Source organism: Aeromicrobium flavum, assembly GCF_007992115.1.
GTDB lineage: Bacteria > Actinomycetota > Actinomycetes > Propionibacteriales > Nocardioidaceae > Aeromicrobium > Aeromicrobium flavum.
Window position 1 is genome coordinate 163,974 of record NZ_BJZQ01000001.1, and the last position, 113,616, is coordinate 277,589.

The 113,616-nt window shown below is 69.0% G+C and carries 104 protein-coding genes and 1 pseudogene (2 of these 105 running past the window's edge); 44 read left to right on the forward strand and 61 right to left on the reverse strand.

The features are described 5' to 3' along the window. Positions 1–155 carry the 3' end of a TetR/AcrR family transcriptional regulator gene (locus tag AFL01nite_RS00840; RefSeq protein ID WP_146825199.1) on the forward strand. 472 nt of this gene lie to the left of the window's left edge, so only the last 155 of its 627 coding nucleotides appear in the window; its start codon lies beyond the left edge, outside the window; it ends in the stop codon at positions 153–155. Then, positions 152–1,738: an MDR family MFS transporter gene (locus tag AFL01nite_RS00845; protein ID WP_146825200.1), complete on the forward strand. Its 1,587-nt coding sequence runs from the start codon at positions 152–154 to the stop codon at positions 1,736–1,738. Before AFL01nite_RS00840 ends, AFL01nite_RS00845 begins: the two co-directional genes overlap by 4 nt. Position 1,739: 1 nt before the next feature. Here the strand turns inward: AFL01nite_RS00845 and recD are convergent, their stop codons facing one another. Genes recD through recC form a run of 3 tightly spaced genes read right to left on the reverse strand, consistent with a single transcriptional unit; the run spans position 1,740 to position 10,029 of the window. After that, positions 1,740–3,431 (reverse strand): exodeoxyribonuclease V subunit alpha, encoded by a 1,692-nt coding sequence (recD, locus tag AFL01nite_RS00850; protein WP_146825201.1) that lies wholly within the window; start codon positions 3,429–3,431, stop codon positions 1,740–1,742. Further along, positions 3,428–6,739, reverse strand: a complete 3,312-nt coding sequence (locus tag AFL01nite_RS00855; protein WP_246119534.1) for a UvrD-helicase domain-containing protein — start codon at positions 6,737–6,739, stop codon at positions 3,428–3,430. Before AFL01nite_RS00855 ends, recD begins: the two co-directional genes overlap by 4 nt. Then, on the reverse strand, positions 6,736–10,029 hold the full coding sequence (gene recC / locus AFL01nite_RS15525) for an exodeoxyribonuclease V subunit gamma (protein WP_146825202.1): 3,294 nt from the start codon (positions 10,027–10,029) through the stop codon (positions 6,736–6,738). Before recC ends, AFL01nite_RS00855 begins: the two co-directional genes overlap by 4 nt. A gap of 116 nt (positions 10,030–10,145) precedes the next feature. On the opposite strand from recC, the gene AFL01nite_RS00865 reads away from it, so the two are divergent. Beyond that, complete coding sequence (locus tag AFL01nite_RS00865) at positions 10,146–10,727, forward strand: hypothetical protein (RefSeq protein WP_146825203.1); 582 nt, start codon at positions 10,146–10,148, stop codon at positions 10,725–10,727. A gap of 66 nt (positions 10,728–10,793) precedes the next feature. Here AFL01nite_RS00865 and AFL01nite_RS00870 read toward each other — a convergent pair whose 3' ends face one another. The 3 genes from AFL01nite_RS00870 to AFL01nite_RS00880 all read right to left on the reverse strand — a co-directional run bounded on the left by AFL01nite_RS00870 (position 10,794) and on the right by AFL01nite_RS00880 (position 13,460). Next, positions 10,794–12,413 carry a monocarboxylic acid transporter gene (locus AFL01nite_RS00870; protein WP_146825204.1) on the reverse strand — a complete coding sequence of 540 codons (1,620 nt, stop codon included), beginning with the start codon at positions 12,411–12,413 and terminating at the stop codon, positions 10,794–10,796. Then, positions 12,410–12,739, reverse strand: a complete 330-nt coding sequence (locus AFL01nite_RS00875; protein ID WP_222593341.1) for a DUF485 domain-containing protein — start codon at positions 12,737–12,739, stop codon at positions 12,410–12,412. The genes AFL01nite_RS00870 and AFL01nite_RS00875 overlap by 4 nt, the downstream gene beginning before the upstream one ends. Before the next feature lie 211 nt (positions 12,740–12,950). Further along, positions 12,951–13,460: a hypothetical protein gene (locus AFL01nite_RS00880; RefSeq protein ID WP_146825206.1), complete on the reverse strand. Its 510-nt coding sequence runs from the start codon at positions 13,458–13,460 to the stop codon at positions 12,951–12,953. Positions 13,461–13,600: 140 nt separating this feature from the next. On the opposite strand from AFL01nite_RS00880, the gene AFL01nite_RS00885 reads away from it, so the two are divergent. Both AFL01nite_RS00885 and AFL01nite_RS00890 read left to right on the forward strand, forming a co-directional pair. Continuing rightward, the gene (locus AFL01nite_RS00885; RefSeq protein WP_146825207.1) at positions 13,601–15,277 is read left to right on the forward strand and encodes an AAA family ATPase; all 1,677 of its coding nucleotides are present in this window, start codon (positions 13,601–13,603) and stop codon (positions 15,275–15,277) included. Beyond that, positions 15,277–16,560: a 5-methylcytosine restriction system specificity protein McrC gene (locus AFL01nite_RS00890; RefSeq protein ID WP_146825208.1), complete on the forward strand. Its 1,284-nt coding sequence runs from the start codon at positions 15,277–15,279 to the stop codon at positions 16,558–16,560. The genes AFL01nite_RS00885 and AFL01nite_RS00890 overlap by 1 nt, the downstream gene beginning before the upstream one ends. Positions 16,561–16,572: 12 nt before the next feature. Here AFL01nite_RS00890 and AFL01nite_RS00895 read toward each other — a convergent pair whose 3' ends face one another. Continuing rightward, complete coding sequence (locus AFL01nite_RS00895; RefSeq protein ID WP_146825209.1) at positions 16,573–19,152, reverse strand: DEAD/DEAH box helicase; 2,580 nt, start codon at positions 19,150–19,152, stop codon at positions 16,573–16,575. A 74-nt stretch (positions 19,153–19,226) separates the two neighbouring features. On the opposite strand from AFL01nite_RS00895, the gene AFL01nite_RS00900 reads away from it, so the two are divergent. Then, on the forward strand, positions 19,227–20,069 hold the full coding sequence (locus AFL01nite_RS00900; protein WP_146825210.1) for a dioxygenase family protein: 843 nt from the start codon (positions 19,227–19,229) through the stop codon (positions 20,067–20,069). On the opposite strand, the gene AFL01nite_RS00905 is transcribed toward AFL01nite_RS00900, so the two are convergent. From AFL01nite_RS00905 to AFL01nite_RS00915, 3 genes are all read right to left on the reverse strand, one after another. Further along, positions 20,056–21,078: a serine hydrolase domain-containing protein gene (locus AFL01nite_RS00905; protein ID WP_146825211.1), complete on the reverse strand. Its 1,023-nt coding sequence runs from the start codon at positions 21,076–21,078 to the stop codon at positions 20,056–20,058. The two genes, AFL01nite_RS00900 and AFL01nite_RS00905, sit on opposite strands and share 14 nt — an antisense overlap. A 179-nt stretch (positions 21,079–21,257) precedes the next feature. Beyond that, a complete protein-coding gene (gene scpC / locus AFL01nite_RS00910; protein WP_146825212.1) occupies positions 21,258–22,763 on the reverse strand; it encodes a succinyl-CoA:acetate CoA-transferase ScpC in 1,506 nt (501 codons plus the stop codon). A gap of 13 nt (positions 22,764–22,776) precedes the next feature. Further along, the gene (locus AFL01nite_RS00915) at positions 22,777–23,187 is read right to left on the reverse strand and encodes a thioredoxin family protein (protein WP_146825213.1); all 411 of its coding nucleotides are present in this window, start codon (positions 23,185–23,187) and stop codon (positions 22,777–22,779) included. Between the two features lie 81 nt (positions 23,188–23,268). Between AFL01nite_RS00915 and AFL01nite_RS00920 the strand changes: the two genes are divergently transcribed. Continuing rightward, positions 23,269–24,390 carry a PQQ-dependent sugar dehydrogenase gene (locus tag AFL01nite_RS00920; protein ID WP_146825214.1) on the forward strand — a complete coding sequence of 374 codons (1,122 nt, stop codon included), beginning with the start codon at positions 23,269–23,271 and terminating at the stop codon, positions 24,388–24,390. 272 nt (positions 24,391–24,662) lie between these two features. Here AFL01nite_RS00920 and cspE read toward each other — a convergent pair whose 3' ends face one another. The 3 genes from cspE to AFL01nite_RS00935 form a co-directional block, all read right to left on the reverse strand. Next, the gene (gene cspE / locus AFL01nite_RS00925; RefSeq protein ID WP_146825215.1) at positions 24,663–24,866 is read right to left on the reverse strand and encodes a transcription antiterminator/RNA stability regulator CspE; all 204 of its coding nucleotides are present in this window, start codon (positions 24,864–24,866) and stop codon (positions 24,663–24,665) included. 360 nt (positions 24,867–25,226) lie between these two features. Next, positions 25,227–26,027 carry an exodeoxyribonuclease III gene (locus AFL01nite_RS00930; protein WP_146825216.1) on the reverse strand — a complete coding sequence of 267 codons (801 nt, stop codon included), beginning with the start codon at positions 26,025–26,027 and terminating at the stop codon, positions 25,227–25,229. Positions 26,028–26,132: 105 nt separating this feature from the next. After that, positions 26,133–27,374, reverse strand: coding sequence for a geranylgeranyl reductase family protein (locus tag AFL01nite_RS00935; protein ID WP_146825217.1), 1,242 nt, complete (start codon positions 27,372–27,374; stop codon positions 26,133–26,135). A gap of 61 nt (positions 27,375–27,435) precedes the next feature. On the opposite strand from AFL01nite_RS00935, the gene AFL01nite_RS00940 reads away from it, so the two are divergent. After that, positions 27,436–28,158: a queuosine precursor transporter gene (locus tag AFL01nite_RS00940; protein WP_146825218.1), complete on the forward strand. Its 723-nt coding sequence runs from the start codon at positions 27,436–27,438 to the stop codon at positions 28,156–28,158. Here the strand turns inward: AFL01nite_RS00940 and tgt are convergent. The 8 genes from tgt to AFL01nite_RS00980 form a co-directional block, all read right to left on the reverse strand. Next, positions 28,143–29,336, reverse strand: a complete 1,194-nt coding sequence (gene tgt, locus AFL01nite_RS00945) for a tRNA guanosine(34) transglycosylase Tgt (protein WP_371862803.1) — start codon at positions 29,334–29,336, stop codon at positions 28,143–28,145. The two genes, AFL01nite_RS00940 and tgt, sit on opposite strands and share 16 nt — an antisense overlap. 35 nt (positions 29,337–29,371) lie before the next feature. Beyond that, positions 29,372–29,776 carry a tetratricopeptide repeat protein gene (locus AFL01nite_RS00950; protein WP_146825220.1) on the reverse strand — a complete coding sequence of 135 codons (405 nt, stop codon included), beginning with the start codon at positions 29,774–29,776 and terminating at the stop codon, positions 29,372–29,374. Between the two features lie 55 nt (positions 29,777–29,831). Next, a complete protein-coding gene (locus tag AFL01nite_RS00955; RefSeq protein WP_146825221.1) occupies positions 29,832–30,530 on the reverse strand; it encodes a hypothetical protein in 699 nt (232 codons plus the stop codon). Between the two features lie 133 nt (positions 30,531–30,663). Further along, a complete protein-coding gene (locus AFL01nite_RS00960; protein WP_146825222.1) occupies positions 30,664–31,812 on the reverse strand; it encodes a cystathionine gamma-synthase in 1,149 nt (382 codons plus the stop codon). Then, positions 31,809–33,182 (reverse strand): cystathionine beta-synthase, encoded by a 1,374-nt coding sequence (locus AFL01nite_RS00965; RefSeq protein WP_146825223.1) that lies wholly within the window; start codon positions 33,180–33,182, stop codon positions 31,809–31,811. The genes AFL01nite_RS00960 and AFL01nite_RS00965 overlap by 4 nt, the downstream gene beginning before the upstream one ends. A 36-nt stretch (positions 33,183–33,218) precedes the next feature. Beyond that, entirely contained in the window at positions 33,219–33,656 is a 438-nt protein-coding gene (locus AFL01nite_RS00970; protein WP_146825224.1) for a TM2 domain-containing protein, read from the reverse strand. 20 nt (positions 33,657–33,676) lie between these two features. Then, positions 33,677–35,977, reverse strand: a complete 2,301-nt coding sequence (gene secD, locus AFL01nite_RS00975) for a protein translocase subunit SecD (protein ID WP_146825225.1) — start codon at positions 35,975–35,977, stop codon at positions 33,677–33,679. A gap of 75 nt (positions 35,978–36,052) precedes the next feature. Next, positions 36,053–36,400, reverse strand: a complete 348-nt coding sequence (locus tag AFL01nite_RS00980; protein WP_146825226.1) for a hypothetical protein — start codon at positions 36,398–36,400, stop codon at positions 36,053–36,055. Positions 36,401–36,431: 31 nt separating this feature from the next. Between AFL01nite_RS00980 and AFL01nite_RS00985 the strand changes: the two genes are divergently transcribed. Next, complete coding sequence (locus AFL01nite_RS00985) at positions 36,432–37,400, forward strand: aldo/keto reductase (protein ID WP_222593342.1); 969 nt, start codon at positions 36,432–36,434, stop codon at positions 37,398–37,400. Between the two features lie 138 nt (positions 37,401–37,538). Here AFL01nite_RS00985 and AFL01nite_RS00990 read toward each other — a convergent pair whose 3' ends face one another. The 3 genes from AFL01nite_RS00990 to AFL01nite_RS01000 are packed head-to-tail and all read right to left on the reverse strand — an operon-like array spanning position 37,539 to position 39,998. Continuing rightward, on the reverse strand, positions 37,539–38,129 hold the full coding sequence (locus tag AFL01nite_RS00990) for a hypothetical protein (RefSeq protein ID WP_146825227.1): 591 nt from the start codon (positions 38,127–38,129) through the stop codon (positions 37,539–37,541). A 46-nt stretch (positions 38,130–38,175) separates the two neighbouring features. Next, on the reverse strand, positions 38,176–39,423 hold the full coding sequence (locus AFL01nite_RS00995) for a ribonuclease D (protein ID WP_146825228.1): 1,248 nt from the start codon (positions 39,421–39,423) through the stop codon (positions 38,176–38,178). Next, positions 39,420–39,998: a DUF3000 domain-containing protein gene (locus AFL01nite_RS01000; RefSeq protein WP_146825229.1), complete on the reverse strand. Its 579-nt coding sequence runs from the start codon at positions 39,996–39,998 to the stop codon at positions 39,420–39,422. Before AFL01nite_RS01000 ends, AFL01nite_RS00995 begins: the two co-directional genes overlap by 4 nt. A gap of 67 nt (positions 39,999–40,065) precedes the next feature. Here AFL01nite_RS01000 and hemE point away from each other — a divergent pair, with 67 nt between their 5' ends. From hemE to hemQ, 3 genes are read left to right on the forward strand one after another with little or no spacing between them, the layout of a single operon-like run. After that, positions 40,066–41,127 carry a uroporphyrinogen decarboxylase gene (gene hemE / locus AFL01nite_RS01005; RefSeq protein WP_146825230.1) on the forward strand — a complete coding sequence of 354 codons (1,062 nt, stop codon included), beginning with the start codon at positions 40,066–40,068 and terminating at the stop codon, positions 41,125–41,127. 1 nt (position 41,128) lies between these two features. After that, the gene (hemG, locus tag AFL01nite_RS01010; protein WP_146825231.1) at positions 41,129–42,463 is read left to right on the forward strand and encodes a protoporphyrinogen oxidase; all 1,335 of its coding nucleotides are present in this window, start codon (positions 41,129–41,131) and stop codon (positions 42,461–42,463) included. A gap of 10 nt (positions 42,464–42,473) precedes the next feature. Next, the gene (gene hemQ, locus AFL01nite_RS01015) at positions 42,474–43,166 is read left to right on the forward strand and encodes a hydrogen peroxide-dependent heme synthase (RefSeq protein WP_146825232.1); all 693 of its coding nucleotides are present in this window, start codon (positions 42,474–42,476) and stop codon (positions 43,164–43,166) included. Positions 43,167–43,259: 93 nt separating this feature from the next. On the opposite strand, the gene AFL01nite_RS01020 is transcribed toward hemQ, so the two are convergent. From AFL01nite_RS01020 to AFL01nite_RS01040, 5 genes are all read right to left on the reverse strand, one after another. Then, complete coding sequence (locus AFL01nite_RS01020) at positions 43,260–43,676, reverse strand: hypothetical protein (protein ID WP_146825233.1); 417 nt, start codon at positions 43,674–43,676, stop codon at positions 43,260–43,262. A gap of 302 nt (positions 43,677–43,978) precedes the next feature. Then, entirely contained in the window at positions 43,979–44,530 is a 552-nt protein-coding gene (locus tag AFL01nite_RS01025; protein WP_307724441.1) for a DUF6318 family protein, read from the reverse strand. Between the two features lie 190 nt (positions 44,531–44,720). After that, positions 44,721–45,140, reverse strand: coding sequence for a peptide-methionine (R)-S-oxide reductase MsrB (gene msrB, locus AFL01nite_RS01030; protein WP_146825235.1), 420 nt, complete (start codon positions 45,138–45,140; stop codon positions 44,721–44,723). After that, positions 45,137–45,634: a universal stress protein gene (locus AFL01nite_RS01035; RefSeq protein WP_146825236.1), complete on the reverse strand. Its 498-nt coding sequence runs from the start codon at positions 45,632–45,634 to the stop codon at positions 45,137–45,139. Before AFL01nite_RS01035 ends, msrB begins: the two co-directional genes overlap by 4 nt. A gap of 9 nt (positions 45,635–45,643) precedes the next feature. Further along, positions 45,644–46,342: a pyrimidine reductase family protein gene (locus AFL01nite_RS01040; protein ID WP_146825237.1), complete on the reverse strand. Its 699-nt coding sequence runs from the start codon at positions 46,340–46,342 to the stop codon at positions 45,644–45,646. A gap of 37 nt (positions 46,343–46,379) precedes the next feature. Between AFL01nite_RS01040 and AFL01nite_RS01045 the strand changes: the two genes are divergently transcribed. Continuing rightward, the gene (locus tag AFL01nite_RS01045; protein WP_146825238.1) at positions 46,380–47,216 is read left to right on the forward strand and encodes a PPK2 family polyphosphate kinase; all 837 of its coding nucleotides are present in this window, start codon (positions 46,380–46,382) and stop codon (positions 47,214–47,216) included. Positions 47,217–47,237: 21 nt separating this feature from the next. Here AFL01nite_RS01045 and AFL01nite_RS01050 read toward each other — a convergent pair whose 3' ends face one another. The 4 genes from AFL01nite_RS01050 to AFL01nite_RS01065 form a co-directional block, all read right to left on the reverse strand. After that, a complete protein-coding gene (locus AFL01nite_RS01050; protein WP_146825239.1) occupies positions 47,238–47,999 on the reverse strand; it encodes a sirohydrochlorin chelatase in 762 nt (253 codons plus the stop codon). Next, positions 47,996–48,184 carry a hypothetical protein gene (locus AFL01nite_RS01055; RefSeq protein WP_146825240.1) on the reverse strand — a complete coding sequence of 63 codons (189 nt, stop codon included), beginning with the start codon at positions 48,182–48,184 and terminating at the stop codon, positions 47,996–47,998. Before AFL01nite_RS01055 ends, AFL01nite_RS01050 begins: the two co-directional genes overlap by 4 nt. Next, positions 48,181–49,857 (reverse strand): nitrite/sulfite reductase, encoded by a 1,677-nt coding sequence (locus tag AFL01nite_RS01060; protein ID WP_146825241.1) that lies wholly within the window; start codon positions 49,855–49,857, stop codon positions 48,181–48,183. The genes AFL01nite_RS01055 and AFL01nite_RS01060 overlap by 4 nt, the downstream gene beginning before the upstream one ends. Before the next feature lie 264 nt (positions 49,858–50,121). Further along, positions 50,122–51,765 carry an acyl-CoA dehydrogenase family protein gene (locus tag AFL01nite_RS01065; protein ID WP_146825242.1) on the reverse strand — a complete coding sequence of 548 codons (1,644 nt, stop codon included), beginning with the start codon at positions 51,763–51,765 and terminating at the stop codon, positions 50,122–50,124. Between the two features lie 91 nt (positions 51,766–51,856). On the opposite strand from AFL01nite_RS01065, the gene AFL01nite_RS01070 reads away from it, so the two are divergent. Together AFL01nite_RS01070 and AFL01nite_RS15530 are read left to right on the forward strand one after the other, a co-directional pair. Then, entirely contained in the window at positions 51,857–52,108 is a 252-nt protein-coding gene (locus AFL01nite_RS01070; RefSeq protein WP_146825243.1) for a helix-turn-helix domain-containing protein, read from the forward strand. Beyond that, a complete protein-coding gene (locus AFL01nite_RS15530; RefSeq protein ID WP_246119535.1) occupies positions 52,108–53,016 on the forward strand; it encodes a hypothetical protein in 909 nt (302 codons plus the stop codon). Before AFL01nite_RS01070 ends, AFL01nite_RS15530 begins: the two co-directional genes overlap by 1 nt. Before the next feature lie 91 nt (positions 53,017–53,107). Here the strand turns inward: AFL01nite_RS15530 and AFL01nite_RS15755 are convergent. The 14 genes and pseudogenes from AFL01nite_RS15755 to AFL01nite_RS01140 form a co-directional block, all read right to left on the reverse strand. Beyond that, positions 53,108–53,413 (reverse strand): annotated as a pseudogene (locus AFL01nite_RS15755) (YbaK/EbsC family protein); the annotation flags it as partial. A gap of 13 nt (positions 53,414–53,426) precedes the next feature. Continuing rightward, entirely contained in the window at positions 53,427–54,185 is a 759-nt protein-coding gene (locus AFL01nite_RS01080; RefSeq protein ID WP_146825244.1) for an SGNH/GDSL hydrolase family protein, read from the reverse strand. A gap of 311 nt (positions 54,186–54,496) precedes the next feature. Then, positions 54,497–54,763 carry a GlsB/YeaQ/YmgE family stress response membrane protein gene (locus AFL01nite_RS01085; RefSeq protein ID WP_146825245.1) on the reverse strand — a complete coding sequence of 89 codons (267 nt, stop codon included), beginning with the start codon at positions 54,761–54,763 and terminating at the stop codon, positions 54,497–54,499. A 20-nt stretch (positions 54,764–54,783) separates the two neighbouring features. After that, positions 54,784–55,509 (reverse strand): gamma-glutamyl-gamma-aminobutyrate hydrolase family protein, encoded by a 726-nt coding sequence (locus tag AFL01nite_RS01090; RefSeq protein WP_146825246.1) that lies wholly within the window; start codon positions 55,507–55,509, stop codon positions 54,784–54,786. Positions 55,510–55,572: 63 nt separating this feature from the next. Then, the gene (locus AFL01nite_RS01095) at positions 55,573–56,916 is read right to left on the reverse strand and encodes an NAD-dependent succinate-semialdehyde dehydrogenase (RefSeq protein ID WP_146825247.1); all 1,344 of its coding nucleotides are present in this window, start codon (positions 56,914–56,916) and stop codon (positions 55,573–55,575) included. Between the two features lie 30 nt (positions 56,917–56,946). Continuing rightward, positions 56,947–57,747, reverse strand: coding sequence for a gamma-glutamyl-gamma-aminobutyrate hydrolase family protein (locus AFL01nite_RS01100; protein WP_146825248.1), 801 nt, complete (start codon positions 57,745–57,747; stop codon positions 56,947–56,949). Further along, positions 57,744–58,454, reverse strand: a complete 711-nt coding sequence (locus tag AFL01nite_RS01105) for a gamma-glutamyl-gamma-aminobutyrate hydrolase family protein (protein WP_146825249.1) — start codon at positions 58,452–58,454, stop codon at positions 57,744–57,746. The genes AFL01nite_RS01100 and AFL01nite_RS01105 overlap by 4 nt, the downstream gene beginning before the upstream one ends. 1 nt (position 58,455) lies before the next feature. Further along, positions 58,456–59,178: a substrate-binding periplasmic protein gene (locus tag AFL01nite_RS01110; protein WP_146825250.1), complete on the reverse strand. Its 723-nt coding sequence runs from the start codon at positions 59,176–59,178 to the stop codon at positions 58,456–58,458. Then, positions 59,175–60,560 (reverse strand): glutamine synthetase family protein, encoded by a 1,386-nt coding sequence (locus tag AFL01nite_RS01115; protein ID WP_146825251.1) that lies wholly within the window; start codon positions 60,558–60,560, stop codon positions 59,175–59,177. The genes AFL01nite_RS01110 and AFL01nite_RS01115 overlap by 4 nt, the downstream gene beginning before the upstream one ends. A 14-nt stretch (positions 60,561–60,574) precedes the next feature. Beyond that, a complete protein-coding gene (locus AFL01nite_RS01120; protein ID WP_146825252.1) occupies positions 60,575–61,798 on the reverse strand; it encodes an NAD(P)/FAD-dependent oxidoreductase in 1,224 nt (407 codons plus the stop codon). A gap of 1 nt (position 61,799) precedes the next feature. Next, a complete protein-coding gene (locus AFL01nite_RS01125; protein ID WP_146825253.1) occupies positions 61,800–61,988 on the reverse strand; it encodes a ferredoxin in 189 nt (62 codons plus the stop codon). 36 nt (positions 61,989–62,024) lie between these two features. Further along, complete coding sequence (locus tag AFL01nite_RS01130; protein WP_146825254.1) at positions 62,025–63,227, reverse strand: cytochrome P450; 1,203 nt, start codon at positions 63,225–63,227, stop codon at positions 62,025–62,027. Positions 63,228–63,310: 83 nt separating this feature from the next. Beyond that, positions 63,311–64,048 carry a cache domain-containing protein gene (locus AFL01nite_RS01135; protein ID WP_146825255.1) on the reverse strand — a complete coding sequence of 246 codons (738 nt, stop codon included), beginning with the start codon at positions 64,046–64,048 and terminating at the stop codon, positions 63,311–63,313. Then, positions 64,045–64,806: a FadR/GntR family transcriptional regulator gene (locus AFL01nite_RS01140; RefSeq protein WP_146825256.1), complete on the reverse strand. Its 762-nt coding sequence runs from the start codon at positions 64,804–64,806 to the stop codon at positions 64,045–64,047. The genes AFL01nite_RS01135 and AFL01nite_RS01140 overlap by 4 nt, the downstream gene beginning before the upstream one ends. A 165-nt stretch (positions 64,807–64,971) precedes the next feature. Between AFL01nite_RS01140 and AFL01nite_RS01145 the strand changes: the two genes are divergently transcribed. From AFL01nite_RS01145 to AFL01nite_RS01155, 3 genes are all read left to right on the forward strand, one after another. After that, positions 64,972–66,477, forward strand: a complete 1,506-nt coding sequence (locus tag AFL01nite_RS01145; protein ID WP_146825257.1) for an APC family permease — start codon at positions 64,972–64,974, stop codon at positions 66,475–66,477. 319 nt (positions 66,478–66,796) lie between these two features. Continuing rightward, positions 66,797–68,026, forward strand: coding sequence for a tyrosine-type recombinase/integrase (locus tag AFL01nite_RS01150; protein ID WP_146825258.1), 1,230 nt, complete (start codon positions 66,797–66,799; stop codon positions 68,024–68,026). A gap of 485 nt (positions 68,027–68,511) precedes the next feature. Then, positions 68,512–68,940, forward strand: coding sequence for a TY-Chap domain-containing protein (locus AFL01nite_RS01155; RefSeq protein ID WP_146825259.1), 429 nt, complete (start codon positions 68,512–68,514; stop codon positions 68,938–68,940). Positions 68,941–69,172: 232 nt separating this feature from the next. Here AFL01nite_RS01155 and AFL01nite_RS15535 read toward each other — a convergent pair whose 3' ends face one another. The 4 genes from AFL01nite_RS15535 to AFL01nite_RS01175 form a co-directional block, all read right to left on the reverse strand. Next, positions 69,173–70,894, reverse strand: a complete 1,722-nt coding sequence (locus tag AFL01nite_RS15535; RefSeq protein ID WP_246119536.1) for a S1 RNA-binding domain-containing protein — start codon at positions 70,892–70,894, stop codon at positions 69,173–69,175. After that, the gene (locus AFL01nite_RS01165) at positions 70,891–74,280 is read right to left on the reverse strand and encodes a serine/threonine-protein kinase (RefSeq protein WP_146825260.1); all 3,390 of its coding nucleotides are present in this window, start codon (positions 74,278–74,280) and stop codon (positions 70,891–70,893) included. The genes AFL01nite_RS15535 and AFL01nite_RS01165 overlap by 4 nt, the downstream gene beginning before the upstream one ends. A gap of 71 nt (positions 74,281–74,351) precedes the next feature. Continuing rightward, positions 74,352–74,987: a hypothetical protein gene (locus AFL01nite_RS01170; protein ID WP_146825261.1), complete on the reverse strand. Its 636-nt coding sequence runs from the start codon at positions 74,985–74,987 to the stop codon at positions 74,352–74,354. Positions 74,988–75,349: 362 nt separating this feature from the next. After that, positions 75,350–76,150, reverse strand: a complete 801-nt coding sequence (locus AFL01nite_RS01175; protein ID WP_146825262.1) for a hypothetical protein — start codon at positions 76,148–76,150, stop codon at positions 75,350–75,352. 212 nt (positions 76,151–76,362) lie between these two features. Here AFL01nite_RS01175 and AFL01nite_RS01180 point away from each other — a divergent pair, with 212 nt between their 5' ends. Next, entirely contained in the window at positions 76,363–76,584 is a 222-nt protein-coding gene (locus tag AFL01nite_RS01180) for a hypothetical protein (RefSeq protein ID WP_146825263.1), read from the forward strand. 453 nt (positions 76,585–77,037) lie between these two features. Next, the gene (locus tag AFL01nite_RS01185; RefSeq protein WP_146825264.1) at positions 77,038–77,538 is read left to right on the forward strand and encodes a hypothetical protein; all 501 of its coding nucleotides are present in this window, start codon (positions 77,038–77,040) and stop codon (positions 77,536–77,538) included. 40 nt (positions 77,539–77,578) lie between these two features. Here the strand turns inward: AFL01nite_RS01185 and AFL01nite_RS15760 are convergent, their stop codons facing one another. The 10 genes from AFL01nite_RS15760 to mobF form a co-directional block, all read right to left on the reverse strand. Next, positions 77,579–78,580, reverse strand: a complete 1,002-nt coding sequence (locus tag AFL01nite_RS15760; protein ID WP_146825265.1) for a 7-cyano-7-deazaguanine synthase — start codon at positions 78,578–78,580, stop codon at positions 77,579–77,581. 5 nt (positions 78,581–78,585) lie between these two features. Then, positions 78,586–78,942, reverse strand: a complete 357-nt coding sequence (gene queD, locus AFL01nite_RS01195) for a 6-carboxytetrahydropterin synthase QueD (protein ID WP_146825266.1) — start codon at positions 78,940–78,942, stop codon at positions 78,586–78,588. A 107-nt stretch (positions 78,943–79,049) separates the two neighbouring features. Beyond that, on the reverse strand, positions 79,050–79,268 hold the full coding sequence (locus AFL01nite_RS01200) for a hypothetical protein (protein ID WP_146825267.1): 219 nt from the start codon (positions 79,266–79,268) through the stop codon (positions 79,050–79,052). 111 nt (positions 79,269–79,379) lie between these two features. Further along, positions 79,380–80,225 (reverse strand): CHAP domain-containing protein, encoded by an 846-nt coding sequence (locus tag AFL01nite_RS01205; protein WP_186813762.1) that lies wholly within the window; start codon positions 80,223–80,225, stop codon positions 79,380–79,382. Positions 80,226–80,320: 95 nt separating this feature from the next. Continuing rightward, entirely contained in the window at positions 80,321–80,881 is a 561-nt protein-coding gene (locus tag AFL01nite_RS01210) for a hypothetical protein (RefSeq protein ID WP_146825269.1), read from the reverse strand. Continuing rightward, entirely contained in the window at positions 80,866–81,693 is an 828-nt protein-coding gene (locus AFL01nite_RS01215) for a DNA-binding transcriptional response regulator (RefSeq protein WP_146825270.1), read from the reverse strand. The genes AFL01nite_RS01210 and AFL01nite_RS01215 overlap by 16 nt, the downstream gene beginning before the upstream one ends. Next, entirely contained in the window at positions 81,690–82,964 is a 1,275-nt protein-coding gene (locus tag AFL01nite_RS01220; RefSeq protein WP_344710920.1) for an ATP-binding protein, read from the reverse strand. Before AFL01nite_RS01220 ends, AFL01nite_RS01215 begins: the two co-directional genes overlap by 4 nt. A gap of 166 nt (positions 82,965–83,130) precedes the next feature. Beyond that, positions 83,131–83,739, reverse strand: a complete 609-nt coding sequence (locus AFL01nite_RS01225) for a hypothetical protein (RefSeq protein ID WP_146825272.1) — start codon at positions 83,737–83,739, stop codon at positions 83,131–83,133. Between the two features lie 418 nt (positions 83,740–84,157). Next, on the reverse strand, positions 84,158–84,472 hold the full coding sequence (locus tag AFL01nite_RS01230; RefSeq protein ID WP_146825273.1) for a hypothetical protein: 315 nt from the start codon (positions 84,470–84,472) through the stop codon (positions 84,158–84,160). 78 nt (positions 84,473–84,550) lie between these two features. Next, positions 84,551–88,102 carry a MobF family relaxase gene (gene mobF / locus AFL01nite_RS01235; RefSeq protein WP_146825274.1) on the reverse strand — a complete coding sequence of 1,184 codons (3,552 nt, stop codon included), beginning with the start codon at positions 88,100–88,102 and terminating at the stop codon, positions 84,551–84,553. A gap of 336 nt (positions 88,103–88,438) precedes the next feature. On the opposite strand from mobF, the gene AFL01nite_RS01240 reads away from it, so the two are divergent. The 24 genes from AFL01nite_RS01240 to AFL01nite_RS01355 form a co-directional block, all read left to right on the forward strand. Continuing rightward, positions 88,439–89,053 (forward strand): hypothetical protein, encoded by a 615-nt coding sequence (locus AFL01nite_RS01240; protein WP_146825275.1) that lies wholly within the window; start codon positions 88,439–88,441, stop codon positions 89,051–89,053. Positions 89,054–89,352: 299 nt separating this feature from the next. Next, entirely contained in the window at positions 89,353–89,991 is a 639-nt protein-coding gene (locus tag AFL01nite_RS01245; RefSeq protein WP_246119537.1) for a hypothetical protein, read from the forward strand. A gap of 28 nt (positions 89,992–90,019) precedes the next feature. Further along, positions 90,020–90,694 carry an SAF domain-containing protein gene (locus AFL01nite_RS01250; RefSeq protein WP_146825277.1) on the forward strand — a complete coding sequence of 225 codons (675 nt, stop codon included), beginning with the start codon at positions 90,020–90,022 and terminating at the stop codon, positions 90,692–90,694. 127 nt (positions 90,695–90,821) lie between these two features. Next, positions 90,822–91,463 (forward strand): CpaE/TadZ family protein, encoded by a 642-nt coding sequence (locus tag AFL01nite_RS01255; RefSeq protein ID WP_246119538.1) that lies wholly within the window; start codon positions 90,822–90,824, stop codon positions 91,461–91,463. Beyond that, the gene (locus AFL01nite_RS01260; RefSeq protein ID WP_146825279.1) at positions 91,460–92,941 is read left to right on the forward strand and encodes a TadA family conjugal transfer-associated ATPase; all 1,482 of its coding nucleotides are present in this window, start codon (positions 91,460–91,462) and stop codon (positions 92,939–92,941) included. The genes AFL01nite_RS01255 and AFL01nite_RS01260 overlap by 4 nt, the downstream gene beginning before the upstream one ends. Beyond that, positions 92,938–93,786 (forward strand): type II secretion system F family protein, encoded by an 849-nt coding sequence (locus tag AFL01nite_RS01265; RefSeq protein ID WP_146825280.1) that lies wholly within the window; start codon positions 92,938–92,940, stop codon positions 93,784–93,786. The genes AFL01nite_RS01260 and AFL01nite_RS01265 overlap by 4 nt, the downstream gene beginning before the upstream one ends. Further along, positions 93,783–94,688, forward strand: a complete 906-nt coding sequence (locus AFL01nite_RS01270) for a type II secretion system F family protein (RefSeq protein ID WP_146825281.1) — start codon at positions 93,783–93,785, stop codon at positions 94,686–94,688. The genes AFL01nite_RS01265 and AFL01nite_RS01270 overlap by 4 nt, the downstream gene beginning before the upstream one ends. A gap of 21 nt (positions 94,689–94,709) precedes the next feature. Further along, a complete protein-coding gene (locus AFL01nite_RS01275; protein WP_146825282.1) occupies positions 94,710–94,895 on the forward strand; it encodes a hypothetical protein in 186 nt (61 codons plus the stop codon). Beyond that, positions 94,864–95,271 (forward strand): TadE family protein, encoded by a 408-nt coding sequence (locus tag AFL01nite_RS01280; RefSeq protein ID WP_146825283.1) that lies wholly within the window; start codon positions 94,864–94,866, stop codon positions 95,269–95,271. Before AFL01nite_RS01275 ends, AFL01nite_RS01280 begins: the two co-directional genes overlap by 32 nt. Continuing rightward, positions 95,268–95,690 (forward strand): TadE/TadG family type IV pilus assembly protein, encoded by a 423-nt coding sequence (locus tag AFL01nite_RS01285; RefSeq protein WP_146825284.1) that lies wholly within the window; start codon positions 95,268–95,270, stop codon positions 95,688–95,690. Before AFL01nite_RS01280 ends, AFL01nite_RS01285 begins: the two co-directional genes overlap by 4 nt. Beyond that, positions 95,687–96,103, forward strand: a complete 417-nt coding sequence (locus AFL01nite_RS01290; protein ID WP_146825285.1) for a pilus assembly protein TadG-related protein — start codon at positions 95,687–95,689, stop codon at positions 96,101–96,103. Before AFL01nite_RS01285 ends, AFL01nite_RS01290 begins: the two co-directional genes overlap by 4 nt. Continuing rightward, on the forward strand, positions 96,100–99,210 hold the full coding sequence (locus AFL01nite_RS01295; protein WP_146825286.1) for a LysM peptidoglycan-binding domain-containing protein: 3,111 nt from the start codon (positions 96,100–96,102) through the stop codon (positions 99,208–99,210). Before AFL01nite_RS01290 ends, AFL01nite_RS01295 begins: the two co-directional genes overlap by 4 nt. A 567-nt stretch (positions 99,211–99,777) precedes the next feature. Further along, entirely contained in the window at positions 99,778–100,845 is a 1,068-nt protein-coding gene (locus AFL01nite_RS01300; protein WP_186813763.1) for a DNA adenine methylase, read from the forward strand. After that, positions 100,842–102,992 carry a DNA methyltransferase family protein gene (locus AFL01nite_RS01305; RefSeq protein ID WP_146825288.1) on the forward strand — a complete coding sequence of 717 codons (2,151 nt, stop codon included), beginning with the start codon at positions 100,842–100,844 and terminating at the stop codon, positions 102,990–102,992. Before AFL01nite_RS01300 ends, AFL01nite_RS01305 begins: the two co-directional genes overlap by 4 nt. Beyond that, positions 102,989–103,552, forward strand: a complete 564-nt coding sequence (locus AFL01nite_RS01310) for a hypothetical protein (RefSeq protein WP_146825289.1) — start codon at positions 102,989–102,991, stop codon at positions 103,550–103,552. Before AFL01nite_RS01305 ends, AFL01nite_RS01310 begins: the two co-directional genes overlap by 4 nt. Before the next feature lie 34 nt (positions 103,553–103,586). Then, positions 103,587–104,651, forward strand: coding sequence for an AAA family ATPase (locus AFL01nite_RS01315; protein WP_246119559.1), 1,065 nt, complete (start codon positions 103,587–103,589; stop codon positions 104,649–104,651). A gap of 5 nt (positions 104,652–104,656) precedes the next feature. Then, the gene (locus tag AFL01nite_RS01320) at positions 104,657–105,928 is read left to right on the forward strand and encodes a 5-methylcytosine restriction system specificity protein McrC (protein WP_146825291.1); all 1,272 of its coding nucleotides are present in this window, start codon (positions 104,657–104,659) and stop codon (positions 105,926–105,928) included. A 380-nt stretch (positions 105,929–106,308) separates the two neighbouring features. Continuing rightward, positions 106,309–107,223 carry a bifunctional DNA primase/polymerase gene (locus AFL01nite_RS01325; RefSeq protein ID WP_146825292.1) on the forward strand — a complete coding sequence of 305 codons (915 nt, stop codon included), beginning with the start codon at positions 106,309–106,311 and terminating at the stop codon, positions 107,221–107,223. A 358-nt stretch (positions 107,224–107,581) separates the two neighbouring features. Then, a complete protein-coding gene (locus AFL01nite_RS01330) occupies positions 107,582–108,394 on the forward strand; it encodes a hypothetical protein (protein WP_146825293.1) in 813 nt (270 codons plus the stop codon). After that, entirely contained in the window at positions 108,387–109,367 is a 981-nt protein-coding gene (locus tag AFL01nite_RS01335; RefSeq protein WP_146825294.1) for a ParB N-terminal domain-containing protein, read from the forward strand. Before AFL01nite_RS01330 ends, AFL01nite_RS01335 begins: the two co-directional genes overlap by 8 nt. Before the next feature lie 77 nt (positions 109,368–109,444). Continuing rightward, positions 109,445–110,065 carry a hypothetical protein gene (locus AFL01nite_RS01340; RefSeq protein WP_146825295.1) on the forward strand — a complete coding sequence of 207 codons (621 nt, stop codon included), beginning with the start codon at positions 109,445–109,447 and terminating at the stop codon, positions 110,063–110,065. A gap of 12 nt (positions 110,066–110,077) precedes the next feature. Then, positions 110,078–111,682 (forward strand): M23 family metallopeptidase, encoded by a 1,605-nt coding sequence (locus tag AFL01nite_RS01345; RefSeq protein ID WP_186813765.1) that lies wholly within the window; start codon positions 110,078–110,080, stop codon positions 111,680–111,682. 17 nt (positions 111,683–111,699) lie between these two features. Further along, complete coding sequence (locus AFL01nite_RS01350) at positions 111,700–111,993, forward strand: DUF6112 family protein (RefSeq protein ID WP_146825297.1); 294 nt, start codon at positions 111,700–111,702, stop codon at positions 111,991–111,993. 146 nt (positions 111,994–112,139) lie between these two features. Beyond that, on the forward strand, positions 112,140–113,616 hold the 5' portion of the coding sequence (locus tag AFL01nite_RS01355; protein WP_146825298.1) for an ATP-binding protein. It continues 524 nt past the right edge of the window; only the first 1,477 of its 2,001 coding nucleotides appear in the window; it begins with the start codon at positions 112,140–112,142; its stop codon lies beyond the right edge, outside the window.

Here is a 113,616-nt window from a genome sequence, read left to right on the forward strand (position 1 = left end):
CCGACCCTGCCGAGGCCCGGGCCCTGATCCTGCTCGCCAACGGCATCGTCACGCTCGCGTGGATGTCCGACACCGACCGACTCTTCACCGACCCCGACGCCGCGCTCGCGGAGTCCATCGACACCTTCCGAAAGGTCACGACCACCGCACTATGACCACTGCCGCTCCCACCCCCGATCTGCACCAGAAGCGCACCATCCGCCTGGTGTTCGCCGCCCTCATGCTCGTGATGCTGCTGGCGTCGCTGAGCCAGACGGTCCTGTCGACCGCGCTGCCGACCATCGTCGGCTCGCTCGACGGCGCCGACCACATCGCCTGGGTCATGACGGCCTACCTGCTCGGCATGACCGTGACGATGCCGATGTACGGCCGTCTTGGCGACCGCCTCGGCCGCAAGCCGCTGCTGCTGCTCGCCATCACCCTCTTCACGATCGGCTCGCTGGTCGGTGCGATCGCGCAGGACATGAACGTCCTGATCGCCGGACGCGCGATCCAGGGCCTCGGCGGCGGTGGCCTGATGGTGCTGTCGCAGGCCGCGATCGCCGACGTCGTCCCGGCGCGGGAGCGCGGCAAGTACATGGGCATCCTCGGCGCGGTCTTCGGCCTGTCGTCGGTGGCCGGCCCGCTGCTGGGCGGCTGGTTCACCGAGGGACCCGGCTGGCGCTGGACCTTCTGGATCAACGTGCCCCTCGGCGTGATCGCCTTCGTCGCCGTCGTGATGCTGCTGGCCAAGCCCGCCCTCGAGCGCGCCCAGGCGCGCGTCGACTACCTCGGCATGGCGCTGCTGGCCATCGCCACCAGCGCGCTCATCCTCGGCGCGACCTGGGGCGGCCACCAGTACGACTGGGACAGCCCGCAGATCATCGGTCTGGGCATCGTCACCGTCGTCGGCGCGATCGCGTTCGTCCTCGCCGAGCGCGTGGCGCAGGAGCCGGTCATCCCGCTGGCCCTGTTCCGCGACCGGAACTTCAACCTCACCACGGTCGGCGTCATCATCCTGGGCGTCGCGATGTTCGGCTCGCTGTCGTACCTGCCCACGTACCTGCAGATGTCGGTCGGCGTCGACGCCACCCATGCGGGTCTGATGATGATCCCGATGATGGGCGGCATGCTCATCACCTCGATCACGGTCGGCCAGGCGGTCAGCCGCACGGGTCGCTACCGCTGGTTCCCGATCGCGGGTGCGGTCGTCACGGGTGCGGGCCTGTTCTGCCTCTCGACGATCGACATAGGCGACTCGCGCTGGATCATCGAGGGCTCGCTGCTGGTGCTCGGCATCGGCATCGGCCTGGGCATGCAGATCCTCACGCTGATCGTCCAGAACTCGTTCTCGCACCAGATCGTGGGCACGGCCACCGCCGCGAACAACTTCTTCCGCCAGGTCGGCGGCACGCTCGGTGCCGCCGCGGTGGGCTCGATCTTCACCTCGCGCCTCACCGAGACCCTGGCCACGGAGCTGCCCTCGACCGGCCGGTCCGGCAGCGGGTCGTCCTCCCTGACCCCCGACGCGGTCGCCCAGCTGCCGCAGGAGCTGCACGACATCGTGGTGGGCGCCTACAACGAGGCCCTCATGCCGATCTTCCTGTGGATCGCGCCGTTGACGCTCGTGTCGGCCGCCGTGCTGTGGTTCGTGCACGAGAAGCCGCTCAAGCACACCATCGAGGCGGCGAAGAAGGACGAGTCGCTGGGCGAGCACACGCTCGACGCCGCCGAGGCGATGTCCGGCGCCGAGCGCTGAGTCAGCGCGCTGCCTGACGGGCGGCGAGTCGTTCCGCGATCCCACTGGATCGGGCGACTCGCCGCCCGACTGCTGTGCGGATGTCGTCGGGCGTGCCGATGACCGTCACGGCGTCGACGGCGCGCGTGATCGCGGTGTAGAGCAGCTCGCGCGTCATCGCGCGCGAGTCGGCCCCGGGCAGCAGCACCGTGACCTCGGCGAACTCGCTGCCCTGGCTGCGATGGATCGTCATCGCGTAGCCGGTCTGCACGTCCGGCAGCCGGGAGGTGGCGAACTCGCGGACCGGCTCGCCGTCGATCGCCACGACCAGCTGGCCCTCGCGCTCGATCACCACGCCGGCGTCACCGTTGAACACCCCGAGCGGGGCGTCGTTGCGGGTGACGAGCACCGGGCGCCCCGGGTACCACTCCCCGTAGCCGACCTCGGCCCGCAACCGTGCGGTGACGCGGTCGTTCCAGGTCGTGGCGCCGAAGGGTCCGTCGCGATGGGCGCACAGGAGCCGGTGACCGCTCAGCCTGGCCAGGGCCGCGGGGGCGTCGTCCCGCCGGCCGGCGGCCACGAGGTCGCGGGCCAGCGGCACCAGGGTGGACTCCAGCAGGTCGGCTCCCGCCGCCGGGTCGACGAGGCGGATCGCCGGGTCGCCCGCTGTGAGCAGGTCGACGGCGGTGTCGGCGTCGCCGTCGCGCACGGCGGCCGCCAGCCGCCCGATGCCCGCACCGAACCGGTGGCTGCGGGTGAGGCGCACGATGTGCTCGTCCGACCAGCCGGCGACGACGTCGTGCAGCACGGCCCCTGCCTCGACGGACGCCAGCTGGTCGGCGTCGCCCACGAGGATCAGCCGGGTGTCGGGGCGCAGGGCCTCCAGCAGGCGGGCGACGTGCTCGAGGGACGCCATGGACGTCTCGTCGACCACGACGACGTCGTGCGGCAGGCGGCGGAGCCGGTCGTGCCGGAACCGGGTGTGGTTGTCGGGGCGCCAGCCCAGCAGCCGGTGCATGGTCGACGACGGGAGCTGATCGAGCCACGCACGCTCGTCATCGGTGAGCGTCAGCCGCGCGGCGGTGGCCGCCACGGCTTCGCGCATGCGGGCGGCGGCCTTGCCCGTGGGGGCCGTCAGCGCGACCCGCAGCGATCGGCCGTTCATCGCCAGGGACTGCGCCTGCAGGATCGCCAGCAGGCCGGCGACGGTGGTCGTCTTGCCGGTGCCGGGCCCGCCGGTGAGCACGATCGTGCCGACCCGTGCCGCCCGCTCGGCCGCGGCCCGCTGGTCCGCGTGCTCGGCGCCGGGGAAGAGTCGCTCGAGGTCCTCAGCGAGTCGCTCCTCGTCCAGGGCCGGCGGCGACAGGGCCGCCCGCGCGGAGAGATCGTCGCACAGGGCGACCTCGAGCCGGCGGTAGCGGTCGAGGTAGAGCAGGCCGTGCTCGACCACGAGCACGCGCCCGAGGGCACTGTCCTCGACCGCACGGAGCCACGCGGCGGCGTCGGGCCAGGACAGCCCGGGCACCTCGGGGTCGTGGCGCGGGTCGAAGCAGGTCGACCCGTGCCGCACGCCCCGCACGGCGAACGCCAGGGCGAGCAGGGGCAGGGGCGCCGACTCGCCGGCGATCCGGCCGAGGCGGGCCGTGATCGCCGCGTCGCCGGGGGTCAGGATCTCCGCGGTGACGAAGTCCTCGATCGTGGCGTGGGCGGTCATCGGCTCACCGTTCCGTCGAGCAGCTCGGACAGGGCGACCACGAGGGACGCCGGCGGCTGCCAGGAGAAGACGCCGTAGGGCACGCCGTCGTGTCGCGGCGCGTCTGCGCCGGTCATGCCGCGCAGGTAGAGGTACAGCACGCCGCCGAGGTGGTGCTGCGGCGCGTAGTCGCGTACCCGCCACCGCAGGAACCGGTGCAGGACGACCGCGTAGAGCAGCGCCTGCAAGGGGTAGGTGCCCGAGTTCATCGCGCCGGCCAGCGCGTCGGGGCGGTAGCCCGCGACCGTGAGCGGCGCGTCCGTGGCGCCCAGCCAGTTGGTCTTGTGGTCGACCACGAGGAACCGGCCGTCGGGAAGCCGCAGGACGAGGTCGATCGAGCCGATCAGGTAGCCGCGCAGTGCCTGCTCGGCGAGCCCGGGCGAGCGCAGCCGGGCGGCGAACGGCCGGATCGGGTCGCCGGGTGCCAGGTGGGCCTCGAGCAGGTCGGCGAGGTCGCCCAGCCGTGCCAGGGAGGGGACGGGGTCGTCGCCGCCGCCCATCGGGATCTCGAAGTCGAGCTCCTTGAGCTGGCGGTCGCGCAGGAGCGTGGCGAGGTCGAGGTCGTCGGCGAGAGGACCGAGGGGAGTGGTGAGGATCGCCTCGAAGGCGGCGACGGCGGCGGGCACGTCGAGCTCGACCGGCCACAGCGCGAGCTGCTCGACCACGCGCGCCTCGATCTCGCCGGCGAGGTCGTCGGCCGTCACGTCGACCTCCTCCAGGACCGCGTGGACGAGGCTGCCGAAGGTGGCACCCTTCGGCAGGTCGGCCATCGGGGAGGGCCGCGCGTCGGCCGCGGCGGTGACCGGGGCGAGGAGCGCCTCGTCCTCGTCGGTGGTGCCCTCGTCGTCGGGCTCGCTGCCGACGTGGGGCGTGTCCTGGTCGTCGCGGATGAGGCCGGAGTACGAGGTTCGCCGCCACGCGGTGTCGAGCTCGCGATCGAACGCGCGCACCGCGAGGTCGTGGGGCTCCTGCGCCGGGGCCGGCGCGGTCACCGCGCGCGGCACGACGCGCTCGAGGGCGGGTCCGCCCCGGTCCTGCCAGCCGCGCAGCACCGACACGGCGGTGGCGTCGTCGGGGACGGGGGCCACCTCGGGCACGTCGGGTCGGGCGGGGTCGGCCCGGAACAGCAGTCGGTGCAGCCCGGAGTTGCCCGCGTCCCGCGTGGGCGCCCACCACGCGACGAGCTGGGACTTCGCGCGAGTCATGGCGACGTAGGCCAGCCGCAGCACCTCACCGGCGTCCTCGGCCTGGGCAGCGCGCGAGTGCCCCGAGAAGTCGGGGTGCCCCGACCCGCCGACGTCGAGGAACCGGGCGCCCGTGGCGTCGTGGAAGCGCGGCCGCTCCTCGCGGTCGGGCCGCCAGCGGTTGAAGAGGAAGGGCAGGTAGACGATCGGGAACTCCAGCCCCTTGCTGGCGTGGATCGTGAGGACCTGGACCGCCTTGGCGTCGCTGTCGAGGCGGCGGGTGAGCTCGGCCGAGTCGCCGCTCTCGCTGCGCTGGCGGCGCAGCCACTGCACCAGCCCGGACAGGCCGAGCCGCTCGCGCAGCGCGACCTCGTGCAGCAGGTGGGCGACGTGCCGCAGGTCGGTCATCCGGCGGTAGCCGTCGGGCCGGGCGAGGATGCGGGCGGCGAAGGCCTCGTCGGTGAGCGACTCGACGACGGCGGCCACGCCGCGAGCGCCCAGGAGGTCGGCGAGGTCGCGCGCGCGGGTGGCGAGGCGGTCGGTGAGGTGATCGCCCTCGAGCACGAGCGTGGTGGCGTCGTGCCCGAGCAGGTCGGTGAGGCCGGCCGCCCGGACGAGGCCCGACCGCTGGGGCGACTCCATGGCCTCCAGCAGGGTCAGCCAGTCGGCGGCGGCCTCGCTGGTGAGCACGTTGCTGCCGCCGCCGAGGACGGCGGGGATGCCGTGGCGCACGAAGCTGCGGCGGACGAGGTCGGCCTCGCTCCCGGTGGCCACCAGGACGGCGATGTCGCCGGCGGCGATCGGGCGGACGCCCCCGGGACCGCCGTCGTACGAGGCGGGGGAGGCGAGCACCTCGGCCACGTCGAGGGCGAGGTCGTCGACGATGCGCTGGCGGGCCCCGGCGACCGGCAGGTCGCGGTGCGGCTCGTCGGCTCCCTCACGGTCGAGGACGCGCAGTCGGAAGGCGTCGGGACGCGGCAGGCCCTGCAGTCGGCTGCCGTCGTGGCGCGCCCGGACGGGACGGACCGCGATGTCGGGGTGCCCGAGCTGCGCGCCCGCGAAGGTCGCGCCGAGCGCGTCGACCAGGGGTGCGTCGCTGCGCCAGTTGACCGGCAGGGTGCGACGATCGGTGGCGGTCGCCGCGGCACGCAGGTAGGTGTGGACGTCGCCGCCGCGGAAGGCGTAGATCGCCTGCTTCGGATCGCCGATCAGCACCAGCGTCGCGACGCCGCCGAACGCCCGGTCGAGGACGTTCCACTGGACGGGGTCGGTGTCCTGGAACTCGTCGACGAGGACGACCCGCCAGCGGGCGCGCATCAACGTGCGGGCCGGCGAGTCGGGGTCCTCGAGGACGGACTCGAGCCGCCGGAGCAGGTCGTCGTAGTCGAGCAGGCCCAGCTCACGCTTGCGCTGGTCGAGCCGGCGTCGGACGACCTCGGCGAAGCGGACCCGCACCCCGGCCGGCGAGTCGGGCTCGGCGTCGGTGGGCACGAGGGCCGCGTGGGGGTCGGCGACGACGGCGTGGGCCAGGGCGCGGGCCTGGCCGTGGGAGAGGGCCGGGTCGTCCTCGCGGGCGTACTTGGCCACGTAGAGGTCGTCGACGATCTGGTCGACCAGCTCGGTGAGGTCGTCGGTGAGGTCGGCCGAGCCGTCGGAGTCGCCGGCCGTGCCGAGGCTGCGCAGCACCGTCTGGCAGAACTGGTGGGTGGTGGCGATGGTGGCGCCGTCGAAGTCGGCCAGCGCAGTGCGGAGCCGGGCCCGCCGGGCCGCGAGCTCGGTCTCAGGCGCGTCCGCGAGCAGCCGGAGCAGCGGGTCGTCGCCCGATCGGTGCGTCGCCGGGTCGGCCAGTGCCGCCTCGGCCGCGACCAGCTGGTCGCGCACGCGCTCGCGCATCTCGCGGCTGGCGGCGCGACCGAAGGTGATGACCAGCAGCTCGGGGAGGGTGACGACGCCCTCGGCCACGTAGCGGGTGACGAGGGCGCCGATCGTCCAGGTCTTGCCGGTGCCCGCGCTGGCCTCGAGCAAGGTGGTGCCGACGGGCAGGGGATCGGTGATGTCGAACGGGCGCAGGTCGGAGGCGGTCACAGGGCGGCCTCCCGCTGGTGATCGAGCGCGCCGTCCCACAGTCGCGGGGCGAACGTGGTGAAGCCGTCCTCGAGGAGGGTCTCGAACGGCGCCTGGGCGCCCCAGACCCGGACGATCTCGTCGGCGTCGCGTGCTGCGGGCGGACCGAACGCCCGGGGGATGCGCTGCCATTCGCGGGCGGTGATCCGGGCGGCCGCCTCGGGGCCGCGCGTCCGCAGGTTGGTGGTGTAGAGCAGGGCGATCTCGACCGGCAGCGGCAGCGGACGGCACAGGCCGGCGTCGCGCAGGTCGACCAGGTCGGCGAGCAGGCCGAGGGCCGTGTCGGGGTCGGCGGGGGCGGTGGTGACGACCTGGGCGGTGCCCCGGCCGACCTTGCCGGCCGTGTGGGCGGCCCATCGGACGTCGGGTCGCTGCACGGCCAGGGCGAGCAGCCGGGCCCAGTCGCGCAGCCGGTGCCGGCCGTGGACGGTGGAGTACGAGACGGTCACGACGCGGTCGCCGTGGATCCCGTCGACGGTGCCGGTGAGGCGGCGGCCGTCGGGCAGGGCGACGTCGATGTCGACGGACGTCGCCTCACCCGGGCGGAGGGCCGCCGTGCCGGCGACGAGGGCGGCCACGCGGGTGCCCACGTCGGCGCTCAGCGCGGCGCCGAGACGGCCCGGGGGCAGCATGCCGGCGCGCCGCACGGCCGCCCACGCGTCGTCGGGCCCGACGCCGCGGACGGCGTCGTCGAGGAGCCGCTGGCCGATCTGCCACCGTTCGAGGCCGTCGAGCGTGATCGGGAGGTCCTCGTCGAGCAGGTCCTCGTCGCCGGTGAGGGCGACGTCGAGCCGCTGCCGCCAGAACGCGCGGATCGGGTTCTGGACGAACGCCAGCACGTCGGCCAGGGCCAGGTCGCCGACGGGCGGTGCGGGCAGGGTGGCGGGCAGGAAGGGTGCCGGCTCGGTGCGCGGACCGAGGCTGGCCCGGGCCCCGGCGAGGGCCGCGGGGTCGAAGCTGAACGGGCGCCCGTCCGCGACGATCGCGTCCGGCAGGAGGTTGCGCGGGTCGAACGGCTGCAGCGGATGGTGGGTGACGACGTCGACCGCCTCGCCCGCCGTGCGCCGGACCTGGTCGAGCAGCTCGCCCAGAGGGACGGCCGGGGGGCGCGGCTGGCCGCGGTGCTCGTCGGCGCCGGTGTAGGTGACGACGAGTGTCTCGGTGGCCGACATCACCGCGTCGAGCAACAGCTGACGGTCCTCGGCGCGGGCATCCCGCTCGCCGGTGAGGGGCCGTCGGGCCAGCACGTCGTCGCCGTCGACGTGCGTGGCGCGCGGGAAGATGCCGTCGTCCAGACCGACCAGGCACACCACGCGGTGGGGCACCGAGCGCATGGGCACCATCGTGCAGACGGTGAGGCTGCCCGTGCGGAAGTTGGCCCGGGACGGCCGGCCGGCCCAGCGGTCGCGCACCATCGACAGCACCTCGCCCGGGCGCAGGACGGTGGCGTCGTCGGCGAGCCGTTCGAGCTCACGGTCGGCTTGCTGGCGCTGCCACGCGTCGGTCAGGGGGACGTCGGCCATCGCGGTGAGCATCGTGTCGATCCGGTGTGACCACGCGGTGAGCGTGCCGTCGCGGCCGAAGGAGTCGACCGCCTGCTCGAGGGCGTCGACGAAGGTGACGAGGCGACCCACCAGGTCGACGTCGCCGCTGGGCACGTCGTCCAGCGGCAGGACGTCGGCCACCGGCCGGGCCGGGTCCTCGGTGGCCGCGACGCCGCTGACGAGGCGGTCGAGCCCGGCGCGCCACGTGTTCTGCTCGATCGGGAGGCCGAACCGGCGCCGGTGCTCGGCGTCGAAGCCCCACCGGACCCCGCTGGACTCGACCCATGAGGTGATCCGCTCGACCGCGTCGTCGTCGAGGTCGAAGCGGTGGCGGACCGGACCGGTGGCCAGCAGGTCGAGCACCTCGGCGTTCGTGGCGCGGCCGCGCCGGGCCAGCTCGAGCACGGCGACGACGAGCCCCAACAGGGGGTTGGTGCGGGACGCGGCACGGTCGGCCAGCATGACGCGCAGCCGGTGCCCCGGGTGGTGGTGGGCGTGACCGACGACCTCGGCCTGCCCGAACGCGGCGTGGAACAGCGGCGCGTAGGACTCGATGTCGGGCACCATCACGAGGATGTCGCGCGGCTCGAGGGTGGGGTCGTCCTGCAGGAGCCCCACGATCACGTCGCGCAGGACGTCGACCTGGCGCGCGCGGCCGTGGCACGCGTGGACCTGGATCGTGCGGTCGCCAGCGCCCGGCGCGGGGCCTCCGAGCCCGGCGCGGTCGGCGGTGACGTCGGCCTGGACCCGGCCCAGCAGGGTGTCGGGGCGCGGGGCGGCGATCGGCGGGTGCACCCGGGCGTCGGCAACCACCGCGGTGATCGAGCGCTGCAGCTCGCGCACGTCACGGCCGAGCGCGGCGAGCAGCGGGTTGCCGAGCAGCTCGGCCGAGTCGTCGTCCTGCCTCGCCACGATCGTATCGGCGGCGGTGAGCTGGTCCCAGGCCGCGGGGGAGGAGTGGGGCAGCCACAGGTGCACGTCGCGGTGCTCCGCGAGGGCCGCCAGCACCTGCAGCTCGCCGAGCGGCAGCCGGTTGTGGCCGAACAGGCTCACCCGGTGCGGCAGGTCGACGGTGTCGGCCGAGCCCCGGAGCGCGGCCACGGTGGCGTCGATCCGCTCGTCGGGCGAGGGCGCGTCGATGAGGCGGTGGACGCGCCGCCAGACCTCGGGCTGCCACCGGACGTCGGGCGCGAGGGCCGACCCGGTGCCGTCCTCGTCGCGGCCGTCGGTCCAGGCGCGGGTCATCGCGGGACGCTGGCGCGCGTAGGCGTGGAACCGGGCGGCGACGTGCCGCGCGACACCGAGGCGCCGGTCGCGGCGCAGCTCGCGCTCGAGCCCCTCGTGCTGGTGGCCGACGTGACGCGAGACCGTGGCGAGCCACGGCTCGCCGAGACCGGCGTCGAGGACCTCGAGGACGCGCCACGTGAGGGCATCGGGCCGCCACGGGTCCTGGTCGTCCTCGGCCAGCAGCTCGGCGATGATCGACTGCGGCCGGGCGAAGCGGATGCCCGCAGTGACCCCGTCGGCGCCGCCCGTCGACGCGCCGAGCCGGTGGCTGAGCCGCTGCGACAGCCAGCGCTCGGTGCCGAGCGCCGCGACCACCACGAGCTCGGTGCCGAACGGGTCGTCGGTGGGCTCGGCCAGCAGCTCGGCCAGGCCGTCGGCGAGCAGGTCGGTGCGCTCGGCCCGGTGCAGGTGGAAGGTCATGTCGGCCTCAGTCTGCCGTGTGCCTCGGACATCGGTGTGCCGTCGTCCCGGAACGTCCCGGTGAAACCATTCCCGAGACCTGCGTCATGGAACGGTGGGAGGTTCGTCTCATGAGCATGAGCCGACGGACCGTGCGCAGCGTGGACCCGCTGTCGCGCCCCCAGCTGACGGTGGTCCGGGGGGACGCCGCAAATGTTGCCGAGCCCGCCCCGGAGCGGTCGGATGCCACCGACGTCCTGGGCCAGACCCTCATCGACGCGTTCGGTGACCGGGTCCTGTTCCTGTTCCACCGGCGGATCCCCGGCCAGACCGGCGACCTGCCCATCATCGCGGTGACGTCGACGGGGGTGCACCTCATCGAGCCGCGGTCGTACCCGGGCAAGAAGGTCCGCGCGTGCCGCGACGGCAGCACCTTCGTCATCGACGGGGTGCGCCACACCGGCATCGCGGACCAGATGCGCGAGCACGCCGAGGCGCTGCAGGCCACGGTCTCGACCGGGCCGCTGCCGGACGTCAGCGTGCACACCAGCTACTGCTTCGTCGACGGCGAGCTGCCGTTGCGCCCGCTTGAGATCGCGGGCGTGCGGGTCCTCTCGGTCCGGTCGACCCTGCGCCGGCTGCGCGCCGGCGGACCCCTCGACGAGCGACAGGTGGAGGCACTGCACCGCGACCTGTCGCGGCGGCTCGTGCGCACCTGACGCACCACGGACACGACGATGGGGCGGCTCTCTCGGGGCCGCCCCATCGTCGTGTCCACGTCAGCGTCAGTGGCTGATCGCCCGTCCCTCGGCGCCGGCGCCGGTGAGCGAGCGGACCTCCATCTCCGCGGCCTTGTACTCGAGGTGCTCCTTGCTGGTGAGCGTGCCGATGATGCCCAGCAGGAAGGAGGCCGGGATCGACACCAGGCCCGGGTTGGACAGCGGGAACCACGACCAGTCCTGGCCCGGGAACATCGCTGTCTCGGCGCCCGACACGGCGGGACTGAAGAAGATCAGTCCGACCGTGATGATCAGGCCGCCGTAGATGCTCCAGAGGCAGCCGCGGGTGTTGAACCGCTTCCAGAACAACGAGTACAGGATCGTCGGCAGGTTGGCCGAGGCCGCGACCGCGAACGCCAGCGCCACGAGGAACGCGATGTTCTGGCCGTTGGCCGCGATGCCGCCGGCGATCGCCACGATCCCGATCACGATGGCGGCGATCCGGGCCACCTTGACCTCCTGGCCGTCCGGCGCGTTCCCGCGGTGGATCACGTTCGCGTAGATGTCGTGCGCGAACGAGGCCGAGGCCGTGATCGTGAGTCCGGCGACGACCGCGAGGATCGTCGCGAACGCCACGGCCGAGACGATGCCCAGCAGCAGCGTGCCGCCCAGCTCGTAGGCCAGCAGCGGCGCCGCCGAGTTGGCCGCACCGGGTGCCGCCGCGATCTTCTCCGGTCCCACCAGCGCCGCGGCGCCATAGCCCAGCGTCAGCGTGAACAGGTAGAAGAGGCCGATCAGCCAGATCGCCCAGACGACGGACTTCCGGGCCTCCTTGGCCGTGGGCACCGTGTAGAAGCGCATCAGGATGTGCGGCAGGCCTGCGGTGCCGAGCACCAGGGCGATCGACAACGAGATGAAGTCCAGCTTGGTGACGCCGTCGAGGCCGTACTTCTTGCCCGGTTCCAGCGCGGCACCGGCAGCAGCACCGTCGCCCAGCAGCTCCGAGAAGTTGAATCCGTACTGCCACAGCACCCACACGGTCATGAGCAACGCGGCACCGATCAGCAGGATCGCCTTGATGATCTGGACGTAGGTCGTGCCCTTCATGCCGCCGACGAGGACGTAGACGATCATGAGCGCGCCGACTGCGGCGATGACGATCGCCTGGCCGAACTCGTCGTTGATGTTCAGCAGCAGGGCGACCAGGCCGCCCGCGCCGGCCATCTGGGCCAGCAGGTAGAAGAACGACACGACGAGCGTCGACGTGGCGGCGGCCGTGCGCACGGGGCGCTCCTGCATGCGGAAGCTCAGCACGTCGGCCATGGTGAAGCGGCCGGTGTTGCGCAGCAGTTCCGCCACCAGCAGCAGGGCGATGACCCACGCCACCAGGAAGCCGATGCTGTAGAGGAAGCCGTCGTAGCCCGTCAGGGCGATGGCCCCGGCGATGCCCAGGAACGACGCCGCCGACAGGTAGTCGCCCGAGATGGCGATGCCGTTCTGGCGCCCGGTGAAGGACGAGCCGGCGGTGTACATCTGGTCGGTGCTCTTGTTCGTGCGGCTGGCCCGGATCACGAAGACCAGGGTCAGGACGACGAACCCGGTGAAGATCGCGATGTTCAGGGTCGTGTTACCGACCTGCTCGGTCTCGGCGGCCTTGAGGATCGCCGGCAGGGTGTGCGTGGTCATGCGAGGCCCTCGGCTTCCATCTCGTCGCGGATCTTGGACGAGCGCGGGTCGAGCTCACGGTCGGCGTACCGGACGTAGGCCATCGTTACCGCGAAGGTGGCGACGAACTGCAGCAGACCGAAGATGAGGCCGACGTTGACGTTCCCGATGACCTTCTGGCTCATGAAGTCGACGGCGTACGTCGACATGAAGACGTAGACGAAGTAGAAGGTCAGGCCGGCGATGGTGGCCGGGATGACCCAGCTGCGGTACTTGTGGCGCAGCTCCTGGAACTCGGGCGAGGCGAGGACCCGCAGGTACGCGGCCTCGCGATCGGTGGGGGGCACGGAGGCCTGTTCGTATTCGGCCGGCTTGCTCACAGCAACACCTCCACGGTGATGGGTGGGACGACGTGGCCGCGATCACAGTGATCGAGGTCACATCGAACGCTAGAGGGGCGCCGACGCGCGGTCATCGGGCGACGCGGCGCGTGCGACGAACGTCCGTTTCGTGCGACGAACGGTCGACGGGCGGACCGGCGGCGCCGCCCGGCGGCACTCAGTCGGTGGCGGTGGAGCGCTCGAGCGCGGCTTCCAGGGCTGGAACGACGCCGGTTCCGACCCGGGCGACGTGGTGTCCCGCGTGCAGCAGGTAGCGGGCGCAGGCGCGGAGCGAGGCCGGCATCGGGGGCAGGTCGCGGTCGGCCTCGCCCAGGGCTCCCGCCACGTCGGCGCCCATCCGGCCGGGCGCGAGCGAGGTGTCGCGCGCGTCGACGATCCCGATCCCGGCGCCGGCCTGGGCGGCGCTGCGCAGCAGGTGGACGACGTGCGGCAGGTCCTCGGCGGACGCCTCGAACGGCAGCAGCGGCAGCAGTCGTGCCGTCAGCAGGTCGGCGATCTCGTGCGCCTCGGGGGTGAAGGCGGCGTCGAGGCCGAGCCGGTGCGTGGTGGCGGCCCCGAACCCGCTGCGCGCCGCCGGGTCGGCCGGCGGCCACGTCGAGCCCTCGAGCGTCGGCGCGGTGAGCGCGATGCTACGGTCGCGCGGCGATCGGGGTGTGAACCATTTCACATCTGCATCGTACGGGGGACACCACGTGCGACGCATGGAAGAAATGTGACCAGAGTTGCGTCATGGGACGGATGAGCCCCCGTCTCACGGGAGCAAGCACCACACCGGACTCGGACGGCAGACGGAGGGAGGACAGCACGATGAAGGTCGAGCAGATCTGGTGGCGGGAGATCTCCGCCGAGGACTTCCACGTCATGGAGAAGTCCGGGCGCGGCCTGCGCGGTCGCAGCGTGCTGGAGATCCCCCAGGTCCCCGGGCTGCTGGAGTTCCTCGGCCAGGACCGTCGCCTGGCCGCCGACCAGTGGCAGGACGTGCGCATCGTCCCGCACGTCATCGGCGAGTCCGAGGCTGCCGCACCCCTGGTCTTCCGGGCGCAGCGTCGCCAGGGTGGCTACGAGCTCACCGCGCAGAACCGCCACGACGAGCGCCACGAGCGCCACCCCGCCTGGCTGCCCGGCCGCGGCGGCTGGCCGAGCCACCTGCGCGTCCCGCACTCCGTCGACGACGCGAAGTCGATCCTCGCCGACATCGGCGGGATGCACGTCTACGTCGCGAGGGCCGAGTCGGGCCAGTACTTCGCCGGCACCACCACCGGCACCGCCACCCCCGTCGGCTGGCCCTCGTCGTGCCGTCCGCTGTTCAGCGGCGTCGGGTCGGGCGTCATCACGCCGGGCAGCGGCTCCGTCAAGGCGCTGACGCCGCTGGCGCGCAAGATCCTCGACGCCTTCCGCGACCGCAAGAGCGTGCTCGTCTACGGACCGCCCGCCACCGGCAAGACGCACGCCGTGGCCCAGGTCCGCCAGATCCTCGACGAGGCGTGGACCTCGGGGGAGTCCATCGACATCGACCCGAGCCGGCCCGAGCAGCCGTTCGTGTCCGGCTTCGAGTCCTCGCCGATCGCGACCCCGGTCATCACCGACTGGGTGACCTTCCACCAGGACTACGGGTACGAGGACTTCATCGTCGGCCTGCGCCCCACGGGCGAGGGCATCCGGCTGGCGCCGTTCGCCGGCCGACTCCTGGACCTCGCCATCCGCCTCGACCGCCAGGGCAACGGCGCGTCGCTGCTGGTGATCGACGAGATCAACCGCGGCAACGTGCCGAAGATCCTGGGCGACTTCATGACCTACATGGACGACTCCTACCGCCGTGCGGCCGACGGCAGCAGCCGCCAGGCCATCCCGGTCAACCTGCCGAAGGTGCAGCGCAGCCCCACGGGCGATCCGGTCACCGAGCCGATCTGGCTGATCTCGGGCGACTCGTACATGCTGCCGCAGCCGTGGTTCTTCCCCCACGACATGCACATCCTGGCCACCATGAACTCGGTCGACCGGGCCGTCGCCCCGCTCGACTCGGCCATCGGCCGGCGCTTCGAGCGGATCGACGCCTACGCCGACCTGGACTTCCTGGCCGAGCACCTCGGCGTGAGCCTGGAGGTCGCCACCGCGCCGGACATCGACGCGGAGTCGTGGACCCCGCAGGCGGCCGCGGTGGCCCTGCTGGCCTACCTCAACGACGAGATCACCGAGCGCCTCGGCCAGGACTACGAGCTGGGGCACCTCTACTTCTGGAAGATCGCCACGTGGGAGGACCTGAAGCGCGTGTGGGACCACGACATCTGGCCGCAGATCCGCGACCGCTTCGGCGCACGTCCTGACCAGCTGGCCGACCTGTTGCGCGTCAACGCGCGCAACGCCCCGCAGAACTACCCGTTCCGCACGCGCACCCTCACCGGTCGCGCGCTCGCGGTCGACCCCCTCATGCGCCGGTCCGACGAGGACACGGCGATCACCCTCGACTTCCTGGTGCGTGGCTGATGATCGAACACACCCTTCTCGAAGGCGGACCTGCCCAGCCGTTCCCGGGCACCGAGGCCGACCTGGCCGAGCTGCGCCTGCGCTCGGCCGAGCTGGCCACGCGTCTGGGCCTGGCCGACCAGCCGTTCGTCATCGACGAGGCGGCCGGCACCATCGCCGTCCGGGGCGTCACCGGCTACGTCGCGCTCGGCGACTCGACGATCGAGATCATGCCGCACTTCCTGCGCCACGACCCGGGCTGGCGCGTCTCGCTGCTGACGATGCTGACGACCGTCCAGCACCTGGAGTGGGTGCCGATGGTCGACCGCGGCACGCGTCACGCCGGCCTGCCCGACCTGCTCGGCATGATCGTGGCGGGTGCGATGGCGCGAGCGGCCTCCGAGGGCGTGCCGCGCACGTACGTCGAGCGCCGTGCCGTCACCGCCGGGATCCGTGGCCAGATCGACCCGGCCCAGATGTGGCGCCGGGTCGTCGACCCGCACAGCGTCGACTGCCGCTTCTCCGAGTTCGTCGCCGACGGCCCGATCACCTCGGCCCTGAAGTGGGCGTGCGCCGAGCTCTCCGGCGCGGTGCAGCAGCCGTGGCTCGAGTCCGAGCTCCGCGCCTACGCCGATCTCTTCCCCGAGGCCTCCCGCGACCTGCCGCCCCCGGCGGTCATGGACGCGCTGCAGCTGACACCGCAGTTCGGCTTCCTCAGCGAGGCGCTCGACATCGCCCGCGTGCTCTCGGTCGGACCCCAGAACGGCGCCAGCGGGCGCACCGACGGTCCGACGCGTGCCTTCCTGTGGAACACGAAGCAGCTGTTCGGTGACTTCGTCCAGGTGATCGCCGAGCGGGCCGCCCGCCAGGCCGGCTTCAGCGCCTACCGCGGTGGTCGCGGCCGCCGGCTCACCGACGTCGACGCCACCGCCGACGTGGTGGACACGGTCATCGAGTCCCCGTCCGAGCTCGTCGCGGCCTCCGTGTGCGCCCGTGACTACACCGAGGACCTCGCCGACGAGTTGGCTGCCCCGCTGATCGCGGCCGGCCGCACGCTGGGCGCCTCCGACGTCGCCCTCGTCTTCCCGGCGAGCATGGGCCTGCGCCCGGGAACACAGCTGCGGGTCCGCGAGGCCGGCGGGCCGTCGATGCTGCACCTGCTGACGGTCGACCCCTCGGGCCTGGGCGAGTCGGGTGGCATGGAGCGCGTCGTGCGCGAGTTCGAGCTCGACCTGTCGATGGTGCTGACCATCGCCCAGCGCCGCCCGGTCGGCTCGCGCCGCCTCGGCGGCACCGTCGCCTGACCCCGCCGGGGGTCAGTGGCGCAGCTGGACCAGGATCTCCAGCTCGGAGTCGGTCAGCTCGGTCAGCGCGCCCTCGCCGGCGTTGACAACGGCGTCGGCCAGCGCGCGCTTCGCGCTGATCAGCTCGGCGATCGACTCCTCGATCGTGCCCTCGGCCACCAGGCGGTGGACCTGGACGTGCCGCGTCTGGCCGATGCGGTGCGCCCGGTCGGTGGCCTGGTCCTCGACGGCCGGGTTCCACCAGCGGTCGTAGTGCACGACGTGGTCGGCCCGCGTCAGGTTCAGGCCCGTGCCGGCGGCCTTCAGCGACAGCACGAACACGTCGGTCTCGCCGTCCTGGAACGCGCGCACCATCTTCTCGCGCCGGGCCACGGGCGTTCCGCCGTGCAGGAAGTCGTGCCGCACCTTGCGCTCGGCCAGGCGGCGGGCCAGCAGGCGACCCATCTGCGCGTACTGCGTGAACACCAGCGCCGCGCCGCCCTCGTCGACGATCTCCTCGACGAGCTCGTCGAACGTCTCGAGCTTGCCCGAGCGTCCGGCCAGCCGGGCCTCGGGCTCGTGCAGGAATTGGGCGGGGTGGTTGCAGATCTGCTTGAGCTGCGTCAGCAGCTTGACGACGAGGCCGCGCCGGCGGATGCCGCTGGCGTCGGCGATCTCGGACATCGTGCGCTGGACGACCGCCTCGTAGAGCCCGACCTGCTCGCGGGTGAGCGGCACCCGGTGGTCGGTCTCGATCTTCGGCGGCAGCTCGGGGGCGATGCCGGGGTCGGACTTGCGCCGGCGCAGCACGAACGGGCGGATCAGCTGCGACAGCTGGGCGGCACGATCGGTGTCGTGGTCGCGCTCGATCTGGCGCGACCACTCGCGCCGGAACTGCTCCCGGGTGCCCAGCAGGCCGGGGGTCGTCCAGTCCAGCAGCGCCCACAGCTCGCCGAGGTGGTTCTCGACCGGGGTGCCGGTCAGCGCCATGCGCGCGTCGGAGTCGATGCGGCGCAGGGCCTGCGCGGCGCCGCTCGCGGGGTTCTTCACGTGCTGTGCCTCATCGGCCACCACGAGGTTCCAGCGGTGCTGACGCAGCTCCTCGACGCTCGAGCGCATCGTGGCGTAGGTGGTGACGACGAAGCCCGACTTCGCGTCCGCGAGGCTGCGCCGCGGGCCGTGGTAGCGGGACACGGGCACGCCCGGGGCGAACCGGCCGATCTCGCGCTCCCAGGTGGCCAGCACGGACGCCGGGCACACGACCAGGGTCGGCTCGGGGGAGTCGAGGTGCAGGTGCAGCGCGATGAGCATGAGCGTCTTGCCCAGGCCCATGTCGTCGGCGAGGATGCCGCCCAGCCCCAGGTCGACGAGCTGGCTCATCCAGCGCAGTCCGCGCAGCTGGTACTCGCGCAGCTGGCCGTCGAGCGACGCGGGCTGCGCGGCGGGCGTGATGTCGGCGTCCTGCTCGGCGAGCCGGCGGCGGACGTTCTCGAGCCAGCCGACGGTGTCGACCTCGGTCTCGTAGCCGTCGATCTCGAGGCTGCCGGTGACCGCGGCGCGCAACGCCTCGCCCGGATCGAGGGTGCGGCCGTGCCCCGCCAGCACCCGGGCGACCTGCTGCTGGTCGACCATCACCCAGCGGTCGCGCAGGTGGAGCATGCCCGACTGGGACGCCGCCAGCTGCTCGACCTCGACGCGGCTGAGGTGCTCGCCGCCGACCGACACGCTCCAGTCGAAGCGGAAGAGCTGGTCGGACGTGAAGGCGCGGGGGCGGTCGTGCTCGCGCTCGAGCGGGGAGTCGTCGCGATCGACGCGGCTGACGACGCCGGTGGCGCGCACGTCGTGGCGCAGGCCCTCCGGCCACTCGATCTCGACGCGGTTGGCCAGCGCCGAGACCAGCGGGCGGCCCTGGCCGAGCTGGCCGAGCTCCTCCGGGGTCACCCGGACGCGGCCCTCGCGCGCCATCTGCTCGGCCGGCGGCCAGCTGACGGCGAGCCGCTCCAACATGGCGACGAGCGCGGGCCGGGCGGCGGGGCCGAGGTGGTGGTCGTCGCGGGACAGCACGGTGGGCGCCGGGACGGAGGCGCGATTCATCGCCTGGGGGCGCACGTGCAGCTCGAGGTCGGCCATCGCGTCCGCGCCCGTGCTGAGGGTGACGTCGAGCCGGTAGGAGAAGCTCGTGGGCCGCTCGATGGTGGGGCGCGGCTGCTCCGTCTCGCGCCGGCGCTGGGGCGTCGTGGCCACGGCGGGGGCGTCGGCGACCAAGGCCGCCAGGAACGCGCGGACGGCCGCCTGGCCCTCGGCGGCCGTGGGCCCGATCGAGCGTCCGGCGTCGAGCATCTGCTGCATCTCGGACGGGCCGGGGGTGGCGAGGGTGCCGGTGGCCATGAGCCGCAGTGCGACGATCGCCGGGGTCGCCCAGGCGCGGACGCTGGCATCGGCCGAGAGGGCCCGGATCCCGCCGCTGAGCGGGCCCACGGCCTCGTTGGCGGCGGCCTCCACCGGGCCGCGCGGGGTGTCGAAGACGAAGCGCGATCGAGCCGGGTCGTCCGGGTCGGCGACGAACCGGACCGGGTGTCGCAAGGCGATCTGCAACTCCGTCGGCGTCGGCATCCCTCCATTGTCGCGCACGCCCGCAAACGACGGTTCGCGTGGTATAGTTGAATCATCAACTACAAGGAGTCGACGTGAACCTTCGTCCCGAGACCGTGCCCACGCACTCACTGTCGGACCTGACGAACCGACTCGTGCCGAGCCCGCGCATGCCCGTGCTGTTCGTCGGCCACGGCAACCCCATGAACGCCCTCGCGGACAACACGTTCACCCGTGAGTGGGAGCGCGTCGGTGCCGGCCTGCCGGCCGCGCAGGCGATCGTCGTGATCAGCGCGCACTGGCTGACGCCGGGCGGCACCCACATCACGGACGCGCCGCGCAACCCGATCATCTACGACTTCGGTGGCTTGCCCGACGAGCTGTACCGCGTGCAGTACGAGACCCACGGCGACGCGCAGGTCGCGCGGATCCTGGCCGAGCACCTCGTCGAGTACGAGGCGAGGCTCGACAGCCAGTGGGGCCTGGACCACGGCACCTGGAGCGTGCTGAAGTTCCTCGCGCCGGCGCCCCAGGTGCCCGTCCTGCAGATCAGCATCGACTACGCGATGCCGCTGCCCGACCTCTACGAGCTCTTCGGCCGCCTGCGCGACCTGCGCCGCCGCGGCGTCGTCTTCATCGGCAGCGGCAACATCGTCCACGCGCTCAACCGGGTGCGCTGGGGCGGCGGGCCGGCGTGGGACTGGGCCGTCGAGTTCGACGCCCAGACCGCCGACGCCATCACCGACCGTGACGTCACCAAGCTGCTCGACCCGTACCGGACCTGGTCCGCGGCCCGCGTCGCCGTGCCCACGGACGACCACTACCGCCCGATGGTGGCCTCGCTCGGCCTGCTGGAGCCCGACGAGGAGATCGGCTTCTTCAACACCGAGATCGACATGGGCTCGGTCGGGATGCGGTCCTTCATCACCGCGGGGTGACGCCGAGGCCGCGCAGCACGGCACCGGTGAAGTCGTCGAACGTCAGGTCGTCCGGGCCGGCCGGCTTGGGCCCCAGGCGCACGGCGACGACGTCGGCCGACGGGACCACGGCCAGGAACTGGTTGCCCCAGCCGAGCGCCCAGAACGCGTCCGCGGGGGCGGCGGGAGCGAGCCGTCCGGTGAACGGCGGGCGGTCCTGCTCGAACCCCGCCGCCCGGCGCACCTCCCGGACGCGTCCCTCGGCGTTCGTCCACCACAGCAGCCCGTAGCCGGCATTGAGGTCCGAGGACGGCGTCGTGAGCTCGGCCACCGCCCGCTCGGACAGGATCCGACGACCCGCGAAGGTGCCGCCGTCGCGCATCATCACGCCCAGGCGGGCGAGGTCGGCGCAGGAGGACACGATCCCGGCGTAGGTCTTGAGTCGACCGGCGCGGTCGCGCTCCCACGTCGTGTCGACCAGCCCGAGCGGCGTGAGCAGCCGGGCGCGGGCGAACGCCTCGACGTCGCCCACCGTCGAGTCCAGCACCACCGACAGCAGCTGGCTGGCGAGGTTGTCGTAGCGCCACTGCGTGCCGGGTCGGTCCTGCTGGCCGGGGGCGAGGGCCGCGGCCGTCTGGTCGGCCGCCCGGATCATGGCGTCGTCCGCCTGCTCGGACCACGCCCGGCCCGACGTCATCGACATCAGGTGCCGCACGGTGACCGCTGCGGACTCCTCGGGCCAGTCCGGCACGTGCCGCCCCACGGGGTCGTCGAGGTCGATCTCGCCGTCGGCGGCCGCGATCGCCAGCAGGACGGCGACGACGGACTTCGTGATCGAGTAGACGCGTCGCGTGGCGTGCCGGGCGCCTGCGGGGTGCTCGTGCACCACCTCGTCGCCCCGCAGGACCACGGTGCACGTCGACCTGCTGGCGTCGACGAGCCGGTCGAGCTCACCGAAGTCCGGCGGGGGAGTGGGGGCCGTCGTCGGCGTCCGGGATGCCGAGGGTGTGGGCAGGCTGGCGTCGGACATGGCGGACCTTTCCGAGGACGGAGGCGTGCAGGCGCCCAGCAGCAGGCCGGCGGCGAGGACGGCCGTCGCGGCCCGCCCCCGCCGAGTGGCGCAGAACGGGGTGCCGAGTGGCGCAGAACTGCCCGCCACTCGTCGAGTGGCGGGCACTTTTGCGCCACTCGCGGAGGGGGTGGACGGGTTCACATGCTGCCGGTGTCGAGGTACCGCTGGTGCCACGACAGCGCCTCGCCCAGCAGGTGCGGGGTGTGGCGCGCCTCGGGGCGGGCGGCCAGGGCGCGCTCGAGGTAGTCGCGCAGCTGCGGCCGGAAGTCCGGGTGCGCGCAGTGGTTGATGATCCGCTCGGCGCGACCGCGCGGCGACAGGCCGCGCAGGTCGGCCAGGCCGTACTCGGTGACGATCACGTGCACGTCGTGCTCGGTGTGGTCGACGTGGCTGACCATCGGCACGATCGTCGAGATCGCGCCGTCCTTGGCGGTCGACGGGGTCAGGAAGAAGTTGAGGTAGGCGTTGCGCGCGAAGTCGCCGCTGCCGCCGATGCCGTTCATGACCGCGCTGCCCATGACGTGGGTCGAGTTCACGTTGCCGTAGATGTCGGCCTCGATCATGCCGTTCATGGCGATGATGCCCAGCCGCCGGATGACCTCCGGGTGGTTGGAGATCTCCTCGCTGCGCATGAGGATCCGGCCCTTGTACCCGTCGATGTTGTCGTGGAACCGCTGCATGCCCGCGCGGGACAGCCCGAACGATGCGGTCGAGGCCGCCCGCAGGGTGCCCGAGTCGAGCAGGGCGAGCATCCCGTCCTGCAGCACCTCGGTGTAGGCGACCAGGTTGGTGAACTCGCTGTCGTCGAGGCTCTGGCACACCGCGTTCGCCACGTTGCCGACGCCCGACTGCAGGGGCAGCAGCTCGGGCGGCATCCGGCCGGCGCCGACCTCGCCGCGCAGGAACTCCAGCGCATGGCTCGCGATCGCCTGCGACACGTCGTCGGGGGCGGAGAACGCCGCGCCGGCGTCCGGCTCGCGGGTCTCGACCACGGCGACGATCTTGGCCGGGTCGACCTTCAGGTAGGGCTCGCCGATGCGCTGCATCGGCTCGGTCAGCGTGAGCGGCCGACGGTGCGGCGGCAGCGCCGTGCCGCTGTAGATGTCGTGGAAGCCCTCGAGCTCGCGCGGCTGCCAGTGGTTGACCTCGAGGATCACCTTGTCGGCCTGGTCGAGCCACGTCTTGTTGTTGCCGACGGAGCTGCCCGGGACGAGCAGGCCATCGGGCAGGATCGCGGTCACCTCGATGACGGCGATGTCGAGCGGCCCGTAGAAGCCGAACCACATCTGCTGGGCGGAGTGGCTCAGGTGGGCGTCGATGTAGTCGACCTCGCCCGCGTTGATCTGGCGGCGCAGGGACGGGTCGGAGTTGTACGGCAGTCGGGTGGAGATGGCGTGCGCCTCGGCCAGGACACCGTCGGCCTGCGGAGCGGTGGAGGCACCGGTCCACAGGCCGATGCGGAACTCCTCGCCCGCGTCGTGCGCGGCGCGGGCCTTGGCGGCGAGCGCCGACGGCACGACCTTCGGGTAGCCGGCGCCGGTGAAGCCGCTCATCCCGACGTTGTCACCGGGCCGGATGAACTGGACGGCCTCCTCGGCGGACATGATCCGCGAGAAGGCCACCGGGCACGTCACACGACTCATGCCCCCCAGTGTTTCAGTTCTGGGACGGCTCCGAAACATCGGGCGTCGCGCCCTCGGGGGACTGCGCCTCCTGCTCGGCGATCTCGCGGCGGACCTTGTCCATGTCGATGACGCGGATCTGCTCGATGATCTCGTCGAGCGCCTGGGCCGGGAGGGCGCCGGGCTGGGCGTAGAGCAGCACGCCGTCGCGGAACGCCATCAGCGTCGGGATCGACGAGATCTGGACGGCGGCGGACAGCTCCTGCTCGGCCTCGGTGTCGATCTTGGCGAAGGTGATGTCGGGGTGGCGCTCGCTGGCGGCCTCGTAGACGGGGGCGAACTGCATGCACGGGCCGCACCAGCCGGCCCACCAGTCCACCAGCGTGATGCCGTCGCCGGTCACGGTGTCCTGGAACGTGTCGGCGGTCAGGTTGATCGTGGTCATGATGGCCTTTCCTCGGGTACTCCGTGGTCAACGTCCTCCTCCACTGTGGCATTCCGCTGGTTGCGGCAGCATGATCGGGACATGGACCGCAGGAGCGTCATCGCCGGGGGAGCGGCGCTCGGCGCGGCGTGGCTCGCCGGCTGCAGCGGCGACGACGGATCGCCGCGACCTCGCACCTCGGCGACGTCGGCTGCTCCCACGCCATCACCGAGCGCGAGCGAGCCCGCCGGGCCCTCGCCGATCGACCCGCGGCTGGACGGGACGATCGCCACGGGCCTGAACGTGCCGTGGGCCATCGTCTTCCTCGCCGACGGCACCGCGCTGGTCACCCAGCGCGACGACGCGTCGATCGTCCGGGTGACCGCCGACGGCGACGTCTCGGCGGTCGGGGACGTGCCGGGCGTCGCGCCCGGGGGAGAGGGCGGCCTGCAGGGCCTGGCCGTGGCCCCGGGCGACGAGTCGGCGCTCTACGCCTACCTGACCGGCCCGGAGGACAACCGCGTGGTGCGCCTGGCGTTCGACGGCGAGCGGCTCGGTGCCGCCGAGCCGATCCTCACGGGGCTCGACAAGGCCTTCAACCACCAGGGCGGCGCGCTGACGTTCGACCGGCGCGGGCACCTCTTCGTGGCGGTGGGCGACGCCGCGAACGCCGACACCGCCCAGGACCGCGACACGCTCAACGGCAAGATCCTGCGGATCGACACCCAGGGCCGGCCCGTCGCCGGGAACCCGTTCGGCAACGAGGTGTGGTCGTACGGCCACCGCAACGTCGAGGGCCTGGCGTGGGACGAGCAGGGCCGGCTGTGGGCCAGCGAGTTCGGCGCCCAGTCCACCGACGAGCTGAACGTCATCGTCAAGGGCGGCAACTACGGCTGGCCGACGGTCGAGGGGAACAGCGACGACGACCGGTTCGTGCGGCCCCGTGCCACGTGGTCGACCGCCGAGGCGTCCCCCGCCGGGGTGGCCGTCAGCGGCGACCGCGCGTTCGTCGCGGCCCTGCGCGGCGAGCGCCTGTGGCAGGTCCCGCTGCGCGGATCGTCGGCCGGCAGGCCCCGCGCGTTCCTGACCGGCGAGCTCGGTCGGCTGCGGTCCGTGGCGGTCGCTCCGGACGGCTCGTTGTGGGTGGGCACGTCCAACACCGACGGGCGCGGACGCCCCGACCGGCGCGACGACCGGATCGTGCGGGTCGCGATATTCGCCTGACGGACCACTGGATTTGCAGGCTGTATCGGGTTATCGTCGCGGTGGGGGACGACTCGGTTCGCCGACGTCATGAGGAATGCAGCGCCTCGGGGACTTGTGCCCGCGTCGCGTTTTCCGGATCGTCCTCGTTCGCCCCTCGGGTCCGCTTCGGAACCCGAGCGTGGCGGAGGCGGTTCGCCGCCCTGTGAGTCCGGCTCCCTCCCGGCACTGACAGCAAGAACCCCACCACCTCGCGGTGGTGGGGTTCTTGGCGTGTCGTCCGGCGACGGTGCTCAGAGGGGCCGGATGTTCGCGGCCTGGAGGCCCTTCTGTCCCTGCTCGACGTCGAACTCGACCTTCTGGTCCTCGTTCAGCGACTTGTAGCCGCCCGACTGGATCGCGCTGTAGTGCGCGAAGACGTCCTCGCCGCCGTCATCGGGGGCGATGAAGCCGAAGCCCTTGTCGGCGTTGAACCACTTGACGGTACCGGTGGCCATGGTCGTTCTCCTCTTCGATCCTTCTGGCGATGGTCGGACGCGCTCTTCACGCCCGACGGTCGCGACGCACATCCAACCGCGAGAGGAACCACGCCCCGGAGGGTCCTGCATCCTTTTGCTGTCCAACGTCGTGCAACTGCGACCACCCTACGACACGGCAGGGGGCCCGGGGAGGGTCTGTTTTCCCGTCGCCGGGGCGAATCTCCGGTGAATCCCGCGCGCCGGTGCGTGAACCGGACGAACTACGCCGGTATAGTCACGAAGAACCACTCCCGCGAGGGAGTGGGGCGACCGGCATGCCGGTGGCCGTGCGGGGGGCGTGCATCCGGGGGGACGGCGCGTCCCCCGCTCCCGTCCCGCTCAGGCGAGGTCGTAGTCGATGGTCAGCGGGGCGTGGTCGGACCAGCGCTCGCCCCAGCTGGGGGCGCGATCGACGGTGGCGACGCGTGCCGCGGCGGCCAGCTCGGGGGTCGCGATCTGGTAGTCGATCCGCCAGCCCGTGTCGTTGTCGAACGCCTGGCCGCGCATGGACCACCACGTGTACGGGCCGTCGACGGGGCCGGCCAGCCGGCGGTGCACGTCGTACCAGCCGAGGTCGCCGAAGAACTGGTCGAAGTAGGCCCGCTCCTGCGGCAGGAAGCCCGCCTTCTTGACGTTGCCCTTCCAGTTGCGGATGTCCAGCTCGGTGTGGCCGACGTTGAGGTCGCCGGTGATCAGCGCGTAGCCGTCCATGCCGCCGAGCTCGGCCATCCGCTTGGTCATCTGGTCGAGGAAGCGGTACTTCTCCTCCTGGCTCGGGGTGCCGACCCCGCCGGAGTGGACGTAGACGCTGACGACGGTGAGGACGGAGCCGTCGGGCAGGGCAAGGTCGGACTCGATCCAGCGACCGGAGTCGTCGAAGAACGCGTCTCCGTTGCCGACGCGGTGGCTGACGGGCTCGAGGCGGCTGAGCACGGCCACGCCCGAACGGCCCTTCGCGGCCGCCTCGGTGTGGACGACGTGGTAGCCGGTGCCCTCGAGGAGCTCGTGCACGAGGTCGTCGGGGCAGCGGACTTCCTGCAGCGTGACGATGTCGGCGTCGCGGCCCTCGAGCCACTCCTTCATCCCCTTGCGCCACGCGGCGCGGATGCCATTGACGTTGACGGTCGCGATCCTCAGCACCCGGCCGAGGCTACCGGGCCCCCTCCACCACTTTTGGAACGGGATTCACGTCGACTGGACGATTCGAGGTGAATCCCGTTCCAAAAGTGGAAGGGGGCGGGCGACTCAGTCGGAGAAGGGCGGGCGCTCGTCGAGGCGGATCGAGCGGCGGCCGGCCCAGCGCCAGGCGCGGGCGGTCAGGTCGCGGTCCTCGTCGGTGACGAGGTTGCCCATGACCCGCAGCGCGATCGTCATGAGGCGGTGCGACCGCATGCCGACCGGTCCGGCCGTGGGCAGCAGGTGCGGCACCGTGATGAGCCCGGCCAGGCGGCGGGCGATCGAGAACGCCGGCCCGTAGTGGGCGGTCAGCATCGCGGGCCACGCCTCGGCGGGGGAGTCACCCGTGGCCAGCAGCTCGGCGCCGATGCGTCCGGTTTCCAGCCCGTAGTCGATGCCCTCGCCGTTGAGCGGGTTGACGCAGCCGGCGGCGTCGCCGATGACGATCCAGTTCGGCCCGGCGACGCCCGACACGGCACCGCCCATCGGCAGCAGCGCCGAGGTGGGCATCCGCAGGTCGGACCCGAGGTCCCAGTCCTCGCGGCGCAGCGTGGCGTAGTACTCCATCAGCGGCCGGATCTGGATCTTGGCGGGGCGCTTGGCCGTGGCCAGGGCGCCGACGCCGAGGTTCACCTCGCCGTCGCCGAGGGGGAAGATCCACCCGTAGCCGGGCAGCAGCTCGCCGTCCTCGCCGCGCAGCTCGAGGTGCGACGAGATCCAGGGGTCGTCGCCACGGCCCGACTTGACGTAGCTGCGGCCGGCGACGCCGTAGGCGGTGTCGCGGTGCCACTCGCGGCCGAGCATCCGGCCCAGCGGCGAGCGCACGCCGTCGGCCACCACGAGGCGGCGGCAGGCGATCGTGTGGCGCCCCTCCGCGGTCTCGACGACGACGCCCGTGACGGAGCCGTCGGCGTCACGGACGACGTCGACGGCCTTCGCGCCGTCGACGCCGATCGCGCCCGCGTCGAGCGCTCGCTGGCGGATGCGCGCGTCGAGCTCGGTGCGGGGGACGGCCGAGCCGTGGTCGGGCAGGGACCCGCCGGGCCACGGCAGCAGGAGCTCCTGGCCGAAGCCCGCCGCGCGCAGCCCGCGGTTCAGGGTGTGCCCACGCACCCAGTCGCCGAGGTCGAGCAGGTCGAGCTCGGCGATGGCGCGCGGGGTGAGGCCGTCGCCGCAGGTCTTGTCGCGGGGGAAGGTGGCCGCGTCGACCAGCACGGTGTCCATCCCGAGGCGGGAGGTCCAGGCCGCGGCGGACGAGCCCGCGGGCCCGGCGCCGACGACGAGGACGTCGGTGGTGGTCGGCAGGCTCATGGGTCGATTCTCCCACCGGCCCCAGCACGCCCCGGTCAGGGGAGGTGCGAAGATGGCCGGCATGTCGCGAGCGCCCTCACCGAACCCCGACGTCGTCCGGTTCGCGTCCCGCGGCTCCAGCCACTTCGACGTGCTGCTCGCCCTGTTCTGCGTCGTGATCGTGGTGTCCAACGTCGTGGCCACCAAGGCCATCGAGTTCGGCTCGGGCAGCCTGACCGTCGGTCCCGTGCAGGTGTGGCCGCTCGTCACCGACGGCGGGGTCGTCCTGTTCCCGCTGGCCTACGTGCTCGGCGACGTGATCTCCGAGGTCTACGGCCTGCGCGCCGCCCGCCGCGCCATCCTCACCGGGTTCGCCGCGGCGGCGCTGGCGGCCTTCGCCTTCTTCGTCGTGCAGCTCATGCCGGCCGCGTCCTGGTACGAGAACCAGCCGGCCTACGAGGCGGTACTGGGGCCGGTCTCGCAGATCGTGCTCGCCAGCCTGGCGGGGTACCTCGCCGGCCAGTTCCTGAACTCCTGGGTGCTGGTGCGGATGAAGCAGCGCTCCGCCGAGCACCGGCTCGTGGCCCGTCTCGTCGGATCGACCGGCGTGGGCGAAGTGGCCGACACGCTGATCTTCTGCGCCATCGCCGCCTCCGCGATCGGGATCACCACGTTCGGGACGTTCCTGAACTACTTCGTGATGGGCGTCGTGCTGAAGGTCGGGATCGAGCTGGCGCTCATGCCGGTGACGGTGCGGGTCATCGCGTGGCTCAAGCGACGCGAGCCGGGCTACTTCGACAGGTAGCGGCCCAGCCACTCGTCGCGCAGCGCCGCGAAGTCCCCGGCCTCGATCGCGTCGCGCATGCGGTCGACGAGCCGGATGAAGAAGCGCTCGTTGTGGATCGAGCACAGCGTCGCGGCGTTGTACTCGTTGGCCTTGAACAGGTGGTGCAGGTACGCCTTCGTGTAGTGGGCGCAGGTGTAGCAGTCGCAGCCCTCCTCGATGGGGCCGAAGTCGCGCCGCGAGGCGGCCACCATGAGGTTGGAGCGTCCGTCGGCGGTGTAGATCCGCGACGAGCGCGCGACCCGGGTGGGCGTGACGCAGTCGAAGGTGTCGCAGCCGGCCTCGACGCCGGCGAAGAGGTCCTCGGGCTCGCCGATGCCCAGCAGGTGGCGGGGGCGGTCGTCGGGGAGCTCGTCGGTGACCCACCGGACGATCGTGCCGAGGCTCTCCTTCTCGATCGCGCCGCCGACGCCGTAGCCGTCGAAGTCCATCCCGGCCAGGCCGCGTGCGGCCTGCCGGCGCAGGTCCTCGTGCTGGGCACCCTGCACCACGCCGTACAGCGCCTGGCGCGGCTTGTCGGCACGCTCGGCCGAGAGTCGCTGGTGCTCGGCGAGGCAGCGCTCGGCCCACGCCTGGGTGCGCCGCAGGGAGTCCTCCTGGTACTCGCGGCTGTTCATCAGCGTCGTCAGCTCGTCGAACGCGAAGATGATGTCGGCGCCGAGCTGGTGCTGGATGCGCATCGACACCTCGGGGGTGAACCGGTGCTTGGACCCGTCGAGGTGGCTCTTGAACGTCACGCCGTCGTCATCGACGTGCGCCAGCCGGTCCTTGCCCGGGGCGATCACGTCGTCGGCCTCGGTGCCCACGGCGTCCATCGCGAGGGTCTTCTTGAAGCCGGCGCCGAGGCTCAGCACCTGGAAGCCGCCGGAATCGGTGAACGTCGGGCCGCGCCAGTTCATGAACGCGCCGAGGCCGCCGGCCTCCTCGACGATGTCGGCACCGGGCTGCAGGTACAGGTGGTAGGCGTTCGACAGCACCGCCTGCCCGCCCAGCTGCACGATCGACTCCGGCAGCACCGCCTTGACGGTGGCCTTGGTGCCGACGGGGATGAACGCCGGCGTGCGGATCGCCCCGTGCGGGGTCTCGATGGTGCCCGATCTTCCCGGGGCGTCCGGCAGGGTGCTTCCGACGGTGAACACGGGCCCCATCCAAACAGACGGGGCCCGCGTCCCGGTCAGGCGTCGGTGCGGTCGACCAGCTCGACGCGCGTGGCGTCGCGCTCGCTGCTGCCCATGGCGGCGGCGAGACGGTGGTGGACCGTCCCCTCGCGGTGGCGGCTCTGCCGGTCGAGGGACAGGCCGAGGGCGGTGTGCGCCCAGGCGCTGGTGGGCTCGAGCTCGGTCAGCCGCCGGAACGCCTGCTCCGCCGGGGCCAGGTGGGCCGCGGCGAAGTGGGCGCGTCCCAGCAGCTCCCACACGGCGGCGTTGCGCGGCTCCAGCTCGGTGACGGGCTGCAGGACCCGGGCCGCCTCGCGCGGGAACCGCGAGTCGAGCAGCTCCTCCGCGTAGCGGAAGGCCGCGAAGGGCTCCATCGCCTCGATCGATGCGTCGGTCAGCGTGGGCTTCATCCAGATGGTCATTCCGCTCCTCTCGTCACCGGTCCTCAACGGCGGGGGAGGCGCGGATGTTCCCGGCTCACTCCTGGACGTCGGGGGCCGGCTCGGCCGGCTGGAGCGGCTTCGGGTCGGGCTTGGGCGTCGGTGACGGAGCGGGGGCCGGGGCGGTGGTGGGCGGCTCCGTCGGCTCGCCCGTGGTGGGCGGCGCGACGGGCGCCGTCGTCGTCCCCTCCGTGGGACCCTCGGTCGGCTCGGCCGTCGGCGTGGCCTCGGTCTCGGCGGGTGCCTCCCGCTCCTGCTCGGTGCTGCCGCCCTGCCACGGGCGTCCGATCGACGGGTTGTCGGTGTGGCCGAACGAGGAGTCGGTGACCAGCTCGTACGCGCCGATCGCCAGCAGCGCGGCGGCGAGGGTCAGGCCGGTCCACGTCAGCACGCGCTTCCAGGAGAAGGCCCGCTCGGACTCCTCGACCGCGACGGCCGACTCCTCCTCGGTGACCAGCACCTCGCCCTCGTCACCGGCTCCCGCCTGGGCCGACTCGCCGGCCGGACGCGATCGGGCGACGACGCTGCCGCTCTCGGTGATGAACGTCGTGCCCTTGTCGAGCCCTCGCACGTAGAACGCGCTCGCGACCGACGCCACGAGGCTGCCGACCGCGGCACCGATGATCGTGCCGGCCACTCCGAGGTACGACGCGACCCAGGCCGAGGTCATCGCGGCGAGGGCACCGGCGACCAGCTGCAGCCAGGGCAGGCCGGTGAGGGGTCCTTTGTCCGACATGATTTCGAGCCTAACGAAGCCGGCCAGCCCGTCCCGGGCTCGAGATGTGTAGCGAACGACACCTGATCGAGGCGGATTCGGCCTGATTCAGGTGCGTTTCGCTACACATCTCGCGCGCCATGGGCGGGTCGGGTCAGGACAGTGCCTGCTCCAGATCGGCGAGCAGGTCCTCGACGTCCTCGATGCCGACCGAGAGGCGCACCAGGTCCTCGGGCACCTCGAGCTGCGACCCGGCGGTCGAGGCGTGCGTCATGGCCCCCGGGTGCTCGATGAGCGACTCGATGCCGCCCAGGCTCTCGGCGAGCGTGAAGACCCGGGTGCGCGCGCACAGGTCGAGCGCCGCCTGGCGTCCGCCGGCGAGGCGCACCGAGATCATCCCGCCGAACCGGCGCATCTGCTTCGCCGCGACGTCGTGCCCGGGGTGGTCGATCAGGCCCGGGTAGCGGATCTCGCTGACCGCGGGGTGGTCCTTCAGCATCTCGACGACGGCCTCGGCGTTGTCGCAGTGCCGCTCCATGCGCACGGCGAGCGTCTTGATGCCGCGCATCACGAGGTAGGCGTCGAACGGTCCGGGCACGCCACCGGCGCCGTTCTGCAGGAACGCGAAGGCCGCGTCCAGCTCGGCGTCGTTCGTGACGAGCGCGCCGCCGACGACGTCGCTGTGCCCGCCGAGGTACTTCGTCGAGGAGTGCAGGACGATGTCCGCCCCGAGCGCCAGCGGCTGCTGGAGGTAGGGCGACGCGAACGTGCTGTCGACCAGCAGTTTCGCGCCCGCCGCGTGCGCGGCCTCGGCGGCCGCAGCGATGTCGGCGATGTTCAGCAGCGGGTTGGTGGGCGTCTCGAGCCACACCAGCTTCGTGCGGTCGGTGATGGCCGCGGCGATCGCCTCGGGATCGTTGACCGCCACGGGCGCGTGGTCGATGCCCCACTGCGAGAACACCTTGTCGATGAGCCGGAAGGTGCCGCCGTAGGCGTCGTCGGGGATGACCAGGTGGTCGCCGGGACGCAGGATCGCGCGCAGCGCCGTGTCGGTGGCGGCCATGCCCGAGGAGAACGCGCGGCCGTACGTGCCGCCGTCGAGCGAGGCGAGGTTCGCCTCGAGCGCACGCCGGGTGGGGTTGCCCGTGCGGGCGTACTCGAAGCCCTCGCGCATCCCGCCGACACCGTCCTGGGCGAAGGTCGAGCTGGCGTAGATCGGCACGTTGACCGCGCCGGTGCGCGGGTCGGGCTCCTGGCCGGCGTGGATCGCGCGGGTCGAGAAGCCGTGCTGGCGGTCGGTCATACGTGAACTCCCAACAGGTCGTGGCGGGTCAGGACGCCCAGGGGCTTGCCCTCGTCGACGACCATCAGCGCGTCGCTGCCCTTGAACGCCTCCAGGGCCGCCGCGAGGTCCTCGCCGGAGCCGATGATCGGCAGCGGCGCCTCCATGTGCTGGGCGACGGCGTCGGTCAGCTTGGCGCGGCCCTCGAAGACCGCGCTGACGAGCTCGCGCTCGCTGACGCTGCCGGCGACCTCGCCGATCACGACCGGCGGCTCGGGGCCGACGACCGGCATCTGCGAGACGTTGTACTCGCGCAGGATCTCGATCGCGTCGCGGACGGTCTCGGACGGGTGCGTGTGCACCAGCGCCGGCATCTCGCCGGACTTGCGCCGCAGGATGTCGATGACGTGCAGGTCGGAGCTGTGGCCGTCCAGCGGGGTGCGCAGGAAGCCGTACGACGCCATCCAGTCGTCGTTGAAGATCTTGGACAGGTAGCCGCGGCCACCGTCGGGCAGCAGGACGACGACCATGTCGTCCGGTCCCAGCCGCTCGGCCACGCGGATCGCGGCGACGACGGCCATGCCGCACGAGCCGCCGACCAGCAGGCCCTCCTCGCGGGCGAGACGGCGGGTCATGTCGAACGAGTCGGCGTCCGAGACCGCGATGATCTCGTCGGGGATCGAGGGGTCGTACGCGGAGGGCCAGAAGTCCTCGCCGACGCCCTCGACCAGGTACGGCCGCCCGGTGCCGCCGGAGTAGACCGATCCCTCGGGATCGGCGCCGATCACCTTGAGGTCGGGGTTCTGCTCCTTGAGGTACTTGCCGGCACCCGAGATGGTGCCGCCCGTGCCGACGCCCGCCACGAAGTGGGTGACGCGCCCGTCGGTGCCGTTCCAGATCTCCGGACCGCTGGTCTCGTAGTGGCTGGCGGGCCCGGCCGGGTTGGAGTACTGGTCGGGCTTCCAGGCGTTCGGGGTCTCACGCACCAGGCGGTCGGAGACGTTGTAGTAGGAGTCGGGGTGCTCCGGCGGCACGGCCGTGGGGCACACGACGACCTGGGCTCCGTAGGCCTTGAGCGTGTTGCGCTTGTCCTCGCTGACCTTGTCGGGGCAGACGAAGATGCACGAGTAGCCGCGCTGCTGGGCGACGAGGGCCAGGCCGACGCCGGTGTTGCCGGAGGTCGGCTCGACGATGGTGCCGCCGGGCTTGAGGGCGCCGGACGCTTCGGCCTCGTCGACCATCTTCACCGCGATGCGGTCCTTGGAGCTGCCACCGGGGTTGAAGTACTCGAGCTTTGCGACGACGGTCGCCGCGCCTTCGGGTACCACCGAGTTGAGCCGGACTAGGGGAGTGTCGCCGATGAGGTCGACCACGTGGTTCGCGATGGTCATGACCCCATCATGTCACCGCGTCCCCGGGCCGCCCGATCAGGACCGCAGTGGCCGTCCCTGGGCGTCCTTCGGATCGGAGACGAGCGTGATGATGCCGTCGATGAACGGCCAGATGGCGCCGATGCCGCACGTGACGACCGTGACCACGAGCTGCGCCACGCCCATGCTGGTGTGCCCGGTGTAGAAGCGCCCGATTCCCAGGGGAATCAGCAGTTGCAGCAGGCCGGCCACGATCTTGGACTTGTCCGAGAACGGCAGGCCGGTCTTCGGGTCGATCCCGTAGGGCGCCCCCGGCGTCTGCCAGCCGGGGCCCTGCGGCCATCCCGCCGCCCCCGCGCCGGGCGGCGGCGGGGGCGGAGGAGGAGGCGGCGGAGGCGGCGTCGCGCCGAAGCGCACGGTCGGGTCGTGGTCGCCCGCGCCCGGGTCGGGGTCCGGGCGCGGGTCCTGCGGGTCCTCCGGCGGCGTGTTCGTCATGGCCGCACGCTACCGCGCGATCAGACCACCGCGCCCTCGTCGGGCAGTCCGCGCCCGTCGAGGATGTGGGAGTAGGGGTCGGCCTTGTGCCGCGGGTCCCGGTCCGGGTTGTACGGCCACTTCTCCTCGAGCAGCAGACCCAGCGTGGCGGCCGTGAAGACGGTCGAGAAGTGACCGAACAGCAGGCCCAGGAGCACCGCGATCGAGAAGTCGCGCAACGAGTCGCCGCCGAGCACCATCAGCGCGGCGAGGATGAACGTCGCACCCATGGCCGTGTTCACGGTTCGGGGCAGCGTCGACAGGATCGCCTCGTTGACCATCTCGCGCAGCGGGATGTTGGCGTTCCGTGTCCGTTCTCGGATGCGGTCGAGGACGACGATCGAGTCGTTCACCGACAGGCCGATGATCGACAAGATGGCGGCCAGGAAGACGCCGTCGATCGGCTTGTCCCACCAGGCGAAGATGCCCACGACCGCGAGCACGACCGAGGCCATCGAGACGATGGCGGCGGCGGCCCAGGTCCAGCGGAACCGCCAGGCCAGGTAGGCCATCTGTGCCGCGACCGCGATGAGGAACGCCAGCAGCGCCTTGTTGCGCAGCTCCTTGCCCAGGGTCGGGTCGATGGTGTCGGAGCGGACCTGGACGGTCTCGCCGCCGACCTCGGCGATCGACGCGCGGACCTTCTCGGCCTCGGCCTCGCTGATCTTGGGCAGGCGCACCGAGATGTTCTCGCCGCCGTCGCCGGAGGACGACTGCACGACCGCCTCGGAGAATCCGGCGCCGGTCACGGCGTCGCGGGCCGCGTCGGGCGTGATGGGCTTGGCCGTGGAGTACTCGAGCTGGCGGCCGCCGGCGAACTCGACGCCGAGGTCGAGGCCCTTGACCAGGATGCCGCCGATCATGATCGTGGCGACACCGAGCGACGCCACGACCCAGAGGCCGGCGCGGCGCACCAGGTACGGGCCGTGCTCGTTCAGCCAGTGACGCAGGCTGGAGATGCCGCCGATGCCGCTGGCCTGCGGGTGGGTGCGGACCCACTTGCGCTTGACCAGCCACTCGGTGAGCCAGCGGGCCACGACCAGTGCCGAGAACATCGAGGCGATGACGCCGATGGTCAAGGTGATGCCGAAGCCCTTGACCGGACCGGCCGAGAGGAAGAAGAGCAGCACGGCGGCCAGGACGGTCGTGACGTTGGAGTCGATGATCGCCGACCAGGCCTTGGAGAAGCCGGTGCTGAGGGCCGACAGCAGGCCGGCCTTCGGGTTCTCGTGATATTCCTCGCGCGCTCGTTCGTAGACCAGGACGTTGGCGTCGATCGCCAGGCCGATCGCCAGCACGAAGCCGGCCAGGCCGGGCAGGGTCAGCGTGGCGCCCAGCAGGACGAGGGCGCCGTAGGAGATCAGGGCGTACACCGTCAGCGCGATGGTCGCCATCACGCCGGTGAGGCGGTAGATGAAGATGATGAAGAGGCCGGTCAGCAGCAGGCCGATGATGGACGCGGTCTTGGAGTCCTCGATGGCCGCCTTGCCCAGCGTCGGGCCGACGGTGCGCTGGTCGATGATCTCGACCGGGACCGGCAGCGCGCCGGCCTTGATCAGCAGCGCCAGGTCCTTGGCCTCGGCCTGCTTGAAGTCACCGGTGATGCTGGTCGAGGCGCCGCCGCCGGAGCGGCAGAGGTCGTCGACGATGCCCGGGGACGAGATGACCTTGTTGTCGAGCACGATCGCGATCCGGTTGCCGGCGGCCGTGTTCTGGCAGGCGGACGTCACGAGGTTGCGCCACGGGTCGCGGCCCGTCCCGTTGAACTCCACGTTGACGACCCAGTCGCCGATGCTGTTCTGGGGCATGGCGGCCTCGGCGTCGCTGATGCCGTTGCCGTCGAACGCGACCGGGGCGAGCAGCAGCGGCTGTCCGCTCTCGTCGGGCAGGACGACCTCGCCCTCGGCGGGCTTGGTCTCCTCGGTGGCCGGGGCCTTGACCTCACGGAACTCGAGGGAGGCCGTCTGGCCGATGACCTCGGCGGCCTTCGTGGGGTCCTGCACGTTGGGCAGCTCGACGATGATGCGGTTCTCGCCGGAGCGGGCGAGCGTGGGCTCGGAGACGCCCAGGCCGTCGACGCGGCCGCGCAGGACCTCGACGGCTCGGTCGGTGGCCTCGGCGTCGGCCTTGACCCGGTCGGTGGACTTCGCCTCGAGGGTGATCTGGGTGCCGCCGCGCAGGTCGAGGCCCAGGTTGGGACTCATGGTGAGGGCCACGGCGGCGGCGCCGAGGATGACGACGAGGCAGACGAGCCCGCGCCAGAGATTGGTCTTGGAGGACATGAGGAGCTTTCGGTGGAGCCGCGGACGGCAGAGGTTCGGGGAGCGGGCTGGAGCGGTCGGTCGGGGGACCGGCCGTCAGCGACGCGGCGGGGCGCGCCCGGCGGGGACCGGCACGGCGGTGCCGATCTGCGCGGCGGCGAGCGCCACCGCGAGGGCCACCAGGGCGGCCGTGACGAGGCTCAGCGCGACGTCGAGCGTGCCGGCGGGCAGGTCGACCGAGACGGCGTGGTCGTCGGTGCTGGCCTTGGCCATCGTGACCCGCGGGTGGCTCGAGGTGTCGTGACCGGCGGAGGCGGTGGTGCCGCCCGTGCGACGGTCGGAGCCCGAGAACCCGGCCAGGGCGCCCAGCCCGATCATGCCGGCGAGCAGCACGGCCGCCAGGGCCGCGACGAGACGCCGCGCGGCATGGGTGGTCCGGATCACCCCGCGAGTGTAACGGTCCTACGGTGGATCCGTGACGACACGACATGTGCTGGGAACGAGCGGTATCGAGGTCGGCCCCGTGGGCATCGGCTGCAACGCGTTCGGGGCGCGCATCGACGGCGACCAGGTGGTCGCCATCGTCGACGCGGCCCTCGATCAGGACGTGCGGTTCTTCGACACCGCCGACACGTACGCGCTGGGCGAGAGCGAGACGCTGCTCGGGCGGGCGCTGCGGGGACGACGCGACGAGGTGGTGATCGCGACGAAGTTCGGCATGGACATGCAGGGACGCAACGGCGACGACGGCGGCCGGCGCGGCAGCGCCGACTACGTCCGTCGCGCCGCCGAGGCCAGCCTGCGCCGGCTCGGCACCGACGTGATCGACCTCTACCAGCTGCACACCCCCGACCCGGGTACGCCGGTCGAGGAGACCCTCGGTGCGATGACGCGCCTGGTCGACGAGGGCAAGGTGCGCGCCATCGGCTGCTCGAACTTCACCGCGTGGCAGCTCGTCGACGCCGACTGGGTCTCGCGCACGGCCGACCTGTCCCACTTCGCGACCGCCCAGAACGAGTACTCGCTCTACAACCCGGCGGCCGAGGTCGAGCTGGTGCCGGCGTGCCTGGAGCTGGGTGTCGGGCTGCTCCCGTACTTCCCGCTGGCGTACGGGCTGCTCACCGGCAAGTACTCACGGGAGGCGGAACCGGAGGAGGGCACGCGGTTGGCGGGCCAGCGCGCACGGTGGGAGGGCGCGGACTGGGACCGGATCGAGGCGCTGCAGGCGTTCGCGCAGGAGCGCGGGATCAGCCTGCTCGAGCTGGCCATGGGCGGCCTGGCGTCGCGGCCGGCGGTGTCCTCGGTGATCGCGGGCGTCTCCCGGCCCGAGCAGGTCGCGGCCAACGCGGCGGCGGCGCGGTGGGCGCCGACGGCGGAGGACACGGCCGCGCTGGACGAGCTGCTGGCCCCGCAGCACTCCTACACGACCTTCGCCCCGCGCTGAGCGGAGACGGTGATCGGGGGAGTGGGTGCGCCGGGTCGGGAGCGCCTCACGGCGCGTGGCCGCTCGTAGCGGCTGATGTTGGGACCCGGGGCTACCGCGACCCGGCGCACGCACCAGTTTAGACGACGCGACCCAAGCTCAGTGCAGGTCGCCGCGTCGCTCGGCGTCGGCGGCGGCGCGCAACTGGCGGGCGGTGTCGACCAGCCGCGCGGCACTGGCGGCGTCGCTGTCGTCGAGCTGGCCGCGGCCGACGCCCACGATGTGCGCGAAGGCCGCGGCACGGTCGAGGGCGATGTCGAAGTCGGTCGCGACGATGCCGCGGACGACGGTGTCGACCAGCTCGATGACCTCGGTGGGGCCGGGCGGGTCGACGACGCCGGCGAGCACCTCCTGCACGGGCGCGTAGGCGCGGCCGGCGACGTACTCGCGCGACGCCTGGATCGGGTTGTGGTGAACCCACGTCCGCAACGCGTACAGGCGCCACAGGGCGCCCGAGAGCGTCTCGGCCGGGGCCTTCGACCAGAGCTCGGCGATCGCGCCCATGCCCTCGGAGTCGGCGAGGTGGAGCACGCGGTCGATCAGGTCGCGGTCGTCGCGGTCGTGCGCACCCCGGACCAGGAGGTTCGCGATGCGGTGGCCGGCCGCCGAGCGCTCCGCGGGGTCGTCCTGGTCGGCCAGCGTGTCGAACACGACGGCTCCGGGCAACGACGGCTTGTGGAAGTCGGCCATGCGTTCGAGAGTAAACCCGCGCCCTCGACGCTGTCCGCAGGTCGGCTCAGGGATCGACGAGCGCGGCGGCGATCGGGCCCGACACCAGCTGGACCTGCCAGGTGCGGCTGCCGCGCTCGGCGAGGTCGGCGGCGATGGCGTCGGGGCTCAGGTCGGCGGGCGGCTGCCACGCCAGGGCCCGGACGAACGCGGGACTGATCAGGTTCTCGGCGGGTAGGTCGTTCTGCTCGGCGACCTGGGTGACGACCTCGCGGACCCGCACGAGCCGGGCGGCGGCGACCGGGTCCTTGTCGGCCCAGGCGCGCGGCGGCGGCGGGCCGTCGGAGCGCTGGCCCGAGGTGGGGAGCTCGTCGTCTGGCAGGCCCATCGCGTCCTCGATCGCGCTGAACCAGTCCTCGAGGAAGCGGCGCGGGCCGCGACGGCGCATCGTGGGGTCGTTCTTGAGCGCCGAGAACGAGTCGGGCGCCTGCGTGGCCAGGGACACGATCGCCGCGTCGGGCAGAATGCGCCCGGGTGTCGTGTCGCGGTCGGCGGCGATGGCGTCGCGGGCGTGCCACAGGGAGCGCACGATGGCGAGCGCCCGGCGGCTGCGGATCTTGTGGATACTCGAGGTGCGGCGCCACGGGTCCTTGCGCGGCGGCGGACCCGTGAAGGACAGCAGCGCGTCGAACTCCTCGCGGGCCCAGCCGTCCTTGCCGGCGGCGATGAGGTCGGCCAGCACGGCCTCGCGCAGCTCGAGCAGGACCTCGACGTCGAGGGCCGCGTACTCGAGCCACGGGTCGGGCAGCGGGCGGGTGGACCAGTCGGCGGCCGAGAACTCCTTGGCCAGGCTCATGCCGAGGTAGTGCTCGACGAGGGCGGCCAGGCCGACGCGCGGCAGGTTCAGCAGCCGCCCGGCCAGCTCGGTGTCGAACAGCGACGCGGGCCGCAGGCCGACCTCGGCCAGGCACGGGAGGTCCTGGGTGGCGGCGTGCAGGATCCACTCGGCGTCGCCGAACGCCAGGCCGAGCTCACTGAGGTCGGGGAAGGCGATGGGGTCGATCAGCCACGTGCCCGAGCCCTCGCGGCGCACCTGCACGAGGTAGGCGCGCTGGGAGTAGCGGTAACCGGACGCACGCTCGGCGTCGAGTGCGATCGGGCCCTCACCGAGCGAGATCTCGGCGCAGGCGCGGGCGAGGGCGTCGTCGGTGTCGACGACCGGGGTCAGGGGCTCGCGCAGGCCGAGCCGGGGCAGCGCCGGCGCGGGCGTCTCCTCCGGAGCGGCGTCGGGCGTCGCGTCGTGGTCGGTCGTCAACGGGCCGCACGCCTCCGGGTGAGGGGGACGACGCCGGGGGCCAGTGGGGGGAGGCCGGCCAGCTTGCCGAGCAGCTCCATCCAGGCGGACGCGTGCGCGTCGAGGGCGCCGTGCGGGGTCCAGGAGGCACGCACCTCGATCTGGGCGTCGGCCTCGTCGTCGGTCATCGCGCCGAAGCCCTCGGAGCGGACGACGGTGATGCTGCCGGCGGGGTTGGTGTGCTCGGCACCCGCGTCGTCGAGCGCGTCGGTGAGCCAGCTCCAGCCGACCTGGGTGATCAGGGGATCGGTGGCCATCTCCTGCTCGATCTCGGCGCGAGCGAACGTGACGCACCGGAACGTGCCGTTCCACGCGTCGTTGCCCGCGGGATCGTGCAGCAGGATGAAGCGGCCCGTGCCCAGCTCGGCGTCGGCGACGACCACGTCGGCGGTCATGGCGTGCGCGAAGGGGGCGATGCGCTGCGGTGCGGGCATCTCACCGAGCTCGAGCTCGGGGCGCGCGACGGCGCGCTTCACCTCCTCGACAGCGCGGGTGAACGGTGCCGGGATGCCTTCGAGCTTCGTACGGGCGCCCACACCGTGATCTTAGGCACGATCGCAGGGGTTGGAGGGGGCGACACGCAGGGGGTGAGAGACTCGAGGGGTGACCAACGACGTTCGCGACCCCGCCCTCGACAGCGCCACGACGAGCCCCTTCCTGCAGGCCTGCTGGGGGCTGGAGCCCTCCCACACGCCGGTGTGGTTCATGCGTCAGGCCGGCCGCTCGCTGCCGGAGTACCTGGCGATCCGCGAGGGCGTGCCGATGCTGGAGTCGTGCTTCCGCACCGACATGGTCGTCGAGATCACGATGCAGCCGGTGCGCCGGCACGGCGTGGACGCGGCGATCTTCTTCTCCGACATCGTCGTGCCGCTGAAGGCGATCGGCATCGACCTCGACATCGTCCCCGGCACCGGACCGGTGGTGGCCGACCCGATCCGCTCGGCCGACCAGCTCGCGACGCTGCGCGATCTCGAGCCCGACGACGTCACCTCGATCACCGACGCCGTCAAGGGGCTCGTGCAGGAGCTGGGGGGCACGCCGCTCATCGGCTTCGCCGGTGCGCCGTTCACGCTGGCGTCCTATCTCGTCGAGGGCGGACCCTCGCGCGACCACCGCCGCACCAAGGAGCTGATGTACCGCGATCCCGAGCTCTGGCACGCGCTGCTCGGCCGCATCGCGGCGATCGCGTCGCAGTTCCTGCGCCTGCAGGTCGAGGCGGGCGCGTCGGCGATCCAGCTATTCGACTCGTGGGCGGGCGCCCTGTCGCCGGCCGACTACGACACGTACGTGCGACCCCACTCCGCCGCGGTGCTCGACTCCGTCGCCGACCTCGACGTGCCCCGGATCCACTTCGGCGTGGGCACGGGCGAGCTGCTGTCGCGGATGGGCGAGGCCGGCGCCGACGTGGTGGGCGTCGACTGGCGCGTGCCGCTGGACGAGGCCATCGGCCGCGTCGGACAGCGCGCCGTGCAGGGCAACCTCGATCCCACGTTGCTGTTCGCGCCCACCGAGGTCGTGCACGCCCGCGCCGCGCAGATCATCGACGCCGGCCGGGCCGCCCACGGTCACGTGTTCAACCTCGGCCACGGCGTCCTGCCCGCCACCGACGCCGACGCCCTGACCCGGCTGGTGGACTTCGTCCACTCCTACGAGCCGGAGGGCTGACGTGCGCGTCGCCGTCATCGGCGGTGGCATCGCGGGGCTGTCCGCCGCGTTCCACCTGGCCGCGGCCGGCGCCGCGCCCGTCGTGCTGGAGGGCTCGCCGGAGATCGGCGGCAAGGTGCGCCAGTCGCGCCTCGGCGATCTCACGGTCGACGTCGGCGCCGAGGCGATGCTGGCCCGTCGTCCCGAGGCGCTCGACCTCGTCGAGGCGGTCGGGCTGTCCGGCGAGGTCGTCGCCCCCGAGCCGATCCCGTCGATGGTCTGGAGCCGCGGCGCGCTGCGGCCGCTGCCGCCCACGATCATGGGCGTGCCGTCCGACCTGGTCGCGCTCGACGCCTCCGGGATCCTCGAGGGCTCCGTGACGTCCACGTCCGTGCCGGTGCCGACCGAGGACGTGTCGGTCGCCTCGTTCGTCGCCGAGCGCCTCGGTCGCGAGGTCGTCGACCGACTGGTCGAGCCGCTCCTCGGCGGCGTCTACGCCGGCCACGCCGACCGGCTGTCGCTGCAGGCCGCCGCGCCCGTCATCGGGCAGCTCGGTCCGGACCTGCTGGCCGGTGCCGCCGAGCGCGCCGCGGCGCCCAAGGCACCGGGCCCGGCGCTGGTCGGACTGCGCGCGGGAGTGGGACGGCTGCCGCAGGCCGTCGTCGACGCCGGTGGCTTCGAGGTGCGCACGCGCGCCACGGTGCGCTCGGTGCGTCGTGACGGGGCCGGCTGGGAGCTCGTCGTGGGACCCACCACCGCGCCCGTCCGCGAGCGGTTCGACGCCGTGGTCATGGCCGCGCCCGCGCCGGCAGCCGCCCGACTGCTGGCGGAGGCGGCGCCGCGTGCGGCCTTCGCGCTGGCAGGCCTCGACTACGCCTCGATGGCGGTCGTCGCGATGGTGCTGGAGGGCGCGGACCTGCCCGCCGGCACCGGGTTCCTGGTGCCACCGGTCGAGCCGACGACCATCAAGGCCGCGACCTTCTCGTCGCGCAAGTGGGCGTGGCTGGCCGAGGCCGCCGGCGACGCGACCATCGTTCGCGCGTCGATCGGCCGCGCCGGCGACACGGCGATGCTGCAGCGCGACGACGCGACCCTCGTCGACGTGGCCGCGGCGGACCTGAGGTCGATCGTCGAGCCCGCGGGTGCCATCGGCACGGTGACGGCCTCGGTCGTCCAGCGCTGGGGCGGCGGGCTGCCGCAGTACGAGGTCGGGCACCGCGACCTCGTGCGCACGGTGCTGGACGACGTCGCGGCCGTGCCCGGACTCGAGGTCTGCGGCGCCGCGTACGAGGGGGTCGGGATCGCCGCGGTCGTCGCGACCGGGAGGGCCGCGGCCGAGCGAACCATGGCCGGGTGAGAATGGGGTCATGAGTTCGCACGAGGTCGATGCCGAGAAGATCAACGCCACCATCCGGTACGCCATGTACTCGGTGTTCCGGGTCGAGCGCCCGCTGGCGGGCGGCGACCGCGCGGCGATGGCCGCCGAGGTCGACAGCCTGTTCGCGAAGTTCGACGACGTCGTCGTGCGCGGCACCTACGACATCAGCGGCATGCGCGCCGAGGCCGATCTCATGATCTGGTGGCACGCCGAGGAGATCGACGCGCTGCAGGACGCCTACAACGCGTTCCGCCGCACCGAGCTCGGCTCGCACCTGGCCCCGGTCTGGTCGAACGTCGGCCTGCACCGCCCCGCCGAGTTCAACCGCTCGCACGTGCCGAACTTCCTCGCCGACGAGACGACGAAGCGCTACATCTGCGTGTACCCGTTCGTGCGGTCGTACGAGTGGTACCTGCTGGAGGACGAGGAGCGCCGCCGCCTGCTGCGCGAGCACGGCGAGGCCGCCCGCGACTACGCCGACGTGCGCGCCAACACGATCGCGTCGTTCGCGCTGGGCGACTACGAGTGGCTGCTCGCCTTCGAGGCCGATGAGCTGCACCGCATCGTCGACCTGATGCGCGACCTGCGCGCGACGGACGCCCGTCTGCACGTGCGTGAGGAGCTGCCGTTCTACACCGGCCGCCTCATGTCGCCGGCCGAGCTGACCGACCTCTGGCCCTGAGGTCTCTCGCCACCCCCTCCGCGAGTGGCGCAAAACCGCCCGCCACTCGCCGAGTGGCGGGCGTTTCTGCGCCACTCGGCGCCCTGGAGTGCGTCAGTCGGTGAGGACGGGTCGTGCCTCGCGGACGCGGAGTGTGGTGGCGGGTCCGGCGGCGGTGATGGTGGCGCCGAGGTCCTGCCACGCGCCGCCGTCGATCCGGTAGGTGACGCGGTAGGTGACGTCCACGCGTGCGGCGACGCGACCGGGCTCGCGGTAGCGGTGCACGACGTCCAGCGCGGGGTACGGGCGCCCGGGACGGGAGGTGGCCTGCGTCGTGCCGTCGCCGTGATGCCATGTGTACGTGGCCGGCGCGGCGCGCAGGTCGACGGTGGAGCCCAGGATGGGCACCGTCCGCTCGATCGGCGCGGCCGTGGTGTGGAAGATCGTCTCGAGGTTCACCAGGGTCGAGCCGGCCGGTTGCACCGCGACCTTCAGTCGCGGGAGCCCGATGCGTCGCACCTCCTCGGCCACGTCGCCCGGAGTGACCGCCGGGGCTTCGGGTTCGGCCGGGTCAGCAGGGTCGGCGGGTTCCGGCGGAGGGATGCAATCGTCCTGGGGGAACGGTGCCTCGGCGCGGCAGAAGAATGGATCCGTCTCCTCGACGGGTATCGGCTCTGCCGGCCCGATGGGGTTACCCGGATCCTTGATCCGAATGGGCCCGGGGACTTTCGGCTTCCACTTGCGGTCTCGCACGATCACGTCGGGCGTGTCAGCGACCGGGTCGACACTCGGTGATGCGGGGAGGAAGAACCCGAGAAAGAGCGCCGTCGCGATCATGACGGATCCCCAGACACCAATTGCGTCATCGTCCAATTGCCATCGAACGTAAGTCCGAATGTGACCTTATGGGCTGAAGCCGGTGCGTTCGTTGGGTTGCTCTCGGAATCAGGTTTGAGCGTCCCAGCCGCGATACGCACGGACGTCGTCGCTCGAGTCTCGCCATCTTGCGAGCTGTCGAACCAGAGTTGCGTGTCTCCATTGACCCAGGTTCTGCCGCGGATCCAACCGCCGCCGGCGTAGGTCTCGCGAAAAAAGCGGATGTAGTCGCTGCACCCTCCGCAATTCGAATCGGAGAGGCGGGTCAACTCGTCGACGTCTCCCGTCTGCCCCGCGTAGCTGAGAACGCCGACGTAGTACCTGACGAACGTCGAGGCGCCGTTCGGCGTGAACTCGCTTGCCACCTCCGGCATGGGCGGGAGCGTGGCGTCCGGGTTAGCGGGGGCGGTGGCCGCGGAGGTGGGGTCCGGCGGGGGAGGGTCGTCCTCGGAGCATGCGCTCAATGTCAGCGCGAGTGCTGCCACGACGGCAATCATCGGTGCCCGCATCGTCCCCCCAGACTCGTCGGCGTCAACCCGAGTTGCAGGAACCCTAGCGAGGGCGGACCCGCCGGGGGAGTCCCCGTCTCAACGCTGTGGACAACGTTGTCCGGGACATGCGTAGCGGTGCGCACCCTTTCCCGCTCGGAAAGGGTGCGCACCGCTACAGATCTCGCGCGCGGAGGCGCGGAACCGGGTGTCAGTCGGCCTGCAGGTCCAGCGAGATGCCGTTGATGCAGTAGCGCAGGTCGGTGGGGGTGTCGAAGCCCTCGCCGGCGAACACGTGGCCCAGGTGCGAGCCGCAGTTCGCGCAGCGCACCTCGGTGCGCTTCATGCCGAGGGTGGTGTCCTCGATGTACTCGACCCGGTCCTCGGCCAGCGGGGTGTAGAACGACGGCCAGCCGCACTGGGCGTCGAACTTGGTGTCGCTGCGGAACAGCTCGGCGCCGCAGCCACGGCAGCGGTAGACGCCGGGCGTGGGGTCGTGCTCGTAGTCACTGCTGAAGGGCCGCTCGGTGCCGGCCTGGCGCAGCACGTGGTACTCGGAGGCGCTGAGCTGCTCGCGCCATTCCTCGTCGGGACGGTCGACCGCGTAGGTCTTGTCAGTCTGGTCGCTCACATTTCCGCCTGTTCGTCGAAAGTCAGGTGTTCCAACAGGTGCAACGTCGGAACGTCCAGTTTTCTTCTCGCTCGCGACGTCCAATCGAGGTGAAGGAACTCACGGACGATGTGCGGCTCGGTCAAGATGATGACCTCGTCGCAGGATTTCTCCTTCACGAGGTCGACGAGGGCGTCGATCGGGTCGTAGTCGACCAGCTTCGTCGTGACCTGCTGCCCGCGCTCGGTGAGCAGCGCGGCCGAGGCGTCGAGCTCCTGCTGGGCCTCGACGCGCAGCTCGTCCTCGATGCGCGAGTAGGCGGTCGGCTCCTCGAGGGGCACGAACTGGGCGCCGCCGAAGGCCGTCATCGAGGCGCTCAGCGCCGCCGGGGACGCGTCGACGGGCAGCAGCATGTGATAGGCGACCTGGTCGTCCACCCCCTCGTGCAGGGCGAGGATCTGGTCGGCGTCGAGGTCGATGAGCTGTCGTTCCACCAGCAGGGCCACGTTGTACATGACCACAGACTAGGCGGCCCGGCGGTCGCGGACCCACCGCGTGAACAGGACCCCGTCGTCGTCGAAGCTGTGACCGAGCCGCATCGGCAGCTCGACGGCCCGCGCGCCCACGGTCATCCGCTTGGCCGGCCCACCCAGGAGGTGGGGCGAGATGGTCAGGCACGCCTCGTCCACGAGGTCCAGGTCGACCAGCGTGCCGTGCAGGTCGGGCCCGCCCTCGCACAGGATCCGGTTGAGGCCCCGAGCCGCGAACGCGTCCAGCACGGCGGGCCAGTCGACCTCGTTCTCGCCGGCCACCACGACCTCGACCGTCTGCGACAGCTGCTGCCGCTTCTCAACCGGCGAGCTGGCCGGGATGATCACCATCAGTCCGGGGGCCAGCAGCTGCTCGGGCAGGTCGAGGCTGCGGCTGACGACGGCCAGCTGCGGCACGCGCGACCGGCCCTCGCGCAGCTTCTCGTGCACGGAGTCGGCGGAGATGGGGTGGTATCCCTCGGCGCGCACCGTGCCGGCCCCGACCACCACGACGTCGGACAGGCTGCGCAGGACCTTGAAGACCTTGGCGTCCGGCTCGCCGCCGAGACTGCCCGAGAGTCCTTGCGGGTCCTGGACCGCACCGTCGACGGAGGCGACGAAGTTGGTCCGCAGCCACGGCTTGTGGGAGTCGGGGTAGGCGTACAGGTCGGCGAGTTGTTTCAGATCCGGCATAAGACCACGGTAGGGCGAGCTGGGGCATACTGCCGGAATGACGGACCTTCGCTCGACGCTCGCGACCTCAGGACCGATCGACCTCGCCTCGCGGCCCTCGGACGACACCCCGGCATTCGAGGGGAAGAAGAAGGACGCCCAGCTCCAGCTGCCCCAGATCGGCGAGCAGCTGATGCAGACCCAGGAGCTGCTCTTCGCCAACGGCCGCGCGGGCACCACCGACCGCAAGGTGCTGATCCTGCTCCAGGGCATGGACACGTCGGGGAAGGGCGGCACGCTGCGGCACGTCGCCGGACTCGTCGACCCGCAGGGCCTGAAGATCACGGCGTTCAAGGCGCCCACCGAGGAGGAGCGCGCCCAGGACTTCCTCTGGCGGATCGAGCGCCAGCTGCCCGAGCCGGGGATGATCGGGGTCTTCGACCGGTCGCACTACGAGGACGTCCTCATCGGTCGGGTCCGCGAGCTCGCCCCCGCCGACGAGATCGAGCGCCGGTACGACGCGATCAACGACTTCGAGAAGCGCTTCGTCGACGACGGGGGAGTGCTGCTGAAGTGCTTCCTGCACATCAGCGCGAACGACCAGAAGGAGCGCCTCGCCGAGCGGCTCGACGACCCGACGAAGTACTGGAAGTACAACCCCGGCGACCTCGACGAGCGGGCGCTGTGGCCGCGGTACCAGGAGGCCTACGAGGTCGTCCTCGAGCGGTGCTCCACCGAGCACGCCCCGTGGCACGTCGTCCCCGCCGGCCGCAAGTGGTACCGCAACTGGGCCATCGCCACGATGCTCGGCGAGACCCTGGCCGAGCTCGGACTGGACTGGCCCGCGGCCGACTTCGACGTGGAGGCAGAGAAGAAGCGCCTGGCCACGATGTGACCAGGCGCTTCCCGTGACGACTCAGACGTCGGCGAAGAGCGCGTCCATCGGGACCAGGTCCACCGCGCCGACGGCGTAGCGGGCCAGGATCACCTCGGCGACCTCGTCGGCGACGCCCAGCGGCTCGGCGACCGCCACGGCGCCGGCCTCGAGAGCAAGCTCCGTGACCCGGTCGGGCAGGACGCCCGGCGCCAGGAAGAGCATGCCCACGGCAATGTGACGACGCCCGTCGGCACGGTGCGTGCGCACCGCCTCGCTGGCGGCCGGCGGTGCGGCCGAGGCGAAGGCCGCGATCGTCGGCAGCTTGTGGTGCGCGCCCCACGCCCGGGCGGCACGGGCGATCATCGCGTTGGCCATGGAGTCCGACGAGCCGGCACCGGCCAGCACGAGGGCGTCCAGCTCACGGACGCGGTGCTTGCTCAGCACCTCGCGCAGCCGGCGGTCGAGGACGTTGAGGAACGTGCCCTCGATGCCCAGGATCTTGGTGACCTCGATGCGGACGTCGTGCTTGGCGGCCGCCGCCTTCGCGGCCTGCGGCACGTCGACCTTCGCGTGGTACGCGTCGGTCAGCAGCAGCGGCACGACGACGATCTCGCCGAAGCCCTCGGCGGCCAGGCGCTCGACGACCTCGTCGAAGCTCGGTCCGCACAGGTCGAGGAAGGCGGCCTCGACCCGCAGGTCGGGGCGCATGCACGCCACCACCTCCGTGAGGGCGTTGATGGTGTCGGCCGATCGCGGATCGCGGCTGCCATGGGCCAGGGCGATCAGTGCGGGTGCGGTCATCGTGCGTTCCTCCCTTCCTGCGGTGCTGTGGTGGTGGTGTCGTGGCGGGCCAGGTGGCCCAGGAACTTCAGTCGGAAGGCGCGCAGACAGCTGCGGCACTCCCACTCGCCGTGCGTCTCGCCGTGCGGACGCAGGTCCTCGTCGGCGCAGTACGGGCACGAATAGGGCACGAGGCGCTCGCTCATCGGAGCACCTCCTCGTCCGCCCGGGAGACCCACGAGGCGAACGACTCGCCGCTCTCGCGGTGGGCGAGGTACGTGCGCGACAGTTTCTCGACGTAGTCGGGCAGCTGGTCGCCGGTGACCTTGTGCGCGCGCAGCTTGCGGCCGAAGCCGGCGTCCATGCCGAGCGCGCCGCCCAGGTGGACCTGGAAGCCCTCGACCTGGTTGCCGTGCTCGTCCATGACCAGCTGGCCCTTCAGGCCGATGTCGGCCGTCTGGATGCGGGCGCACGAGTTGGGGCAGCCGTTGACGTTGACCGTGATCGGCGTGTCCAGCTCGGGCACGCGCTGCTCGAGCTCGTCGATCAGGTGCGCGGCGCGGTCCTTGGTGTTGACGATCGCGAGCTTGCAGTACTCGATGCCGGTGCAGGCCATCGTGTGCTGGCGCCACTGCGAGGGCCGGGCGTGCAGCCCGAGCTCGGTCAGGGCAGCGACGAGCGACTCGACCCGGTCCTCGGCGACGTCGAGCACGACGACCTTCTGCATCGGGGTGAGCGCCACGCGGTCGGATCCGTGCGCCTCGACGACATCGGCGAGCCGCTGCAGCAACGGGCCGGAGATGCGGCCGACCGTGGTGGCGGCGCCGATGTAGTAGCGGCCGTCGACCTGGCGATGGATGCCGACATGGTCGACCGGGGTGTCCGGGATCGGGGGAGCGTCGAGGTCGATCAACGAGCGCTCGAGGTACTTCGTCTCGAGCACCTCGCGGAACTTCTCGATGCCCCAGTCCTGCACGAGGTACTTCAGGCGGGCGCGCGAGCGCAGCCGCCGATAGCCGTAGTCGCGGAAGATGCTGACGACGCCTTCCCAGACCGCAGGGACCTCGTCCAGGGGCACCCAGGCCCCGAGGCGCAGGGCCAGGTGCGGGTTGGTGGAGAGTCCGCCGCCGACCCAGACGTCGAAGCCGGGACCGTGCTCGGGGTGGACGGCGCCGACGAAGGCGACGTCGTTGATCTGCGGGACGACGTCGTGGCCGGGGTGTCCGCTGATGGCGGTCTTGAACTTGCGCGGCAGGTTCGAGAAGGCCTGGTCGCCGATGTAGCGGCTCTCGATCGCCTCGATCGCGGGCCGGCCGTCGATGATCTCGTCGGCCGAGACACCGGCGACGGGGCTGCCCATGATGACGCGGGGGCAGTCGCCGCACGCCTCCTGCGTGGACAGTCCGACCGACTCGAGGCGCTGCCAGATCGTGGGGACGTCGCGCACGTCGATCCAGTGGTACTGGATGTTCTGGCGATCGGTGATGTCGGCGGTGCCGCGGCCGAACTCGACCGAGACGTCGGCGATCGCGCGCAGCTGCTCGAGCGAGAGCTGGCCGCCGTCGACGCGCACGCGCATCATGAAGCGGTCGTCGTCGAGCTCCTCGGGCTCCAGCGTGGCGGTCTTGCCGCCGTCGATGCCGGCCTTGCGCTGCGTGTAGAGGCCCCACCAGCGGAAGCGGCCGCGCAGGTCGCCACCGTCGATGCTCTCGAAGCCGCGGTGCGCGTAGATGTTCTCGATCCGGGCGCGGACGTTGAGCGGGTTGTCGTCCTTCTTGGCCTGCTCGTTCGCGTTCAGGGGCTCGCGGTAGCCCAGGGCCCACTGGCCCTCGCCCTTACGGCGGCGGGTGCGGACGGGTGCGGCGGGGGTGGTGGTCATGGTGCTCTCTGTCGCGTGGCTGGTGCGCGGGCGTCAAGGCCTCGGCGCGGGGACTGCAGGCGGGCAGGATCAACGACACATCATGGAGCGCGCACGGCCGAGGTCGACGTGGAGTCGTTCCACGAGCCATACGGTCTGTGCGGCGAGCATGGAGACAGTCTGTCCACTGAGACGGGTGTCCAACAAACGGAGGTCTCGAATGATGGGACACTCGTCCGTATAGCGAGACGCTGAGCGGGCGTCGCGCGGCATCGCAGGCAAAATTCACACGGCCGGTTGAGCCCTCTCGACGATGGCCGCAAGGTCGAGGCCGGACGGGAGGGTGCCGAAGGTGCCCGCCCAGTCGCCGCCGAGACGCGAGGCGCAGAACGCGTCGGCCGCCGCGGGGCTGGAGTGACGGATCATCAGCGAGCCCTGCAGGATCGCCGCCATGCGCGACGCCAGCCAGCGTGCGGAGGCCTCGGCGTCAGCGGTGTCGGCGAGCCGCCGCATCACCTCGTCGACGGCGGCGTCGAGCCGGGCGTCCTCGCCCCGCACGGTGCCGACCTCGGTGCGCCAGGCGTCGAGCGTGCCGTCCTCGCGGGACAGGGCGCGCAGCACGTCGAGCGCGTTGACGTTGCCGCTGCCCTCCCAGATCGAGTTGAGCGGCGACTCGCGGAACAGCAGCGGCATGCCCGACTCCTCGGCGTAGCCGTTGCCGCCGAGGCACTCCAGCGCCTCGCCGACCATCATCGGGGTGCGCTTGCAGACCCAGTACTTCTCCAGCGCCAGGCCGATGCGTCGCAGCCGCCGCTCGTGCTCGTCGTCGGGGCGGTCCATCGCGGCCGCGAGGCGCAGGCCGGCCAGCATGCCCGCCTCGGACTCCAGGGCCAGGTCGGCCAGGACGCCGACCATCGCCGGCTGGTCGATCAGCCGCGCGCCGAACGCCGAGCGGTGCCGGGTGTGCCAGGCCGCCTCGGCGAACGCCTTGCGCATGATCGAGGCGGAGCCGAGGATGCAGTCCATCCGGGTGGCCGAGACCATCTCGATGATGGTCCGGATGCCGCGCCCTTCCTCGCCGAGTCGGACGGCCCACGTGTCGTCGAACTCGAGCTCGCTCGACGCGTTCGACCGGTTGCCCAGCTTGTCCTTGAGCCGGACGATCGTGAGCGGGTTGCGGGTGCCGTCGGGCAGGACGCGGGGCACGACGAAGCACGTGGAGCCGGCGTCGGTCTGGGCGAGCACGAGGAAGACGTCGTTCATCGCGGCCGAGGTGAACCACTTGTGGCCGGTGAGGCGGTACTCGCCGCGGACGTCGGTGGCCTTGGCGATGGTGCTGTTGACCCGCAGGTCGGAGCCGCCCTGCTTCTCGGTCATGCCCATGCCGGCCAGGAGGCCCGCCTTCTCCTGCGGAGCGCGCAGGCCGAAGTCGTACGTCGTGGACGCCAGGCCCGGTGTCCACTGCGCGGCGAGCTCGGGATCGGTGCGCAGTGCCGGCACGACGGCGTACGACATGGTGATCGGGCACATGTGCCCCTGCTCGACCTGGCCCCAGGTGTAGAACCCGGCGGCGCGGCGCAGGTGGGCCGACGGGTGATCGGACGTCCATGGGGCCGCGGTGAGCCCGAAGCCGACGCCACGCTCCATCAGCCAGTGCCACGAGGGATGGAAGCGGATCTCGTCGATGCGTCGGCCGAACCGGTCGACGGGCTCGTGCACCGGGGGACAGGTGTTGGCCAGGTGCCAGTGCTCACGGGCCTCGGCGGTGCCGGCGAGCGCCCCGACCGGCTCGAGGTACGAGTGGATCTCCGCGGCCAGGTCGCCCGCGAACGCGTCGACGGCACCCCTCAGCGGCAGGTCGGCGGTGGCGATGTTCACGTCGTCGAACGGGACGGCCTGGTTCTCGGGGATGCGCTGCACGGGATCCATGAGGACACCGTAGATCGCGTCGCGGACACCCGGTCGGACATTGCACACGTGCTATGGACAGACATAGCACAGATGCGATACGGTCCCGGTCATGCGAGGACCGATCGAGCATGACGACTTCTACGAGGGCATCGCCCGGCAGGTGGTCGACCAGCGCACGCTCCGACGTCTCTCGCAGCGCGAGCTGGCCGACCTGTGCGGCACGACCCAGTCGGCGATCGCCCGCTTCGAGACCGGTTCCCGGCCTCCCAAGCTCGACACCCTGTTGAGGATCGCGGCAGCGCTCGACTGCGAGCTCGAGGTCACGTTCCGCCCGCGCACCCGCCCCGTGAAGGAGTCCTGATGAGCACCCGTGTCGACGTCGAGGAGATCGAGGCCACCCGCAGCGAGCGGCTGCTGGTGGTGCTGCTGGCCCTGTTCCTGCTGGTCGGAACCGTCTGGTTCTACGTCCAGGTGCCGCAGTGGGTCAGCGACGTCCTGCCGCGGACGAATGACGCAGCGGTCGTCCAGGCCCAGCGCGAGGAGTCCGAGGCGGACCAACAGCTGGAGCAAGCCGCGGGCGCGCGACGCGAGGTGCGAGCCGAGCTCGACCTCGCGCGCGAGGAGTACAAGGTCGCCCTGGCCGAGGGCGAGGCGGTCGCGCCGGCACGCCAGCGTTATGCCGAGGCGCAGCGCTCCGACGACCGCGTCTCCGCCGAGCTGAGGTCGGCCAGGGCGACCGCCACGGATGCGGCGGAGGCGGCTCGGGACGCGGAGGAGGAGTTCGAACGCGAGAACCGGTCGGGTCTGAAGGGCTGGCTGGTCGCCGGCATCCGGCTGGCGTTCGTGGTCGGGTGGACCGTCGGCGCCTACCAGCTGATCGCGCGCCTGCGCCGGCGTGAGTCGCGGTACGTGGCCTTGGCCTTCGCGACCGCGGTGGTCGGCGCGATCATGGCGCTCGTCTTCGCCGTGGACTACGTCACGGACTACGTCGACCCGCTGGACCTGGGCCCGTTCGTGCTCTCCGCGCTGGGCGTCGTCGCGACCGTTGTGGCGTTCCGGGTGCTGCAGCGGTACCTCGCCGCACGGCTTCCCGGCCGCCGGGTGCGCAAGGGGGAGTGCCCGTTCTGCGGGTTCCCGCTGCACGACTCAGGGCTGCAGGGCGGCCCGCACTGCGCGGGCTGCGGGCGTGACGTGGTCGGGAGCTGCTCGTCGTGCGACGCCCCGCGTCGCGTGGGGTCGCCCCACTGCGTGACGTGCGGGTCGGCGTGAGGGTCAGGCGAGCCGGCTGACGCTGACCCAACCGACGGCGCCCGAGAGTGCCTCGAGCTCGTGCGACGGTCGCGGACGCGGGGTTGGCGAAGGGGCAGACACCGCCGACCGGGTGGCCGGTCAGCGGCTCGACCTCGTCGGCCTTCAGCATCGATGTCTTGCGCCCGAAGGTCGCCTTGAAGGCCGCGTTGTCGGTGCGGGCGTCGCCGGCCATCACCACGAGGACGCAGGAGCCGGGTGAGTCGCCCCGGAACGAGAGCGTCTTGGCGATGCGCGCCGGCTCGACGCCGAAGGCGGCCGCGGCCTCGGCGACGGTGGCGCTGGAGCCGGGGGTGCGCAGGACGTCGGCCGCGCGGCCGTGCTGGGCCAGGAAGGCGTGGACGGTGTCGACGGACACGGTGGTGCGGCCCTCAGGCGCGCTGGAAGCGCTGGGACAGGTCGGAGTTCTGCAGGACCTGCTCGTGCAGGAACCGGCTGCCCTCGTTGTTGGGGTGGATCCCGTCGGGTGCCTGCTCCAGCGACAGCGGGCGCGTCTCGACCCACGAGAAGCCGTGCCGCTGGGCGGCCTCGCGCACGATCGGACGGATGATCCGGCCCTTGCGTGCCTTGGTGGTGCCCCAGGGGCTGAGGACGTAGACGTCGGCACGCGGGCGGTTGAGCTCGTCCCAGAGGCCGGCCAGCTCGGCGAAGAACGCGTCGGTCGCCTGCTCGATCTCGGTGCGGGTGGACTCCACGACGCGACCGTCGGCGGTGCAGCGGCGCCAGTCGTTGCGGCCGCCCTCGATCATCAGGATCTCGGGGTCGGTGGCGCGGACGGTGTCGAGTCGGGCCCGGAAGCGCGTGGACGCGCAGCTGTCGGCACGTGCCAGGAACCCGGTGCCCGCGGCCGCCTCGAGTCGCGGCTCGAGGCCGAGTTCGGCGCCGAGCAGCGCCCACCAGCCGGGGTAGCGGCTGTGGCGGTTGCCGTAGTAGGAGGAGTAGGAGTCGCCGACGACGAGCATCGTGCCCGGCTCGGCCGACGGCGTGCTCGTGGGGGTGGCCGCGGCGGACGTGGGGGACGCAGCCGGGGCGGCCGCTCCTGCGCTGGTGACCAGTGCGGCCAAGGTCGAGGCGATGGTGAGGACGGCGAAGCCCACACGCCTGCGAGACCAGTGGGCAGGGGTCGTCACGCCGGTTCCTCCAGGTGATGTCGTACCGCTGAGTAGGACGACGGTAGCGCCCCGAGTTGCCGTATCCGTCGACCGACGATATTACGCGTCCGGGTGTCGTCCGGGTCCAGCAGCCTTGTTCTGGGAACGGGGCGCCCCAGCCTGACCCCCGAGATGGTGGCACCTCGGACGCCCCGCCGGTGATGTGACGGGTGGGGCTGGTGAGTATGACGTGACTTCGGCGTCCCGAATGGTAACGGGGTGGGACAGCACATGACAGCGGGGCGCCCGAGGATCTCGGACGCCCCGCTGCAGCGGTACGGGTGGTGGTGTCAGACGCGGTTCGTGTGACCGCGCTTGCCGGCCAGGCCCTCGGCGACGCCGATGAGCAGGACGGCCGCGATGACGGCGAGGACGAAGCCCAGGACGTTCAGCTCCCAGATGCCGCCCGTGCCGAAGGCCTGCGCGATGAGGCCGCCGATGAGGGAGCCCACGAGGCCCAACGCCAACGTGGCGAGGATGCCGAGGTTCTGCTTGCCGGGCTTGATGAGTCGGGCCAGAACTCCGATGATGAGGCCTGCTACAAGAAATCCGATCATGCGTCATTTCTATCGAATTCTCAGGAAACCGCACCCTGAGCGCTCTGCCTGAGCAGCCGGTCGAAGAGTGGCGCCAGCTGCTCGTCGGCCGTGTCCGGGTGCTCCGGGTGCCACTGGATGCCGGTGATCGGCGCGCTCTCGTGCACGAGCGCCTCGACCACGCCGTCGTCGGCGCGCGCGGCGACGAGGAGTCCCCGGCCGAGCCGTTCGACGGCCTGGTGGTGCGAGCAGCGGACCTCTCGGCTCGCCTCGACCGCGGGGTGCAGGTGGGTGCCGACGAGGGTCACGCGGTGACGGGCGTAGTCGTCGTCACCCTCCTTGCGATGCAGGTGCGTGGTGGGCAGGTGGGGCACGAGGGTGCCGCCGAGTGCGACGTTGATCACCTGCAGGCCGCGGCACAGGCCCAGCAGGGGAGTGCCCGCCACGAGGCACGCACGGACGGCCGAGATGTGGGCCACGTCGGCCAGCGGCTCGTGATGACCTCCGTCGGGGTAGTCCGTCGGTCCGCCCCAGAACTCGGGGTCCACGTCCTCGCCGCCCATGAGGACCACGGCGTCCGCTCGGTCGACGGCCGTCGCGGTGGCCTCGGGAGGCAGATCGGACGAGGGCACCACGTCGACGACCCATCCCTGCCGGCGGGCGACGCGCAGGGCGGCGTCGTTGAGCCGGTCCAGCGAGTCCTGGTAGTCGGTGGCGTGGGGACGCTCGGTGCGCAGGTGCAGCACGGCGAGGCGGCGCTGGTTCATCTGTTCTCCTCGGAGGGGAAGGAGGCCGGGGCTCCCCGCAGCCCCGGCCTCATACGACGACGATCAGACGATCGTGCGGATCAGCTTCTTGTTGACGAACTCGTCCATGCCGTAGCGGCCCAGCTCGCGGCCGAAGCCGGAGCGCTTCACGCCGCCGAACGGCAGCTCGACACCGTCGGCGTCGACGCCGTTGACGAACACCATGCCCACGTCGAGCCGCTCGGCGACGCGGCGCGCCTGCTCGGCGTCGGGCGTGAACACGTAGGAGCCCAGGCCGTACGGCGTGTCGTTCGCCAGCTCGACGGCCTCGTCCTCCGAGCCGACCCTGAACACCGTCGCCACGGGACCGAAGAGCTCCTCGCGGAAGGCGGGGTTCTCCGGCGTGACGCCCGTCAGCAGGCCGACGGGGAAGAACGCGCCCTCGCGCTCTCCGGTCGTGTGCAGCTCCGCACCGGCGGCCACCGCCGCGTCGACCTGCTCGGCCAAGCGCTCCGCCGCAGTCACCGAGGACAGCGGGGAAGCGGGAGCGAGCTCGGTGAGCTTGTCCTTGAACGCGGCGACGAAGTCGTCGAAGAGCTCGTCGGTGACGATGAAGCGCTTGCCCGCGTTGCACGCCTGGCCGGTGTTGCCCAGGCGGGCCTGCGCCGCGGCGGTCACGGTGGCGTCGAGGTCGTCGGTGCCGAGCACGATGAACGGGTCGGACCCGCCGAGCTCGAGGACGACCTTTTTGAGGTTGCGTCCGGCGATCTCGGCGACGGCGGCGCCGGCACGCTCCGAGCCGGTGAGGGAGACGCCCTGGACGATCGGCGAGGCGATCATGTCGGCCACCTGGTCGTTCGTGGCGTAGACGTTGACGTAGGCGCCGTCGGGGAAGCCGGCCTCGGCGAAGATCGCCTCGATCGCGGCGGCCGACTCCGGGCACTGAGGCGCGTGCTTGAGCACGATGGTGTTGCCGACCGCAAGGTTCGGTCCGGCGAAGCGGGCGACCTGGTAGTACGGGAAGTTCCACGGCATGATGCCCAGCAGCACGCCCACGGGGCGGCGCCGGATCAGCGCGTCGCCGGTGCCGTCGAGCAGGTCGATGGGCTCGTCGGCGAGGAAGCTCTCGGCGTTGTCGGCGTAGTAGCGGTAGATCGCGGCGCTGAACTCCACCTCGCCCTTGGCCTCGTCGTGGGGCTTGCCCATCTCGCGGACGATGATGTCGGCCAGCTCGTCCGCCCGCTCCTCGTGGAGCTCGGCGACACGGGTGATGAGCGCGGCGCGCTCCTTCGGCTCGGTGGTCCTGCCCCAGGTCCGGTAGGCGGACGAGGCGCGCTCCAGCGCCGAGCTGATGTCGGCGTCGGTCGCGGTCGGGTAGGACTGCACCAGCTCGCCGGTGCTGGGGTCGTGGACGGCGTAGTCGGTCATGGGGGTGGGCCTTCCTTCGGTGGGTTGAGTTCAGTCTCTGACGGATTCACCGTGGCGCGCAGCAGCACACGCCTCGACGAAGCTGCCGAACAGCTGGAGGCGGGCGTCGGCCGGGCCGTCGTCGTCCTCGGGGTGCCACTGGACGCCGAGCGTCCAGCGCTCCGGATCCTCGACGCCCTCGACGGTGCCGTCGAGCGCGCGCGCGGCGGCGACGAGCCCCGTGCCGACGACGTCGACCGCCTGGTGGTGGCCGGAGCGGCCGACGGTCGAGTCGGCGCCGAGGATCGCCCGCAGGCGGGTGCCGGGCTCGATCTCGATCTTCTCGTCGAGGAACATCGGCTCGCCCGGGCCGCCGCGGTGGAGCCCGTAGTCCTCGATGTCGGGGATGATCGTGCCGCCGCGGTGCACGTTGATCAGCTGCGAGCCGCGACAGATGCCGAAGACGGGTCGATCGGCGGCCTCGGCGGCCTCGATGGCCGCGAAGGCGTCGTGATCGGCGCGGGCGTCGATGCCGTAGGAGTGGGGGACCGGCCCGTCGGTGGGTCCTCCGTAGCAGGAGGCGTCGATGTCGCCCCCACCCAGCAGCAGCAACCCGTCGAACCGGGCGGCCACCGACGGATCGGGCAGCGGCGTGGACGTGTCGAGCAGCTCGAACGAGGCGCCGACCTCCACCAGCGTCCGCAGCGAGACCCGCGTGAAGCGGCGGACCAGGTCGGCCGTCTCCTCGGTCATGTCGGGGAAGTTCAGCGACACGAGGACGCCGATGTGCGCGATCGGCGACGCGGCGGATCGCTCGGGCATGACCTCCTCGACGCGTACCTCGATGCTCATCGCGACACCGCCTTCTTGTGCGCCCGCTCGACGAGGTCGGCGAACAGCGCCGCGTCCGTCGCGGAGGTGGCATGCCGGTCCTCCGGGTGCCACTGCACCGCGAGCACGTCGGCCGTGCGGTGCTCGACGGCCTCGATGACGCCGTCGGCGGCGGTCGCCGTGACGACGAGGTCCTCGGCGAGCCGGTCGAGCCCCTGGTGGTGGTAGGAGGACACGTCGATCCGCGTGGAGCCGACGGCCTGGCGCAGCCGCGAGTCCTCGAGGACGTCGACGTCGTGGACCGCGTCGTGGTGACGCACGGAGGTCTCGGTGAGGTGCTGGTGCAGGGTGCCGCCGAGGGCGACGTTCAACACCTGCATCCCGCGACAGATCGCGAGCGCCGGGACGTCCGACGCCACGACCGCGCGTGCGGTCGCCAGGTCCAGGTCGTCCTGGAAGGCGACGACGCCGGCGATCTCCGCGACCGGCTCCTGTCCGTAGTGCTGCGGGTCCAGGTCGGCGCCGCCGGGCAGCAGCACGCCGTCGAACCGGTCCAGGCGCAGCGCGAGGCCGTCGCCGGGGTCGGCCGCGGGGCCGTGCACGATCGCCGGCTCTCCGCCGGCGGCGTACACGGCCTCGCAGATCGCCTCGGACGCCAGGGTGGCGCTGAAGCGCAGGATCGGGACGGTGATGCACCGCTGCCCGATCACGGCCACGAGCGGCCGCACGTCAGACCTCCACGTCGTCGTCGAACGGGTACTCCAGGGTCGGCAGCTCGGCCTGCCACACCTTCCGGTGGCGACCGTCCGCGATGACGCGCGCCAGGGCGCCGTCGATCTCCTCGCGCACGTCGCCGCGCTCCTTCGACACGCCGATGCCCCAGCGGTTGCCGGTCTTGACGGTGAAGGCCAGCTCGAAGCGCGGGTCGGACTCGCCGAGCGGGACGAAGACGACGTCGTCGTCGATGACGGCGTCGACCTCCTCGCTCTCCAGCGCCGCGAGCATGTCGGCGTACACGTCGCCGGAGCCCCCGGAGCCGAACGGCACCGGGATGGCGCCCGTGAAGGTCTGGGCCAGTGCCATGTTGGTGCTGTTCTCGATGGCCGCGACCTTGCGCCCGACGAGGTCCTCCGGGCTGCTGATCCCCGAGCCGCGCCGGATCAGGACGCCCTCGTGGAAGACCGCGTACGGACGGGTGAAGTCGACCTGCTCGAGGCGGCTGGGGATGATGCCCTGGCCGCACAGGACCGCGTCGGCGGCACCGGACTGCGCGGCGGGGATCATCTCCGTCCAGGGGACGCAGACCCACTCGATCGGGCGGCCGAGCTCGGCGCCGATCAGCTCGGCGACGGCCGGCTCGAAGCCGGTGCGGCGACCGGTCGAGGGGTCGAGCAGGCCGAAGAGCGGGGGCGCGTCGGCGTCGAGGCAGGCGAGGCGAAGGGGCGTGGTCACGGGCAGTCCTCCCAGTAGGTTGCGTGCTCCCAGTCGGTGACGGCGCCGCAGAAGCGGGCCCACTCGTCGGTGTGGAAGTCGATCAGCAGTCGCGACAGCTCGTCGCCGAACGTGTTCTTGACGACGGGGTCGGCGTCGAACGCGGTGATCGCGTCGCCGAGGGTCAGCGGCAGCTTGCCGAAGCGGCTCTCGTCGACGGAGTCGTAGGACGAGCCGACGGTCGGAGCGCCGGGGTCGGTCTCGTTCTTCAGGCCGTCCTCGCAGGCGGCGATCATCGCGGCGTGCGACAGGAACGGGTTGACCGCCGAGTCGGGCAGCTTGTACTCGAGCCGGCCGACCGTGGACAGCCGCACGGTGCAGGTCTTGTTGTCCAGGCCCCAGTCGATCTTCGAGGGCGCGAACTGACCGGAGTCCCAGTAGCGCTTGTAGGAGTTGACGGTCGAGCCGTTGATCAGCATCAGGCCGGCCGAGTGGCTCAGCAGGCCGCCGAGGGCGTGCTTGCCGAGGTCGGTCAGGTGGAGGTCCTCGCGGCCCGGCTCGGCCAGGACGTTCTCCTCGCCGCGCCACAGGCTGAAGTTGTGGTGGCAGCCGTTGCCCATCATGCCGCTGGCGGGCTTGGGCATGAAGCTGGCCTCGATGTCCAGCTCGCGGGCGACCTGCTTGCAGATCTGGCGGTAGGTCACGAGCCGGTCGGCGGTCAGGTCGGCCTTGTCGTACATGAAGTTCAGCTCGACCTGGTACTCGTCCTCGTAGTCGCCCTCGACCATGTCCAGGCCCATCGCCTGGGCGTAGTCGATGACCTTCGTGACGATCGCGCGGTTCCGCTCGAGGTGCTCGATGTGATAGGCCGGGCTGGATCCGGGACGGAAGCTGGCGCGGAGGTCCTTGCCCTTCCAGGTCATCTCCGGCTCGCAGCCGGTGCGCATCTCCAGGCCGGTGCGGGCCGTGAACTCCTCGTGCGTGCGGCGCAGCAGGCCGCGGACGTCGGAGGCGTACGGATCGCCCGCGCGCTCGGGGAGGTGGTCGGGCTCGTAGAGGCGGCAGAACACCCGGGCGAACGTGGTGTCCCACGGCAACACCGAGAAGGTCTCGAGGTCGGGGATCGCGGTGTACTCCGCGGCGTTGACGCCACCGCCGAGCAGGACGCCCTCACGGGTGGACTGCAGGTTCGCGATGGCGGTGCGGTGCTGCTGCACCCCCTTGACGGCGACGCGCTCGAAGTGGCGGGCCGGCATGACCTTGCCGATGACGCGACCGGTGATGGTCACCGTCTGCAGGTAGACGTACTTGACGCCGTGGTCCGTGATGGTCTCCAGCGCCGCCGTGAGGTCGGGACTGGAGGCGTTGAGTTGACGATGCTCGTCGAGGGCGGTCGTGCTCATGGTGTTCCTCCGGGTCAGGCGGTCGGGACGAGGGTCGAGAACTGCTCGCGCAGCTCCCGTTGACGGGCAGGGGGAAGATTGACGGCGACGTTGCCGACGAGGTGTCCGTCGCGCCGGTAGGCGATCAGGGCACCGGCCGGGAGACCGCTCAGGTCTCCCTCCTCGACGGAGTGCTCGTCGGCCAGCGCGGGGGAGCCGTAGCTCTGCAGGCGCAGGTCGAACTGGTCGCTCCAGAACGAGGGGATCGGGGCGAACGAGGTGTCGGCCGGCTCCTCGCCGCGCAGCTGCGCGACGAGGGTGGCGGCGGCACGCTTGGCCGTGTCCGTGGGGATCGACCAGTGCTCGACGCGCCGCGGCACGTCGTCGAAGAGCGGGTTGGGGAAGCGCGCGATGTCGCCGACGGCGACGACGCGCTCGGCGCCGACGACGGCGAGGTGGTTGTCGGTGAGGACGCCGTCCGTCAGGTCGAGACCGTTGCCGTCCAGCCACTCGGTGTTGGCGACGGAGCCCGCGGCCTCGATCACGACGTCGGCCGGGAGCTCCTCGCCGGTGCCGAGCAGGACACCGTCGACCCGGTCCTCGCCGGTGCAGCCGATGATCCAGGTGCCGAGGCGGAACTCGATGCCGCGCGCCTCGTGGTGGCGCTGGATCGCGCCGGCGAGGTCTGCGCCGAGGACGCGCTCCATCGGGCGTCCCGCGGGTTCGACGACGGTGACCCGGTGCCCGAGCTTGGTGAGGGTGGCCGCGGCCTCGCACCCGATGAATCCGGCGCCGACGACCACGACGCGGCGGGGCGTCGCCAGCTCGGACCTCAGGCCGAAGCAGTCGTCGACCGTGCGCAGCACGTGGCGTCCCGCGGCGGGACCGGGGAGCGACAGTCGGCGCGGGCGCAGTCCGGTGGCGACGACCAGACCGTCCCACGCGAACGTCGATCCGCTCTCCGTGGTGACCGTGCGGCCCGCGAGGTCGGCGCTCACGACCGCGTCGCCGAGGACGAACTCGACGTCCGCGGTGCTCGCGCGGCGCCGGAACGCCAGCTTCTCCGCGAGCTCGATCGCCGTGGCCGGGTCGGCGCCGGCCAGGACGTCCTTGGACAACGGCGGCCGGTTGTAGGGGAGGTGGTCCTCCGCGCCGATCACGGTGATCGGACCGGCGTGGCCGGCGGAGCGCAACTGCTCCGCGGCACGCAGGCCGGCCATCGAGGCGCCCACGACGACGACGCGCTGGTCGGAGGTCATGTCAGGCCCCGAGCAGGATCGCCTGGACGGGGCAGACGTCGGCGGCCTCTTCGACGTACTCCTCGAGCTCGTCCGAGGGCTCGCCCTCGTACTCGAGGTGGCCGTCGTCGTTGATGCGGAAGACCTCGGGCGCGGCGATCGCGCACTGGCCGTGGTCCTCGCAGAGGGTCATGTCGACCGTGACCTTCATGGTGACTCCTGGGGTGGTGGGGGATGGACGGGAGGGTCAGTTGCCGGGGGTGAAGGCGATGGGCAGGCGCATCGGGCCGGTGTTGCCCGAGTCGGGCAGCCACTCCGAGCCCGGCAGCAGCTGCAGGTCACGCATCTTGCGAGCGAGGAGGGGAAGCGCCTCGCTCATGTCCGACCGGGCGACGAAGTGCCCGAGGCAGTGGTGCGCACCGCCACCGAAGCCGTAGTGCGGCTTGCGCTCGGCGGCGATGTCGAAGCCGCCCTCGAAGACGCGCGGGTCGGTGCCGGCGGACTCGGTGTAGAGGTGCAGGGTCGTGCCGGCCTTCAGCTCGACGCCCTCGTACTCGAAGTCCTCGAGCACCTCGCGCGTCACCCAGCGGACGGTCGGGTTGACGCGCATGACCTCCTCGACCGCGGCGCGGCCGAGCTCGGGCTGCTCGGCGAGCAGCGCCCACTGGTCGGGGTTCTGCGCGAAGGTCTGCATCGCGAGCCCGAGCTGGTTGCGGGTGGTGTCGAAGCCGCCGAAGATCAGCAGCACCATCGCGTCGCGCAGCTCGGTGTCGGAGAGCCGGGCGTCGTCGCCGTGGGCGGCGTTGACCAGCGCGGTGACGAAATCCTCGCGCGGGTTCGCCCGGCGATCGGCGATCAGGTCGTCGCAGTAGGCGTAGAGGTTCTTCAGGGCCGCCTCGATCTCGGGGAGGTCCTCGCGGATCGTGACGCCGAGCGCCAGGCCGATGGTCACCGACTCGCGGGCGATGATCGGCCACTCCTCCTCGGGGATGCCGAGCATGATCGCGATGACGCGGGCGGCGTAGGGCTCGGCGAACTCCGAGACGAATTCGCACTGGCCGGGCTGCTCGAAGTTGTCGATCAGCTCGGTGGCGAGGGCCTGGAACCGCGGGACGAGTCCGCCGATCAGCTTGGGGGAGAAGGCCGGGTTCATCAGCCGGCGCAGGCGGTGGTGCTCGTCGCCCTCCTTGTTGAGGATCCAGCTCGCGAACCACTCGGCGAACGGGCCCTCGGTGACGCCGTGGTGCGCCGGCCACGAGACGCTGCCCTGCCGCAGCTTGGGGTGCTTCAGCAGGCGGCTGACCTGCTCGTACCGCAGGACGGCGATGCCGTACGGCGTGGTGGCGTACCAGCTCTCCTCCCGCGCCGCGTGGACCTCGGGACTCGTGATCGAGAAGTCCGGGGCGTTGACGTCAAGGGCCGGGATCGTGGTCGAACCGGGAGCCTGCATGGGTACCTCCACCAGAAGAGCGGGCTGTCAGTGGAGCCAACACTCTAATAATGGAGGTATTCATGTCAAGGGTTTTTTGTGATCTAGATCCCATTCCTTGGAACGTCGGTCAGAATCAGCACCCACCCGTTGCCCAGCGGGAGCTCGGCGGAGCTCAGTACGGTGCCGCCTTCGACCGCCGACCCGTCGGCGGGGATCGCGGGCAGCCGCGACCCCTGGACCCAGCGCCCGCTGTTGGCGGCCACGACCCGGCGATCCGCGGTGACGACGACAGCCTCCCGGGCGCTGTGGCGCAGCACGGCAAGGATCCGGCGCTCGACCTCCTCGAACAGGACGTCCGCACCGACGATGCCCACGAACTCGCCGTCGATCGTCACCGGCACGGACACCGTGACGATGTAGAGCTCGGAGCCGGAGTAGTCGACGTACGGGCCGTAGGTGGCGCGCGTGCGTCCGCCGGCGGGGAACTCGAACCACTCCATCTCGACGTAGTCGTAGACGTCGATGCTGGTGCGGTCGAAGTTCAGCCGCAGCCGCGAGGTGCGGCCGTCGTGCTGCTGCCACCAGAGCATGTAGCGATCGAGGCCGTCGACGAGGCCGGGGGCGCTCACGAAGCCGATGCCGACCTGCATCGGGTCGGCCGTGAGCTGCTCGAGGATCGACGACTGGGCCTCCATCAGGTCCGACTCGGACCAGGCGCCGGGGCGATGGGTCGCGCGGATGCGCTCGGCGAGCAGCTCGAGGCGGGCGAAGACCGGTTCCAGGGCGGCGGACGTGTCACGGGCGAGATCGTCGCCGGTGGCGGGGATCGCTGCGGTCATGCGCGGTCCTCCTTCGAGGTGAGGTGGAGGTGGAGATCGGTGAGTCGGCGGAGGTTCCTGGCGACATGGGCCTCGGCGAGCCGGCGGGCTCGCTCGGCGTCCTCGGCCACGACGGCGGTGGCGATCTCGTGGTGCTCCGCGACGACGCCCTCGAGGTCGGCCCGCGGGCCGGGGGTGCCGTCCGCCCCGTCGGACGGCAGCCACAGCATCCCCGACACCTCGGCCTGCAGGCTGACCTCGTGCCGCGTCAGCCGCTGGGACTGTGACGCGACGGCCAGTTCGATGTGGAACCGGCAGTCGGCGCGGATGCGGTCGCCGGTGTTCGTCGCCGACCCGAGCTGCTCGGTGAGCGTGAACAGGCGGCGGACGTTCGGGGCGGCTGCACGCTCGGCGGCCAGCTTCGCGGTGTGGCCCGCGACGGCGGCGTGCTCGTCGACGAGGTCGCGGATGGCGGTGGGGGTCATGGCGACGAGCCGCTGGCGCAGCCGGTCCAGGGGAGGGGACTGGGGGCGCTGGACGAAGGAGCCGCCGTGGCGGCCTCGCTTGGTCACGAGGAGACCCTCGTCGCGCAGGATCGCCAGCGCGTCGCGCATCGTCATGGGCGCCACGCCGAACTGCGCGGCCAGCTCGGTCTCGGCCGGCAGTCGCTCGCCGTCGGCCAGCAGGCCGAGGTGGATGGCCTCGGTGATCCTGCGGACGACTTCGTCCGCCCGACCGCCCGAGGCGGAGGGGGAGAGCAGTGGCGTGAGGCCCGACATGGGAGCTCCTGGCGGATCGGCGGGAGGGACGACGCCATGTTAGGGCCCTGTTAACTCTGACGAGGAGTTTTGTTTCAGCCCTTGACCCTCAATCCAACATAATTGTAGGTTTTGTCCGTTCGGTGACTCAGATCACACCGCGTCCCCCAAGAACAGGACCAGGGAATGGCGACAGAAACCCCCACGTCGGGCTCAGCCGACGGCTACTACGACTTCCACGACCACGACGACGCGGCCCACCTCCACGCACTGGGCTACCAGTCGGAGTTCAAGCGGGACATGAGCCCGTGGGCTAACTTCTCGCTCGGGTTCACGTACCTCTCGCCCGTCGTGGGCGTCTACACGGTCTTCGCGTTCGCCCTCGCCACCGGCGGCCCGCCGATGATCTGGGCCTTCGTGCTCGCGGGTCTCGGCCAGCTGATGGTCGCCCTGATCTTCAGCGAGGTCGTCGCCCAGTTCCCCGTGGCGGGCGGCGTCTACCCCTGGGCGAGGCGCCTGTGGGGCCGCAAGTACGCCTGGATGACCGGCTGGGTCTACATCATCGCGCTGCTCGTGACGATCTCCTCGGTCGTCTACGGCGCCGGACCCTTCATCGCCTCCGTCTTCGGCTTCACGCCGTCGGTCGACACGACGATCGCGTGCGCCCTGGGCCTGCTCGTCCTGGCCACGATCATCAACTTCATGGGCACCTCGGTGCTCGCGAAGGCCGCGATCATCGGCTTCACGGCCGAGCTCGTCGGCGCCCTGGTCGTCGGCGCCTGGCTGCTCATCGCGCACCGCGAGCAGAGCATCACCGTCCTGTTCGACACGTTCGGCACCGAGGGCGACAGCGGCAGCTACCTGCCGGCGTTCGCCGCGGCCGCCCTCATCGGCGTCTACCAGTACTACGGCTTCGAGGCGTGCGGTGACGTCGCCGAGGAGGTCAAGGACCCGGGTCGACTCATCCCGAAGGCCATGCGCCAGACCATCTACATCGGCGGAGCCGCGGCCACGTTCGTCTGCCTCGCCCTGGTGCTCTCGGTCACCGACATCGGCGCCGTCGTCTCCGGCGAGGTCACCGACCCGGTCAGCGCCGTCCTCGAGGAGGCGTTCGGCACCGTCGGCGCCCGTGCGGTGCTGGTCATCGTGCTCCTGTCGTTCCTGTCCTGCGCGATGAGCCTGCAGGCCGCCGCGTCCCGCCTGCTCTACTCGTACGGTCGCGACGACATGATCATGGGCAGCTCGCTGCTGAAGAAGTTCTCGCCCACGCGCCACATCCCGCCGTACGCGCTGGTCGTGTCGGCGATCGTCCCGGCCATCATCGTGATCGGCTCCCGCGTCTCGGAGAACGCGATCACCAAGATCATCAGCTTCGCGACCCTGGGCATGTACCTGGGCTTCCAGATGGTGATCCTGGCCGCCCTGCGGGCGCGTCTGAAGGGCTGGGTGCCCAGCGGCAAGTACACGCTCGGAGCGTGGGGCCTGCCGGTGAACATCATCGCCCTGGTCTACGGCGTCATCGCGATGGTGAACATGGCGTGGCCGCGGACCCCGGACGCCGCCTGGTACGACAACTGGATCGTCGCACTGTCCGGTGTGATCGTGGTGGCCGTCGGCCTGGTCTACATGGCCATTCACCCGCTGCACGACCGCAGCACCGCCCCCTACGACGACGCCATCCCCAAGAAGTGACGTCAGTCTGATCCAACGGCGACGGCCGGTGTCCTCCACGGACACCGGCCGTTGACGTGTGGGGGAGCGGCGGGATGCGAAGAGCCCCGGATCACAGGGATCCGGGGCTCTCATCTGTGGGCGATACTGGGTTTGAACCAGAAATCCAGCGGTTCGGAGGTCGCCGCTGGATCTATTCAGATTCCGTGATTATCCTTGTAATCGCAGTGAAATTCTGGATGGACGATGCCGGACACGAACGCCCAGATGTCGACTTTCCTGCCCCACGTCTGCCCCACGCTGCCCCACGTGTGCCCCACGAAACCGAGGTGAGGATCGGATGACCCGACGGGACGAGCGCCGCCAATTCGGCGAGATCTCCAGACTGCCCAGTGGCCGGTTCCGGGCGCGGTACGCGGACCCCGAAGGGCGGACGCATGCCAACGGTGTTCGCGTTCGTCATACGGCGCCAATCACGTTTGAAAGTCGGGCTGATGCCGAGGCTTGGCTCGTTGATGAGCGGCGCATCGTCTCGAGTGGTGAGTGGTCGTCTCCCGGGGTTCGTGCAGCGGTGCGGCGTACGCCCGGATTGACGTTGGGGGAGTACGCGCCGCGCTGGCTGGCCAACAGGCGGGTCAAGGGGCAGCCTCTGGCGGACCGCACGCGAGACCACTACCAGGACCTTATGGACCGCTTCATTCTGCCGTTCTTCGGGCGGACGCCCCTTCGAGAGATCACTCCGGAGATGGTGAGCCACTGGTACGACACCGCAACTCCGGATCGCCCTACGTACCGGGCTCATTCCTACTCGTTGCTGCGCGCGATCTTGCGCACGGCGGCAGATCCAGCGAAGAACAACGGCCGTCCGCTGATCCCCTTCAACCCGTGCGGCATCTCCGGTGGCGGCTCATCTGGAGCGAAGCGGCGGGTGAGTCCGGCGACGGCCGAGGAGATCGCGGTCATCGTTGCGAACATGCCCGATCGCCATCGCTTGATGATCCTCTTGGCCGACGGGTGCGCCCTCCGTTTCGGCGAGCTGGCGGAACTGCGTCGTCACGACATCGACGTGAAGAACGCGGTGATCAGGGTCCGTCGAGGCGTCGTTCGCTCACGCTCGGCCGGAGTGGTGGCGAAGGCCCCGAAGAGCGACGCCGGCATCCGTGACGTCCCGATCCCACCCGACATCGTTGACGCTGTAGCGGAGCATCTACGTGAGTTCGCCGCGCCCGGCCGTGATGGGCTGGTCTTCCCAGGCGCGAACGGCAATCATCTGTCGCCAAGTGCGTTCTACGGCAAGGTCTCTAGGAAGCGCCGCGGCAAGCCTGACACCACCGGATACGGCTGGTATGAAGCACGAAGAATCGCTGGCCGGCAGGACCTCAGGTTCCACGATTTGCGCCATGGCGCTCTGACCGAAGCTGCACGCCACGGCGCAACGCTCGCCGAACTCATGGCTCTTGGCGGCCACTCTACGAGCCAAGCTGCCATGCGCTACCAACAAGCGGCGTCAGATCGACTCGCGCAACTCGCTCGCATGCGCGCGGAAGCTCGAGGATGGAGCGCGAGCTGACGGCATGTGTGTCAATCAAATGTGCGCATGCACTCGAGGCTTCCTCGTCCGATCGATGACGAACGAACGCGTCCTCTCTCGATGAGTCCAAGTGCTTCCCATCATTCGAAAGTGGTCCGGCCGGCCACAGGGCTCGTCGCTTCGGTGAGACTGCTCAGGTTGTGGGTGCCCCTTGGATTCCTGTTGAGCCGCTCATGGTTTGTTCGCGTGCTGGCAGACCAAGAGTGCCCGAGCTCGAAGACAGCTGTTACTAGATATCAGGTGTCAGGGTCCGCGCTACCGTCCAAGGATCATTCGAAAGATGTTGCGAGCGTCGTGGGACCTGCGTGACGCAGGATCGGGAGTTCTCGCCGGGGAGCCGCGTTAGGCGTACTAACTCTTCTAGGGATCCGATCCCGTCGATTCGCAGGCCGGAATTCGCATCCGCTCTGTGCGTTTGTTCCCGAAAGGGCACGCATCACACTCCGAAACGCCACACTTTGGGGATGAAGTGGAAAGAGTTGCGAATACAACTCCAAGAGCAGATCTGGTCATTGCCACAGGGCTCAGCCCTGATCCTCGAAGCGCTGTTCATCACGGGCCGGTACGTTCAATTCCTCAACGTGGGCAGTTGTCTGCTCGGGGAAGTCAGTGGACCGCTGGCGGACGGGGAAGGCTCTGGACTGACTTTCGATCAGCTCGTTGAAGTGCAGGAGCTTGGTTGGATGCCCCCGCCGAACGGGTTCACGCGCGAAACCCCGAACTTCCGCCTCTTCTGGGATAGCAGTGGAGAGATGGAGCCAGATGACGCGTATCTTTCCCGGGACGACGCGAAGCACGCGGCCAAACTGGCTGTTGCCACTATGCGAGGGCCGTTCGGCGCGGGTACTCCTTCGGCCGTGCGGGTGCGGAAGATCAGTGATGCCTACGGATGATCCTTAGGTCGCTGCCTGCCTTCTTGCGACACTCTTGATGGTCCGCACTATCGCGCTTGGTCAAGCCCGGGGAACGGAGTAACGCTTGGCAATTGTTCGTCCGATATAGAGGCAGCTTCGGACCATTCGTCGGTCTGCTCGGCCAAGATGGCTCGCCAGACGGCGGAGGTGAGCGGCGTCGACAGTATGCATCTGGACGGTGTTCGGGCGGACGGGCGCGGTTGCAGCGACGTCACGTGAGCGATAGAGACACCCGCCCGCGCTCCAAGTCCACCTCCAGCACCCGAACTGTGACGGCTTCGCCGATCTCCACGACGTCGGATGGATGCTCGACGCGACGGTTGGCAAGCTGGGAGATGTGGATCAGGCCGTCGACCTCGCCAAGGTCGACGAATGCGCCAAAGTTGGTGATCGTCTTCACCGTGCCAGTAACGACCGACCCGACGCCGAGTGCCTCGAGGGCGGCCCTTCGTCGCTCGGCTCGGGAGGGCTGACTCGGGGCGTCGGCAGCCTCGGGGGCCGGAGTGTGCGTTGCAGGTGCAACATGAGCCGCTGACGCGTGGACGGCAGCCCGGTACTTCGAGGGCAGGTTGCCGACTACTTCGAGCGCAAATCCGCAGTTCTCGTGCATGTAACGGTCATATGCCAGGTCGGCGAGGACCTGGTCGTTGACGAGATCGCCCTCTTCCTGTCGGAACTTCCTGCTCTTGTCGCCGCGGAACGAGAGCCAGTTGAAGCTTGTCTTCACGTAGTAGCCATCGCTCACGAGGATCTTTGCGTGAGTGTCGTCGACTCGGACCACTGCAAGGCGCTGCGATCGACCGGCGGCTTCATGGAGCATCCGTAGCGCACCTTGGTCGGACTTCGAGTTGTCGCCGAATCCCCAGAAGATGGTGACGTCCGCGTTGCGGGCAAGCTGCTCGAGACGCCCCACGAACTGACGGCTTACGACGGACCCGGTGATCCATGGGCTGATGATGAGGAGTCGCCGCTTGGGTGCGGTCATCGCGTCGTCCAGCCAGCCGGGATGGTCCGCCATTGAGAGCCAGCGGATCGCGGCGCGGTCGAGCTGGTCCGAATCGCCGAGCGCGTTCGTGCCTTCGTCGTCGGTGATCGCCGATTGGATGGCGATCACCTCGTCGCGGGAAAGGCGCGGACCCGGCTCATCGGCCGCTTCATAGCTGACTTCGCTGGCCGACGTGATCCCAAGCTTCTTGACGGCGTCCACGTCCTCGAGCGCCGCCAGGTGAGGCTCGCTCCACTGGCCGTCAACTTCCACCCCAAGGCGGACAGTGCTGGAGTCCAGGTCGCGGTAGACGAGCAGGATTGCATCTCTGAAGAAGTTCCTGCTCTCGGTCACTCCAGTGACGCCGAGAACTCTGAAGTCAGAGCTTGAGTAGCCCTCAATCGCAGCAGTGATGGCCGGGACGGTCAGCTCTGCCTTCTCGACATCGACCCCGCTTCGCTGCGGCAGGAGGATCGCGGTGGATGCCTTCGCGGCTCCAGCCCTGGCAAGCGAGTTGCGGCGCCACTCCGTCACGGTTCGCGTCAGCCGGTCGTAGACGACTTGGATCGTCGTTGACTTTGGTCGTCGCACTTGTGCATCGCGGGCCGCCTCGAGCCCATTCGGGAGCAGGCTCAGGATCCGAGGTTGTCCCGGGCCGGGCGGGCGGTAGTCGACGAACTCGGAGCGCAGGAGGGCTGCCACCGTGCTCGCGGTGTCTTCCGGGGTCAGGCCCATGAAGAGTTCAAGGTCCTCGACTGAGTCGATGCCGTTGAGCAGCGCGGCGAGGGCGTACTTCTGTGCGGCGTCGATGTCCTCGATCTCCTCGGCCAGCACGTCGACCGTGAGGACGGAGGTCGGGATGTAGCAGGGCTCCGCTGCCAGCAGCGTGTGCCCCGGAAGTGCGTGGGCGTGACGCCTGGCAGCGTCGGCGAAGATATCGCGGCTCACAGGAACTCGATCCTTCCGATGCCCGATCGTTCGATGTGGCCCAATGCGCGTCTCAGGGGGCCGTCCTTGCTGGCTGCGAACTCTGAGTCGCCGACGATCCACAGGATCTCTCGAGCGCGCGACAGTGCGACGTTGATGCGCCCGGCATAGCGCTCGTCGAGGAACCCGAAGTCGCCCGTCAGGTTGCTCCGCGTAACCGAGAAGATCACCACGTCGGCTTCCCTGCCTTGAACGGCGTCAACTGTGTTCACGGTGACCGCCACTCCATTGAGGTCGAGCCGTCGAAGAGCTCGCTCGATCTCAACGCATTGAGCGCGATAGCCGGTGAGGACCAGGACCGACACCGGGCCACCCTTCCTGCGGCGAAGGGACCCACCCTGAGTCATCGTCTCGAGGCGCTGGACCAGTCTCGCGACCTCGAGCGCCTCAAACTTGTTGGAGGAACTTTCGCCGCGGCTGTGCTTTGGCTCCTCACTGCGGTCGCTTCGCCGGCTCGTCGAGAACCACACCAGCCTCTGGGCATCGTCGACCGATTCGGGTGCGAATACGGGGAACGGCTCGTGAGTCAGCTCGCCGTCGTAGAAGGTCTCGGAGATGAGACGCCCGATGGGCTCGGCCATTCGGTGCTGGGTCGTTAGCCGAATGCGACAGCCGTCGGGCGCCTCCGCCAGGAGGATGTCGAAGAGGGACGAACTGTGAAACAACTTGTCGAGTTCGAATTCTTCAACCAGGTCCTTGTGCTCGAAGACGTCCTCGGCCATTGGTGGGAGCTGCTTCGGATCTCCGACCATGACCCATCGCTTGGACCGCGTCATGGGAACCAGCAGTTCGGCAGCGGTTGCCCGGGAGGCCTCGTCGATGATGCAAAGGTCGAACTGCATCTCCTGGACCTTCGAGTTGGACAGGAATCCCATGCACGTGCCTGCCACGACACTCTGGGTGGGCAGAAACAGAGGTTCGCTGGCAGACGGGTCGCCGAGGCTGTTCAGCCAGTCTCCTTGGATTTGCAGGAGCTCACGAAGTCGCTGGTGGCCCGGCTTGTCTCCCACGAGCCGGGCGATCAACGATTCCAGCGCGGAGTCGCTTGGGTCGGTGCCGAGACACTCTCCAAGCTCGTCGGCAAGGGCAGACACAGCGGAGGCAGTTTCCTCAGCTCGTTCTGAGGCACGGTAGTAGTCAGCGAGCATCGCGGCTCGCTCGTCAGGAAGATCCTCGTTGTCGAGCCGGTCTGAGGGATCGAGAACGCCGAGAGCCTCTCGACGTTCGGCAAGGTCGCGGAGTGCGGCTCGGGCTTCACCAGCCCGAAGGGCCAGTGCGATGTCCTCGACTCGAATGCCCTCTCGCTCCGCGATCACTGACAGTCCATCTTGCGCCCGACGTCCGATATCGGCTGTCCAAGCCGCGAGCTTGTTGGCAAGGAGCAGGTGGGCAGCATCCGGATCAACCTTGTCGTCACGGTTAGAGAGCCTGACGACGTCGGTGACGCCTGAGTCGAAGAGCCGGGTCACCGCATTGTCGATCGCGACGTGCATCTGGCTCACCAGGAGGATCTTGTCGCCCGGACGCGCCGCCAGGTACTGATTCACCAACTCGCAGATGAAGGAGGTCTTGCCGGTTCCAGGCGGCCCCTCAACGAGGTAGACGTCCTCGGAGCCGAGGGCATTCGCCACTGCGATGACCTTGTCCTGGTCCAGATCTGGCGTGATCGGTTGGAACGCGACCGGCTCGGGGACCTTGGCCACCTCCGGTTCCAGAACGAGCTCTCGAAGGTGTGGGCGGGCAGAGCTGCCCTCGCGAAGGGCTGCGAGGGCTGTCTTCTGACGCTTGATGGCCGCTTGGGACGGTCGGCGGTCCCGTACAAGAACTCCGGTGCGCGGAACCTCACGGCCGGATTGAAAGGCTCGGACGACCAGGTCGGTCCCCTCAACGTCTACGACGCTGACTTGGACTCCGCGGGCGGCAGGGTCCGTTTCCGCGCGAGCGAACCGCTCTTGGTCGAGCACTGCAGACGGAACTGGCACCGGAGACTCGAGCTCGAACTCGGCGCCCTTCCGGCCAACAAGCTCGTAGGTGATGGGTTCCTCGAGTCGACGTTCGAGCTGTTCCTTGGCGTCGATGAGTTGGGACCAGCTGTTGAGGCGTACCTGCTTGAACCGTTCGCTGAACCGGTCGCCGAAGTCCTGTACCGCCTTGCTGAGCAGGTTCCGAATCTCCATTGCGGCGAGCGCAGCCTGCTTGGGATTGGCTGGCCGCTCGGCTGACCAGGCGAAGTCCCGCCCATCGATCGCGACCGCATCTTCGTTCGCACGGAATCGCTCAAGGGCTTCGAATTCGGTGACTTTGGCCCACTTGGCGAGCAGGCGGTATTGGTCGGTAAACACCATTCCGAGTTCGAGCTGATCGCCGATCAGTCGGAACTCAGTCTCGCTGTACTGAGCCCTCCCGTCAGGCCCTGACTCGAGGCGTGGGAGGGCGACCGTGGCGTCACCGAGGAGGCCAGCAACCACGAACTCAGGCCGCTTGCCAGGCTCAGCCTCCTCAAGAGCCCGCCGGGCGGTGTTCGACAATTCGAAGGACACGGCCTTCTGCTTGCGCCAGCGGCTGTTGCGCGCGTCCTGGATTGCCTGGAGCTCGACGAGCAAGACCTGCCCATCCGCTTGACGGTGCTTCGGGTCGGGAGCCAAGGCCCGCGCAAGCACGTCCCGAACGTCGGGCGGGATGTCGGCGTCATCGAGCGCCTTCGCGATGTCCGGGAAGTCGCGGATCGGCCAACTTGTCACACACTGGAGCAGTGTTGCGGCCAGCCCGTAGACGTCGAATCTCGCCGACCCGCGGGACGCTTGGTCAGGCGGGGCCCAGGGTGCGCTGGTGCTGCCGACGACCGTTGCATCCTGAGCAGCGGCGACATGGTCCTTGATCTTGCTCAACGCGAAGTCAGTGAGGATGGGACCGGCGCCATCCCACAGCACGTTGGCGGGCTTCACGTCGCGGTGCAGCACGGCGAGCGAGTGAGAGTGAGCCAGTGCTGAGGCCAATGGAAGCGCGACCGAGTCAGCGAGGTCGTCCCATCCCGGCGGTTCGTCGAAATCGCTGAGCCAGGTAGTGAGTGTTTCCGGGACCCAATCCATGACGAGGTAGTAGCTGCCGATCGCCGGGTCGATACCGCTATCAAGAAGCGCTGCAACGTTCGGGTGATTCAGCTTTCGGTTCGCCGCTGTGGAGCGCTCGAAGTAGATCCGGTAGATGTCGTCGGACGTCGCCGGAAGGAGCTTGACGGCAACCATCCGGCCGCCTTGGTGCAGATCCGTGGCTTGGAAAACCTCGCCCTGACCACCGACGCGCCGTGTGTTCGCGATCTCGGCGTACCGGCCGGCAATCATCCGCATGTGTGTCTCCCAGCCCTTGAATCGTGCGTGCCGAGCCTAGTGATCAGGCTCGACGGAAATGGCCGCAATGGCTAAACATCGAAGTCGTCATGAGTGGCGACGCGCGCTAGTTCGAACTGGCCGTTCGGAAGGGCCCAATAGTGGATGCGGCGTGCCGACGGCGTGTTCACCTGGAGGCTCGCTCGCCACGCGACCGCGCCGTCATCACGGACCCGCACGGGGTCGTCGCCGCCCGTTCCCTTCCTGAGATGGTGGACCTCCCGGCCTGGAATCTGCGGGGCGAGGCCGGTGACGATCTCGAACACGACGTCTGCCACCTTCTCCTCCTTGATGCCCTCCAGGCGCGCGAGGGACTCGAGGAACCGCTCGCCCACGACGAAGTCGGGAAGTGGACGCTCACTTTGCTCGCTCGGCAGGGTGCGCCGGGCCCATTGCGTCAGAACCAGATAGCGGAATCCACGCTCCGGGTCCGCGAACTGAGGCGGTGCCTCAACTGCCGGTCCCGACTTCACGCTGCCGGCTTTGCGAAGACGCGCACGAGCAGCCTTGAGGTCGTTTTCCGCGCGGTTCGCGCGCCGTTCCGCCTGATCGAGGAGATACCGGAGTTGGGCGCGTTCATCACTGGCAGCCAGTAGCTGGTTGCGTACATCCTCGCGCTCGACCTTGAGTTGGCCGATCTCTGCAACGAGTCCGTCGATCTTCAGCAAGAGACCCCGAGTCGACCCTGGCGCCTGGGCGGCTGCAGGCAGAGCATTGCCCGGAGGTGGGCCCGGTCGCGGATGGTTTCGGTCGAGGAAGGAGGGACTCGGCGTGACGCGGACGGGCGTCGGCGCCGTAGGCGTCTCGTCGGTCAGATCGGCGGGCTCCGTGAGTTGAAGCGTCGGAGGCGCCAGGGGTTCCGGCTCCTCGACTCGCAGCTCCTCGGATTCCTCGGTCAGCCAAGGTGGACCGCCCGGAAGAAGTGACGGGGGCTCGACGATTGGCTCGTCATCGTCGATGTCGCTCAGTACGAGGCCCCAATGTGGTCCGGTAGCGGACACCCGGGCCGGGATGACTTCCCCGACGGTCATCAGGGTCGCAGATCGTCGGCCGGGTTGTCCGTGACGTCTCGGCGAAGGACCGTCACAGTGACCGCGGGGCTCGTGGTCTTCGGATAGAGCAGGAACTCGGCCCTGCCGGTTCGTACGGCGGCCACCTTCGTGAGGACCACGTCGCCTACCGCGTACGAAGCCAGGGCGTCGCTGCTTGGGCGAAGACTCTTCGTAACGTCGATCCGGTTGCTCTCGCGATCGTACGAACCTTCGATCAGTTGGCCCGCGGTCACGATTCGATCGATGGGCACATCCTCGACCGTTAGCTCTTCAGCGATGGACGCGGGGAACAGATTTCCCACGTCGACCAGTGCTCGACCCGCGACGGTCATCTTCACGGCACCGCTGACGTCACGAAGTTCGCGCGAGGGAAGCGCTTGTAGGAGCCCTGCGGAGGCGGCCATGCGCAAGGTGTCGGAGATGAGTTGCTGCGTAGCGCGCTCACCGTCCTTTGCATCGAAGGCAAAGCGCAGCGGTGACTTGGTCAGGTCCGAGGCCCACGCATGCCCGATGGGGTAGACGCGCCCAGCCCCGCCGTATACTTGGGTGCCGTCAGCCATGTATTTCGAGAACTCCCAGGTGAAGGGTCCTGTCGGCATCAGATAGACCTCGGCGAGGTTCCCGGCCTCCCGGGCGATCTCCTCGACGTCGATCCACGGCTCCGTGCGCCCGGCAGGGATGGTGACAACAACGACGGGTCGCCGCCGCGAGTCGCCGTTGAGGAGTTCCGAGAGCGCAGCCGCCGAGCGCGCGTCGCTGATGTGCTGGATGCCGGCCACGATCGCAGCATATGGACTTGCGGCGACGGAAATGGGCTGAACGTTCAGACAGGGCGGCTACGCGGAATGTCGCACTCGGGGCCGGGCATGGCCAACGGCCAGATTTCGAGGATGGTGAAGCGAAAAGTGCTGAATGCGGTAAGTGGTGCACTCACGACAGTCGTGACGCTACGCTCGAAAATCGAGCCAAGAGTTGCGACAGGGTGGTGCGTGTGACAACGGTCTATACGACCAACGAATGGTCAGGATACGGCAAGCAGAACTACTACTGGAACGAATACCGGCTGGAAGGCAGCGAAGTCGTCAAGTATAGGTGTCACCGGCAGAAGTTCTTCGACGGCAACGAGAACAGTTGGTCGGAAGACGAGCGTATTGAGGACTCCTGGGCCACCGATGACCCCAACATGCCCGACTGGTTGAGGCAGTACATCTGAGTTCTGAGTTGGTCAGACACCCCCGCCGGGAGATCGGCGACGTCTGAGTTTCATGTTGAGAGTCGCAGTTCCTCGAGAAGCTGCAGACCGGGAGCATGGATTCGCCCGAATGGAACCGAAAACCGTCCTATGGGGCATGGACGACCGGACCGTCCTTCACTGACGCATCCGGGTGCTTCCAGACCCACGTTACCGCAGGTCAGAAGCTATGTGGGACCCCGCTACGACCGCGATGCCACATTGCGCCACACCCCGGTTCGTGGCGGTTCGCGAGGGATAGCCGCAGCGATAGCCGCATGCTCCGCGTGCTCCAGCGGATCGGATCTCGAGTCGAAAAACTGCTAGATCATCCGTCCTGACGGTTGACGATCGCCGGCGACGCTAAGGCGGTTTAGACCCCCGCACTTTTCCGATGCTGGGCGGGCCCGGCGGTTTAGGCGCTATCGTTCCAGCGTGGGACTCGAGGAAGAAATTGAAAGAGCCAAGGCTGAGCGGGCGGAAGCGGAAGCCCAGAAGAAGGCGTGGAACGAGTCGGGCTTCTGGGAAAGCTCTCCCAAGGTGGGGCCCCCTCCAGGGGAATGGCACGGACTCATCGCGGACTCACTGCACCTCCTCCGATTCAACGAGCCTGCAGTGGTCGCGAGAGCCCCTGATGGAACTCTGCGCGCGAAGACCCCAGGCAAGCGCACCGTCACCGCGAGGACGTTCCTGGGCGGCGAGCGCCGACGGACCATTGCGGATAAAGCAAACAGCACGTTTGCGAAGGTGCTCATCGGGAGTCAAGGGAAGGACTCCGATAACTACAGCATCTGGATCTTCCAGAACGGTCACGTAGCGATAGTCAAAGACTCGAACGACGTCGGGCATTCTTCGTTCGATAGAGACCGGTTCTTTCAGCAGTACTCGGTAGGCGACGTTCGTGCCGCGATCATCGAAACGGTCTCCCGTTACTAGTACCCGACAAACGGCCGGCCGCGGTCGTCGGCAATTACGCCTATACCTGCTGAAGCAATAGCTCCAGGACTGCATCGACCTCAGGAGTCTCCGGCGTCGTAGCAACCGAACCGTCTTCGCAGACAAGTACCTCCCATGGAGTGCCCTGCGGCAAGATGCCGGAAGCTCGGACGTGCCTGACCTGACTGGCCTGTCTCGAGCCAAACTCAAATCGCGGTCGTCGCACGATGAGTGGCGTCAGACGCGCTCTCCCGTCAGGCCCGTGGTATCGCCACGCGCGACGGCCAGCGTCCACACCGCCAGCCGACGCAAACGCTCGCGCCGCTGATGCGAGGTCCTCACTGGCTTGATCAAAAGAAGGGTGGAAGGGCGATCCGTAAACGCGCTGCCACTCGCTTACCGCGAGAGGGTCAAGCCCGCGGCTTTCCAGATCCTCGCAAATGTGAGACCTCGAGGCGCATGATGCACATGCTCCACAAGGTTTCTTGGATGCTGAACCTCTGCAGGACCAACTCAGATTCCATGGAGCACCCAATTGGAATCCAAGTGCAGCAACCGAGGCCTTCGATCCGACCGAATGCAATGGAGTGATGACGCGCGTGGCGCCAGTATCGAACGGACCTTTGAATCCTGCACCAAGCTGTTGGAGGTACGCCTGCGTCGAATCGGGGTAGGGATCGGTTTGCAGTGACCCGACAACGATGTCCGCCCCGCCCGGCCCGGCCCCGATGGCGCCGAGCGACGCCATAAGGGCGCCGTGGCCACGAATGAAAGGTCCTGGGCCGGGTTGATGCGCGACCGGCAAGTCGATCTTGACCTGAACGTGCTCGGCCGGGGTCAATGCAGCGATGGAACGTGCCGCTCGCAGTTCCGCGCGATGCACCTGACCGTAGTCAACTGTGACGGCCCGGACCCGGGGGTAGTGCGCTAGCGCCCACCACAGCGCCACTGTCGAGTCGAGTCCACCGGAAAATAGAACTATCGCTTGTCGGTCAACGGGGACGTTGCCATGGGCCGCAGGCGACGGGTGTGCGATTGACATGCGTCTCACCCGGGCCGGTACGTAGAGCTCGAAGTGGCGGTTTCAGAGACCTTGACCCATGCCAAGCGCGGGACGTTTGGGCGCATCGACTCGAAGATCCACTGGGACATGATCTCGCTTGTGGGGTTCTCAAGTCCCGCAACGTCGTTCAACAAGCGATGATCCAGCAGTGTGCGTATGGGTTCGAAGACAGAGCCGATCTCCGCAAAGTCCATGACCCATCCGTACTCGTCGAGTTCGCCCGCGACGCTCACTTCGACGACATAGGAGTGCCCGTGCATGTTCGCGCAAGGGTGCTGGTCCGGCACCAGCGGTAGGAAATGGGCCGCCTCGATCGTGAAGCGCTTCGTGATCTCGAACATCGCGACGTCCTTCTCTGGAACGTATGGCTTGACTCTTTTGGGACTGTGATCCGTCTCGGGGTTCGTGGCGGCTGATTTACTGGGTCCGGCCTCGATGAGGACGAGTCTCAGGGTAGTGCTCGAGCGCGTGGGCGACCCAGTGTTTGGCTTCGAGCAAGGCGCGGGACGAGCCCGATCTCGCCGTGGAGGCGGTGGTGGTTGCACCAGTCGACGTTCTTGGAGACGGCAATCTCGACGTTGGTCACCTTCTTCCAGCCGCCCATACGCCGCATCTCAGGGTTGCGGAAATGCTTGGCCTTGAACAATGAGCTCGGTGCCTCGACCATCGCATTCTCATACGAGTCCCCCTTCGCCCCCCGATACGCGTGATGCCCCGGCCGGCCGGACGTAAGCGGGTCCCGAGTGTTTGGCACTCGGGACCCGCTGGGTGGAACTGATCAGGACTTGGGTCGGAGGTAACCCAGCAGGCCGCTCTTGCTGAGGTTGGCGACCTTGGTCGCACCTGGGTTCTGGGTGAGGACCTTGACGTTGTTGCCCGCGTTGGCGAGGACGATTGCGATGTGGCCGTACTGCCCGTTGCCCCAGACGGCGAGATCTCCCTTGCGTGGGGCGCTGCCCGCGGAGACCTTGGTGTAACGCGACGAGTCGTACGTACGCCACGCGTCCTTGGCGCCACCGGTGTAGGGCGTCGAGATGAAGCGTGCCTTCACGACGTCCCGGTTGTAGAACTGCGCCAAGTCATGGCACTGGGCGCCGTAGGCTCCGTCGAAGTCGACGTAGCGGCCGTTGTGCTTCTTGACGAATGCGTCCACCTTCGCGCTCAGCGACGCGGGCGCCGGCGCCGGACTGTTGGTCTTGCTCGTCCAGGTGCAGGTGGTCGCACAGACGGCCGTCGTCGTGGTCGGACCGATCTTGACCTCGGCGGTGAGCTTCGTCGTGCCCGGGGCGTAGGACTGCATCGAGTAGCTCCAGGGCAGGTTGTCCGTCTCGGTGCGCGTCCACTTGTTCGTCTTGTGGTCCTTCGTGCGCTTGCTGACGCTCTGCTTCTTGCCGGAGTACTCGACCCAGTTCGTCCCGCACGACCGGGACACCTTGATGTAGGCCGTCCCGCCGGAGACCCCGCGGGTCGAGAGCGTGTAGGCGGTCTTCGAGCAGCCGGTCTTGTAGGGGTCGGTGTTGTAGTGCGACGCGGCAGCCTCGGCGGGCGAGGACAGGGCGACGACACTGGCGGTCGCGGCGAAGAGCGAGGCCGCCGCGGCGGCGGTGTGGCGGATCGGGGACATGGTGTTCTCCTCACATGGGGACGAGCTGATGTCGATCATCGTGAGGGATTGCCCCGCCGTCCGGTTGACGCAAATGCGTCAACCTTGTGCCCGCGTCAGGTGCAGGCCAAGCTGCGCCAGTCGTAGGAGCAATGGGGCGACTTGGGATGCGTCTGGTCCCACAGCAGACACGCCATCCAGCCGAAGACGAGAGCGAGAACCACGAGCGTCCGTCCCTTGTGCCGCCACGCGCGAGACGTCGATGAAAGCAGCAGCATGCTCAGCACGGGGTAGACGACGAACTGGTGCCAGAGCTTCGATGGCGACAGCGCCTCACTGATCGAGTAGACCCCTGCCTGAACCTCGTTCCACATCTGCCAAGCGCCGAAGGCGATCGCCGTGAACGACGCGCCGACGAAGGCCCAGCGCGGTACGCGTGTCGATCCGGGAGCACTGGCACCTACCCCAACCGCGATGGCCAGCAGGATGTCCCCGATGATGAATCCTGCGTACTGGTCGCTCACCACAAACGGTCGTCGCTCCACCACAATGGTGATCAGCACCATGGCTGCAGGTGTCACCGCGGCCGAGACCAGCGCCCATGTCACACCGCGCGCCCAGCTCGGTGCCGCGCCGTCGGTGTGCGCAGGGTGGACAGTGCTCACCTGGTCGCCCATGGGCCCCACCTGCGGAGGATGTCCTCTAGCGCGGGATCGCCAAAGAACGAGTGATTGTTCGCGAGGAAATCCGCGAGTCTGTCCTTCACGCGTTTGGCAGCACGTCCTCGATCGTCGGTATCGGTAACCAACCCGACATCGAAGACGTCGCTGAAGGATTGCGCGGCGACCGCAAGGCTCTTCTTGCAGCGCGTGATGGTGGGACGGGACGCGTGAAGCCGGTCCTCCAGTGCCTTGTCGATACCGCTGGTCTCGTGCCAGTTCTGGAGGACAGCGAGATGAAGCTCGTTCTGGAAGAACGCGTCGATTCGACGAGCGTGGTCGTGCAGGCGCACTGCCAAGGCATGCGGGGTCGTGTGCTTCCCGGAGAGAAGATCGGTCATGTCGCGGGCGGTGCCGCCCTTCGAGAGCGAGTCCCTCACGTCGAACCAATGGTACGCGGCCGCGTGGAAGAGGGAACGGCCCTGACGCGTGGCGTGACCGGAAAAGATGACCTTCTTCGTCTCGGGCGAGTGTGAGTGCAGGGCATGGAGGACAGATAGACCTGTCATGCGATCGCTCGCGCTGTCTGAGCGTTCGAAGTGGTAGTCGACCAACGCGATGTCGGGCCGCCACCCGCCAGGTGCAGCGGCCTGCTGCCTGAGGAAGTCGACTGCCACGGAGGGGGACTTGACCCACTTGAAGGAACCCCGCGGGACGATCGGCGATTCCGGGTACTGGTCTGAGCCGTCTTCGCGCAGGATGGTCATGATCGAGTGCGCCACGAGCCCCTGGTCCTCGATGAGGAACACGCGGGGCTGCTGCTGGGTCATCGGGTTTGCTCCTGGCTGGTGGCTCGCCATGAGGCGGTGACGGTCTTGGGTGACTCGATGTCCAACCTTCCGGAATGCTGCTTCAGCATGCGAAGTAGTCGGCTGAGACCGCCATGGGGGCGAAGCCAAGTCTCAGGATCGATGGGGCGGCCGTCGTCGGAGACGGTGATGGTCCACTGGCCGTCGTGGAGTCCCACGTAGCCCCTCGCTTCGGACGCGCCGGCCTTGACGGCGTTGGTGAGGAACTCGTCCATCACCAACCGGGCGATCCTGCGGTCCATATCGCTGATGGACCCGGGTCCGACCTCAAGCTCGGTGCGCATACCTGTCTCGCCCATGATTTCCTCCGCGCGGCCCAGGAGTACCCCGGGCCAGTCCAGGCCCTTCTCGGGCTCGCGATCGAGTGCCAGCACCTCGCGGATGGCGCCATTCAGGTTCCGGACGTCGTCGAAGAACTCCCGGTCGAGGTCGGGTCGCTGCTCCAAGGTTCGGAACAGGTGGCCGACCGGTTGCATGAGGTGGTCGTGGACCGCGGCATTGATGTCGGCTCGCCCGTCCCGGCGTGCCGATAGCACGAGGTCCGTGGCGCTGGCGAAGGACGCGTCGGTCTCGTGAATGCGAGGGCCGACCCCAAGAAGCGCGAGGCACAACGCCAGCGCGGTGAGCCGGTGCTCATCGTCGAAGGCCGGCAGCGCCACGGCGCAGGCGACAAGAAGTGCCACCGGGCCCGCGCACGCCCGCAGAATGGAGAATGCGCAGTTATCCTTCGTGCCGGGGAAATAGAGCGAGGGATCGAGGTACATCCCTAGGTTGATCGATACCAAGTAGGCGATCGTTCCAGCCAGCGAGAGCAAGGCCATGTACGGGTCGGTGAACCAGTATAGGAGCCCTCCGAGGCAGGCTGCTCCGAGGAACTCCAAGACGCCGGAGATGTTGGGCGCCATACGGTGGGCGCTGACGAGGTCGTGGCGAACGAGGAGACGTGTCAGCGGATCACGAGCCCAACTCGAGATCGCGCCCTTTCGAATCGCATCGCGGTCGAACACATCGACGTCGACCACGCTTGTCCTGCTGGCCATGAGCGCCAGGTAGGTGCCGATGACTGGCACGCTCAGGAGCACGAACGGAATCCAGCCAGGATGGTGCTCCTCTGTACGTACCTCAAGGAGGACGGCAACTACGGACAGGCCCGTCATCGCCAAGCGAAAGAGGGCCGAGCGAAACCATCTTTCGGATGATGTTGCCATCGCGAAGGCGGTCGCTGTTCTCATCTTGCTCACGGTGCCATTATTGAGGCGGGCGGCGCTGTCACTTGACGCAAATGCGTTAAGTAAAGCTGGATCACTTAGCTTGGAAGACCTCAGCTCCATCTGCTTCGGGTGCGCGACCTACTGAACTTGAGAGCCTCTCCATGTCAGGTGTTCACCGCTCGTCGGTTCATTTCAGCTGTTGGTTGAAAGCATCAGCTAGTTGCTCCTCGACCTGGACGAAGTGGCTGCCGTAGGTGGAGCCGATCTGACCGTCAGGAGTGAACCTCAAGTACCAATGGCTCGGGTCATAGGTGACGCCCAACTCGGGAAGGCCCAAGGTTGTTGTCAGTTCGCCTCGGCCATTCAATCTGAATTCAGCGGAAACTGGGCCGGAATCAATCAGAAAGTTCACGCGAGGTGCTGCGCCAATGCCCAGCGTTTCCGCCGGAGCTAGGTCGGTCACCTGGCGGACCTCCCTCCACTCGCCCTGGTCAGTCAACATGACGGGCCAAGGCGGAAGCAACGCGTACATCTGATGTGAACTCCCTGTCAGACTTGCTGCCCATTCACCTCGCTTGGAGAACAGGGCAGTTTTAGTGAATGTCCATTTCACACGTGGCGGGGGCCGCCACACGGTGGTCGGCTTCCGGAGGTCGTGCTCAGACATGAACTCCAATGCCTCGCGCCCGATCACGAGAAGTCGTGCTTCCAACTGGGAGCGGAGTCCTGCTTCGATTGTCTCTGTTCGCTTCTTCTCTTCACGATTTCGCGAGATTCGGGCTTCGAATTCGTTCATCGTCGGAGTCTAAAGCTCCATGAAGGCCAAGATCGCGCAGCGCTGCATAGGCTCCTTGGTTGTGCTCGACGAAGAGGCGTTCGTTCTCCGCATCCGTCCCGGGATCGGCGTCGACTTGGGCGGACCGACGCGGGTACGTTCAGGCGCTCGATGGTTGCGTTCTCGTGGTAGCGGTTGGCTCTGATGCCTGCCATGCGGAGGTCGAGGTACCTGTCAGCGCGATCGCGTCCCCATGTCCATCGGACATGCATGCCCTTGCGGTAGGAATGCGCGATGTCCACGGCAGTCATGACTTGGGCAGTGACCGTCAAATATTCACGTGGCTCGGTGCGCAAGGCCGCCTCCGCGCACCTCAGCTTCTGCTTGTCCACCGGATCACCTTGGGAGCGATGGCGACAGCAATTCCTCGCCGCCGTGATCACGCACTCGCCTTCGCGCGGAGTGACGCCCACGCCTGCATGCCGGTGCCGGTCGTGCCGCTAATGCCGAGTTTGATGGCGTTCCAGCCGAAGAGGAGAACGAGGAGATTCATCCAGCCCGGTCCACCCGACTCGACGATGGCGACGCAGGTTCTCGTCGCGCAGAAGTATCCGACTCCAACGAGCAAGGTTGCGACGGGCAGCCACGGTGATCCCGTTCGTGCTCGGACTGCGCGCAGGAGTGTGTTTGTCGGCGCATGGCGCTGGAGCAGACCGTGGAGGCCGAAGGCAACTTGGAAGTAGAGACCGATCATGACGGCTCCTCTCATTGGTCCACACGTAGCGTCCGGTGCCCACAAGGCGACAGGCATGCCAGAAGATCTGTGGACAACTCAGGGCGAGGCGCTATTGATCGGCGCGGTGCCGACGCTTGTTACCGGTCCGGAAGCACGCGCGGGTGACGACCGCGCGTATTCGGCGATGGCTCGTGCGTGCCGGATTGCCGAACTGGCGTGGATGGCTTCGAGTCGCTGGAGGTCGCTTCGGGCGTGACCGAGGATGCTGAGTCCTTCGATGCTCCAGCGCTCTCGGTAGGCGGCGACCGTGCTGGCGGCCTTGAGCCATTGCGCGCCCTGGGTGGGGTCGTTCGGTCTGTCGCCGAGTTTCGCCAGCCACGGTTCATTGCGGCCGACTGCTGTTTCGGCCAGCGATCGAGAGCGGGATTCGATGAGACGCTCACGTTCCGTTAGGGCGGTGTTCATATCCTCGTCCATCGGTCCGCGTGCGGCAGGCAGGAGGCCGGCGATCAGGTCGGGCGCAGAACCGCGACGGGGACGTTGTGCAGTGGCGTGGCGGGAACGGCTGACCAGGACGGCGCCGACATCCTCGGCATCATCGAGTGAACGGCGGCGGACGAGGCGGGGGAGCAGGACGTCGACGTCGAATCGATCGGCTTCGGCCCGTCGGAGTTCGGCGATCAGGGGGCCGAAGGAGTCGGATTCGATCACTTTGACGACCTGTTCGTAGGAGAGCCCGCTCCTGCGGATGAGGTCGACCCACCGGTCATGCTGGGCGACGGCGGCGATGGTCTCGTATTCGGCAGCGAGTTGGGCGATCGAGGTCCACCGATCCTGTTCGGCCTCGACCATCTGGTGCGCCGACAGTTCGGCGCCGGAGTGCTGGAGCACGCCGAACAGCACGGTTCGCGCCGACACGTCGTCGGGGTCTGGCGGGATGTGGGTGTCGTCGGGCTGGTCGAGGGCTACGTAAGCGGTGTTCGTGTGCCGGCCCCGGGTCATCGAGACGTAGAGATTTTCGCGGGTGGTCGATGAGCCGACCACCACATGCGCGGAATCGACGGTGAGCCCTTGGGCGCGATGGGCTGTGACGGCGTACCCGAGGTTGACGTGCTCGGACACGTAGGCAGCCGGCAAGGTGACTCGACTGCGTCGCGGCTGGTCGATTCGCTCGACCCTGAGCGAGCCGTCATGGCCGACGGCAAGGACCCGCCATCGATCGCCGTTACGGACCCAACCGCCGTCCGCGGCCAGGCGTCGGTCATTGGCGCGTGTGATGACCAGGTCTCCTGCCGACGCATCGGTGCCATCCGAAAGCCGAACCTCCGCTCCCGCCTCCGTGTCCCCGTCAAGGATGCGCTCAACCCGAGCACGGGTGTTGAGTTCGACGACGGCCTGGTTCGCGTCCGTGACCAACACGCTCGAGCGGCCGGCGGCGATGTCGCGTCGCCATGCCGCGTACGCGGCTTCGAGCATTCCCGCAGTCGACCCTTCATGGACGCGTCCGTGGCGGATGTAGGTGGCGATCGCGGGCGCGTGTCCACGCCGGAGCTCGAGGCTCGCGATCTTTTCCCATGCGTGGCTGAACCGGTGCACCTCGGTCAGTTCGGGCGGGTTATCCCTACGTTTGGCGAGCAGGTTGAACGCACCGCCGGCGTCCACCGACTGCAGCTGCGCCCAGTCACCAACGAGCAGGACCTTCGCTCCGGCCGCCTCGGCAAGTCCGGTCAGCCTGTCCAGCGAGAGCGTGCCGGCAAGGGTCGCCTCATCGATGATCACCAGCTGACCGGCCCGGAACTCGGCGCGATCACGGGTGTTCTCGTGCAGCCACTTGGCAGTGTTCTCGCACTCGATGTCCAAGTCGTCAGCGAGGACCTTTGCTGCAGCCGCGCTCGGCGCAAGCCCGACGACACTCGCGCGCCCGTGCTCGGCTTGCCAGGCACGCCGCAGCGCATGCATCGCCGTGGTCTTGCCGGCGCCCGCGGGGCCGATGAGCAGGTCCACCCTGCGTCCAGAAGTCGCGATCCGGGTCAGAGCGGCCGCCTGCTCGTCGCTCAGGAGGTTCCCGTGGTGTTTGCCCCGACACGTGTGAGCGACGACTTCTGCGCTGACGGTCGGAGCGGTCCGCGACTCGGCACGCGATAGCAACCGATCCTCGGCAGCCAACAACTCAGTGGACGTGAAGACGGTCGAGTGCTGAGGCCGGAATCGGGAGGTGCCGTCGGCGCGTCGGAACGGTGTCGGACTGGAGGTGAACTCCGGCGGGGTGATCGCCAAGGAAGAAGCTTCGGCGGCATTGACGACTCGAGCGAGGACGGTCTCGCGATCCTCGGCGGTCGCGAAGCGCCAGCCCATCGTCTGCCGGGAGGCTTCGGCCCACAGATTCCAATGCGCCCACGTCGACCGCTTCTGGCTCACGACATCGACGACCGACCGTCCGAGGGTGGTCAGGAGCTCGACGTCGACATCGTCGGCTCGCAGGCCGGGCGACCGTCGAACGGTCTTGGTGATCTGTCGAGTCCATTCGCTGGGGGACTGACCGAGCGTGCGTTCGGCTCGTGTCCGCCACCCGCGGGTGAGATCAGCCAAGGAACGGATCTGCTTGATTGGCCGGGTGCTCAAGGTGGCCTGGGCGCGCAGCCGGATCACAGTCGTGCGTGTCGGGCGGCGGCCGTGAGCCTCCTCGTACTCGCCGACGAGGCGGTCCTTCTCGACCTCGATCATGCGGGCGCGACCGGAGAACTCCCGCACGAGTCTGTCGCTGACCGCCGAGAGCTCCCAGGACGGGTTGCGGTCCTTGCCGCGACCGCGTGCTTCCCATTCGAGCCCGAAAGTCCGGGTGATCCGATCGGCGAGCACAGCGTTGTAGTGCTCCGAGATCGCGACAGTTGCAGCATGCAGAGCGCGGCTGTCAAGGCTCCGCCAGCGGCCGTCGCCGGCGGTCTTGACCTTGTTCGAGACCACCACGTGGGTGTGCAGTTGCGGATCGCCGAGCCGTGAGTCCCAGTGATCGAAAGCCGCTGCGATCAGTCCCACCACGTCGACCTGGGCGACGGCGCCGGAGCCGTTGCTGGAGCCGGTGCGGGTGGCTGCGACCTCGCGTTCGATCAGGTCGAGCGTCTCCCGGACGGCCTCGTGGTGAGCCTCGACGATCAACGCTTGGGTTCCGGCGTCGGAGACGCCCCACAGCACCGACAAGGACTTGGGGACGCTGAACGTGAAGTCGAACCCGGCAACCGCCCGCCGTTGCTCGATCTCGTGTTCCTCGGCTGTGATGGCCGAGACGGCCTCCTCGCGCTGCGTGTCGGTCAGGGACGGGCTCAGATCAGCGACCCGATCGGCGATGCGTTTGGTGCTCGACGTGAACTGTCGATACGGACGCCCCAATTGATCACCATTGACGGGGTCGCGCCCTAGCCCGAGCAGGAGTGCCAACTGTTCCTCGGAGACCGGGTCGCCAGCCGCGATGTGTCCGTCACCGAGCGCGTGGAGTCCGCTGCCGATCCAGCGCCCCGGGGGAGTGCCGACTTCGGTGTAGTAGCGGGTCATCGGTGTCGAGAGGTTCCGGCTGCCGTCTCCAGTGACGACGGACTTGAGCAGGTACTTGTAACCGTCGCCGGCAGACATCACCTTCATCGACACCGTCATCGGCGGGACACCTCCACCCTCTGCAGGTGTCCACAGGGGGCACTTCGGGCCTACTTATCCACAGGTTGAGCCCACTGAGACGACCTCGATTGCCAGACGTGTAACCCTCCAAACACCGGCGCAGGGCCGAGAGCGGACGGGGTGCGAGGCAACCGACGCACACCTTCGAAGTAGGGCAGCGGTGCCGAAGGGAGTGGATGAACGATGAATGACAGTTGCGAAGGGGTGTCCGTCGGTGCCTCAATGGGACGTGACGGTGCTCAAGCTGGTCGTCAGCGAGCGCGTCGTCTGCGTTCTCCACGGACTATCCGTGGAGGAAGGCGGGTATCGGGGGCCATGACGATCACACGGGGAGTACGCGCATTCGCGACCGCGGCACTGTTGCTGGTCGCGCTGGCGGCTTGCTCCGAGGATGGCGGTGCGACCGCTCCGCCGGCCACGACCTCGGCCCCGGTCGTGACGACGACCCCGACTCCACTGACTGAGTCTCAGGTCGCGTCTGCTGCGGCGGAGGCGAAGCTCCGAGAGTTCTACGAAACCCTCAACCTTCTCCGTCAGGACGCAGCGCGACCTATTTCGGAACTCAAGTCGGTTGCGATCAGTGTCGAGCTGACCGCCCAGCAGCATCTCGTGCGGTCCGAGCGTAGGAAGGGTCGCCGGCAAGTCGGCAACTCCCAAATCGCGGAGCTGAAGGTCCAGTCCGTCAGCCTCGACAACTCCGACCCGAAGGCTGGGAAGGTTCCGGCCGTCTTCATCGACGTGTGCTGGGACGTCAGCAACGTCGATGTGGTTGACAAGAACGGTCGGTCCGTCGTCGTGGCAAACCGGCCCGATGCCGGATGGACTCGCTACACGGTTTCCAATTACCGGTACGCCAGGGACCCCTCCGGTGCATGGCGCGTTTCAGGCGGAGAAGACCTGAAGAAGGCGCCATGTTCGCCCGCGGCCTGACAGGGCTACTCGCCCTTGTCGTACTCCTCGGGAGCGCAGTTTGGTCGGCGCCGGCGACCGCAGAGACGGATTGCAAGCGCGTAGACGCCTCGACGGGAGAGTGCATGATCCGCGTAGAAGTTCCCGGGGGACCGAGCGGCCCCGGAGACTCGCCAGGCGAAGGGCCACGAGATTCCGGTTCGGGTGCGAGTTGCTACTGGGACGGCACGAGCAGCGGGATCCCGGATCCGCCTCCGGGTCCGGTGCCCTGCAGCAATGACTTCGGCTATTGGTCGAACGCGTTGAACTGTTATGTCCGGTTGGCGGACCCGCAGCCGTCCGAGGGGGATCCGGCGTGGCAGGGGCACGAGCCCGGTGACGGGAACGTCTATGAGTGCTGGCAGCCGCAGACGGATCTGCAGATCCAGATCTGGTTGGCGACGCCGCCACCGAACTCCGGTGCCGGCCCAACACCGCGGGAGGTGGCGCAGCTCGCCGTTGACCGCATGAACCTGCGGGCAATCGAGATCGGGATCGTGCCCGAGCCGGGTCCTGATCGGATCGGCATCGTGGGGATGCCGGTTTACATGTGGGTGAAGGACCCGGACGAGCACACCTGGGGGCCGATCACCGCCACCGCGTCGGCCGGCGGGGTCACGATCAGTGCGACCGCGCGCGTGGAGAGCATCCAGTGGGACATGGGTGACGGGACCAAGGTGACGTGTCACAACAAGGGCACGCCCTACAAGTCCGCCTACGGACGGTCGAAGTCCCCGACGTGCGGGCACACCTATGAGACGGAGAGCGCCGGCGAGCCCGGCGACAAGTTCACGGTCACCGCGACGTCGTCGTGGGTCGTGTCCTGGGAAGGGGCTGGACAGAGCGGGACCATCCGCCTGAACGGTCTGCAGCGATCGGTCCGCGTGGCCGTCGGCGAAGCGCAGGTGCTCGTGCAGTAGGCGGGCCTCAGGGGTGAAGGCAATGGGGATGACGACAGCCACCAACAAGGACAGGACCATCGACCACGGGTCAGCCGGTCCGGCCGGACCCCCGCTCGCCCCGCCACCGAAGCTCCGGCGTCGACCAGCGCTGGTCGCGGTCGCCGCGGCCATGGTCTGTCTCGGTGCTGCGCTGGCGGCTTGGGCGTGGACGGCCACCACGAACACGACCGAGGTGCTGGTCGCCCGCGACGGCATCGCGCGCGGGCAGGTGATCGAGGCCGACGACCTCGCGCGGGTGCAGATCGGAACGGACCCGGCACTGGATCCGATGCCGGCGTCTGCGTTCGACACGGTCGTCGGTAAACGTGCCTCCCTTGACATCGCCGCGGGTGGCTTCGTCACTCGCAGCGCACTCGCGACGACGGTGGTCCCGGCCGAGGGGAGTTCGGTGGTCGGGGTTGCCGTGACGCCGGCGCAGGCACCGTCCGAGCCGTTGCAGGTCGGCGACCGGGTCCGGGTGGTGGTGACGCCACCTGCTGGTGACGCGCCGCCTTCGGGGACGCCGGCCGCGAGCGATGCGGAGGTTGTGGGAACGCGGTACTCCGAGGAGACCGGGCAGCTGGTGGTCGATGTGCAGGTCGCAGCCGGCGATGCCACCTTGCTCGCGGCACGGGCGGCGACTGGGAACGTCGCGATCGTGCTCGACAGCCGGGAGCGATGAGATGGCCGTCATCGCGCTCACCTCAGCCTCCGGCTCCCCGGGAGTGACGACCACGTGCTTGGGCTTGGCCTTGTGCTGGCCACGGCCGGTGCTGTTGGTCGAAGCCGATCCCTCTAGCGGATCTGGGGTGTTGGCGGGCTACTTCCGCGGCACCCGCGAGTACCGCGCCGGGCTGATCGAACTCGCGCTCACCAGCAACGATCTGGCAGAGGCGCTGGCCGACGTGGCCGAACCGATCGCCGACACTCAGGTCTCCTTCGTCGCCGGCACCCGCTCCCACACCCAGGCCGCGGCGCTCCGGGATCTGTGGGAACCGCTATCGGGCGTTCTCACCGAGTTGGAGTCGGCAGGTCAGGACGTAATCGTCGACGCCGGGCGCCTCGGACTCATGGGCGCACCGACGCCGCTGCTGGACAGAGCCGACATGACACTCGTGGTGACCCGGACGTCGTTGCCGGCGTTGGCAGCGGTCCGGTCGTGGGGTGACCTCGTCGCCCGATCGCTGAGCGGCTGGGCTGACGCGCGACTGCTGCTGGTGGGGGAGGGCGACCCCTACCGAAGCCGAGAGGTCACCGCCGCCGTGAAGCTGCCGGTGCTGGCCTCGCTGGCCGACGATCCCGAATCCGCGGCGGTCTTCCACCGCGGCGCGGCGCCGACGACGAAGTTTGACACCGGCCCGCTGGTACGGAGCCTGAACGCCACGGTCGCGGCCATCCATGCCGCCATCCGGGCACACCGACTCGACCTCGTCGAAGGAGCGGCGCGATGACGACCACAGAACCGACCGACACCCTGGCCACGGAACTGGGGAAGCTGCCGCTGTTCACCCAGCCCCTGCCGACCAGCGCCGCGCCCGTCGCCAGACATCTGCACGAGGTCCCTTCACTCGGGGCCGCTGTCCCGTCATCGGCGGTGGAGATGGACTGGGCCCTGGTGGCGACCCTGCGAGCCCAAGCATCCCACCGGCTGAGCACGGCTGTCGCCACGGGGCACTCCCGGCTCGCGGGACCGGCGCAACAGGAACTCGGTCGTGCGATCGTGCTCGACCTGCTCGAGTCCACCGTCGCCGAACGCGTCAACGACGGCGCCCCCACGCTGACCCCAGCGGAGCAGGAAGCCACCGCACGGGCGGTGTTCGATGCGCTGTTCCGGCTCGGTCGTCTGCAGCCGTTGGTCGACGACGACCGGGTCGAGAACATCATCATCACCGGCCACGACCACGTCCTGCTCGAACTCACCGACGGCACGCTCCTCGAGGGACCGGCAGTCGCAGACTCCGACGACGAGCTGATCGACTTCCTCGTCTTCCTCGCCTCACGCAGCGAGGTGAACGCACGCGGGTTCTCCGAAGCCCAACCGCGCCTGCACCTACGACTCGACGGAGGATCCCGGCTCGCGGCGGCCGCCTGGGTCACACCCCGGCCGTCGGTGGTGATCCGTCGCCACCGGCTGATGCAGATCACCTTGGACGACCTCGTCGATCGTGACATGCTCACGCCCGTCGCAGCGTCGTTCCTGCGCGCGGCGGTCCGGGCCCGCAAGAGCATCGTCGTGTCAGGCAGTCAGGGCGCCGGCAAGACGACGCTGGTGCGTGCCCTGTGCGCCGAGATCGACCCGCTCGAAGCCATCGGCACCTTCGAGACCGAGTACGAGCTACACCTGCACGAGATGCCCGAACGGCACCGGATCGTGCACCCGTGGGAGGCGCGACCGGGCTCGGGCGAGCGCGGCCTCGACGGGCGCCAAGCCGGGGAGTTCACGCTCGACGAGGCGTTGGTGGACTCGTTCCGGTTCAACCTGTCGCGTCAGATCGTCGGCGAGGTCCGCGGCAAGGAGATCTGGGCGATGATCAAGGCGATGGAGTCCGGTACGGGCTCGATCTCCACCACCCACGCCACCGACGCGATCGCGGCGCTGCGCAAGCTGGTCACCTGCGCGATGGAGGCCGGCTCCCATGTCACCCACGACCTGGCGACCAGCAAGCTCGCCGCCACGATCGACCTGATCGTCCACCTGGACATGACCACCAGTGCCGTCGAGGATTCTCCGAAACGGCATCGTCGGGTGGCTGAGATCGTCGCGGTCGATCCGGGGGAGCGCGACACCGGCTATGCCGCCACGCACGTCTTCACCACCGGCTCGGACGGCACCGCCGTCCCATCGGTCCTCCCGGACCGGTACCGCGCCTTGGCGGCCAACGGGTTCGACCTGGCCGGCTTCCTGAACCAGCAGGAGGCTCGGCGATGACTCCGCTGATTCCCGCGCTGGCAGGCGCCCTGGTCGTCGCCGGGGTGATCGGTCTGGTGGTCGGCCTGCGGCCGACCGAAGTCATCGAGCGTCCCCCTCGACACCGTCGAACGCGACGCATATCCCAACGCAGCACCCGTTTCCTGATCGGCGGTGCGGCAGCGGGTGTGGTCGCGTTCGTGGTCACCGGGTGGGCGCTGGCGCTCGTGGCCGTGCCGGCCGCGTTCGTCGGCCTGCCGATCCTGTTGTCCTCGGCGAGCGCGCAGGATCGGATCGTCCGGCTCGAGGCGATGGAGGAATGGACGCGGACCTTGGCCGGAGTACTGACGGTCGGCGTCGGGCTCGAGCAAGCCTTGGTCACGTCGCTGCGGTCGACGCCGGCGGCCATCGAGCCGGAGGTGACCCGCTTGGTGTCACGCTTGCGGGCTCGGTGGAAGACCGAGGACGCGCTGCGCGCGTTCGCCGATGAACTCGACGACGCCACCGGCGACCTGGTCGCCGCGAACCTCATCCTCGGCGCTCAACGCCGCGGTGCCGGCCTGGCCAGCGTGCTCGAAGGACTCGCCGAGTCGGTCGCCGCCGATGTTCGTGCCCGGCGTCAGGTCGAGGCCGATCGCGCCAAACCTCGCGCCACCGCCCGCTGGGTCACTCTCATCAGCCTGTCCGTGCTGGTCGTGTTGGCGATCTCGGGAACCTACGTCGCCCCGTACCGCACACCTGTTGGGCAGTTGATCCTCGTCGTCCTGCTGACGGCCTATGTGGCGACGTTGGTGTGGATGAAACGGATGGCGATCGGCCGGCCGATGCCCCGATTCCTCGCCACCCCGGAAGGAGCGTCGACATGATCACCGGCCTGCAGGTGATGGTGGCCGCGGGCGCCCTGATCAGCCTGGGCCTGGTGCTGCTGGTTGCGCGACTGGTGCCGGCGGAGCCGGATCTGGCCGACGCCCTCGAGCGTCTCTCACCTCAGCGCCGTGTCACCATCGCCGGGAACCCCGGTGCCGCCGTGTCGGTGAAGGAACGCGTCGGGGTGTGGGCGATCAAGCACCTCCCACCCGGATTGTGGGTGCGCACACCAGTGCGGGAACTCGCGCTCCTGCGGATCTCCACGGCACGCTTCTACGGCGACAAGCTCGCCTTCGCCGCCCTCGGACTGTTCATTGCTCCACTGCTCGCACTCTTCTTCGACGTGCTCGGACTTGGACTACCGATCATGGTCCCGGCGGTCGGGTCGGTGGCACTCGCGACGGTGATGTTCTTCATCCCGAACTACAACGCCATCGACGACGCCCGCAAGGCCCGGATCGAGTTCAGCCGCGCACTCGGTGCCTACATCGATCTGGTCGCCTTGGAGCGCAACAACGGCGCCGGTGTCCGCCAAGCCATGGAAGCCGCCGCGAACGTCGGCGACTCGTGGGTCTTCCGCCGCCTGGCCGAAGAGCTCACCCGGTCCCGCTGGTCAGGGCAACCACCGTGGGACGCCCTGCACGCGCTCGCCGACGAACTCGGGCTGCCCGAGCTGGACGACTTCGCCGACATCATGCGCCTGTCCGGCGAGGAAGGCGCCTCCGTCTACGCGAGCCTGCGCGCTCGGTCCGCGGCCATGCGCACCGCGATGCTCAACGACGAGATTGCCGAGGCCAACGCCATCGGCGAACGGATGACCATCCCCGGCTCCCTGCTCGGGGTCATCTTCATGGCGCTGCTCGTCGCGCCCGCCCTGCTGCGGATGTTCACGAACACCTGACCACCAAGGAAGGAAAACACCATGATGAGTTCACTCGCGGAGCTGCTGTTCTGGCTCCAGACGATGCAACCACCACCCCTGCGACGCGACCGCGGATCGGTGACGACCGAGCATGTGCTCTGGGCCGTTGCCGTCATCGCGATCGTCGCCATCGCCGTCGCCGCCATCCGGGCCTATGTCCAGTCCCAAGCCGGACAGATCACCTGACCGGTCACGTGAGCGCGGCTCGGTCACGGTCGAACTAATCATCTTGCTGCCGGCCCTGTTCGCGGTCATGTTCCTGGGGCTGCAGGCCGCCCTGTTTCACCACGCCCGTGCCGTGGCGATCGCCGCCGCCCAAGAAGGCGCCCACGCCGCCGCGACCGAACACGGCCGCCAACCCGACGGCATCACCGCCGCGACCACCTTCATCGCCGACGCCGGAGGTACCGACGTTCTCACCACGAGTCACGCCACCGCCACCCGCAGCGCGACCACGGTCACCGTGACCGTCCGCGGACGCAGCCTCAGCGTCATCCCGGGTTGGTCACCCCGGGTGGTCCAATCCGCGTCGCTGCCCGTCGAGCGGCTGTCAGCACCATGAACCAGCACGAGCGCGGATCGGCCACGATCGAGGCCGTCATCGGCATCCCGGCATTCATCCTGTTCGTCGGCCTGATCATCTTCGGCGGTCGCGTCGCCACCACCCACGGGGCCGTCGAATCCGCCGCCGCCGACGCAGCACGCTCCGCCTCCATTGCCCGCGACGCCAGCGTCGCCCGTGCGGACGCAGAAGCAGCAGCACGATCGAGCCTGGCCAATCAGAAAATCGCCTGCACGCGCATCGTCGTCGACGTCGGCACCAGCGACTTCGCCCGCCCCGTTGGTCAACCAGGCGAGGTGACCGTCACCGTGACCTGCCGCCTCGACCTGTCCGACCTCGCCGTCCCCGGCGTGCCGGGGACCAAGGCAATCCGGGCACGCATGTCCAGCCCGCTCGACGCCTGGACGGAACGGTCATGACCCGCCGCGAGCAGGGATCGATCAGCCTGTGGCTGGTCACCTCCAGCCTCGTGATGATGATCCTCGTCGGCCTCGCGGTCGACCTCGGTGCACAGGTCCACGCCAAACAACGCGTCCATGCCCTCGCCGCGCAGGCCGCGCGGGCCGGCGGTCAGGAAGTCCAGAACGGACCCGCGGCCGAGGGCAGATACCTCGCGGTCAGCGCCGCGACAGGTCGCACCGCCGCCCAGCGATACCTCACCGCCGCCGGCGTCACCGGCACGGCGACCATCAACGACGGCGACACCATCACCGTGACCGTCCGCGACACCTACCGCCCGAAGTTCCTGAGCCTCATCGGCATCGGCGACCTGCCCGTCACCGGCACCGCCTCAGCGCGACTCATCCGCACCATCGGAGGAAACGAACAATGACCCGTCAACGCCTCCACGGACTCGCTGCCGCCCTGCTCATCGCCGGCTTCATTGCCGGTGTTCCCGCCGTGTTGCTCGTCATCGGTGCTGCGCCGTGGGACCTCGACCTGGACTCCGTGCCAGCGCTGCTCACCCGTCGAGACGACGGTACGCTCGCGCTCATCCTGGTCACTCTCGGCGCCTGGATCGCGTGGGCGATCGTGGCCGCGACCCTGCTCGTCGAGATCGCCGCGACCATCCGCGGAGTGCGGGTCCCTCCAATCCCCGGACTCGGCATCCCCCAATACGGCGCGCGGCAACTCGTCGCCATCGCCGCACTCGCCTTCGCCGCCACGCCGGCCACCGTCATGACGCTCCCGGCGCCACCCGTCCACGCGACACCGTCCATGCCCCCCGACGCTCAGGCGGTCGTGCCGGTGTCGACGCCGCAGGAGACACCAAGCAAGGCCAACCCGGACCGGCCCACGTCGAACAAGTCCGCGGAGCCGACCGCCGACTACGTCGTCAAACGCGGCGACAGCCTTTGGCGAATCGCCGAACGACTCCTGGGCGACGGCACCCGCTACCCCGAGATCGCCACCCTCAACACCGACGTCCTCGGAGCACGCCCCGACTTCATCACCCCCGGGACAGTCCTACGGGTCCCCGACGTTCAGCCGCCGGGCGCCCAGACTGCGGACGGCTATGCCGTGCGCGACGGCGACACTCTCTGGGACATCGCCTCCCGCGAGCTCGGCGACCCGCAGCGGTACCGGGAGATCTTCGAGCTCTCCCGCGACACCGTCCAACCCGACGGCGACCAGATGAGCGACCCAGACGTGATCCGCGCTGGCTGGATCCTTACGCTGCCCGAACAGACACCGGCGGCCGCGGCGCCAGCCGCTAAGGATGAGAACTCGGCACCCTCGAGTGCGCCGGCAGAGGGTCCGCGGCCCGCGCTCCAATCCATCGACCAGTACGTCGGACATGCAGCAGCGCCCACCATCGACACGGCCTACGAAGAACCCGAGGCGCCGACAGGGGATGCGGAGACGGACACGGAGCCGGCCCACTCATGGTTGGTGCCGGGACTGGCCGCCGGGGGAGTGGTCCTGGCCGGCTGCGTCCTCATCACGATCCGAGGTCACCGGCGTACCCAACTGCGCTACCGCCGACCCGGGCAAGTGCTGGCACCCACGCCTGCGGACCTGAGGCCCGTCGAAAAGACCGCGATCAGCGAGGGCTCGACGATTGCCGACACGCTCGAGTTCGTCGACCGAGCCCTCCGGCAGTTGGCCTCCCTGCTCGCGCCCGAGCCGGGACGCACAATCCCGGTCACGCACGCCACCCTTAACACCCGCGCACTCGAGCTCCACCTCAGCGAAACGCTGGAACTACCCGAACCGTGGACCCGAACCGCCACCGGATGGACGATCCCCGCCACCGCCGACGTCGGGGACATCGACGTCATCCCGCCCTGCCCGCTCCTCGTCAGCGTCGGTCAAATCGACGCCGGCGACCTCCTGCTCGTCAATCTGGAGCATTTCGGCACGATCGCGGTGACCGGCGACCCTGACCGCGCAGCCGGACTGGCGCGACACATCACCGCCGAACTCGCCCTCAACCCGTGGTCCCTCGTCGTTCAGACCCACGCCGTCGACATCGCTGCCGAACTTGGGGACATGGTCGGGTACCGGCTGGAGCACGGCTCGGCCGACGATGCGGAGTACGTCACTCGACTCGTCTCCGACGTCCGTTCGACCTTCGAGGCCGGGGCAGGGGACCCCGACCCGTTCCGCGCGGTCATCACGAGCTCGACGAACGGTCTTGATGAAATTGCAGACCTCATCACGTCGCCTGGTCCGCGCCTCGGGACGGCACTCGTGCGAGTCGGTTCGATAGCTCATGGTTCAGAGCGGCTGGTGCTCACCGTCGATGCCGGCGGCCGACTCCGCATCACCGAGCTCGCCCTCGAAGTCTCCGCCGCAGGCCTGTCGCACGAGGAAGCGAAGGCTTGCGCGGCCATCGTGGAGGTCACCCGCGAGACCGAACCGGTGCCTATTCCTGAGTACGACTCCGAGGCGGACGGCTGGCGGTCCCACGTCGACCAAGCCGGCGCGCTGCGTGAGGAGCTGACCGAGCCCCGTGGCGAGGGTCCGGCCGGAGAAGGGTCGCTCCTGCCCGGAGCCACCAACGACTACGTGGTCGCGGCTGCCACCACAGACCAGGACATAGAGAAGCTCGCGCCCGTGGTCTCCGAAGCGACCAGTCACGCCGTGATCGAGTCCGACCCGACCTTGGATGACGATCTCGCCGAATGGCACGACCCGCGCTCCCGTCTACCGAAACTCACTCTTCTCGGCCCGGTCGGGCTGTGCACGAAGAGCAGGAAGCCACCGCCCTCTCGCTCACGTCCACAGCTCATCGAGATCCTCGCGTACATCGCCTTGCACCCCGAGGGCGTGGTGTCCCGGGAACTCTCAACGGTCTTCGGTCGCAGCGTGTCCCGACTCCGCACCGACGTGGGAACCATCAGGGACTGGCTCGGCACCAACCCGAGAACCGGTCGGCCCCACCTCCCGGCTGGAGATGCATCGAAGGTCTACCGGGAGACGAAGGTTGCCGGATACCAAGTTGAGGACGTGCTCATCGATGCCGATCTTTTCAGGCGCCTACGTGCCCGCGGCCAAGCGCGTGGAGCCGACGGTATCGAGGATCTCCGCGAGGCGCTGAGGCTCGTCAAAGGGCGGCCCTTCAGCGAGCGCCGCGAGAAGGGCTGGCACTGGCTCTTCGACGAGAACCACGTACACGAAACAGTGGCGGCAGCAATCATCGACACCGCTCATCTCGTCACCACCCACTCGCTGCGCCAAGGCAACACCGCCCACGCTCGCGAAGCGGTCGAGGTCGCACGCGTGGCGTGTCCGTTCGACGAGCTCAGCCGACTCGACCAGGCACGAGTTGCGGCCGCGGAGGGGGACGAAGAGGCCGCTGAGCACATCCTCGACCAAGGCGTCTTCAACCGCACGGACGGCGATCTCGGACCAGTCGAAGTCCCGGAACGCACGAAGGAGGTATGCGCCCGTGTTCCAGGATGGGACACCGCGAAAGAGCAGTCGACAGGCTGAGATTGCCGCTACTGATGTGTGAAGGACACCGGCAGTGTCCGAATTTGTCGTGAACGAGGTCAAGCGGCCTGACCGTCCTTGGAAGATGTGAGTCGGCCCTCCGCTGGCCGGCGTTCTCGGCGAGAAAGAGTCGCCCCATCGCATGAGTCCTGATTGGAGAATGGTCGCTATGCGGGAGACGTCAACGATTGCGTGCTCCGGTGACCGTTGGGGGCCGACCCGGAATTTGCGCGTCCAGCTCCTACGCGGACAGCATTCGACTGGAGTGACAACAGCCCTCAGAGGCAGGGAGTGATTCGAACCCGGCTGATCGCTCCATCTGTCAGACCTCGGTCCTAGCATCCTTCGCGTGTACGAACATCCCGATCAGCAAGTTCCCTACTCAGCCTCATCGAGCCGGCAAACGCGTGACCTCTTTCGGTCCTCCACGCGGCTGGGGGTGCCCTTGCAGGACGCGCTGGTTCACTCGTCCCTCGATGACTACGTCCGGGCGGCTAGCCTGACTATGGGCCATGGAACTCCGACCTCGGCACGGGTCGAAAGGTCGGAGCGTTTGAGGAGGACTTGGTGAGTGTTCGCTACATCGGTAGCAAAGCGCGTGTAGCGGAGGCCATCCTCGATATCGCAGGGCAACCTAGCGACGGTCGCTTCGTTGACGCATTCTGTGGCACGGGCGCTGTCGCCGCGGTAGCCGCTGCGCGCGGCTGGAGCGTCACGCTGAACGATTCGCTACCCTCGGCCGTCGCGATGAGTATCGGTGCGACTGTGGCAATGGGCAATGTTCGCTTCGAGAGCTTTGGAGGTTATCCGCGAGCTGCAAAGCTGCTCAATGCGACTCCCGGCCGCCCGGGCTTCATCCACGGCGCCTACAGTCCCGCTTCCGCGACTTTCGGCGCCGTCGAACGGCGATACTTCACAGAGGCCAACGCCGCGCGGATCGACAGCATGCGCGCGCAGATCAAAGTGTGGTCGGATGAAGGAAAACTGACGTGGTTTGAGGAGCAGTTGTTACTTGCTGACCTCCTTCGAGCGGCCAATCGCGTTGCAAACATCTCCGGTACATACGGGTGTTTCCTCAAGAACTGGACCCGGTCGGCGCTGCGCGATATTCAGCTCGAGGCTCGTCCTCTGATGGAAGGGTCGACCAACATCGAAGCGGTGGTCGGTGACGTGTTCGATCTCCCCACGGCGGATCGTGACACGGTCTACTTCGACCCTCCGTATACCAAGCGCCAGTACAGTGCGTACTACCACCTACTCGAGACAATTCACGCCGGCGATGCCCCTGACATCGGTGGCATCACCGGATTGCGCCCTTGGAAGGACAAGGCGTCCGAGTTCTCATATAAGAGCAGGGCGCTTGATGCTCTGACGAAGCTCGCCCTGCGCACCCCGGCTCGGCGGATCCTGCTCAGCTACAGCAATGAGGGCCACGTTAGTCAAGAGCAACTTCTTGAAGCGCTGAGTGAAGTCGGAGGGGTGACTCTCCACGAGATCAAGACGATCGGCCGTTACCGCCCAAACGCCCAAGCGTCTGCGGGTGGCGACACGGTTGATGAATTCGTGATCGAGATTAAGCCAGTCGCGTTGAGCCCCTTGACGGTGACCGTTGAACGGTCGGGGGTGCTCGCATGAAGAGTCTCGAGCAGCGACTTCTAGGCCGCGCGGACCAACTGCTCGATGAGGCAGCTGCAGAGGTTTGTCCCGATGCCGACCGTTCAGACGCGCGCTTAACAGTGCTGGAATCGGCCGCTGCGAACCTGGGCGGATGGACGATCGAGGAGTTCTACACCACCGTTGGCCGAGAGCCGTCGGACATGCAGGCCGACCCCGCGCCGTGGGCGGACAAGTTGCTGACCACCGTTGCGGAAACGCCCATCCCGGCACCTCTTGCATTGTCGGCACTGAGTAGGGAGGCGCTCACGGAGAACCTCCAGAGAAAAACTGGCGCGTACTACACAGACTGGCGCTTGGCCGAATTTCTCGCCGGCAGCAGCGTACCTACGGTGAAGGCCGACGGTCCCTGGGTCGACGCAGCGTGCGGCTCAGGAGTGCTTCTCACCGCCGCGGCTATGCAAGTTCCCGCGGGCGAGCGCAGAGACCTGATAATCCGTGACAAGTTGGTGGGTGCCGATCTCTCTAGAAGGGCGCTTCGAGGTGCGCTGCTGTCCGTCGCAAGCCTCACGAGCGATCTGACGGCAATCAGCGGATTCGCTGGCCGACTACTCCTCCAAGACAGCCTTCGTAGCCCTGGCGTCTGGGAGAAGGTTGCTCCCGCCGGTGCCGGCCTGGTCATCGGCAACCCGCCTTGGGAGAAGCTGAAAGCCTCGCGCCACGAACTCGCCAAGAGCCAGGGTTTGGTCCGCTCATATGGACAGAGCTTCGAGACCAGTATCGACCTTGAAACTCAGCGATCGACTCTTCTTGCATACGTCGAGCAAGTCGCATCAGGGACACGTCTGCAGGGCGGAGGTGAGCACGATCTCTACAAGCTCTTCCTCGAACTTGGCATGGGCATCTCTGCTGAGGACGGAGTGCTCGCGCTGCTGTTGCCCGCGGGTTTGGTTCGAGCAAAGGGAACAGAGAGCCTGCGACGTGAGCTTGAGGCTCTAGCGCCCGAACTCTCGATTGCGGTCATCGAGAACCGCGCGGGGCACTTCGCAATCGACACACGCTTCAAGTTCCTCGCGATCGTCGCCAGGATCGGGAGCGGCAGACGGCGACCGATCAGGCTCAAGGTCGCGGACCGTTCTGGCGTCCTTCCAAGTTCGCCGGTCGAGTTGAGCCGGGCTCAACTGCGAGAAGTGCGTCGCGATCTCAGCATCCCTGAGGTGCGAACCAAGGATGAGTGGGATCTGTTCATGCGCCTGTCGAAGAGCGCCACCACCGTCGGCGATCCTGACGGGCCGTGGCGTCCGGAGTACCGCCGAGAGATCGACATGACGCGCGACCGGAAGTCGTTTCAGAACACCCCTAGTGACGAGACGATCCCGCTGCTTGAGGGCCGCCACGTCGCGCAGTACAGGTGGCGTGCCAAGACTTTCTGTTCCGGAGAGGGTCGCTCGGCGATCTGGCGACCCGAACCCTTGGAGGACGCGTCTTTTCGGACTCAATGGCACGTGCCGCTTAGTGCCCTACATGCTGCGACGATCGAACGTACGATGCGGTCCCGTATCGGCTTCTGTGACATCACTGGACAGACCAACGAGCGGTCGCTATTGACCGCTCGGGTCCCTGCCGGGGTGGTTTGCGGCAACAAGGTGCCGACTCTTGTCTTCTCGACCGGTGGCGAGGCACGCGAGGACTTGTTCCTCGCCTTGACCAACTCTCTCGTGGTGGATTGGATGTTGCGCCGAATCGTCACCACCACGGTCAATTACTTCCTCTTGGACACCCTTCCATTGCCGAGGATCGATGAAGATGAACATGTCGGTCAGGAACTGGTCCAGCTTGCACGGCAACTGACTCGTGCCGAGGGTGACGTCTCAATCGACCGTTGGGAGGTTGGGCAGTGGCGCGCGCGGCTGGATGCGCTCGTCGCGGCCGCTTGGGGACTCGACTGCAGTGATCTAGAAACGGTGTTGAGGGACTTTCCGTTGCTAGACCGGGGACAGCCACCGTTGATGGGTGAGACCCGCTCGACGGTCACCGCAGACTGCGCGCTCGCGGAACTCGCGGAGATTCTTGGTATCGCACACCCAAGCGCAAAACGTCGAGAGAATGCTCACGATGAGGGAGCGGTTCCATACGTCCCTGCCGAGTACGCTAGAAGGAATCCATGACTGCCACGCGACCAGTGCTTTTTGTATACAAGGAGATCGTGAGCGGCGATCTGCGCAAACTCCTCGCTGAGTCGAACGACTCGAAGACCGGCGGGGGAGCGAGGGACCTAAGGCTGCCCTGGAAGGCGTTCCGCCCAATCATGAGCCAGATCTTCACGAAAAGTGGCGTCGGCCGCGGTGGCAAAGCAATCAGGATCGCTGATGTGACGTACTTGGACCAGGACGGCCGGCCGAAACGTACTCAGCTCGAATACTGGCCTCCCACCACGGCGCGGCCCGCTGAGGACCGGATCGCCAAGGTCCACGCCAGTCCAGCACTGGGAGGCCAGCTCCCTGAGACCGACCAGGGCCGTGTCTTTGTCGTGTTCAGCAAGTTCGACGACGGCACAGTGCGATGCGACTACGCCTACGAAGATCAGCTGAAGGCCGGACTCTGGGCGGCTGAGGTCCGCGACGCGATCTTCGGATGCATGAGCTCAGCGGCACTCGGGAAGGGAAATCGAACGGTGCAGGGATATCACAACTTCATCGACGGGACGAGTTACTGCCATGCCGACTGAGTCGGTGATCAGTCCCGACGCACGCGCGGTACTGATGGCCCTCGCAACCCGAAAGAACGTCATCATCGCGGGTCCACCAGGAACCGGAAAATCGCGGTTGTTGAATGAAGTCCGTGAGCTCTTTCAGTGGAAGGGCGGGCAAACCGGGTCGGCCCCGGCGGGTCGAATCCCGATACCGGCCGCTGCGGGACCCATTCCGACTTGGTTCCCGAGCCCTGATCAAGACAGTGGCCGCACCGTGTACCAAACGGTGTTCGACCAGAACACCAAGTACCGCGACTTCATGCGCGGACTCGTCCCGAAAGTTGGGGAAGCCGGCGCCTTCGTCGTAACTAGTGGGACTCTCTACAGGGCCGCCACCCACGCGACCCAGGCGGGAAACGCAGCACTAGTGATCGTTGATGAGATCAACCGTGGCCCGGCGGTCGCAGCGTTTGGTAGTGCCCTTGTCGGTCTTGAGGCTGATAAGCGACTTCCCAACGGTTGGGTCGCTACCGCCAGTACACAGTTCTTCGAAATTCTGGGCGACGGTGGCGAGCATGAGCTGTTTGCCCTCCCTGAGGATCTCTACGTTCTCGCCGCGATGAACGAGGCCGATACCAGCGTGGAACCTCTCGACGTCGCGTTTCTACGCCGATTCCACATTCACCGGCTCGAGCCGCGTGTCGAGGTACTTCGCGATCACCTGGGTCTCGGTGAGACACCAGCTCCGCCGCCCGCGGTGCCTTCAAGCGCCCAGGACTACTACGAGGCGCTTGTCCAAGCATTCGAGAAGATCAACGAGCAAGTTCTTCTTGGCCGCGGGCAGGCGTACCAACTCGGACACGGGGCCCTGATGCACGGGCCCGCGGGCCCTAGTGTGGCGGCTGCTCAGGAGTACGTCGCAACTGCGTGGGCAACCCTCCGAGGACATATCGACGAGGTCTTCTTCGGAAACACCCGAGCCGTCTCCGATGTGCTTCGGGCCGAGAACGGCAAGAGCGCCTATTCGCTTCTTGAGTCTACGTTCGCGGGACAGACTGTCCGGCGTATCTCCGGCCCACTCCGCCCTTCTCCGGAGGAGCTCTACAAACTTCTCGCCCTCATTGCAACTGAGTGACAACTATGGAGCGGCTCCTGCTAGAAGAACTTCGCGAACGACCTGGGACGACGGGCGAGGTCGCCGCGCTCAGCGGTCGATCCGAGGGCGAGATCCTGATCGAACTACGGGAACTGAATGATCGGCTTAAAGCGCTACTCGGCTATAAGGACGATCCCATCGTCTCAACCGCCAGCGGGGCGTGGAAGACAGAAGGTATCGCCGGCCTGCTTCGCTTCAACTCGGGAATCGAACTAGAAGTCGTACCGAAGTTCATGGACCGCTCGTCGAACGGATGGCGCTCGGACTTCTTCCTGCTAGCGGTACTGGTTCGCACCGGCCATTTGTTGATCCATGATGAGATCTCCGCCGGGACCCAAGATCGTGGCGACCTCGCGACCCTCATTGCTAGATCGCTGCTGAACCTCCACGCCCAGAACGAGCGGCGGCCGATCCGCTCCTACAGGCGCACCAGAAGTTCCGACTTCGCGATCGACGGCGACGTCGAGTGGGAGAGCCTAGTCCTGCCAGATCCGGACGGGTTTGAACAATCTCGACTCGAACTGACGCGTCGCAATCCCTACAACGGGACGCTCGCGGCGGCCGTGAGAACCCTTCTACCAGAAGTGGCCGATGCCGACACCCAAGAGCAGTTGAGATTACTCGGTCGACGGCTGGCACCGCAGTCGAGCGCCCCGGAGACTTATCCTCCTCTCCCGGCACGTCACCGTAGCTGGCAGCAGGCTTATGACCTAGCCAGACTTGTTGTCGAGGGTCTAGGTCTCAATCTTGATGGTGGCTCGTTCACCGGCACCGGGTTCTTGCTCTCGACGTGGTCGGCGTGGCAATCGTTGTGCGAGGAGGTCGTACGTCGCGCACTGCCCGATCGCAGAGTGATCTCTCAGAAGCGATGGGTTCTTGGATATCGCGGTGACCAACCGGTTTACGCCACGCCCGACATCTCTCCGCTCTCGGAGGCTGAGCCCACTCTTCTCCTGGATGCGAAGTACAAAACTAGGACTGGCCGAACCCCCAGTATCAGCGCAGCTGATGTTTACGAGTCGCTTGCGTTCCTTCGAGCTTCCGGCGCCACCACGTTAAAGCTCCTCTACCCAGCACTGAGTGGGGTCGACCGGTTGCCTCTAGGGGAGTGGACCGCGTTCGACGAAGTCACGGTCGACGACCTGACGATCACTGCCTACGAGGTACAAGTTCGAGGACTTGCATCGTCCGGCGGGTTCGACCACCTCGTTGAAGGCGCTCGCAAAGCACTGTTGCCAAGCCTCGCCGGAGCATAGGACGTCCCTGCTCGCGGGTTAGGAACTGAGACAGCGCCAACTTCGGTTCGCCTCTCGAAGAAGATCACGCCGCGCCGGCAAGATCATCTTGCCTGTCGCTTCTACTCGCGGTTCGGAGACGCCGGCGCGCCTAGGGCGGCGTCCTGAAAGGGTCAACGGACCTCGACAGGTCTCAGTCACGATACCGGCGCCCTCACGTTGCAACCACACCTTGGTCCTGCCGACCGTGGGCGTCCGTGTGCCGGAACTCCACGACTTCTTGAGAATTTTGCGGACGGCCTCTGACCTGCGCAAACACGAAAGTGGACACCCCAGACGGGGTGGGTGTCCGCGGGTGTCCGCATGGGGGTGTCCGCATTTTCGGGTGCACAGTCGACGACATGAGCGCGATCCACCCGGTGATTCAGTCGGAGCCTCGTTGGGTGCCGGAGCTGTTCCGAGCGCTGGGTGATGCTCGAGACCACGCGGCGGCCGTGAGCTTGTTGCTCAGCCGGCGCATTCCGGTCTTCCCGTGCGTGCCGGGTGGGAAGCGGCCGCTAACTCCCCACGGCTTTAAGGACGCGAGCACGAACGTTGCCGACGTCGCGGCTTGGTGGACCCGGTGGCCGGACGCGAACATCGCGATACCGACGGGCGCGCGATCAGGAGTCGATGTCGTCGACGTAGACGTACACACCGCCGGCTCTGGGTTCGCGGCGTTCGAGCACGCGAGGCAAGCCGACCTCATCACTGGCTGGTCATGGCTGGTGCGCACGCCCTCCGGCGGCGTGCATGCCTACTTCCCGGTCGACGCTAGACGCGAGCAGCGCTCGTGGCAGGTGGCGGCCAAGCACATCGACTTCCGCGGCGAGGGTGGCTACATCGTCGTGCCGCCGTCGGCCGTGGCCGACTCCGATGGCGTGGGTGGGGTCTACAAGTCAATCGCCGTCGCCGAGAACCACGAGCCCAAGCCGGTCGACGCCGATGCGTTGCGCTCGTTCCTGGCGCCGTCGAAGACGCTCGCGAGGCCTCAAGGCCGCCCGCCCGTGGGCACGAGTCCGGAGCGGCTCGCGCGGTGGGTCGCCTCCCTCACCGAGGGTGGACGCAACGCCGGCCTGTACTGGGCCGCGAACCGCATGCGCGACGAAGGCCACGACGCCGACGCGACCGCGACGCTGCTGGTCCCCGCCGCAGGTGAGGCGGGCTTGGATGGGCGTGAATCGCTGCGCACGATCCAGTCGGCGTACCGCGCCGCGCCCATCACGCCGTCGGCCCCGGCGCGTCAACTGCAGGCAGCGGAAGGACTGGGACTGTGAACAACGACGAAACGTACGCGCGGCGCCTGGAACGCAGGGTCTGCGACTTCGACCCACCGGATGGGCCGGAGGCCCCGGTGTGGGCGCAGGGGGACCCATCGCGGAACCTGCCGTCCCCGCCGGCTTCGCAAGTGGCCCGTCGCAGATCGGTGACGTGGGTTCGCATCAGCGAACTGCCGGCGGTGGTCGGTTCGCCGGCTGTCCGCCGGGGGATCGATCTCCAGGCGGAACTGGCACGCCGGACCCGACGAGCACCGACGTCGGCTGTCTCGAAGACCCGCTCCGCCGTAACACGCCGCAGCACCGTTGAACCCCGTCCGGGAATCCGTAGCGGCGTCACGGATGGGAGGCGGTCGTTGTGAGCGAGCAACTGAACCTGGAGTCGACCGAGGGTCTGCGGTTCCTTCTCCTGCGACTGGCGTACTCGGGGGAGCGGGCGTGGCAGGAGGAGTCCGAGGTCTCGGACCTCATCGAGTTCCTGACCACCAAGTACGCGGCGCTGGCGAACAAGTACGGACTCGAGCCAGCAGACGCCGCATGCGCGGCGTTCGAGGTCATGCGGACCCGCGCCGCCCGGGTGGCGAACGATACGTGGGCGGTGATCACCCGCGCGGTCCAGCTGAGCCTGATCTACGAGGCGCGCGCCCAAGGCCTGTTGATCTCGAACCAGCACGCCCGGCGCGCCGACGTGGTCTCGTTCCATGACCCGGAACGATTCAGCGAGCGCGAGAACCCGCTGACCGACTTCCACCCGTCACTGCACGCACCGACACCTCCGGATCCGAACGCGCCGACGACCGCGTCGACAGCCGTCACGGCGGCCATCACGCTGTTCGTCGAGAACGGCTGGGACGAGGGCTGCGCCCGCATGACCATCGAGCACATATGCTCCGTGCTCAGCACGTTCGGTGATCGACGAGTCGCCTACGGACGACTCCGTCGCGACGCGAAGGGACGCGAGTCCCTCGAGCTGGACCAGACCGCGTGGATCACCGTGCTGCGGTTGGTGCTGGGGGACCCGCGGCGCGACTACGAAGGAACTCGCCGTGGACGGGGACTGTTGTTGCGGTTGTGCCTGGGCGAGGACCTGGACGAGCTCGGTGCCGACGAGCCGCTCACGAGCATGATCGCAACGGCCGCCCCGACGGTCGCGGGTGAGACGCATGTCTGAGGTGGCCGGCCATCTCGAAGCCGAGCGTCGCGTGGATGCGATCGAGGTCGGCATTCGGCATCGTCGAGACCCCGGCGATCTGGGGCCGTTGATCGCCTCGATCGAGCGGGTGGGACTCCTCCAGCCGATCACGATCACGCCGGAGGGCGTGCTGATCTGCGGCTACCGGCGGCTCGAGGCCGTCAAGCGTCTGGGTTGGCGGGCCGTCCGCGTGTGGGTGCGTCCTGGCCTGTCCTCAGGCTTGACCCGGCTCTTGGCCGAACGCGATGAGAACGTGTTGCACAAGCCGTTGACGGCGCTCGAGGCTGCCCGGCTCTATGACGAGGTCAAGAAGGTCATGCAGGAAGACGCTGACCGCCGTCGGCGAGCATCGCAATTCGCTACGGCCAGCGGCGTTTGTGCAGGTCAGCCCGGTGCCGGTGAATCACCGGCACCGCAGCGCGGCCACGGAGACGTGCGGCACCAAGCTGCTGAGTTCGTCACCCACCGGGCGTCCTATAGCCAGCTTGAGCACATCCTGCGGATGGAGCGGATCGCGGCCGACCGCGACCAGCCGCAGGACGTGCGCCGGGTCGCGGAGGACGAACTCGAACGAATTCGCAACGGCGCGCCCGTTGATCCGGGTTACCAGCGAGTCCGGGCCGTGGCCGAAGCTGCAGCGAACCGACCGGACCCGGACGCCGACTTCGACCACGCCGCGGCGGAGGCTCTCGAGATCGCGAAAGCGGAGAGGCGCGAGCGCATGCGGCGCAATCGAGAGAAGCGAGCCGCCGCGGCCGCTGTCCGCAAGCGCACACCCCGGTCGTTCGTGCTCCTGTGGGCGGAGATGCTCGGCTGGACCGACCACTACGACGCAGAACAGATCGCCCGGGAGGTCAGGGACGACGACTGGCAACTCTTCGAGAAGGTCCTGCAAGAGATGGATGCCTTCGCGCGAGAAGTCAGGAGCCTACGCACCGCGGTGTCCACCTGAGTGATGTCACCTCAACCGAAGGCCCACTCATGCTCATGACAAGACGCCCCATACGTTCCAGGGCCGCGGTAGTCGGCGTGATCGTGCTGGCCACCGGACTCTTGGCCGGGGCGGTGTGGCTTGCGTTCGCTTCAGGCACCAGGAGTTCCTCGACTCAGGTCACTGGACCGACGAATCGACCTGTTGCTTCGGCGCCGACCAACGCCGCGACCACCGCAGCCGCGGTCGTGCGTACCGACGACGCCGAAGAGTTCGTGCGAGCGGTAGCGACAAAGATCTTCACCTGGGACACCCGCAGCGACACCGGCCCCGCTGCTCTGGTTGAGCCGTTCGTGCCTATGGCCGATCCCACCGGCGAGTCCACGCCAGGGTTGATCGCAGATCTGACCAACTACCTGCCGAGTCAGGAAGCATGGAGCGACCTGCGCGACTACGAGACGCGTCAGTGGCTGACCGTGAACTCGGTCCTGGTCCCGGCGCAGTGGAGCACCGCTCTCGAGCAAGCCGGCCCAGGAGCAATGGCGCCCGGCACGATCGCCCAGACGGTCCGCGGTCTCCGTCATCGGTCTGGCGTCTGGGAGGGAGAACCCGTGAACTCGGAACACGAGGTGGTGTTCACGGTCTTCGTGGTCTGCCGTCCGTCCTACCCGCAGTGTCACCTGCTGCGGCTGTCACGACTCGACGATCCGTTGCACTAGCGGGAGCGGATCATGCGAGCCCTGATCGTCGGCCTGATCGGTGCGGTGCTGCTTGGTCCCGCGGTGCTCTTCCTCGGCATCGGCGTGCTGCTCAACCCCGCGGCCCGAGCGACCTGCCTGACCGGCACCGCCGGCCTCAGGGTCGGGACCATGCCTGACCACGTGGACGCCATGACCGGTGACGGGACCGCGGTCCGTCTGGAGCGAAACCAGCTCCAGCACGCGGCAACGATCATCAGCACCGGGGCGAACCTCGATGACGTTGGCCGAGAAGGGATCGTCATCGCGCTGATGGCCGCTCTCACCGAATCGCGTTTGCGCATGCTCGCGAATACCCGCGCCCACCCAAGTTCTGGCGCCTTCGCCAACGACGGGGACGGGGGAGACCACGACAGCCTGGGCTTGTTCCAGATGCGACCCAGTACCGGCTGGGGAACCGTCGCCGACCTGATGGACCCGCGCTTCCAAGCGCGAGCCTTCTTCGGTGGACCCACCGGGCCCCATGGCGGGTCGCCCCGCGGCCTCCTGGACATTTCCGGATGGCGGACGATGTCCAAGGGCGCCGCGGCCCAGGCCGTTGAGGTGTCCCGGTATCCCGACCGGTACGCCGCGTGGGAACCCGTCGCCGAGAAGATCCTCGACACCCTGACCGGGTCGACGGGCGCCGCTGCCGCGGTTCCCGAAACCGGCCAAGTCGTGTTCCCACTCCCGAACGGGAGTTGGGTGCGCTCCAGCGGCTTCGGGATGCGCCGCCACCCGGTCACCGGCGTCTACAAACTCCACACCGGAGCCGACTACGCCGCCCCCGCCGGCACACCGATCGTGGCGGCCGCCGACGGACGAGTCGCCTCCGCAGGCCCGGCAACCGGCTACGGGAACCTGATCCTGATCGAGCACACCGTCAACGGCTCCACCGTCGCGACCGGCTACGCCCACATGAACGCCGACGGGATCCACGTCCAACCCGGTGACCGAGTCACCGCCGGCCAACACATCGCCGACGTGGGCATGTCCGGGTACACCACGGGACCTCACCTGCACTTCGAGATCCGGCCCGGCGGATCCGATCGGTCACCGGTCGACCCCGAGCCGTGGCTCACCGGCCGCGGGGCCACCTCCCTCGACCAGACGAGTACAGGGACTGCTCCGGGCTGCCACCCGGACACCGCCGACGGATACGTCGGGACAGACCCGGACGAAGCCGTCGAGGATCCGACCGGTGACGGGCGGATCACCGCTCGCATGGCTCACGTGCTGAGCCAGCTCGAGACCACGTTCCCTGAATCGAGCTGGGCGTGCTGGCGTGCCGGCTCACCGTCGACGAACGACCATGCGGCCGGCCGAGCCTGCGACGGCACCTTCGGCAACAAGATCGGTACACGTGCCGCGGGCGCCTCCCTGGCTGTCGGGTGGCGTGTCACGAACTGGCTCAAGGCCAACGCCACCCAACTCGGGGTCGAGTACCTGATCTGGCAGGGCAAGATCTGGTCCGTCGCGCGCGCCTCTGAGGGTTGGAGGTCGTACAACGGTGGCGGCACGTTCGACCCTCGGTCAGTGACCGGAGGCCACTTCGACCATCTCCACGTCGCCGTCGCAGCCCCATCACCCGCAAGCTGAAGACACACCTGCGTGGCATGAGCAGTCGTCTCGTTTCCACTCTCTCGAGCGTCGGACCGGACTTCGGTGCGGTCGGTGGCGCAGCGCAACTGGGCCAGATCATCGGCGCCTTGCTCACCTACGGTCTGCTTACTGCGGTCGTGATGATCGTCGTCTGCGCCACGGCGTGGGCACTCGCATCAGCTGGCGGGAGCTGGCACACCGCATCGAAAGCCAAGACCGGGCTCTTGGTGGCGTTGGGCGGTGCGACTCTGCTCGGCTCAGCACTCGCGTGGGCGAACTGGCTCCTCGACATCGGCGCGCGTCTGTAGGTCCGAAGCCCCATCATCGGGGCACGTCCGCAAGGTGCACGACGTTCAGCCGTCGGTGTCAGTCCGTACGACATCTTTCCAGTCAGGCGTCCTTGTGGTCGGGCCGTTCCGCTCCAACAGGTTCAGGCGGGGACTAGATTGCCCGGATGACCGGAATTGAGATCGTCGGCTTCAGACACCCAGGACACGGATTCTTGGAGTATGAGGGCGGGACGCTGGTGATTTACGGCCAGAACGGGGCCGGGAAGTCGCTGCTGCTTGAATCCATCGAGTCCGCTCTGACCGGTCGGTTGGTCGGCCGTACGGAACCGAACGGTGACTACCATTTCAACGCCATCACTACTGCGTTGCTTGTTCGAGGCGACCTGAGCCGGATCTACGTAGACGACACAGTCGGCGATATGCGACCGGCCGATTTGCAGTCATCGGTAGCGCTCGTTACCGAAGAGGAGGTTGACGCGCTCGACCTGCCCGAGAAGGTCCTTGCCGCTTGGCGGGGACTCCTCAGGGCGGTAACCGACAAGACTCACGCCTTGCTGGCACCCGTTGGCTCAGTCGGACCTCGGTGGACGATGTACCCGGCGTCCGCCCCGGACGATCCTGCCGCCGATGCGTGGGCGGACGTGCTTCAGCAGCACATGCTCTCCTTCGTCGAGGGTGAGAGAGACGCCGACGACGCCTACGAAGCCTGGTCGGAGGCTACGGATGAGCAGTTCATCCTTGAATCCTTGATCTCGAATCTTGAAGGGTTCGCTTGTGACGGGGGAATCTACAGGTACAACAAGGCAGCTCTGCCGGTCTCCGATAGTCCGTTCCCTACCGTGGTCACAGACGAAAGCGCCGAGCCCGACGCGATGCTCACGCGCTGCATTCGGGCAATTGCGCCAGACCGGGAGTTCACCGAAGACTTCCGATCGGCAACCGACGAGTATCTTCAGCGCCTGACCACTCTCGCAACGCTTTGGGCTGGCCGTGCGAACGAGCTTCTCGCAAAGTTGTTGCTCGATCCGCCAGTACTGCGAGTTGCCATGGGGGACGTCACTGACTGGATCGCGGCCGAACCCCCGCACTGGTGCGCCAGCCCAGGAGGCCGGATAGCGAACCTCAGCGATGCCGAAAAGCGTTGGGCACGTCTCGCGATCGCTCTATCGGCACCGAACGAAGTCGCACTTCAGTCGGGTGCGATGACCGACACCGAGACGTTCCCCATCGACGAAAGCTCAGAACTTCCGGCTCCATTTGTGCTTCTTGACGAGCCGGAACGGGGGCTCCATCGTGCGGCGGAATCACACATGGCCGAAGGACTCATTGAACTCGCGCGTTCGACTCGGATCAGACCCATCCTTGCTACGCATAGCCCTTCGCTCCTCGACGCTGGGCACGGCCAGGTCTTCCACATCGAAAAGAACCCGCGCGGCGGTATTGGCTCCCTCACAGAACTTGACCGCGCTGCCATTCACGAGCTCGCTGGGGTCGGTCTTCAACCTTCCTCCCTGCTTCATCGTGACCGCGGCTACCTTCTCGTCGAAGGCGAGCACGACAAGCAGATTTTGGAGGGTTGGTTTGCCGACGAACTCCGTGAACTTCGCGTCGCTGTCCTAGCCATGCGGGGCACCGACAATC

Coding starts and splice junctions, on each gene's coding strand:
- AFL01nite_RS00845 (WP_146825200.1), top strand. CDS start 152: ATGACCACTGCCGCTCCCACCCCCGATCTGCACCAGAAGCGCACCATC.
- recD (WP_146825201.1), bottom strand. CDS start 3,431: ATGACCGCCCACGCCACGATCGAGGACTTCGTCACCGCGGAGATCCTG.
- recC (WP_146825202.1), bottom strand. CDS start 10,029: ATGACCTTCCACCTGCACCGGGCCGAGCGCACCGACCTGCTCGCCGAC.
- AFL01nite_RS00865 (WP_146825203.1), top strand. CDS start 10,146: ATGAGCCGACGGACCGTGCGCAGCGTGGACCCGCTGTCGCGCCCCCAG.
- AFL01nite_RS00870 (WP_146825204.1), bottom strand. CDS start 12,413: ATGACCACGCACACCCTGCCGGCGATCCTCAAGGCCGCCGAGACCGAG.
- AFL01nite_RS00885 (WP_146825207.1), top strand. CDS start 13,601: ATGAAGGTCGAGCAGATCTGGTGGCGGGAGATCTCCGCCGAGGACTTC.
- AFL01nite_RS00890 (WP_146825208.1), top strand. CDS start 15,277: ATGATCGAACACACCCTTCTCGAAGGCGGACCTGCCCAGCCGTTCCCG.
- AFL01nite_RS00895 (WP_146825209.1), bottom strand. CDS start 19,152: ATGCCGACGCCGACGGAGTTGCAGATCGCCTTGCGACACCCGGTCCGG.
- AFL01nite_RS00905 (WP_146825211.1), bottom strand. CDS start 21,078: ATGTCCGACGCCAGCCTGCCCACACCCTCGGCATCCCGGACGCCGACG.
- scpC (WP_146825212.1), bottom strand. CDS start 22,763: ATGAGTCGTGTGACGTGCCCGGTGGCCTTCTCGCGGATCATGTCCGCC.
- AFL01nite_RS00915 (WP_146825213.1), bottom strand. CDS start 23,187: ATGACCACGATCAACCTGACCGCCGACACGTTCCAGGACACCGTGACC.
- AFL01nite_RS00920 (WP_146825214.1), top strand. CDS start 23,269: ATGGACCGCAGGAGCGTCATCGCCGGGGGAGCGGCGCTCGGCGCGGCG.
- cspE (WP_146825215.1), bottom strand. CDS start 24,866: ATGGCCACCGGTACCGTCAAGTGGTTCAACGCCGACAAGGGCTTCGGC.
- AFL01nite_RS00935 (WP_146825217.1), bottom strand. CDS start 27,374: ATGAGCCTGCCGACCACCACCGACGTCCTCGTCGTCGGCGCCGGGCCC.
- AFL01nite_RS00940 (WP_146825218.1), top strand. CDS start 27,436: ATGTCGCGAGCGCCCTCACCGAACCCCGACGTCGTCCGGTTCGCGTCC.
- AFL01nite_RS00950 (WP_146825220.1), bottom strand. CDS start 29,776: ATGACCATCTGGATGAAGCCCACGCTGACCGACGCATCGATCGAGGCG.
- AFL01nite_RS00955 (WP_146825221.1), bottom strand. CDS start 30,530: ATGTCGGACAAAGGACCCCTCACCGGCCTGCCCTGGCTGCAGCTGGTC.
- AFL01nite_RS00960 (WP_146825222.1), bottom strand. CDS start 31,812: ATGACCGACCGCCAGCACGGCTTCTCGACCCGCGCGATCCACGCCGGC.
- AFL01nite_RS00965 (WP_146825223.1), bottom strand. CDS start 33,182: ATGACCATCGCGAACCACGTGGTCGACCTCATCGGCGACACTCCCCTA.
- AFL01nite_RS00970 (WP_146825224.1), bottom strand. CDS start 33,656: ATGACGAACACGCCGCCGGAGGACCCGCAGGACCCGCGCCCGGACCCC.
- secD (WP_146825225.1), bottom strand. CDS start 35,977: ATGTCCTCCAAGACCAATCTCTGGCGCGGGCTCGTCTGCCTCGTCGTC.
- AFL01nite_RS00990 (WP_146825227.1), bottom strand. CDS start 38,129: ATGGCCGACTTCCACAAGCCGTCGTTGCCCGGAGCCGTCGTGTTCGAC.
- hemQ (WP_146825232.1), top strand. CDS start 42,474: ATGAGTTCGCACGAGGTCGATGCCGAGAAGATCAACGCCACCATCCGG.
- AFL01nite_RS01025 (WP_307724441.1), bottom strand. CDS start 44,530: ATGCGGGCACCGATGATTGCCGTCGTGGCAGCACTCGCGCTGACATTG.
- AFL01nite_RS01035 (WP_146825236.1), bottom strand. CDS start 45,634: ATGTACAACGTGGCCCTGCTGGTGGAACGACAGCTCATCGACCTCGAC.
- AFL01nite_RS01040 (WP_146825237.1), bottom strand. CDS start 46,342: ATGCCGGATCTGAAACAACTCGCCGACCTGTACGCCTACCCCGACTCC.
- AFL01nite_RS01045 (WP_146825238.1), top strand. CDS start 46,380: ATGACGGACCTTCGCTCGACGCTCGCGACCTCAGGACCGATCGACCTC.
- AFL01nite_RS01050 (WP_146825239.1), bottom strand. CDS start 47,999: ATGACCGCACCCGCACTGATCGCCCTGGCCCATGGCAGCCGCGATCCG.
- AFL01nite_RS01055 (WP_146825240.1), bottom strand. CDS start 48,184: ATGAGCGAGCGCCTCGTGCCCTATTCGTGCCCGTACTGCGCCGACGAG.
- AFL01nite_RS01060 (WP_146825241.1), bottom strand. CDS start 49,857: ATGACCACCACCCCCGCCGCACCCGTCCGCACCCGCCGCCGTAAGGGC.
- AFL01nite_RS01065 (WP_146825242.1), bottom strand. CDS start 51,765: ATGGATCCCGTGCAGCGCATCCCCGAGAACCAGGCCGTCCCGTTCGAC.
- AFL01nite_RS01070 (WP_146825243.1), top strand. CDS start 51,857: ATGCGAGGACCGATCGAGCATGACGACTTCTACGAGGGCATCGCCCGG.
- AFL01nite_RS15530 (WP_246119535.1), top strand. CDS start 52,108: ATGAGCACCCGTGTCGACGTCGAGGAGATCGAGGCCACCCGCAGCGAG.
- AFL01nite_RS01085 (WP_146825245.1), bottom strand. CDS start 54,763: ATGATCGGATTTCTTGTAGCAGGCCTCATCATCGGAGTTCTGGCCCGA.
- AFL01nite_RS01090 (WP_146825246.1), bottom strand. CDS start 55,509: ATGAACCAGCGCCGCCTCGCCGTGCTGCACCTGCGCACCGAGCGTCCC.
- AFL01nite_RS01095 (WP_146825247.1), bottom strand. CDS start 56,916: ATGACCGACTACGCCGTCCACGACCCCAGCACCGGCGAGCTGGTGCAG.
- AFL01nite_RS01100 (WP_146825248.1), bottom strand. CDS start 57,747: ATGAGCATCGAGGTACGCGTCGAGGAGGTCATGCCCGAGCGATCCGCC.
- AFL01nite_RS01115 (WP_146825251.1), bottom strand. CDS start 60,560: ATGAGCACGACCGCCCTCGACGAGCATCGTCAACTCAACGCCTCCAGT.
- AFL01nite_RS01120 (WP_146825252.1), bottom strand. CDS start 61,798: ATGACCTCCGACCAGCGCGTCGTCGTCGTGGGCGCCTCGATGGCCGGC.
- AFL01nite_RS01125 (WP_146825253.1), bottom strand. CDS start 61,988: ATGAAGGTCACGGTCGACATGACCCTCTGCGAGGACCACGGCCAGTGC.
- AFL01nite_RS01130 (WP_146825254.1), bottom strand. CDS start 63,227: ATGCAGGCTCCCGGTTCGACCACGATCCCGGCCCTTGACGTCAACGCC.
- AFL01nite_RS01135 (WP_146825255.1), bottom strand. CDS start 64,048: ATGACCGCAGCGATCCCCGCCACCGGCGACGATCTCGCCCGTGACACG.
- AFL01nite_RS01140 (WP_146825256.1), bottom strand. CDS start 64,806: ATGTCGGGCCTCACGCCACTGCTCTCCCCCTCCGCCTCGGGCGGTCGG.
- AFL01nite_RS01145 (WP_146825257.1), top strand. CDS start 64,972: ATGGCGACAGAAACCCCCACGTCGGGCTCAGCCGACGGCTACTACGAC.
- AFL01nite_RS01150 (WP_146825258.1), top strand. CDS start 66,797: ATGACCCGACGGGACGAGCGCCGCCAATTCGGCGAGATCTCCAGACTG.
- AFL01nite_RS01155 (WP_146825259.1), top strand. CDS start 68,512: ATGAAGTGGAAAGAGTTGCGAATACAACTCCAAGAGCAGATCTGGTCA.
- AFL01nite_RS01165 (WP_146825260.1), bottom strand. CDS start 74,280: ATGCGGATGATTGCCGGCCGGTACGCCGAGATCGCGAACACACGGCGC.
- AFL01nite_RS15760 (WP_146825265.1), bottom strand. CDS start 78,580: ATGTCAATCGCACACCCGTCGCCTGCGGCCCATGGCAACGTCCCCGTT.
- queD (WP_146825266.1), bottom strand. CDS start 78,942: ATGTTCGAGATCACGAAGCGCTTCACGATCGAGGCGGCCCATTTCCTA.
- AFL01nite_RS01200 (WP_146825267.1), bottom strand. CDS start 79,268: ATGGTCGAGGCACCGAGCTCATTGTTCAAGGCCAAGCATTTCCGCAAC.
- AFL01nite_RS01205 (WP_186813762.1), bottom strand. CDS start 80,225: ATGTCCCCGATCCGCCACACCGCCGCCGCGGCGGCCTCGCTCTTCGCC.
- AFL01nite_RS01210 (WP_146825269.1), bottom strand. CDS start 80,881: ATGGGCGACCAGGTGAGCACTGTCCACCCTGCGCACACCGACGGCGCG.
- AFL01nite_RS01215 (WP_146825270.1), bottom strand. CDS start 81,693: ATGACCCAGCAGCAGCCCCGCGTGTTCCTCATCGAGGACCAGGGGCTC.
- AFL01nite_RS01220 (WP_344710920.1), bottom strand. CDS start 82,964: ATGAGAACAGCGACCGCCTTCGCGATGGCAACATCATCCGAAAGATGG.
- AFL01nite_RS01225 (WP_146825272.1), bottom strand. CDS start 83,739: ATGAACGAATTCGAAGCCCGAATCTCGCGAAATCGTGAAGAGAAGAAG.
- AFL01nite_RS01230 (WP_146825273.1), bottom strand. CDS start 84,472: ATGATCGGTCTCTACTTCCAAGTTGCCTTCGGCCTCCACGGTCTGCTC.
- mobF (WP_146825274.1), bottom strand. CDS start 88,102: ATGACGGTGTCGATGAAGGTGATGTCTGCCGGCGACGGTTACAAGTAC.
- AFL01nite_RS01240 (WP_146825275.1), top strand. CDS start 88,439: ATGACGATCACACGGGGAGTACGCGCATTCGCGACCGCGGCACTGTTG.
- AFL01nite_RS01250 (WP_146825277.1), top strand. CDS start 90,020: ATGACGACAGCCACCAACAAGGACAGGACCATCGACCACGGGTCAGCC.
- AFL01nite_RS01260 (WP_146825279.1), top strand. CDS start 91,460: ATGACGACCACAGAACCGACCGACACCCTGGCCACGGAACTGGGGAAG.
- AFL01nite_RS01265 (WP_146825280.1), top strand. CDS start 92,938: ATGACTCCGCTGATTCCCGCGCTGGCAGGCGCCCTGGTCGTCGCCGGG.
- AFL01nite_RS01270 (WP_146825281.1), top strand. CDS start 93,783: ATGATCACCGGCCTGCAGGTGATGGTGGCCGCGGGCGCCCTGATCAGC.
- AFL01nite_RS01275 (WP_146825282.1), top strand. CDS start 94,710: ATGATGAGTTCACTCGCGGAGCTGCTGTTCTGGCTCCAGACGATGCAA.
- AFL01nite_RS01280 (WP_146825283.1), top strand. CDS start 94,864: ATGTCCAGTCCCAAGCCGGACAGATCACCTGACCGGTCACGTGAGCGC.
- AFL01nite_RS01285 (WP_146825284.1), top strand. CDS start 95,268: ATGAACCAGCACGAGCGCGGATCGGCCACGATCGAGGCCGTCATCGGC.
- AFL01nite_RS01290 (WP_146825285.1), top strand. CDS start 95,687: ATGACCCGCCGCGAGCAGGGATCGATCAGCCTGTGGCTGGTCACCTCC.
- AFL01nite_RS01295 (WP_146825286.1), top strand. CDS start 96,100: ATGACCCGTCAACGCCTCCACGGACTCGCTGCCGCCCTGCTCATCGCC.
- AFL01nite_RS01305 (WP_146825288.1), top strand. CDS start 100,842: ATGAAGAGTCTCGAGCAGCGACTTCTAGGCCGCGCGGACCAACTGCTC.
- AFL01nite_RS01310 (WP_146825289.1), top strand. CDS start 102,989: ATGACTGCCACGCGACCAGTGCTTTTTGTATACAAGGAGATCGTGAGC.
- AFL01nite_RS01315 (WP_246119559.1), top strand. CDS start 103,587: ATGGCCCTCGCAACCCGAAAGAACGTCATCATCGCGGGTCCACCAGGA.
- AFL01nite_RS01320 (WP_146825291.1), top strand. CDS start 104,657: ATGGAGCGGCTCCTGCTAGAAGAACTTCGCGAACGACCTGGGACGACG.
- AFL01nite_RS01325 (WP_146825292.1), top strand. CDS start 106,309: ATGAGCGCGATCCACCCGGTGATTCAGTCGGAGCCTCGTTGGGTGCCG.
- AFL01nite_RS01335 (WP_146825294.1), top strand. CDS start 108,387: ATGTCTGAGGTGGCCGGCCATCTCGAAGCCGAGCGTCGCGTGGATGCG.
- AFL01nite_RS01345 (WP_186813765.1), top strand. CDS start 110,078: ATGCGAGCCCTGATCGTCGGCCTGATCGGTGCGGTGCTGCTTGGTCCC.
- AFL01nite_RS01350 (WP_146825297.1), top strand. CDS start 111,700: ATGAGCAGTCGTCTCGTTTCCACTCTCTCGAGCGTCGGACCGGACTTC.